Here is a 113,017-nt window from a genome sequence, read left to right on the forward strand (position 1 = left end):
TGCCGAAAGCCTGGATCATCGCCTGGACCTCTTTGTTGCCGAGGGCCTTGTCGAGGCGGGCGCGCTCGACGTTGAGGATCTTGCCTCGGAGCGCGAGGATCGCCTGCGTGTGCGGGTCCCGACCCTGGACAGCGGACCCGCCGGCCGAGTCGCCCTCGACGAGGAAGATCTCGCTGATCGACGGATCCTTGCTCGTGCAGTCCTTGAGCTTGTCGGGCATCGCCGCCGACTCGAAGACGCTCTTGCGGCGGGCGGTCTCGCGCGCCTTGCGGGCGGCGAGACGAGCAGTGGCCGCGTCGATCGCCTTGCGGATCACGTTCTTGGCCTGCGCGGGATTGCGGTCGAACCAGTCGCCGAGCTGATCGCCGACGACCTTCTGCACGAACGCCTTCGCCTCGGTGTTCCCGAGCTTCGTCTTCGTCTGACCCTCGAACTGCGGCTCGCCGAGCTTGATCGAGATGACGGCCGTGAGACCCTCGCGCACGTCGTCGCCCGAGAGGTTGTCGTCCTTCTCCTTGAGAAGGTTGTTCGCGCGGGCGTAACGGTTCACCAGAGTGGTCAGCGCTGCACGGAAACCCTCTTCGTGCGTGCCGCCCTCGTGGGTGTTGATGGTGTTCGCGTAGGTGAACACGTTCTCGGTGTACGAGGTCGTCCACTGCATCGCGACCTCGAGCGAGATCTTGCGCGCGGTGTCCTCCGACTCGAACGCGATGATCTCCTCGTTCACGACCTCGGCGTGACGGACCTTGTTCAGGTACTCGACGTAGTCGACGAGGCCGCGCTCGTAGAAGAAGACGTCGCTCGGCTGCTTCGTGATCGTCTCGCCCTCGTGCTCCACCTCATAGGCGGATCCGGGGCGCTCGTCGGAGAGCTCGATGCGCAGGCCCTTGTTGAGGAAGGCCATCTGCTGGAAGCGGGTGCGGAGGGTGTCGTAGTCGAACTCGACGGTCTCCTGGAAGATCTCGGCATCCGGCCAGAACGTGATCGCGGTTCCGGTCTGGTCGGTCGACTCGCCCTTCTCGAGCTTCTGCTGCGGAGCGCCGCCGTTCGCGAAGCTGTGCCGCCAGACGAAGCCCTTCTGCTTGACCTCGACCTCGAAGCGAGTGGAAAGGGCGTTCACCACAGAGGAGCCGACCCCGTGCAGACCACCCGAAACGGCGTACGCGCCGCCGCCGAACTTGCCGCCGGCGTGCAGGATCGTCAGCACGACCTCGACGGTCGACTTGGACGGGTCGGACGAGTGCGGGTCGACGGGGATGCCGCGGCCGTTGTCGATCACGCGCACTCCGCCGTCCTCGAGCAGCGTGACGAGGATGGTGTCGGCGTATCCGGCGAGAGCTTCGTCGACCGAGTTGTCGACGATCTCGTACACGAGGTGGTGCAGACCGCGGGGTCCCGTCGATCCGATGTACATGCCGGGTCGCTTGCGGACCGCCTCGAGACCTTCGAGGATCTGAATCGAGTCGGCGCCGTACTCACCGGGCTGCTGAGCCTTCGGTGCCGGGGTGCCCGCGTTCTCGGGGGTGCCTCCGTCGGTCGATTCCGTCTCGTCAGCAGGGGATTCAGGCGTCATCAGCGGGCGTTCTCCACATCGATATGTCGAACTCCCAGTCTAGCGGGCTTTCGATGAGAAATGCGGCTCAGAGGCCGCGTGTGGCCCTCTGAGCGTGTCAGACCCCTTGCATGGTGCCCTACCCGTAGGTATCGCGCGGGCCCCGTCCTGGAACGACTCTGGGACCCCATTTCCAGGAGGGTACGTCCGGTCCGATGAAGCGGAGGTTCTCGACCCCGGCATCCGGATACCGTCGACCGATCTCGGTGAGGATGGTGCCGCGCATGTATTGGAGGTTCTTCGCCCAAGCCGTCGAATCGCACTTGACGGTGAGCAGACCCCGCTCGAGCGAGACGGGCTCGGAGTGCTTGGCGGTGTCGGCACCGGCCAGGTCGCCCCACTGTCGCACGAGATCCTCCCGGGCGAGCGTCGTCTGCCAGCCCGAGTCACGGCTGAGCTTGTCGAGTACGGCTCCGAGCGAACCGGGATCGCGTCCGGGAGTGAACGGTGCGTTGTCATCGTCGGTGACGACCCGCCTCTTGCGCTTCCAGTTCTTCGAACTGGGCTGGAGCCCGCGCAGGCGCAGATACGTCGCGACGGTCTCGGGGGCGTCGGATGCCGGAACGGTCGTCGTATCAGTCATCGTCATCCGCCTTTCCGCCCGCGTCGTCTTCCGGCGCAACCTCTCGCTCGTCGCTGATGGTGCCCGCGGTGATCCGCACCACATGGGCGTGCAATACCTCGGGGATATCCTCCTCCACCGCGGCGGTGACGACCACCTGCTCGTAGCCCGCCGTCAGCGAGGCGAGACGCTGACGCCGGTCGGCGTCGAGCTCGGCGAAGACGTCGTCGAGGATCAGCACGGGATCGCCGGCGGGCGATTCGCTGCGCAGCAGTTCGGCCGACGCGAGCCGGAGCGCGAGCGCGACCGACCAGGATTCCCCGTGCGAGGCGTAGCCCTTCACCGGGAGGCCGCGGACGCGCAGGATCAGGTCGTCGCGGTGGGGTCCGGTCAACGTGAGGCCACGGTTGAGCTCTTGCGTGCGCTTCGCCAGCAACGACGCCCGGAACATCTCGGCGCACTTGGCGAGACTCAGCGATCCGTCGTCGCCGATGAGCGTCTCGGCCTCGCCCTCTTCGGGGTCGCCGCCCCTGACCGAGAGCGCCCACTCGAGCTGGGGCTGATGATCGGCGCCGGCGATCGCGGTGTAGGCGTCGCTCACGGGCTGCTGCAGGTCGGCGGCCAACCGCTGCCGCGCGGCGATGATCTCGGATCCGAGGGCCACGAGCTTGTCATCCCACACGTCGAGCGTGCTGAGCGCATCGCCTCGGATGCCGCGGGCTCGCGCGGACTTGAGCAGCGCGGTTCGCTGCTTGAGCACGCGATCGTAGTCGGCGAGGACCGCCGACAGACGAGGTGTTCGCTGGATCAGCAGCTGATCGGCGAAGCGGCGCCTGGACGACGGATCACCGCGCACGATCTGCAGGTCTTCGGGGGCGAAGAGCACGACGTGCGCGTAGCGCGGGAGCTCACTCGTCTTCGACGGCGAGCCGTTGATGCGGGCCTTGTTCGAGCCCTGGCGGTTGAGCTGCACCTCGGTGAGCACCCGACGCTCGCCGTGGGAGAGTCGAGCGCGGATGATCGCGAACTCCTGACCATCACGCACCATGGGGGCGTCGGACGACACCCGGTGCGAGCCGAGTGTGGCGAGGAAGACGACAGCCTCGGCGAGGTTGGTCTTGCCCTGGCCGTTCCGGCCGACCAGAACGTTCGGCCCCTTGTGCAGAGCGAGTTCGGCAGTCGCGTAATTGCGGAAATCCACCAGGCTCAGATGCTCCACGATCACGGAGTCAGCCTACCTTCGGCCCCCGACAGTCGACCGCCGGCGACGAAGATCAGCGGAGCAGCAGGTTCGGCTGCAGCAGGTACTTGAACGAGTCCAGACCTGCCTGGTCGACCGAGGTCTGGCTGGTGATGAGAACCGGGCTCAGCTTGTTCGCATTGTCACTCGACGTGAACGTCACGCGCACGAACTCGCTCTTCACCGCTCCCAGCGCCTCGATCAAGTACTGCGGGTTGAGGCCGAGCGTGACCTCGTCCCCGCCGGAAAGGATCGCGTCGACCGACTCGGAGGCTCGGGCGTGCTCGCTGCCCGACGCGTCCATCGTGACGCTGTCGCTCGAGAACGTGAAGCGCAGCGGAGCCGCGCGGTCGAGCACCAGCGACACACGACGGACGGCTTCGACGAGGTCGGCGGTGTTCACGACGGCGTAGTGGTCGGTCTGCTCAGGGAACAGTCGACGCACCGGCGGGAAGTTGCCCTTGATGAGCAGCGACGTCACCGTCTTGTTGCCGGCGGTGAACGCGATGATCTCGCGATCGCCGGCTCCGGAGAACGCGACCTGGATCGTTCCGGCATGGCCGAACGTCTTCCCGACCTCGAGCAGGGTGCGCGCCGGGACGAGAGCGGTGTTCTCGACGGTCTCACCGTCCCACGGCACGTCGCGCAGCGACACCCGGTAGCGATCGGTCGCGACGAGGCTGAGGCTCTGGCCCGAGACCTCCAGCTGCACACCGGTGAGCACTGGAGTCACGTCGTCGCGGGACGCGGCGAAGCCGACCTGGGAGATCGCGGTGCCGAACTCGTCGGCCGGGACGACGCCGGAGGAGCCCGAGACCTCGGGGATCGAGGGGTATTCCTCGACGGGCATGGCGGCGAGGGTGAATCGGGCGGAACCGCAGGTGACCGTGATGCCGCCGTCGTCCTCGACGGCGATCTCGATCGGAGCATTCGGGAGGCGGCTCGCGATGTCGGAGAGCAGACGGCCGTGGACGAGGATCGTCCCCGGCGTCTCGACAGTCGCCTCGATGGTCGTGCGCGCGGATGCCTCGTAGTCGAAGGCCGACAGCGTCAGACCTGCGTCATCCGCTTCGATGAGCACGCCCGCCAGGATCGGCTGCGGGTTGCGCTGCGGGAGGAGCTTGACGACGAAGGACACAGCCTCGCTGAAGACATCGCGGTTGACCTGAAACCTCACGGGTGCTCCCTTGTCGTCGTTCTGTGACGCGTCGTGATCGGTCCTGCCAGTGCAGGGCTTCCCATGCTAGCCCCACAGATGCTCCGATCCCTACGCTCGTGCGATTCCGCCGGTTCGGCGAACTTTCCCCACCGTCTGGTGATCGGATCGCCCCTGAATCGGATTAACTCCTTAACGGTGTTAACGGCTGTGGATACTGTGGATAAGTCGGTGGAAAGCAGACGCGAGTAGGGAACTACACGACTGTCAGTTGTGGAATCCCTGAGGAATACGCGGGTGGACGGCATCCTCACGTCTGTATCCGATCACGGGGTTATCCACAGGTTGCTGGGTTTCCCCCACATCCGTCCCGATCTCGGACGTCTTCATCCACAAGTTATCCACATGTGCAAAAGGGCATCGAGCGGATGCCGGTATCGGCACGAACCGCGACGAGAAGAGGGGTGCAGCGTCCTGACGGACCCTGCACCCCTCTTCCGAAGGAGGACGAGCTTCAGCGTCGTCCGAGCTGCGTGGTGATCTCGGTGACCTGGTTGTAGATCGAGCGACGTTCCTTCATGAGCTCGCTGATCTTCTTGTAGGCGTACATCACCGTCGTGTGATCGCGGTTGCCGAACAGCTGCCCGATCTTCGGCAGTGAGAGGCTCGTGCGCTCACGGCACAGATACATCGCGATCTGTCGTGCGGTCGCGATCTGCTGCGACCGGCTCGAGCCGTAGAGGTCGTCGACCGTCAGCTTGAAGTACTGCGCGGTCGCCGTGATGATGTCGGTCGGCGAGATGACGTTGTCCTCCGCCGTGTCGACGATGTCGCGGAGCACGGTCTGCGCGAGAGAGATGTCGAGCGACGAGCGGTTGAGGCTCGCGAAGGCCGATACGCGGATCAGCGCGCCCTCGAGCTCTCGGATGTTCGACGACACGACGGTCGCGATGTACTCGAGCACCTCGTCGGGGATGTGCAGCGCCTCGCTCTGCGCCTTCTTGCGAAGGATCGCGATACGCGTCTCGAGGTCCGGCGCCTGCACGTCGGTGATGAGGCCCCACTCGAAGCGACTCCGCATCCGGTCCTCGAAGCCCGTGAGGTGCTTGGGGGCCACATCGCTCGTGATCACGACCTGCTTGTTGTGGTCGTGCAGCGTGTTGAACGTGTGGAAGAAGGCCTCCTGCGTCTCGGCACGTCCCTGGAGGAACTGGATGTCGTCGATGAGGAGGATGTCGACGTCGCGATAACGGGCCTGGAAGGCGGCGCCCCGGTTGTTCGCGATCGAGTTGATGAAGTCGTTCGTGAACTCCTCGCTCGAGACGTACCGCACCTTGACGCCCGCGTAGAGGGACTGCGCGTAGTCGCCGATCGCGTGGAGGAGGTGGGTCTTGCCGAGGCCGGAGTCTCCGTAGATAAAGAGCGGGTTGTACGCCTTGGCCGGGGCTTCGGCCACAGCGACCGCGGCCGCGTGCGCGAAGCGGTTGGACTGGCCGATGACGAAGTTGTCGAAGGTGTACTTCGGGTTCAGCCGGGATTCGTGGCGCATCGGCGCCGGAGCCTGTTCCATGGGCGACTCGATGCGAACCGGCTCCTGGCGACCGAAGTCGGCGACGGCGATGGGTGCGGTCGGCTGCTCGGCCAGCTCGTGATTCACGACCGTGCGGTAAGAGGTGACCTCGTCGCCGATGTGCGACAGCGCCTCCATGATCGGAAGGCGCAGGCGCTTGTTGATCTGCGCGGCGGTGAGGTCGTTGGGCACCTCGAGATAGAGCGTCGCGGCCATCACGCCCGCCGGGACGGCGAGGCTGAGGAAGCCCTGCAGCTGGGGGGTCACGCGGTCATCCGCGACGAGCAGCTCCTGCACCGTGGTCCAGATCGGAACGTCAGGCTGGGCTGGTGAGGACATGACGCTCCGGAACGGGGGATCGCGGAGGGTCGTCGTGGAACGCGCCCCCCTGTGGATAACTTCGGATGCCACGGTAGTCACCGCGGCCGTGAACGGCAACCTGGCCTGGGAAAGACGCGCGCGTGTTGCACGGACGTGCGCCCGCGAGGTTGTGGATAATGGCTGTGCGGATCCTGCCGGCGCACGACCGGACGAGCGCGCAGATTTGCTCTGCGCGCCGGCAGGACGTACCCTTAATCGGTTGACTTATGCCTGAACGGCAGTTCCCTATGTCTCCGGTCGATACAGGTTCCGGTGGCAGCATTCCCGGAGTGATCCCATGAGCAAGCGCACCTTCCAGCCCAACAACCGTCGTCGCGCCAAGAAGCACGGCTTCCGCGCCCGCATGCGCACCCGCGCCGGCCGCGCCATCCTCTCGGCCCGCCGTGCGAAGGGCCGCACCGAGCTCTCCGCGTAATCCGCTGTGCTCGCCCGCCCGTTTCGTCTGACACGCGGGAGCGACTATCGACTGGTCGTTCGACGCGGATCGCGCTGTGGCGGGGCCCGGGTCGTCACCTCGATGCTGACGACGGGCGAGAGCAGGGCCGCGAGGTTCGGATTCATCATCAGCAAGCAGGTCGGCACCGCAGTGGTGCGCAATACCGTTCGACGGCGCTTGAAAGCCGTCTGCGCGGAAGCGCTCGATCGGGTGCCCGAGGGCACGGATGTCGTCATCCGTGCCCTTCCCGCATCTGCCTCGGCGAGCTACGCCGAGCTCAGCGCCGACGTGAACCGCTGTCTCGGTCGGCTCTCGCAGGTGCGGGCATGACCGCCCTGCCGGCGTCGTCCATCGGGACAGCGCATCTGCATTCGCACGACCTCGTGCGCAGCATCCCTCTGATCCCGCGCAATCTGGTGCTCGGGTTCCTCGCGGGGTATCGGAAGGTCATCTCCCCTCTGTATGGCGATGTGTGTGCGTACTACCCCTCCTGCTCCGCTTACGCTGTAGGAGCGGTGCAACAGCACGGCGCGGTGAAGGGGGCTCTGCTCTCGGCATGGCGCATCCTCCGTTGCAATCCCTGGACTCGCGGTGGCGTCGATGACGTCCGTCCGCACGAACACTTCCGCCATGACCTGACCGCTCGCGGTTTCGTCGTCCCTGCCCGAAAGGATTGAACGGTGGGTCTAGACCTTCTGCTCGCCAGTACCACCCCCTCGCCGGAGCCCGCTTCCGGCGGATTCGATCTGCTCGGGACCATCCTGTGGCCGCTCAAGTGGCTCGTCGAGATGGTGCTGGTCGCCTGGCATTGGCTGCTGACCGCGGTCGGCATGCCGGCGGCATCCGGTCTCACCTGGGTGCTATCGATCGTTGGCCTCGTGATCGTGGTCCGCGCTGCTCTCATCCCGCTGTTCGTGAAGCAGATCAAGAGCCAGCGCAAGATGATGGAAATCGCTCCTGAACTGCGAAAAGTACAGGAGAAGTATCGCGGTAAGAAGGACCAGCTCAGCCGCGAGGCGATGAGCCGCGAGACCATGGCGCTGTACAAGAAGCATGGCACGACGCCGATGTCGAGCTGTCTGCCTCTCCTCGTGCAGATGCCGGTGTTCTTCTCGCTGTACAGCGTGCTGAGTGATGTCAGCAAGCACGCCAAGGCGGGTATCGGAGGCGTCGGCTTCCTCAGCCCGGAGCTCACCAAAGAGTTCTACGACGCCAAGCTGTTCGGCGTCGCTTCGCTGCACGAGACGCTGGGCAACGCGATCGACGCGCAGAACACCACCGCGATCATCATCCTCGTCACGCTCGTGGTGCTCATGATCGCGTCGCAGTTCTTCACGCAGCTGCAGATCATCTCGAAGAACCTGTCGCCCGAGGCCAAGACCGGCCAGGCGTACCAGATGCAGAAGATCATGCTGTACGTGCTGCCGCTGGGCTTCATCTTCTCGGGTGTCTTCTTCCCGCTCGGCGTCGTCATCTACTGGTTCATCTCGAACCTCTGGACGATGGGCCAGCAGTTCCTCGTCATCCGTGAGATGCCGACTCCCGGATCCGACGCCGCGAAGGCTCGCGAAGAGCGCCTCGCTCGCAAAGGCAAGGCGATCGACTCGTCGGGCAAGGTCGTCTCGATGGCGAGCTACGAGGCGGAGCAGAAGCGCCTTCTCGAGGAAGCCGAGCGCATCAAGGCCGAGGCACCGAAGCGCCAGCAGCCGGTCGGCAAGAAGCGTGCGAAGAAGAAGGGGAGCGGTTCATGACCGACAACCTGACCGAGACCGTCGAGCCGACGGTCGCTCAGCTGGAGAACGAGGGCGACGTCGCGGCGGACTACCTCGAGGAACTCCTCGACATCGCCGACATCGACGGCGACTTGAACCTCGATGTGCGTCAGGGACGTGCGTACGTCTCGGTCGAAGCTGAGGGCGACGCGCTGGCACTGCTGTCGGCACCCGATACCGTCCAGGCGCTGCAGGAACTCACCCGCCTGGCCGTGCAGAACAAGACCGGCTCGTTCTCGCGGCTGATCCTCGACATCGGCGGATCGCGAGACACACGACGTCGCCAACTCGAAACCCTCGTGAGCGCCGCTGCCGCAAAGCTGGAGGACGGTGCATCGCAGGCATCCCTGCCTGCCATGTCGAGTTACGAGCGCAAGCTGGTGCATGACATCGCAGCAGATCACGGCCTTGTTTCCGAGTCGTACGGTGAGGGCGCGGACCGCCACACCGTTCTGCGTCGTCACTGACGTTTCACGTGAAACATCGAGGATCCGTCAGGTGACTGAGCTGGAAGCGGAGCCGTCGTCCGCCGCTGAGTTGTTCGGCGACCGCATCGATATCGCTCGCCAATTCACGACCGCGCTCGCTGACCACGGCGAAGAGCGCGGGCTGATCGGCCCCCTCGAGCTCCCTCGACTCTGGACGAGGCATGTTCTCAACAGCGCCATCGCCGCTCCACTGTTCCACGGAGCGGTCGCCGACGTGGGGTCGGGTGCCGGACTTCCCGGATTGGTGCTCGCCATAGCGCGCCCTGACGTGCACATCACTCTTGTCGAGCCCATGGAACGTCGGGTCGCCTGGCTCACGGAGCAGAAGAGCGCACTCGGCCTCGACAACGTGGAAGTTCTTCGTGCCCGCGCTGAAGAAGTCGACCGTCCTCAGGGATTCGACGTCGTGACCGCCCGTGCGGTGAGCGCTCTTCGCACCCTGCTGCCGTGGACAGCACCGCTCGTCCGAAGCGGCGGAGAGCTTGTGCTGCTCAAGGGGAAGAACGCCGCCAACGAGATCGACGCCGCGCAGAAGCAGATCAAGAAGTACCGTCTGTCGGACGTTCGCGTCGAGGTTCTGGGCGAGGGTGTCCTACCGGATACCGAAGTCACTCGTGTGATTCGGGCTTTCGTTCGTTCGTAAGGTGCTCGGGTTGGGCGCTTCGGTTCCACGCTTCGGTGTGTCCTCTTCATTCGCAGAGCTGGGACCCTCCCGCTTCGCGGGTCCCTCCCGATGCTCATTCCGAGGACACACCTCCGCTCGGGCGTCGTGATACCTGCTCTTCGCCCGCGGTGGAGGACCACTGGTCGGCCGGCGTAGAGGTGGCGGTCAGTCACTCTGCGTGCCGCCTGTCGTTGCTGAGCGGCGTGGCTGTGGTGGGCTGTTTCACGTGAAACGGAATGGCGATGTCCGGCGGTAAGTTTGGGGAGTGGCGCGGGTACTGGTGACGGGGATGTCGGGGGTCGGGAAGTCGACAATCGTCGAGGCCTTGACGGCTGGAGGAGTGAAGGCCGTCGACACGGACCTCGAGGAGTGGAAGGTCTCCCGGCACCAGTGGGATCTCGACCGCGTCCGGGCTCTGCTCGATGAGTTCGAGGAGGTCGTCGTCGCGGGAACCGTCGAGAACCAAGGTCTTCTCTACGACGCCTTCGATCACGTCATCCTCCTGTCCGCACCGACGTCGGTGATGATCGAGCGGATCGCGCGTCGCCACGGAAACCCGTACGGCAAGACGGATGCCGAGCGACAGGAGATTCTGGAGTACACCGCGACGGTGGAGCCCCTTCTCCGTGCCACCGCGACGGTAGAACTCGACACCACCCGACCACTTTCCGAGACCGTCCGGCATATACGCGACCTCTTGCGCAGTACCCGTCGTTTCACGTGAAACGGCGCGCGTCGTCACGCCTGCGCGACGGACGGGTGCCCTGGGGTGCGCTCGGCCAATGCCTTCAAGCGCTGACGTGTAGACAGCTGAGTGACCGCGGGAGAGCAGTGCGTACCCGCCACGATCTGAGCTTGCATTCCGATGCTCACGAGGAGGAGCTGCAGGGTTCACTGCGATGAATCCCGGGGGAGTATCCACCGTTTCACGTGAAACGCACCTATCGATTGGTTGTCGTACTCGCGTCAGTCGCTGAAGCCATGTGACCGTTCAACCGTGGGATCATGATCGATCGCGCCAGCTCAGACGGGGATGACAGGGCTGCGCACCCGCGGTGGCGCATCCTGTGCGTGCCCCGCGTCCGAGTGACGATGCCATCGAACGAGGCGCCGCCGCGCGGTCTGGATTCGACGAGACCGAGCTGCGTCCAGAGGGCGCTGTAGGCGGCGCCGGCCGCGTGGCGTCAAGAGTCGCCTTGAGTTGGTCACGGTGGTGCGATCGTGGGCGACTGATGCGTATCCGTTCAGGCCCTTTTCTCCTCACTTCATCGTTCGCGCGGGATTCGATCCCGGGCAGATCGCGGCGACCCGATGACGATCTCTCGCTCAGAGATCGAGACGACGGTGCGCTGGTCGCCGACGGTGCCGGGCGTTGCCGGTGTCGGGCGGCTCGATCCTGCCTCCCTGAACATCGCAACTGTGAATCCCGGTCTCGTGGAGCTGACGGCGAAGCTGGTAAATACGGGCAGGGTATGCGGTGTTTCACGTGAAACTTCGCTCGCCAATCGCGCGCGTGGCGCCGATCATGCGAGCGCAGTCGACACGGTTCGATCGGTTGGCGTCGCGCGGATCGCAAAAACAGGGGAGATGCCTGCCAGGGTCACGGCCGCATGGGAGGTCTTTCCAGATGTGATCGGCGGCTGCGGAGGGCCAGAGGGGTATCTTCGCGGGGAGAGTCGGATTGGGGACCGCCGGATCGACACGGACGGGATGGTCGGGTAGAGCCGCTCCCATGGGACGGTCGCGCGGAGACGGCCGTACCAGGAAGGTCGGCGGGGGCAGCCGCACGGGGAGGGCGTAGAAGCAGAGGGTCGGGGCTGAGTCACTCCGGGGACTGTCGGACCTGGACAGACGGCGCGCTCGGGTTGGGCCGCTCCACGGCAAGACCTCTAGGAACCGCCCAAAGACTGATGCGACGTCGCACACGCCCCACTTGTCCGTTTCACGTGAAACCTCTGGGACAGGCGGCGTGGCCGTAGGGTTCAGCAAGAACACGAAAGGCGAACACGGTCGCGGGCAGGGCGACGCGTGTAGAGACCGCGGCGATACCGGAGCACGACACAGGCGCAGGGCCCGGGTCTCGGCCGAATCGGACCACATCGGCTTGGGTCCGGGCCGCGGACCGATTCCACACAGACCGGCCCTGCGGGGAAGGCCAGCGGCGAGGTGTTGGCATGAATGAGTATCGGAGCCCGCGAAGCTGGTCGAGACTCTACGAACGAACAACCTATCCCTCCCGGCACCACCAGGACCCGACCCGCCTCCAGAGCGAGGCCAGCACGAGCAACGTCCGACCGACCGATTAGAGTGGAAGACGGTCCCGAAAGGAGTGGATGTTTCACGTGAAACAGTCCGAACAGGCATCGTCGAAGGACTCCTTCGGGATGGATACACCGCTCGCGCGGGAACTCGCAGACCTCTCCGCTCGTCGCCGGGCGCTGGAGAACGTGCAGGTCGAGTTCTCGGGGGACACCCGCATCTTCACGGTCTCGAACCAGAAGGGTGGAGTCGGAAAGACGACGAGTGCCGTCAACATTGCGTCGGCCCTGGCAAGCCTCGGCGCCAAGGTGCTCGTCATCGACCTCGACCCGCAGGGCAACGCGTCGACTGCTTTGGGCGTGCCGCACAACGCGGACACGCCCAGCGTCTACGACGTTCTCATCGAAGAGTTCCCTCTCGCAGACATCGTGCAGCAGAGCCCGGAGAGCGAGAACCTCTTCTGTGCCCCGAGCACTATCCACCTGGCTGGCGCCGAGATCGAACTCGTCGCCCAGGTCGCGCGCGAGCATCGGCTGCGCAGAGCGCTTCTCGACTACCTCGAGACGACGAACATGGACTTCGTCATCATCGACTGCCCGCCGTCGCTGGGCCTTCTTACGATCAACGCCTTCACCGCGGCGTCCGAGGTATTCATCCCGATCCAATGCGAGTACTACGCGCTGGAAGGGCTGAGCCAGCTGCTGGGGAGCATCCAGATGATCCAGAAGCACCTGAATCCTGGCCTCCACCTCTCCACGATCCTGCTGACGATGTACGACGGGCGCACGCGTCTGGCGCAGCAGGTGGCGGATGAGGTGCGCAGTCATTTCCCGTCGCAGGTGCTCGATACCGTCATCCCGCGTTCCGTGCGGGTGTCGGAGGCGCCGAGCTTCGGGCAGACCGTGATCGCCTACGACGGGCAGTCCGCCGGCGCGATCGCCTATCGTGAAGCCGCAGTCGAGATCGCGTCGCGCGCAGCGGCGCAGAGCAAGGAGAAATGATGGCGAAGCGCACCGGTTTGGGTCGCGGGATCGGGGCTCTCATCCCCACGGCCGATCAGGCGGAGCGTCCGGTGGACGTGTTCTTCCCTGGAGCGAGCATTCGCCCAGCGGAGGACACAGCCGCGGAGACGGTCGACACCTCTGACTTGGAGGCCGTTCCCGGCATCCATCTCGTGCAGGTCGACCCGCAGAAGATCGTGCCGAACCCGCGGCAGCCGCGCACGCACTTCAATCCCGAGGATCTCGCGGAACTCGTGCACAGCGTGCGCGAGTTCGGGGTTCTGCAGCCTGTCGTCGTCCGCAAGAACAGCGACGGCGACTACGAGCTGATCATGGGGGAGCGGCGCACCCGCGCCGCCCGCGAGGCCGGACTCGACGCGATCCCTGCGATCGTCCGTGAGACAGCCGATGAGGACCTGCTCCGTGACGCGCTGCTGGAGAACCTGCACCGCTCGGAGCTGAACCCCCTGGAGGAGGCTTCCGCGTACCAGCAGCTCCTCGACGACTTCGGCATCACCCAGGAGGAGCTCGCGACCCGCATCGGACGGTCGCGGCCGCAGATCAGCAACACGATCCGCCTCCTCAAGCTCCCGGTACCGGTGCAGCAGCGCGTCGCCGCCGGCGTGCTCACGGCGGGTCACGCTCGCGCAATCCTCAGCCTCGACTCGCCCGAGGCTATGCAGCGACTGGCTGACAAGGTCGTGAACGAGGACCTCTCGGTGAGGGCGACGGAGGAGGCCGCGAAGAGCGTTCCGTCGGCACCCGGTCGCTCGGTGAAGCCGACGCCGGGCGCGCGCCGGGCGTATCTCGACGAGGTCGCCGGCAGCCTCGGCGACCGACTGAATACGCGCGTCAAGATCTCGCTGGGCGCGCGCAAAGGCCAGGTCACGATCGATTTCGCTTCAATTCAAGACCTCAACCGCATCCTGGAGGAACTCGGGCAGTCCGGCTACGGCTCGGCGTGATGCCGCTCCGCTGAGGCGGGCGTCCTCTAGACTCGCGTCATCGTGAGGATGAGGGGGACGACAATGTCCACAGCGCAGAATCCGGCCGGCATCCAACGCCGGGTGATCGCAGTCAGCATCGCGGCAGCCCTCGGCGGCTTCCTCTTCGGCTTCGATACGGCCGTGATCAACGGAGCAGTGGATGCTCTGGCGGGAACCGTGTCGGGATTCGACCTCAACGTCGGCCTCAAGGGGTTCGCGGTGTCGTCGGCGCTCATCGGCTGCGCGGTCGGCGCCTGGTTCGCAGGGCCCATCGCGAACAAGCGCGGGCGCATCCCCGTCATGGTCGTCGCCGCGGCGATGTTCTTCATCTCGGCGATCGGCTCGGGTCTGGCGTTCAGCGTCGTCGACCTCATCATCTGGCGGGTGATCGGCGGTCTCGGCGTGGGCGCGGCATCCGTCATCGCCCCCGCATACATCGCCGAGGTCTCGCCGGCGGCGATCCGAGGACGACTCGGGTCGCTGCAGCAGCTCGCGATCGTGACCGGTATCTTCGCCGCGCTGCTGTCCGACGCGCTGCTCGCCGGCATCGCCGGTCAGGCCGACCAGCCGCTGTGGGGACTCACGGCCTGGCGGTGGATGTTCATGGTCGCGGCGATCCCCGCCCTCGTCTACGGTCTCGTGTCGCTCCGACTCCCCGAATCTCCGCGATATCTCGTGCGCAAGGGCGAGATCGACAGGGCATCCGAAGTCCTGCAGACCGTCACCGGAACCGTCGACGTCGACGCCAAGATCAAGGAGATCACGGGCACGATCGACACCGAGAAGTCGGAGTCGCTGCGTGATCTGCGCGGCAGCCGCCTCGGGCTGAAGCCGATCGTGTGGGTCGGCATCCTGTTGTCGGTGTTCCAGCAGTTCGTCGGCATCAACGTGATCTTCTACTACTCGACGACGCTGTGGCAGTCGGTCGGATTCGACGAGTCCAGCGCCCTCCTCACCTCGGTGATCACGTCGGTGACGAACATCGTCGTGACGATCGTGGCGATCCTGCTGGTCGACAAGGTCGGCCGCCGGATCATGCTGCTCGTCGGGTCGGTGGGGATGACCGTGACCCTCGGCCTCATGGCGGTGGCGTTCTCGTTCGGCACCCTGAACGCCGAGGGGACGGCGACCCTGCCCGACCCGTGGGCGACGGTGGCGCTGATCTGCGCGAACGGCTTCGTGGTGTTCTTCGGCGCGACGTGGGGTCCGCTGGTCTGGGTGCTCCTCGGAGAGATCTTCCCGAACTCCATCCGCGCGGGCGCCCTCGCGGTCGCTGCAGCGGCGCAGTGGGCGGCGAACTTCTTCATCTCCACGACGTTCCCGGCCTTCGCCGAAATCGGCCTGACGTTCGCCTACGGCTTCTACGCGTTCTTCGCGCTGCTGTCGTTCTTCTTCGTCTACTTCAAGGTCCCCGAGACGAAGGGCCGCGAGCTCGAGGAGATGTCGGACGAACTGGTCGTCGAGCGCCGAGGACGTCGCCAGCGGACGTAGGCTGGAAGCATGACCGAGTCCGTTCCCCGCCGCGCCAGCCTCGAAGTGCTGCGCGCCGAAGCGTCGGACGAGCTCGCCGTGCTCATCCAGGAGCGCCTTTTGGGCGGTGAAGACCCGTGGGAGTTCATGGAGGAGCTTCCCAGCGTCGATGAGCTCGTCGTCTACCTGCTGCGCGCCGACAACATCACCGCGAACGACGGCGTGCGGCCGAACGAGGCTCGTCACTACCGCGTGCTGCGCCAGATCGCGCTGGAGTACCCTGAGCTCACGCCGGCCGTGTGGGGACTTCTCGACGAGAAGCAGCGTCACCGCCGCTGGGATCCCACGATCGCGGACGCGTCCTGACGTCCCCCTGACAGCGCATATGCCGCGGATGCTGGTCGCCTACGACCCTGCCTGGCCCTCGCTGTTCGAGGCGCTGGCCGACGGCATCCGCTCTGCCGCCGATCCCCAATGGGTCATCGAGCACATCGGATCAACCGCTGTACCGGGTATGCGGGCGAAGCCGGTCATCGATCTGGCGATTCGTGTGCGCGATCACGACGACTTCGAGGCACACAGACCGGCGCTCGAGGCGGCTCGGTGGGCGCTCGGAAGTTCGGTCACGACACACCCTGTCATGGTGCGGAAGAGCGACGGCATCCGCTCCGCCATCGCCCACTTCTTCACCGCGGCGGAGTGGGAGACGGTCAACCAGCGGATCCTCCGTGACTGGCTCCGCGAGCACCCGACGGATGCTGCGCGCTATGCGCATGCCAAGTGCGATGCCGTCGCTGCAGCTGCCCGGGGTACCGCGTCGTACAACGCCGCCAAGACGCAGGTGATCCAGGAACTCGTCGATGCCGCGCGCCACGCGCGCGGCTTGCCGGCCGTACCGGTGTCGGACAAACGCCGCGACGAGCGAAAATGACGACGGGCCGCCACCCGGAAGGGTGACGGCCCGTGAGGTCGTGACGGCGGATCAGCCGATGAAAGCGGCGAGATCCTGCTCGAGAGCGAACTTCGGCTTCGCGCCGATGATGGTCGTCTTGACCTCACCGCCCTGGAACACCTTCATAGCCGGGATCGACGTGATCTGGTACTGCATCGCCAGCTGCGGGTTCTCGTCCACGTTCAGCTTGAGGATGGTGATCTTGTCGGGGTTGTCGGACTGGATCTCGTCCAGAACCGGCGAGACCATGCGACACGGTCCGCACCACTCGGCCCAGAAGTCCACCAGCACGGGACCTTCGGCCTGAAGGACGTCCTGCTCCCAGGTCGCCTGGCTCGTAGCCTTTGCACTCATCAGAGTTCTCCTTGATTCGAGGTTCGCCTGCTACAACAGCGGGCGAGGTGAAAGTGTTCCCGACCGCTCAGGCCGTGATGATCTCCGCCGCCTCGGCGGCCGGAACCTCGACCGAGGCGTCATCGAAATCCGCGAGGAAGTGCTCGGCGTCGAGAGCCGCGACCGTGCCCGACCCGGCAGCGGTGATGGCCTGACGGTAGGTCGGGTCGATCACATCGCCGGCGGCGAAGACACCGGGGACCGAGGTCTTCGACGAACGGCCGTCGACCCAGATCGTGCCCTCGGGCGTGAGATCGAGCTTCTCGTGCACCAGGTGGGTGCGCGGGTCGTTGCCGATCGCGATGAACAGACCGTCGAGCGCGAGATCGCTCAGAGTGCCGTCGACCGTGTTGCGCAGCTGCACACCGGCGACCGAGTCGCCGCCGAGGATCTCGACGACCTCGCTGTTCCACACGAATTCGATCTTCTCGTTCGCGAACGCGCGCTCCTGCATGATCTTCGAGGCGCGCAGCGAGTCCTTGCGGTGGATGACGTAGACCTTGTCGGCGAAGCGGGTGAGGAAGGTGGCCTCCTCCATCGCCGAGTCACCGCCGCCGACCACGGCGATCGTCTTCTCGCGGAAGAAGAAGCCGTCGCAGGTGGCGCACCAGGAGACGCCGTAGCCCGAGAGGCGCTCCTCGCCCTCGATGCCGAGCTTGCGGTACGCGGAGCCGGTGGCATAGATGAGCGAGCGGGTCTCGTGGGTCGCGCCGCTGCCGAGCGTGACCTTCTTGACGGGTCCGGCGAGGTCGAGCTCGGTGACGTCGTCGTAGACGACCTCGGTACCGAACTTCTCGGCCTGCTCCTGGAACTTCGCCATGAGCTCGGGGCCCTGGATGCCCTCGGGGAAGCCGGGGTAGTTCTCGACCTCCGTGGTGTTCATCAGCTCGCCGCCGACCTCGACCGAGCTCGCGATGAGCAGGGGCTTGAGGTTCGCGCGCGCCGCGTAGATGGCGGCGGTGAATCCGGCGGGGCCGGAGCCGATGATGATGACCTGACGCATGTGCTCTCCGTGATCGAGGCGTTGCAGAGACGTCGGTGGACGCTCGACTGGTTCAACCAATGGTAACCGTGCGGCATTCCCTCGTGCGGGGGCTCAGCGACCGGGCAGGAAACGGCGCAGCAGGGACCCGGCGACGGCGAGCTCCGGCGCCCGGAACAGGGCCAGGATGCCCAGGTAGACGACCAGCACAGCGATGCCGATGATGCCTGTCCCGACCGCGCCCTGGAGCTTGTCGGCGGTGGTCCAGCCCTCCGGTCCGCCGAGCAGTAGGAAGACGCCCCACCCCGCGAGACCGGCGGGGATCCCGGCGATCGCGAAGCGACCGATCGCGGCGAGCCACGAGCGCACGCGCAGCCCGCCGATCTTGCGGTGCAGCAGCCAGGTGGCGACGACCGTCTGGATCGTGCTGGCGATGGACTGCCCGAGCGCGATCGTCGCGGCCACCGCCGTGACCTCGATCACGTCGGCGGTGAGGAGCCACTGCGTGACGAGGGCGCTGAGCACCACGAGCACGCACTGGAACAGGGTGAACAGGAAGGGCGTGCGTGTGTCTCCGTACGCGTAGAACGTGCGCTGCACGATGAACAGCACCGTCAGCGGGATCAGACAGACGAGGAATCCGAGGAGCACGAGGGCGGCGGCCTCGGCATCCGATGCCCCGTTCGTGAACACGCGGGAGGCCGGGATGGCGGCGGCGGCCACCGCCGCGACCGCCGCGACGATGAAGAAGAGGAGGGTGCGGATGCTGCGGGCGATGTCGGCGCGGACCTCGTCGTCGCGCCCCGCGGCCGCATGCTCGCTGATCTGCGTGAAGTACGGCGTCCCGATCGACAGCACGATGATCGAGTACGGGAGCATGAAGATCAGCCAGGCGTACTGGAACGTCGCGATCGAGGCGCCCTTGCCCGCGGCCTCGGTGAGGATCTGCGTCTGCACCACGCCGGCGACGAGACTGGCCAGGGCCATGAAGAACGTCCACCCGGCGAGCTTGCCCACGCCGGCGAGTCCGACACCGCGCCAGCGGAAGTCGGGGCGCAGCGAGAGCCCGGTGCGCCGCCAGAAGACGAGCAGGATCGCGGCCTGGATGAGGATGCCGAGCGTCGCCGTGCCGCCGAGTGCGGCGATCATCTCGGGCGTCCAGTCGGAGACGCGGGTGAGCGGACCGCCGAAGACCGCGCCGATGACGAGGAACCCGATGATCGAGACGACGTTGTTGACGACGGGCGCCCAGGTGAAGGGGCCGAAGATGCGGCGGGCGTTGAGGGCTTCCCCGAGCAGCGCGTAGAGCCCGTAGAAGAGGATCTGCGGCATGCACCAGTACGCGAACGCCGTGGCGAGGGCGAGGAGCTCGGGTGTGCCCTTGGCCCCCGCGTAGAGCCACACGAGCCAGGGGGACGCGATCGTCGCGATTCCCGTGATGACCACGAGAGCCACCGTGCCGAGTGTGAAGAGCTTCGAGATGAAGGCGTTCCCGCCGTCGGCATCCGCCGTCGCCTTCACGATCTGCGGAATGATCACGGCGGTCAGCACGCCCACCGAGATCAGCGAGAAGACGTTGTTGGGAAGCTGGTTCGCGACGGCGAAGGCGTCGGCCGCGCCGGCCCCGACGGAACCGATGACCGTGACGAGCACGATGGTGCGGAGCAGCCCGGTGACGCGGGAGATCATGGTCCCGGCACCGATGATGGCGCTCGCGCGGCCGAGACTACTCATTCGACTCCCCGACGGTGACGGCATCCTCGGCTGATTCTGCACGCTTGTCGCGTCGGCGACGCACGATCGTGCGGATCGTGCCGAGACCGAGAAGCAGCACGATCAGGGCGCCGAACAGGACAAGCCCGATGGTCTCCCACTCCGCGCGCACCGAGACGCGCACGCTCTCGGGTTGGCTGATCGGCACACCGGTCGGGCTGGAGAGCTGCAGACCCAGACGCAGCTCGCCGCTGCCGACGCGGGCCGACACCGGCACCTTGATGCGGGTCATGGCCCCGGGCTGCAGCGTCGCATCGGTGACCGTCTGCACGTCGAGGCGAGGATCGCTCGGCGAGACCGTCAGGCGGACGTTCACGGGCCAGCGCAGGTCGTTGCGCACCGAGAATGGCAGATCGGCGTTGGCCGAGAGGAGCTGGATCGTGCTGGCGGGCGGGATGTCGACCGCGGCGAGGGTGTCGCGCGTGGCGTCCTTCACGTCAGAGACGGCCTTGTCGAACGCCTTCGCGCCGAGCCCGACCGCGGTCGCCCGCATGATCTGCATGCGCTTGGGGCTCAGCATGTCCTGCGGGTCGTCGAGGATGGTCGAGAACTCGCCCAGCACGGCCTCATCGGCGAGCATCCGCTGCAGATCGGTGCCGCGGCCGCCGTCGGGTTCGGTTGCGAGGGTGGTCGTCGCCGCGGGTGCCGCGAGGATGCCGGACAATGAGAACCCGAGGGTGTCGACCGAGCCGATCGTCTCTTTGAGGGCATCGGCCGAGCGGGTGTCGTCGCGGCTGAGCCCGACGAGGACCGGCGCCGTAGCGCTCGCGCGACCGGAGAGGGAGAGGTGAGCGCTGGCCTGCGCGAGGAACTGCTGGCGCACAGCGGCGTTGTTCTGGCTGGCCGCCTTCGAGAGGGCGCCGGATGCCGCCGCATCCGTCACCAGCACGTCGTGCCCGTCGATGAGGGAGTGGCCGCCGACCGTTCCGCTCGTGGCCGATGACGACAGGATCGTGACGGCGTCGCCGCCGAGGTAGGTCGAGAAGGTGGCGAGGTCGGCGTCGGTGACATCGCTGCGCGGCCAGGCGATGCCCTCGACGGCTCCGTCGACGGCGGTCAACGCCGCGTCGTCGGGGAGCACCGGACCGCCGTCGGCTGGTTGCGGAGTCTGATCCGCCGCGCCGTCGGACGGGGTCGGCGTGGGCGTCGCGACGTTCGCGAAGCGGCTCGGGTCGAGATACGGCGCCAGGCTCGTCGGCTGCAGCGGAGCCGTGAGACCCGCCTGCGACTGGGTGGTCAGGTCGGCATCGCCGAACTGCAGGGCGAAGCGCTCGTTGGGAAGGGCGTCGAGTCGGCGCAGCCATTCGACGGCGGGCGCGGGGGCCGCCGAGCCGAGCACGCGGATGGATGCCGGGATCGCGGGATCCACGGCGAGCACCGCCGAGGTGCCGGACACGCCCTCGAGCACGGCGGTGAGCGCCCCGTCGGCGGCGGTGAGGAGACTGAGCTCCTCGGAACTGAGCAGCGCGCCGTCGGCCGGCGTCGCCGTGACCGGGACGAGCACGGCGATCGGAGCCGCCGTGGGTTCGGAGACGACGAGCACCGAGATCGAGGTGACGTCCTCGTCGATGTCGGCGGTCGCCGCGCCGGTGAGCGTGGCGCGCAGCGGATAGACACCGGGGGTGAGCTCGCCGATCGTCTCGGCGGGGATGAGGATGCTCGTCGTCGCCGAGCTGTCGGGGTCGACGGGAGTCGTGGTGTCGGAGCCGATCTCATCGAAAGACCCTGCCGTCTCGGCCTCGTCGAGCCAGCTCTGCAGCGTCGTCTCATCGCCGAGTGGCGTGCGGCTGAGCTCGACGGTCACCCGGCCGGCGGGCAGCTCGGTCGTCGACTCGTTCTGCACGGTGAGGGATGCCGTGGTGGCGCTGCCGGGGGCGACGGTGCCTCGCAGGCCGGCTGACACGTGCAGCTCGACTGTCGGATCTTCGGGGGATGAGTCGGCGACCGCCGGGGCGATGCCTCCCGTGGTGCAGAGGCCGAGTACGGCTGCGGCGACGACGGAACCGCGCGCCAGGCGGTGCAGGCGCGCGCGCAGGCCGTTCTCGGAGGTGCTCGCGGTCATGGGGTCTTTCCTCGAGCGCCGTGTTCTCAGGCGGCTCGTGAGTCGTGACTTTGCGATTCTAGGCGTCCGCCCGAAAGAGAACCCTGAAGACGCGTAGAGTGACGGCCGTGTCCGACACCGCAGCGCCCGTCCCCGATCGCACCCTGAGCACCGCCCTCGCCGCCGATCTCGACGCCGCCGATCTCCGGTCGGAACCCCTCCGACGCCTCTGGGGCGAGGAGGCCGACGACGCGCTGGCCCGCGGCATGCGTGAGCCCATCCTCCGCGCGACCGCCCGCGACGACGGCGTGCTCGCGACGCTCGGACGCCTCTTCGTGCTCGGGATGCCGCAACCGATGGCGTCCGTCTCCGCCGCGCTCCCACGGCTCGGTCTCGACGGGCTCACGGCACTCGGCCTCGGGCGGATCGAGGGCGATCAGGTCGTTCCGATCGCGCTGCTGCGTCCGCAGTCGTTCGTCGACGCCGACGGCATGGGGGAGTGGTGGATCGCGAGCGACCTCGACGAGGTGGCCCTGGGCGGCGCCCTGCCGTCCGACCACGTGCTCGGCGTCGGCGGGGCGTCACGCACCCTCGCGGAGATCATCATGCCGGTGGAGGTCGACCGGGCGCTCGACCTCGGCACCGGCTGCGGCATCCAGGCGCTGCTCGTATCGCGCCATGCAGGAGCCGTCGTCGCGACCGACATCTCGCGGAGGGCGCTGGCGTATGCGGAGCTCAACGCGCAGCTGAACGGCGTCTCGAACATCGAGTTCCGCCTGGGCAGCATGTTCGAGCCGGTGGCCGGTGAGGCCTTCGACCTCATCGTGTCGAATCCGCCGTTCGTCATCACGCCGCGGGTCGAGGGGGTGCCGGAGTACGAGTACCGCGACGGCGGCCTCGTCGGCGACGCGCTCGTCGAGCAGTTCGTGCGGGCGGCGCCGGGGTTCCTCACGGTGGGCGGAGCGGCCCAGCTGCTCGGCAACTGGGAGTCGCGCGGCGGTCAGGTCGAGCTGGCGCGCCGCGCTGGACTCGACCGACTCTCGTCATGGGTCCCGGACGACCTGGACCTGTGGGTCGTGCAGCGCGAGGAGCTGACGCCGCTCGGTTACGCGGAGCTGTGGATCCGCGACGGCGGCACGACGCCCCGCGATCCCGAGTTCACGCCGTTGCTCACCGCCTGGCTCGACGACTTCGCAGAGCGCGGCGTCACCGGGGTCGGGTTCGGGTACATCCTCATCCGTCGACCGTCGGGAGCTGCGCCGCTGCGGCGGCTGGAGCGTGTCATCCAGCCGGTGTCGAACGTGGGCGGGGCGTTGCGCGCCGGGCTCGCGGCCCACGACCTGCTCGCGGAGGGGCTGCCCATGACGCTCGTCACGGCATCCGACGTCACCGAGGCCCGTCACCTGCTGCCGGGCAGCGACGACCCCAGCATCATCGAGCTGCGCCAGGGCGGCGCGTTCGCGCGGACGGTGTCGGTCGATCCGGCGCTCGCTGCGTTCGTCGGGGCCTGCGACGGTGAACTGACCGTGATGCAGATCGCCGCTGCGCTCGCCGACTTGTTCGAGGTGCCTCTTCCGGTGCTGTGGGCCGACCTCGAGCCGCGGATCCGGGCGCTCGTGGTCGACGGATTCCTCGCGTCGGCTGCCGCGTGAACTCCTGCGGCCTCGGGCAGGTTCTGCGGCCACTGGCGGACGCAGAGGCCGCAGAAGGTGACGATGGCCGCAGAAGTGGCGCGGAATAGCTCGCAGCATCCATGCGTTCGAATACACCATGAAGGCTTTCGGATTCCTCTCTTTCGGGCACTACGCCGATGTGCCGGGTTCGGCGACCCGCACCGCCGGTGACATGCTCAAGCAGACGATCGAGATCGCGGAGGGCGCGGACGAGCTCGGCGTGAACGGCGCCTCGGTGCGCGTGCACCACTGGGCGCGCCAGGCTGCCTCCCCGATGCCGGTCCTGGCGGCGATGGCCGCGCGGACGAAGCGCATCGAGGTCGGCACCGGCGTCATCGACATGCGGTACGAGAACCCGTTCCAGTTCGCCGAGGAGGCCGCCGCGCTCGACCTCATCTCCGACGGTCGGATCGCCCTGGGCGTCAGCCGAGGGTCACCCGAGACCGCGCTGCGCGGATACGAGACGTTCGGCTTCCACGATGAGGAGGACCCCGAGCGCGGCAGCGTGCTCGCTCGCGAGAAGTTCGACCTGTTCCTCCGCGCGATCGACGGTGAGGGACTCGCCCCCGGCGACCCGCGCATGGTGGGCGCAGGGCGCTACCTGCAGATCGAGCCGCAGTCGCCGACGCTGCGCGACCACATCTGGTGGGGCTCCGGCTCGCGGGCCACCGCCGAGGAGACGGGTCGCAAAGGTCTCAACATGATGAGTTCGACACTCGTCACCGAGGCGACGGGTCAACCCTTCCACGAACTGCAGCGCGAGCAGATCGACCTGTTCCGCAAGGCGTACAAGGATGCCGGTCACACCGGCGCCCCGCGAGTGTCGGTCAGCCGCAGCGTCTTCCCGCTCGTGTCCGACATGGACCGTGCCTACTTCGGCCTCCGCAGCGAGGAGAACGCCGACCAGGTCGGCATCATCGACGGATTCCGCTCGACGTTCGGCAAGACGTACGCCGCCGAGCCCGATGTGCTCATCGAGCAGCTCAGGGCGGACGAGGCCGTGATGTCGGCCGACACCCTGCTCCTCACGATCCCGAACCAGCTCGGACCGGCGTACAACCTGCACGTGCTGGAGGCCTTCGCCGAGCACGTGGCTCCGGCGCTCGGCTGGAAGCCCAACACCGAGGGGCCCGTTCAGGGCGACCCGGTCTGACGGGCTGTGACGGGAGAAGGGGCGGATGCTGCGGCATCCGCCCCTTCTTCGTCGTCAGTGCGCTGACGCGACGGGGAAAGGCACGTCGAACACGGCGTCGACGGCGCGAGCGAGTGTGGCGGCCTCGTCCTCGAGGTGCATGCCACGGCGGGGGAGGACCCTCGCGATCGAGAGGCCGTCGACCACCGTGAGCAGGAAGTGGGTGCGGCGCGCGTTGTCGCCGGTCGCGAGCGCGCCTTCGGCTTCGAGGATCGCGAGCCATGCGCCCACGCGCTGATCGGCTTGCGCTGCGAGCACGTCGTACCCGGCGCGCGCCTCGGGAGTCGCCTCGGGGCCGGCGAAGGCCTCGAAGATGCTCAGCCAGACATCGCGCGCGGCATCCGGCCCACTGAACGGCTCGAGGAGCCGCAGCAGGCACTCGCGAAGACGCTCTCGCGGAGGCACAGAGGTGTCGCGGATGCGCTCGTCGGGCATCGCCGCCTCGTACGTCGCGGTGAGCGCCGCGTTGAGGAGGTCGCGCTGCGTCGGGAAGTAGTGCCGCAGCGTGCTCGCACCGCATCCGGCGCGCTTCGCGACCGCCCGCACGCTGAGACGTTCGCTGCCCTCGCGGATCATCTCCGTGGTCGTTTCGAGGATTCGCTCCCTGGTACCCATCACTGCCTCCGCAGTTGAGTCTAGACGGTTGGCACACCGTTCCAGTACACCGTGCTAGTACAGTGTGCTAATCTCGATCCCATGACCGACGACAGCATTCACACGCAGCGCACCGGCACCCTTCTCGCCGAGGACGTGCTCCTCGCGCTCTTCGACCCTTCCTCCGGAACCATCGCCGGGGAGAACACCCTCTTCTACGTGCTCGGCGGGGCCGTGCTGGCCGATCTGGCGAGCACGGAACGCGCCTGGAGCGAAGACGCCGGCATCCGCGGCGTGCGCATCCATGCGAAGGGGGACGCGCCCGACGACCCCCTGCTGCGTCCGGCCTGGGACTACATCTCCGAGAAGCCGCGCGAAGTGCAGGGCGTGCTCGCCGCCATCGGGCCGAACCTGCGGGCCCCGCTGCTCGACCGCCTCGTCGAGCGCGGGCACCTCCATCGCTCCGCGCATCGCGCGCTCGGGGTCTTCCCGACCACGAAGCTCTCCGAGGGCGACACGGGTCGTCGCGGCGAGATCGTCGACGCCATGCGCCGCGCGCTCGTCGACGGCCAGCAGCCCGAACCGCGCATCGCCGCTGTGATCGCACTCGTCTCGGCGAGCGGCGGATTGCCGACCCTGCACAGGGAGATCCCGTGGTCGGGCATCACGGCGACCCGCGCCAAGGAGATCGAGCGGAGCGACTGGGTTGCCGATGCGGCTGCCGCTGCCGTCACCCGCACCATGATCGCGATCATCACGAACACCCTCGTCGCCACCGCCGTCATCACGAACCGCTGACCCCGCGGTATCCCGCCCGCTGTGCTCCCGGTGCAGCGGTGCTCGCTGTGCCGCTGACCACCCCCGCACTCACTCCGAGGAGAGAACATGAACGTCTTCGAATTCCTGCAGAACCTCGCGGCCGAGGTGCCTCTGCTCATCCAACCGCTGATCGTGGCGCTCGCCGCCGCCATCCCCTTCATCGAGGGCGAGCTCGCGTCCGTCCTCGGCGTCTGGGCCGGACTCCACCCGGTCGTGGCCGCGCTCGCCGCGGTCACCGGCAACTTCCTGTCCGTGCTGCTCGTCGTCTTCTTCGGCGCGCGGATCCGCGCGGCGATCCTCGCCCGGCGTGCACGTCGGGCGCAGAGCTCGCCGGCCGCCGTCGGTCCCGGGATCGCCGGTGCCGAGGCGAACGACCCCGAGGCGACCGGCCCCGAGGGCACGACCGAGTCGAAGGGCGTGAAGCGGCTCAAGCGCTTCCTCGTGCGCTTCGGCGTGCCGGGAGCCAGCATCCTCGGCCCGCTCGCTCTCCCCACGCAGTTCACGGCCGCAGTGCTCGTCTCGACGGGTGTGTCGAAGCAGTGGGTGCTGCTGTGGCAGGCGATCGCGATCGTGCTCTGGACGAGCCTCACCACGCTCATCGCGACCGGGGTGCTGAGCCTTGTCACGGCGTGAGATCGCCCCTCCCTTCTTAACCGATATCCCGATACTCTGGCCGTATGCGTGCGCCCAAGAGCGGGATCCTGGCGGGCGCGGTCGCGCTCGCCGTCGTGCTGGTCGGGGCGATCCCGGCTGCAGCAGCCACCACCACCCGGTGGGCGACGTGGCAGCCCCTCACGGGCACGGGCGGCGCGTACTCGACGTCGGTCGAGATCGCCGCGAGCCCGGCCATCACCGCGACGATGACCAGCGACTCGCGCGCGGGTCAGGTGGGCGTCATCCCCGGCACGTCGGTGTGGCTGCCGGCGAGCACGGATGTGGGGGCGAAGTACGGGTCGAGCATCAATCAGCAGTACTTGAACCTCCGACCCCGTGCGGACAACGCCGCCAGTCCGTCGACCACGACCTACTCCTTCACGAACCCCACCCCGACGTCGGGGTGGGCGTTCGTGCTCGGCGACATCGATGCCGACTCGGTGCGCATCCAGGCGACCGGACCGGACGGACAGGCGCTCACCGCCGCGCAGCTCGGGTTCCAGGGCGGATTCAACTACTGCGCTCCCGGACTGGCCGGCAAGCCGTCTTGCACGGGGGATGCCGCGGATGTCCCCGCGTGGGACCCGGCGACTCTGACGCTCACCGGCAACACCGCGGCGGCTGACACGAGCGGAGCATCGGCCTGGTTCGAACCCTCCGCTCCCATCAGCTCGCTGAGCTTCGTCTTCACCCGCCGCGCCGGATTCCCGGTCTATCAGACCTGGTTCGCGTCGATCGCGCGCGACATCACGGGAGTCGTGACCGACATCGTCGACGGACCCCTCGGCGGAGTGCCGGTCAGTCTCACCGACGCGAACGGAGTGATCGTCGCCTCGACCACGACCGACCCCGACGGCTCGTACTCGTTCTCCGGGATCGTGGCGTCCGGCGGGTACACCGCACGGATCACGGCCCCGCCGGGGAAGATCGCGGTGAGCGGGAACGCGCAGCAGGTCGATCTCACGGATGCCGATGCCGTCACCGACTTCGAGGTGCGCGACATCGTGCCGGTCGCGGTGTCCGGTCGCGTGACCGACGACGACGGGAACGCGCTCGCCGGCGTGACCGTCTCGATCGACGGCGGGCAGAGCACGACGACCGATGCCGACGGCTTCTACCTGTTCGACTCTGTGCCGGTGGGTGGTCACACGGTCATCGTGTCGGCGCTGGCCGGCTACTCGATCACCGATCCGACGCAGATCATCAACGTCCCCGCCGACAGCGAGGTGCCCATCGAAGACGTCGACTTCGCGTTCGTCGAGAACCCGACGCTGAGCGGCGCAGTGCTTGCGAACGGCGCGGGAGTGCCCGGCGTCACCGTGACCGCGACGGCGCCCGGTGGCGCAATCCTCACCGCCGTCACCGACGCGAACGGCGACTACTCGTTCCCGCGTCTGCCGTCGGGCGCGTACGACGTTACGGTCACGACTCCGGCGGGCTACACCGCGACCGGGTCGACGACGCGGACGGAGAGCGTCGCAGCTGACGACGTCGTCGACGTGGACTTCGCGCTGGCACGGCTGGGCGCGCTCGACGGCGTCGTGCGAGGCGATGGTGGAGTGCCGATCGCGGGGGCGGTCGTCACGGTTGCGGGTGGTGGCACATCGCAGCAGTTGACGACGGATGCTGCGGGCAACTACGGTCTCGGAAACCTGTCGCCCGGCACCTACACGATCACGATCACGCCGCCCTCGGGGACGACAGTCGTCGGCTCGGCGACGCGGACGGTCACGGTCACGGGTGCGGGCGAGACCTTCGTCGACCAGGACTTCACCCTCGCTGCCATTGCGGTACCGCCGGTCGACCCGGTCGATCCGGTCAACCCGGTCGGTCCGGGAACCGGCGGCGCGGTGACGCCTGGCGCAGGGAGCGGTGGAGTCACGCGGCTCCCCGGCACGGGCCTGGGCCCGGAGACCTTCGCGTGGGCGGGAGCGGGAGCGGCGGTGCTGGCCCTCGGCGCCATGCTGCTCGTGGTCTCGCGGCGGCGCTCCCGCCGGGACAGCAGCGACATCGACGCCTGACGTACCCCCCGACGAAGGTGCACCGGCATTCTCGAAGTATGACCACGACCATCACGACTGTCGATCGGGGTTGGCCGAATCATGTTGCGGTCGAGGGCCCGAGCGGACTCGACCGCCCCTCGTGGATCATGACCGAGCAGCCGAGGACGGTCTCGCGCGAACACCTCACCGGTGTCGCGGGCTCGGTCAGCCCGCGTTGTCTGGCCGAGGTGCGCACCTGGCTGGGCGACTTCCTCGATCTCTGACCGTCACGACGTCTTCGGCGGGCCGAACAGCTCCTCGCCGTGCTCGTGCAGGAGGCGATAGGCGTCGGCGAACGTCTTCGGCTCCGGTTCGTCGGGGCGCCCGTACTTCGCGATCAGCAGCCCGAGCAGCCCTCGGGCCGGGGGAGTGAGAGGCTTCATCTGCGCCTCCACACCGTCCTGCGGCTTCCGCTCCTCGGGGTTCGGCGGCGTGTAGGCGGGGGTCGTGATCGGCCAGTCGGATGGATGCCGCGGCTTGTCGAGGTTCACAACGTTGTACAGCGTGTTCGCCGACTGGTCGCGATCGTTGAGGGGCTCCAGGCCGTGCAGGCGTGACAGCGTCGCGGTGACGGATCCGTGGTGCATTTCGTCGTGGATGATCGTGTTGCGCTTCGTATACGCCGACACCGCGATGGCCGGCACGCGGCATCCGAGGCGGTCGAAGGAGAAGTCCATCTCGCCGGGGCCCGTGTCCTTCGTCGGCTTCGTCGCCGCGGGCGGCGGGACGTGGTCGTAGGTGCCGCCATGCTCGTCGAACGTGATGAGCAGCAGCGTGTTGACCGCGTTCGACCCCTTCGGCGAGGTGCTCGTGCGGATCGCCTCGTAGATGTCGTGGATCAGCCGATCGCCCGCGCGGACGTCGGAGATCGCGCTGTCGAACACCTCGCGCCCGTCGACCTCGCCCTCGCGCGGAGAGCCGAACGGCGGGTGGAAGTCGTTGTGGTCGTAGACCATGCGCGGCTCGATGAACGCGTAGGCCGGGAGGGTGCCGTTCTTCGCGTCGGCATAGAAGTCCTCCATCGTGCCGAAGTGCTCGGTGCGCCAGTACTTCTCCAGCACGGCGACGTGCAGCATCCCCGTATAGGAGACGAGCTGCAGCTTGTCGATGTAGATCTTCCAGCTGACCTTCTTGTCCTCGAGGCGGTTGAAGACCGTGGGGGCCGCCGGTGCGGACAGCCACTTGCCGAAGCCGGCCCCGCCTTGATTCGTGACGAATCCGTGCGAGGTCGACGCATGGAAGAAGGAGCGGTTGCAGAACGTCTGCGACGGCACGCCAGCGAACCAGTGATCGAAAACCGCGAACTCGGTCGCGAGCGTCGACAGCACCGGCAGCATCTCGGGTGAGAAAGAGCCCATGATGTGCGCTGCCTCAGCAGGCTTCGGCGCCTCACCGCCGCGCAGGCGGCGGAAGTTGATGATGTAGTCCTTGAGGAACCCCGACATCGTCGCCTTCTCGCCGTGCGTCGGCGCATTGAAGGGAGCGGTCATCTGCTCGGCGAAGAGATCGGCGTTGCCCTTCGGATCGACGGTCCCGAAGATCTGCGTGTTGACGTGCGGGTACTCCTCGCCGGGATCCGGGTCGGGGTAGCTCATGATCCGGTCGGTATCGCCGGTGTAGATGTGGGCGTCGACGACCGTGCCGTCGGATGCCGTGTTGCTGTGCTTCCCGAACGCGAGGCCCTCGAACGTCTCGCCCGCAGGCAGGTTCTCGGCCGTGTAGAGGAAACCGAGCAGGTTGTCGAACGACCGGTTCTCGCCCATCACCACGACGAGGTGGTCGAACCCGGGCTCGCTGCGCGGCGTGAGGGCGGAGAACGGATCGGGGTCGGCGGCGAATCCGTCGCGCGAGTTCCCGGCGACGCTCGCGCCGATCGCCGCACCGCCGGCGCCGCCGACGACGGCGCCCGCGAGAGCGGCTCCTCCCATCTTCAGGAAACCCCGCCGGGAGGTGTCGTTCGGTCTGCGCTCGTCGTCTGCCGCCACGAGGCGATCCTAGGCTCCGTCGCGTGCGAGCGCACCCGCCCTTCGCTACGGTGAGGGCATGAGCTACGCGGGGGATTCGTCGATCGGTGCACGGGTGCGAGCGGTGGAGAGGGAGTACCTGGCGAAGCAGACGCGCCTGTTCGTGACGTTCGCGCTGGTCGAGGGACCGATCCTGCTGCTGGGCGTCGTGCTGATCTACGGCTTGGGCGTGATCGACCCCGAGATCGGCGTGTGGGTGCTCATGGCGATCGCGCTGGTCGGCGGCTTCGTGCTGAGCGCCCTGCTGCTGCGCCTCATCCGGACCAGAGCTGCGGCGGTCGCGCAGGCGAGGGGCGAGAACCCTCTATTCTGAGCCGCAGGGCGGGAGCCGACCGGAAAACGGAGAGCACACGGCATCCACCCGGCGTGTCTCGGTCCGCCACGCCGCCCTCCACGACGGAAGTCTGGGTTTTCCAGCCCCGGAAGTCCCCCCGGGTACGCTGGAACCCATGCTCAACATGGCCGATGGCCTCGCCCGCCTCGGCGCGCTCGCCGAGAATCCGGTGGTCCACACCCTCGCCGACGCATTCGCCGCAGCAGGGTTCGATCTGGCCGTGGTGGGCGGTCCGGTGCGCGACGCCATCCTCGGACGCGAGACCCACGACCTCGATTTCACGACGGATGCGCAGCCGGACGACATCCTGCGCATCGTCACACCCGTGTCGACGGCTCAATGGGACATCGGACGCGCCTTCGGCACGATCGGCGCCCGCGTGCAGGGCGAGCAGGTCGAGATCACGACCTACCGCGCCGACAGCTACGACGGGGTGACCCGCAAGCCGACCGTCGAGTTCGGCGACACGATCGACGGCGACCTCATCCGCCGCGACTTCACGGTGAACGCGATGGCGCTGCAGGTGCCTGCGGTGAAGCTCATCGACCCGACGGGCGGCGTCGAGGATCTCGTCGCCGGAGTGCTGCGCACGCCCACCGATCCACACGTCTCGTTCGGCGACGACCCGTTGCGCATGCTGCGCGGTGCGCGGTTCAGCGCTCAGCTCGGGTTCGCGATCGACGACGCGACGACCGCCGCGATCGAGCAGCTGCGCGGCACCCTCTCGATCGTGAGCCCCGAGCGCATCCAGTCGGAGCTCGTGCGCCTCATGCAGACCGATGACCCTGTGCGCGGCATCCGCGTGCTCGTCGACACCGGACTCGTCGATGAGTTCCTTCCCGAGATCAGCGCGCTGCGCCTCGAGGTCGACGAGCACCACCACCACAAGGACGTCTACGAGCACTCGCTCACCGTGCTGCGTCAGGCGATCGAGCTCGAGCACTCGCGGCATCCCGGTGCTGTCTCCGACGTGCCGCTGCGCATCGCGGCACTGCTGCACGACATCGGCAAGCCCCGCACGCGCAAGCTCGAAGACGGGGGAGCGGTCACGTTCCACCACCACGACGTCGTGGGATCGCGGATGGCGCGAAAGCGCCTGCAGGCTCTGCGCTTCGACACGGCGACCACCGACACCGTCGCGACGCTCATCGAGCTGCACCTGCGCTTCTTCGGCTACGCAGAGGGTGCATGGACGGATGCCGCGGTGCGGCGCTACGTGCGCGACGCCGGCGACGAGCTCGAGCGCCTGCACATCCTCACCCGCGCCGACGTCACCACGCGCAACAAGCGCAAGGCGTCGCGGCTCGCCTCGGCCTATGACGACATCGAGGCGCGCATCGCGGCGCTCCGCGAGCAGGAGGAGCTCGATTCGATCCGCCCGGAACTCGACGGCAACCGCATCCAGGAGGTGCTCGGCATCCGTCCCGGCCGCGAGGTCGGCGAGGCCTACCGCTTCCTGCTCGATCTGCGCCTCGACGAGGGCGTCATCGGGGCGGATGCTGCCGAGCAGCGCCTCCGAGAATGGTGGGCCACCCGGGGCTGAGCGCGGTGGCGCCCGGCTCCTGCCGCGAACTCACCTGCAGGCCGGAAATCCACCTGGAGGCCGGGATCGGCCGTGCGAGCATGCATCCGCGCATTCCGGCCTGCACCGTGGTCGGAAGCCTCCGGGGACACCTCGCGCACAACCCGTATCGCCCGCGACACGCGGCTCGTATGCTGAGAGCACGCTCCACCGACGATGGGAGACGCTGTGGTTGCGTCGTGGCAGGCGTCGCGCGAGGGCCCCGAGGTCTCGCGACTCCTGATCGAGCGTGCGCATGAAGAGCTGATCGCCGGCAACCTCGACGACCACCGGCTGCAGTCGGTCCGACCTCTCGTGCGCGAGTCGTGGGTGCGATCGTGGCGCGGCCGCGTCGGACCGGAGGGGACGCCGCCGATCGACCTCATGAGCGATGAGCTCGAGGAGTATCGGCGTGCGCATCCGCTCGCCTCGGCGATGGACATGATCCGCGCTCTGCTGCTCCCGGGCTCGGCCGAGGACTCGGGCGTCGTCGTCGCCGTCGGCGACCAGGCCGGACGCCTGCTGTGGATCGAGGGCGACCGGCAGCTTCAGTCGCTGACCGACGGCATGGGGTTCGTGGCCGGCGCGAACTGGGCGGAGGATGCCGTGGGCACCAGCGCGCCAGGCACGGCACTCACGCTCGGGCAGTCCGTGCAGATCCGCGGCGCGGAGCACTACAACCGACTCGTGCATCCGTGGTCGTGCTCGGCCGCGCCGGCGCGGGACCCCGAGACGCAGCGCGTGCTCGGCGTCATCGACGTGACCGGCGGAGAGGAGGTCGTGTCGACGCAGGCGCGCCTGCTCGTCGATGCGACCGCGCGGGCCGTCGAGTCGGAGCTGCTCGTCGCCCGGCTGAGGCAGCGGTCCGAGGCGCAGCGCCCGGCATCCGCCTCAGCCAGGGCCAGGCCGACGACGCGCGCCACTCTGCACGTGCTGGGCCGCGACCGAGCGCGGCTCGAGACCGAGTCCGAGTACGAGGAATCCGTCATCGAACTGAGCGCCCGGCACGCGGCGATCCTCCTCATGCTCGCCGTGCACCGGCAGGGCCTGTCGGCCGAGCGGCTCGCGGATCTGGTCTACGGCGATGAAGGTTCCCCCGACACGCTGCGCCCCGAGATGGTGCGACTGCGGAAGGTGCTCGAGAAGCATGCGCCGAGCCTGATACCCGAGTCGAGGCCGTACCGACTGCCGGTGATTCTCGACACCGACGCGCATGACGTGCTGTCGCTGCTCGATCGCGGGGCGCACCGCGTGGCGCTCACCGCCTACCGCGGACCGGTGCTGCCGGAGTCGACCTCGCCCGGCGTGGAGGAGTTCAGGGAGACCGTTCGCGGTGCCCTCCGCGAGGCGATGCTGTCGGAGGCGAGCCTCGACGTGCTGCTCGCGTACGCCGAGATCCCCGAAGGACAGGCGGATGCCGAAGCGCTGCGCCTCGCGCTCGAGATGCTGCCGGCGCGGTCGCCGAAGCGGGCCGGCCTCGTCACGCGGATCGAGCGGCTCGACGCGCGCTGACGGTTCGCCCGGCTGGAGAATCCCCGCCCGGCCACGGACGCGCCGGGAAGAGGCCGGCCATCCGGGCGGAGGGCAGCCATCCGGGCGTGCAACCTCCTGCAACGTTGCGCACCGGGGTGCAACGTCGGGCGACCTACCTTCAGAGGATCAGCCGCCGCACCGAAGCGCGGCCCGTCGAAGGAGTCACCGATGACCATCGTCGAAGAGGACGTGTCCACCGCATCCACCGCCTACGCCGCACCGGGTCAGCCGGGCTCGATCGCCGACTACCGCCCCCGGTACGGGCACTACATCGGCGGCGAGTGGGTCGACCCCGTGAGGGGGCAGTACTTCGAGAACATCAGCCCCGTGAACGGCAAGCCCTTCACCGAGGTCGCCCGCGGAACGGTCGAAGACATCGACCGGGCGGTCGACGTCGCCTGGAAGGCCTTCGCGACCTGGGGCAAGACCAGCCCGGCCGAACGCTCGGTCATCCTGAACCGCATCGCCGACCGCATCGAGCAGAACCTCGAGCGCATCGCGGTCGCCGAGACCTGGGAGAACGGCAAGCCGGTGCGCGAGACCCTGGCGGCCGACATCCCGCTGGCGATCGACCACTTCCGCTACTTCGCGGGAGTCCTGCGGGCGCAGGAGGGCGGCATCAGCCAGCTCGATGAGAACACGGTGGCGTACCACTTCCACGAGCCGCTCGGCGTCGTCGGGCAGATCATCCCGTGGAACTTCCCGATCCTCATGGCCGTGTGGAAGCTCGCGCCGGCGCTCGCTGCGGGCAACTGCATCGTCATCAAGCCGGCCGAGCAGACGCCGGCATCCATCCTGTTCCTCTTCGACATCATCGGCGATCTGCTGCCGGCCGGCGTCGTGAACATCGTGAACGGCTTCGGCATCGAGGCGGGCGCGCCGCTCGCCCAGCACAAGCGCATTCGCAAGGTCGCGTTCACGGGGGAGACCACGACCGGGCGCCTGATCATGCAGTACGCGTCGCAGAACCTCATCCCCGTCACGCTGGAGCTCGGCGGCAAGAGCCCGAACGTGTTCTTCGAAGACATCGCGCGCGACACCGGCGATCCCTTCTACGACAAGGCTCTCGAGGGCTTCACGATGTTCGCGCTGAACCAGGGCGAGGTGTGCACGTGCCCGTCGCGGGCGCTGATCCAGCGGTCGATCTACGACGGGTTCCTCGCCGACGGACTCGACCGGGTCGGGAAGGTCGTCCAGGGCAACCCGCTCGACCCTGCGACGATGATCGGCGCTCAGGCGTCGAACGATCAGCTGGAGAAGATCCTCAGCTACATCGACATCGGAAAGCAGGGCGGCGCACGGCTGCTCACCGGCGGCGAGCGGGTCGACCTCGGCGGCGATCTCAGCGAGGGCTTCTACGTCGCGCCGACGGTGTTCGAGGGCACGAACGACATGCGCATCTTCCAGGAGGAGATCTTCGGGCCGGTGCTCTCGGTCACCTCGTTCGACGACTACGACGATGCGATCTCGATCGCGAACGACACGCTCTACGGTCTGGGTGCCGGCGTCTGGAGCCGCAGCGGCGACATCGCCTACCGAGCGGGTCGGGCGATAGAGGCGGGTCGCGTCTGGACCAATACGTACCACCAGTACCCCGCGCACGCGGCGTTCGGCGGGTACAAGCAGTCGGGCGTGGGTCGAGAGAACCACAAGATGATGCTCGACCACTACCAGCAGACGAAGAACCTCCTCGTGTCGTACGCGGAGGGTCCGATGGGCTTCTTCTGATGGTGAGCATCGGCACGTACCCGCGGGTCGCGGTGACGGATGCTGCGGCATCCCTCATCCGCGACCTCGCGGCGCAGCACGGTCCGCTGATGTTCCACCAGTCGGGCGGATGCTGCGACGGGTCGTCGCCCATGTGCTACCCGGTGGGCATGTTCCTCACGGGGCCGAGCGATGTCCTGCTGGGGGCGCTCGACGTCGGTCTGAATGCCCCGGTCGAGGTCTACATGTCGGAGTCTCAGTTCGAGTACTGGAAGTACACGCACCTCACCATCGACGTGGTCCCGGGCCGCGGCGCGGGCTTCAGCGTGGAGGGGCCGACGGGGATGCGGTTCCTCATCCGCTCCCGGATGCTGAACGATGCCGAGCTCGCGTACTTCGGCCTCAGCAGGTGAACTCGTAAACGTGCGGAAAGCGTGAGAAATGCTCCGACTCGACCATGACCTCGAACCGTTTCTGGACGCGAGGCACGAATATCGACGGTCGCAATTCCGTGCAACGTTCGCCGGGATACCATTTCGATACGCGCGTTGATACGTCGGTCCCCAGCCGACCACGCGTCCGACGGCACGGCCGTCCTGCGGAAGGGTCCCCAGCCCTTCCGATCCCGAGGGGGGATGGGGTGGGCAGCTGATCCCCAATGCAGCACCCACCCCCACACTCGTGGCCGTCGATCATCGCAGGTAGGCGTCGACCAGCAGGTCGCCGCGGATGCCGCGGAACGTTTCGAGCAGTCGCGTGATTCCCCGCACACCGACCGACGACATCCGCAGATCGAACGGGCCGATCGGCTCGAGCGCCCCCGTGCGGATGCGCACGACCTCCCATCCTGCCGCGCGCAGCGCTCGGTCCTTGCGCTGATCGGCATCCTGTCGCTTGCCGACGTGCTCGAGGCCGTGTCGCCCGACCGTGTCATACTCGACGGCGATGCGCAGCTCGGGGATCACGATGTCCGGCCACACCTCGGTGTGCCGGAAGAACGGCCGCGACACCTTCACCGCGTTGACCTCACGATCGAAGAGCAAGCGCTCGCTGAGACCGGCCCTCAGGGCGGCCTCCGCCGCGGATGCCGGTTTCGGCGCGCACGCGCTGAGGAAAGGCGTGCCCGACGCGAGGTCGGGCGTCTTGGTGCACAGCTCGGGTGCGCGTCGGCGAGGAGCTCGCGGGATCGCGCGGGCCTCGCCGAGGATCACGGGTTGCGGGCGCGCCAGCGCGGAGCACTCCGGACACCATGCCGAGCGTCGCCGGACGCGTCCGGGACGCTCGCGCTGCTCGGTCGGCGTCGCGGCGAAACGATGCCCGACCGTGCACTCCCAGCACAGCAGCACGTCGGCGGCGAGCGGGACCTGCGACAGCACGACCCCATGGTTGAGTTCGGGATGATACTGGCGGATCAGCTCGGGATAGGCCGCCCACGCGCTGCGGAAGGTGCCGACCTCATAAGGTACGGCGCTGCCGCGCGAGAACTGCCTTCTCGCCCACCACTGCTGAACCGGCTCCGCCACACCCGCGACCGTAATCGGGCTCACCGACATCGAACCGGACTCCGGATCAGAACGCGAACCGCAGATACCAGAAGACGACGAACCCGAGGATGATCACGACCGGCAGCCAGCGGAAGCCGCGCTTGAGGCGACGCCCCTCGGTGGCGACGCCCGGCGGCGGAGCCAGCAGGCCCGCCGGCGGAGCGAACGGCAGCTGCGCCGTCGCCATCTGCGGGTTCACTGCGGGAGATGTGGATGCCGAGGCGCTCGACGTCTCCTCCCGCAGCCGTTCATCGCGCCACCGAGACCACTGGTCGAACTTCGTCAGGAGCGCGCCCACCGCGCCGAAGAGCCACGACCACGTCGCGGGGTCGAGCGTCGATGCGCGACGCTGGGTGTAGAGGAACAGCCAGTCGTCGACGATCTCCACGTCGAGCTCGGCGGCGTTGTCGATGAAGCGCGCCATGATGTCGGGCGTGAACAGGTAGAGGGCATCGCGCTCATAGCCCTCCGGGCAGTAGAGCGTGAAGTACCGATCGAAGTCGCCCTCGAGCGACAGCCGCTGCTCGCGTCGGAAGGCCGCCGGCAGATTCGACCCGAAGCCGTTGTTGCCCTTCGCGTCGAGAACGATGTTCGGCAGCGGAACGTCGAGCTTCACGGCCACGTAGCCCCACCGGTACGTGGTCGAGTTCTTCCCCGACTGCACCGTGTACTGGTAGTTGCCGAACTCGACGAACCGCGGGTTCGTGCCCCGCACGAGGTCGGTCGAGACACGCGAGCGGCCGAGGCTGAAGATCATGCCGGGCAGCGGAGGATCGGCGATTCGGGCTTCGTAGGCCATCCCGTTGGCCCGGGCGAACCTGTCGAGCCGGTATCTCGCGACCCTGGCGCGCCGCCAGCCGACCAGTGCTCCGATACCGATCGCGGCCCCGATGCCGCCGAACAGCAGCAGACCGATCCCGGCGAATCCGAAGTCGCGCGGGCTGGTGGCGAGGCCGATCAGCACGGAGGCCGCGATCGGGACGGAGATCACCACGACGATCGCGACGACGACGAAGCCGATCACGGCGGAGACCGACATGCTCATCGAGCCGCGGGCGCGGAGTTCCGCTGCGAAGGCGGCGACGGCTCGTGGGTCGACGGGCTCGGTCAGCGGTCGGCTGTCGAAGCTCGTCGCGGGCTGCGGCCGGCTCATCGGTTCACCTCGTCGCCGTCCCAGTGCAGCTCGGCGCCCTCGCTGATCGGGAACGCCTCCAGCGCGGGGTCGGCGCAGAGGGCGGCGACCAGCTCGGTCGATCCGGCGACGACGGTCGAGTCGAAGTCGATCTCGCTGACGAGCACCCACGCCCGATCCTCGGGCCAGAGGATGCTGGGACTCTGCGCGCTGGGCGGGAATCCGTGCTGCTCCGCCGGACGATCGCGCCACGGCGCCCGCAGCACCCAGTCGGCATCGGCGAACTCGTCGACCCCCGCGGAGAACAGCACGTACGAGCGGTCGCGCGTCGGAAACCGCGGCCCCTCGGAGATCTCCTTCGACAGGATGCCCTCCTGCCAGGTCTTCTTGCGGAAGACGTTGTTGAACGGATCGTGCACGCTGCGACCGAGCACGGCCTGGTGATCCGGGTCGTCGCTGATCGTGAGGAACGCGCGCGACGGCGTGTGCCCGTAGTGTCCGAGCAGACCGCCGAAGCCCTCCCACAGCGCGGCCACACCGACCTCGGGCGTGGTCGTGAAGGCGCGCAGGTGCGTCGCGATCGCGGCGATCGTGGGCGGTGCGAGAGCGCCGTACGCGGGGGCGGCGAACTCGCGGCCGTCCGGAGCGATGCGCGTCTGCCAGTCCTCGCCGGGCGGCGAGCGGACCACGCGCTGCCACTGGGCGAGAGGATGCAATACGGTATCGAACGCTCGCGCGGTCTCCGCCCAGCTCGTCGGCTCGTCGCGGAAGAGTTCCAGCAGCCGCTGCTGCTCGGCGTCCGGCATCCTCTCCCATTCGTCGAGCGAGGGCACCGGTCGCTCGGGGAGCGAGCGCACGATCGGGGGGTGCAGGATGCGCGCGTACGCGGGGTATCCGCGAGGCACGACCGAGTGCATCGACGAGTTCCACGGGTCGTCGAGCCTGTCGCGCAGCCATGAGCCGGCCGAGGGATACGGCATCCAGTGCATGCGACCCACGCTACCGGGGAGTGCGCGGCACGACGGGTCAGACGAAACGGGCGTCGCTCGTCGAGCGCCGTGCGTTTCGTCTCGCCCGTTCCACGCGTTCGGCGGGAGCGGGAGACGCCTGGATGCCGCGGCGGAGCGGCCCCGTCATCCGCCCCATAATCGGAGGGTGAACTCGCCTGTGACAACCATCCCCTCCCTCGACGGCCGCCGTTTCCGCATGGTGTCGTCGACCACCTCCGCCGTCGATCCCGAGTCGCCGAGCGAGTTCGTGTACTGGGAGAAGGACGGCGCGATCTGGGGCGACTACTCGGGCGACACCGTGACCTTCGGACGCTTCGTGGGGACCCGCACGGGGGACACCATCTGGGTGTCGTTCGTGCACGTGCTCGTCGCCGATGGAACGGTCGTCACCGGCAACGGGGAGAGCGATCTCGAGCTGACGGATGCCGGGCTGATCCGCCTCGTCGAGCACTACGAGATGCACGGCCTGCCGCAGTTGAGCGTGTGCGAAGAGGTCTCTGGCTGAACGCTCGTTCCGTCGATCGATTCTCGGATCAGCGGGGCGGGAGGGCGTCGCGGCCGGGGGAGGCCGGCGTCCAGCGCGTCATGCCGAGGGGCACCGTCAGGTCGCGCTCGGGGAGGTCGGTGGGCAGCAGGTACGAGCGGCGCACGACCTCGTCGAGCACGACGACGCTCACGACGGTGCGCACCTCGGGAAGCTGCGCGATGACCCCGGTCGAGAACTCGTGCACTCCGCTGACGTCGACCGCGCGGATGAGCAGCATCGCGTCGTGCTCTCCCGTCGTGATCGCGCACCACTCGACGTCCGGCATCTCCATGACGCGGTCGCGGAACGACGCCCACGCCTGCGGGTGCACCGTGACGAACACGAGGGCCCCGATCGAGAGCCCCGCCTTGGCTTGATCCACGGTCGCACTGAACCCCGTGATGACGCCGTCCTGCATCAGCGACTCGACGCGCGTGTACGCGTTGGCGCGGGAGATGCCGACCTCCTCGGCCAGCGCGGCGATCGAGATGCGACCGTTATCGCGCAGTGTGCCGAGGATTCTGTATGCCGTGTCGTCCAAAGGGGTGGCACTTCGTCCAGAATGCTGCGAAGCATCGCTGTTCTTGCTGGACATATGTCTCCTCCTGTGCGAGGTCATGGGACAGACCGTGAGTTCGGTTGCATCCTCGCTGGACACATCGTCCCATATGATGCGAATCTGTTCACCGGTCGTCCACCCGGCTTCGACCGAACCCGAATGTACTCCTCGCCTCTGGAGGCTCTCATGTCGTCACGTCGCAGCACGTCCGTCATCGCGATCGGAGCGGTCGCGCTCCTCGCGCTCGCAGGATGCTCCGGAGGAAACTCCGCGAACAACAGCGATGGCAGCTCGTCGTCCGGTTCGCTCGTCATCGACACGGCGTTCTCGATCGAGACCGCCGACCCCGGCCACACCTACGACCCGACCGGCAACATGATCGCGAAGGCGCTCTACGAGACGCTCGTCGACTTCGAGGGCTCCGACGTGTCGACCCCGGTCCCCGGTCTCGCGTCCTGGGAGCAGAACGACGCCGCGACCGAGTTCACCTTCACGCTGGAGGGCGACCGGGTCTTCTCCGACGGCTCGCCGATCGAGGCGAAGGACGTCGTCTTCACGCTGCAGCGCATCCAGGGCATGGAGGACGCCAAGCCGAACTTCCTGCTCGGCGGACTGACCGTCACCGAGGTCGACGACAAGACCATCAGCATCACGTCCGAGACCCCGCTGCTGCAGCTGCCCGCGATCCTCGCGAACCCGGCACTCGGCATCGTCAACTCCGACGTCGTGATGGAGAACGGCGGCACCACCGACGGCTCCGACTCGGCGCAGGGCTTCCTCGACGGCGAGTCCGCCGGATCCGGCCCGTTCGTGCTCGACACGCTCGATCTCTCGTCGCAGGTCGTGCTGACCAAGAACGACGAGTACAACGGCGACGAAGAGGCCGGCTACGACCGCGTGGTCGTGCGCAACGTGTCGGAGAGCGCGACCCAGCTCGCCAACCTCAAGGGCGGCGACTCCATGGTCGCGATGGACCTCAACGGCGACCAGGTCTCGGGTCTCGGCGACGGCCTCCAGGTCGATTCCGTGCCGTCCGGGCAGACGATCTTCCTGCTGCTGAACCAGTCCTCGGCCGTGGCCGGCGACCTCGCGAACGTCAAGATCGCCGAGGCGATCCGCTACGCGCTCGACTACGACGCCCTGCTCGAGCTCGCCGGCGCGGGCGCCGTGCAGGCGACCGGCGTGATCCCGCCCGGATTCGAGGGTGCTCTCGACACCGGCGTGGAGCAGGACCTCGAGAAGTCCAAGGCCGCGCTCGCCGAGGCCGGCTACACCGGTCAGACGCTGAAGCTGCAGTTCCCGAACGACTACCCGGTCGGCGGCGTGGAGTTCACCCCGCTCGCCGAGCGCGTGCAGGCGCAGCTCGAGGATGCCGGCATCACGGTCGAGCTCGCCCCGGCTCCGTTCGCGACCGAGCTCGACGCCTACGTCAACGGCACCGAGGGCTTCGGCCTCTGGTTCTGGGGTCCTGACTACGCCGACTCCGCGAACTTCCTGCCCTTCGCTCCGGGTCTGAAGGTCGGCCTCCGTGCGGGCTGGGCCGCAGAGGCGAACCCCGAGATCGCGGGCATCGCCGCGGGGGCTGCCGCCGCGACCGACGAGGAGCAGCGCAGCGCCGCATTCACGGAGTTCGCCGAGGCCATGCAGGCCGAGGGCCCGTTCGTGCCGCTGATCGTCCCCGGCCGCAACATCGCCACGGCGGATGCCGTCTCCGGCGCCGTGTACAACTCGGTGTGGGAGATGGACATCGCCGAGATCCAGCCCGCCGGCTGAGAGGGCTCTGACGCATGACGACGGTGGCCGTGCAACGCCAGGCGCAGCGTCGCAGGTCGCCGCTCGTCGGCTACCTGCTGCGCCGGGTCGGCACCTCCCTGCTCCTGCTCGTGGGGGTCACGATCGTGACCTTCGCGCTCACGAACCTGGTTCCGGGTGATCCCGTCTCGGCCGCGCTCGGTGAGGGCGCGTCGCAGAATCCGGCGACGCGCGAGGCGTTCATCAAGGCGAACGGACTCGACCAGCCGTTGATCGTGCAGTACGTCATCTACATGGGGAACCTGCTCCGCGGGGACCTCGGCACATCGCTGGTGACCGGGCGACCGGTCACCAGCGATCTCGCCACCGCGGTGCCGGCGACGATCGAGATCGCGATCGGCGCGATCATCCTGAGCCTCGCCGTCAGCATCGTGCTCGGAACGCTCGCCGCTTACCGCCGCGGGCTCGTGACCGACCAGGTCATCCGGGTCGTCACGCTCGTCGGCCTCAGTGTCCCCACCTTCTGGCTCGCGCTCGTGAGCTTCTACGTCTTCTTCCTCGAGCTGCGGATCGCCCCGGGTTCCGGTCGCATCTCGCCGTCGATCACGCCGCCGCCCCGCATCACCGGGCTGTACACGGTCGACTACCTCCTGAACGGCGACGGCGTCGGCTTCTTCGACGCCCTCGCGCATCTCGCTCTGCCGGTCATGGTGCTGTCGCTCGTGACGATCGGTCTGCTCACCCGGTTCATCCGCACCTCCGTGCTCGAGGTGCTGGGCAGCGACTACGTCCGCGCTGCGAGGGCGAAGGGCCTGCCGGCGATGCGCGTGATCCTCGACTACGTGCTGCGTGGGGCCTCGCTTCCGATCCTCACGGTGGTCGGAGTCGCGTTCGGCTCTCTGCTCTCGGGAACCGTGCTCGTGGAGTCGGTGTTCGCGTGGCCGGGTCTCGGCACGTACGCGTACAACTCCGCCGCCAACCTCGACCTGCCCGGCATCATGGGCGTCGGTCTCGTCGTCGGCGTCATCTACCTCCTCATCAACTTCGTCGTCGACCTGCTCTACGGCGTCCTGGATCCGAGAGTGAGGATCGCATGAGCCGCATCGACTCGGCATCCGGACCCTGGCGGTTCCGCTTCCGCTGGCCGCGCGCCTGGCGTACGCCGCTCGGCGTGATCGGCACCGTGATCGCCGCCGCCTGGATCGTCATCGCGTTCACGGCGCAGTGGTGGGTGCCGTACGGGCCGAACGCCCAGGTGCTCCCGCGTCTGCAGGAGCCGGGGATCGACACCCTGCTCGGCACCGACGGCAACGGGCGAGACATCTTCTCCCGTCTCATGACCGGCGCGACGGTGAGCCTTCCGCTCGCGCTCATGCTCGTGATCGCCGCCATGATCATCGGGACCACGATCGGCGCGGTCGCCGGGTACTTCGGCCGCGCCGTCGACGAGACGCTCATGCGCATCACCGACCTGTTCATGGCGTTCCCGACCGTGATCCTCGCCATGGTGGTCGCGGCCTCGCTCGGTCCGTCGCTGTTCAACGCCGTGATCGCAGCGATCGTCGTGTCGTGGCCGCAGTACGCACGTGTGACCCGCAGCATCGTTCTCGGCCTGCGCGGGCAGAACTACGTCATCGCCGGGCGTCTGCTCGGCCACTCGCCCGTCCGCACGCTGTTCGTCGACATCCTGCCCAACATCGCCGGACCCATGCTCGTGCTGGCGACGCTCGACATCGGCGCAGCGATCCTGCTGCTGTCGGGGCTGTCGTTCCTCGGCCTCGGCGCGCAGCCGCCGACGGCGGAATGGGGCTCGATGATCTCCGCCGCGATGCAGAACTTCGACGCCTGGTGGCTCGGCGTCTTCCCCGGTCTCGCGATCCTCACGGTGGTGCTGGCCTTCAACTTCCTCGGCGATGCGATGCGCGACGTGCTCGACCCGACGGCGGAGGTCACGCACGAGAAGCAGGCCGACCACGTCGCCTCGGCGAAGGGAGCGGCAGCATGAGCGATTCCACCGCAGCCCCGGCGCTCAGCATCCGCGACCTGACGATCGAGATCGGCCGCCCCCTCGTGCACGGCATCTCGCTCGACCTGCACGCCGGACGCATCCACGGCCTGGCCGGCGAGTCGGGATCGGGCAAGACCCTGACGTCGCTCGCCGTGCTCGGACTCCTGCCGCGTCAGGCCCGGACCGGCGGATCGATCACCCTTGCGGGACAGGAGCTCGTCGGGCTCCGTCGCCGCGGCTTCAACCGCATCCGCGGCAAGCGCATCGCGATGATCTTCCAGGACCCCTCCGCCTCGCTGCACCCGCAGCTGCCCGTCGGTCGCCAGCTCACCGACCACATGCGGGTGCATCTCGGCCTGCGCGGCGTCGCCGCGAAGGCACGGGCGATCGAGCTGCTCGAGATCGTGCAGGTGCCCGATCCGGATGCCGCGCTGAAGCGCTACCCGCACCAGTTCTCCGGTGGTCAGCGTCAGCGCATCGCGATCGCGTGCGCGCTCGCCTGCGACCCGGAAGTGCTTCTCGCCGACGAGCCGACGACGGCCCTCGACGTCACGGTGCAGGCCGGCATCCTGAAGCTCCTCCGCGACCTCGCCACCGAGCGCGACCTCGCGGTGCTGCTCGTCACGCACGACCTGGGAGTGATGAGTGCCATCGCCGACGAGGTCGCCGTGATGAAGGACGGTCGCATCGTTGAGCGCGCCGACCGCGAGGCCCTGTTCCACGACCCCCAGCACGAGTACACGCGCACGCTGCTCGCGGCGCTGCCGGGCTCGAAGGTCGAGGAAGCGCCGGACGAGCCGGTTGCAGAGGCGCCGGCCGCGGACGCTGAGAAGGAGGATGCCGATGAGTGACGTCTCCGTCCTCGACGCGCAGGACGTGGTCGTGCGCTACCCAGGCAACCCGCCGATCGTCGCGGTCGACCGGGTGTCGATGCAGGTCGCGCCGGGCGAGACGGTCGCGCTGGTCGGCGAGTCCGGCAGCGGCAAGTCCAGCCTCGCCCGGGCGGTCGTCGGCATCGAGAAGCTCGCCGCCGGAGAGGTGCGGTTCCGCGAGGCGCCGGTCACGCCGCTCGGTATCCGTCGCCGCAAGCTCGCGCTGACCGGCATCCAGATGGTGTTCCAGGATCCGTCGACATCGCTGAACCCGCGCCGCCGGGTGGGTGACCAGATCGCCGACGGCATCGCGACCGCCCGTGCGCGCGGCGCCGAGGGATCGCGCGTCGAGGAGTGGCTCGAGCGCGTCGGGCTCCCGGCTCAGGTCGCGACCCGGTTCCCGCACCAGTTCTCGGGCGGGCAGAAGCAGCGCATCGCGATCGCCAGAGCTCTTGCCGCGCGGCCGTCGCTGCTCGTGGCCGACGAGCCGATCTCGGCGCTCGACGCCTCGACCCAGACCAGCGTCGCCGGACTCATGCGCGACCTCGTCGCCGAGGCCGGCGCCGGGATGCTGTTCATCTCGCACGACCTCGCGGTGGTCCGCCGCATCGCCGACCGCACCTTCGTCATGTACGCGGGGCGCGTGCTCGAATCGGGACCCACCGACCGCGTGTGGGCGGCGCCGCAGCATCCGTACACCCGAGCTCTGCTCGCGGCCATCCCGGAGCCGGACGGCGCAGGGCGCATCCCCGCCGCGCCGTCGACCGAGGAGCGGATCGTCTGGTCGGAGATCCCGCCGGTCATCGGCTGACCTGCGAGGGCGCCGCGCGCGTTCTGCCGCGCACGTATCGCAGGAGATCGCACGCCTGGGAGGACCGGATGCGACGGATGCTCCTGCGCAGCGTGCGATCTCCTGCGCAACGACACACCAGGGACAGCGAAGCGGGCCGGGGCATCAGCCCCGACCCGCTTCCTCAGCTCTCGATCAGAGCGGTGCGACGATGTCCTGCTTCACGTCCCACTCGGTGATCTCGAGCGCGGTCTCGATCGACTGACCGGCGGCCTCCGTGGCGCCGGTGGTCGCGAGCACGATGTAGTCGGCGGTGACCTCGTAGGTCATGTCGACGGAGACGCCCTGCTGCTCGGCGGTGCCCGTCAGGATGTAGACGTCCTGACCGAGGCGCGAGCCCTTGCCCGTGACGGTGAACTCGCCCGACAGCGCGCCGGCCGCGACGGCCGGGTCGGTGTCGTTCGCGGTGGCAGCGGCCTGGCTGAGGCCCGCGACGATCGGGTCGGACGAGTTCGGGTCCGCGACCTGCCACTCGCCGGTCGACGACTTGACCCACGCGTCGTCGCCGATCACGACGACCGAGCCCATCGGGGTCGACCACGCGATGGCCTCGTTCGAGGGGTTGTACTGTGCCGTGGTCTCCATGCCGAGCACCGTCATCTTGGCGGCGTAGCCCTGCGAGTCGGTCATCGCCTCGGTGATGCACCCGCCGAGGGTGGCCCCGTCGACGGTCGCACCCACGCTGAGCTCCGGGCAGTCGGATGCGGGAGCGGTGCTCTCCTCCGCGGCGGGCGTGGACGACGCCGTGTCGTCCTTCGGCTCGTCCGCGGGTGCAGAACAGCCGGTGAGCAGGATGGCGGCGGCCAGGACGATGCCTGCCCCGATCTTGTTGACGCGCATGCGCGTTCCCCCTTCGGTCGTCTGTGCGCGCTGACGATCAGCACGCACCCCACCAGCATGCCAGCCCGTCGCCGGCGGACTGGCAGCACCGCAGAGGAAACTCCGCTAGACTGACGAGGTTGTCTGCCCTCAGGCGCCCACTCGGATGCCCGGACGGACGACGTGCTACACACCCTCCTGCTTCCGGGAAAGTCCCGGAAGCCGTTCTAGTCCGAAGGAGGTGGGTAAGTGACGCACCAGTACGAACTCATGGTCATTCTGACCCCCGAGATCGACGAGCGCCAGGTCGCTCCTACGCTCGACAAGTTCCTCAAGGTCATCACCAACGATGGTGGCTCTATCGAGAACGTCGACGTCTGGGGCAAGCGCCGTTTCGCGTACGAGATCCAGAAGAAGACCGAGGGCATCTACGCCGTCGTCAACTTCACCGCGACCAGCGAGGCCACGCAGGAGCTCGACCGTCAGCTCAAGCTGAACGAGCAGATCATGCGCACCAAGGTGCTGCGTGCCGAGGAGGCTCAGGCGATGATCGCTTCCGAGGCCAAGCGCGCCGAGGAGAAGGCCGCCCGCAAGTCCGCCAAGGCAGCGAAGGCGTAAGTCTCATGGCCGGCGAAACAGTCATCACCGTGGTGGGAAACCTCACGGCCGACCCCGAACTGCGCTACACGCAGAACGGACTGCCGGTGGCGAACTTCACCATCGCGTCGACCCCGCGCAACTTCGACCGTCAGGCGAACGAGTGGAAGGACGGCGAAGCGCTGTTCCTCCGCGCGTCGGTCTGGCGCGAGTTCGCCGAGCACGTGGCGGGTTCGCTGACCAAGGGCATGCGCGTCATCGCGCAGGGCCGTCTGCGTCAGCGCTCCTACCAGGACCGCGAGGGCAACCAGCGCACCGCGATCGAGCTGGAGGTCGACGAGATCGGCCCCTCGCTCCGGTACGCGACTGCGCAGGTCACGCGTGCGGCGTCGAACGGTGGCGGCGGTGGCGGACAGTCCCGTCCCGCTCAGCAGCAGGTGTCGGAGGAGCCGTGGTCCACGCCCGGCTCGTCGACCAGCGCCGATGCCTGGAGCACTCCGGGCAGCTTCGGCGACGACACCCCCTTCTGAAACAGATCTCCGGATGCTGCGGCATCCGTCTCATAACTAAGGAAAACCAATGGCTGGAAAGTCGAGCGGCGACCGCCGCAAGCCGCGGAAGGGCGCGAAGAACGCCGCTCCCGCGAAGTCGATCCGGGTCGGTGTCATCGATTACAAGGATGTCTCCACCCTTCGCAAGTTCATCTCGGAGCGTGGAAAGATCCGCGCCCGTCGTATCACCGGTGTCTCCGTGCAGGAGCAGCGTCTGATCGCTCGCGCGATCAAGAACGCTCGCGAGATGGCTCTCCTGCCCTACGCCGGCGCTGGCCGCTGAGGGGTACCGACATGGCAAAGCTGATTCTCACGAACGAGGTCGCCGGGCTCGGAAGCGCCGGTGACGTGGTCGAGGTCAAGAACGGGTACGCCCGCAATTACCTCATCCCCCAGGGCTTCGCTACGGCGTGGACCCGCGGTGGCGAAAAGCAGGTCGCTTCGATCCAGGCTGCTCGTCAGGCCCGCGCGATCCACGACCGCGACGAGGCCGTGGCGCTGAAGAACTCGATCGAAGACACCAAGGTCCGCCTGGCCGTCAAGGCCGGCAACGAGGGTCGTCTCTTCGGTTCGGTCAAGACCGCCGATGTCGCCGACGCTGTCGCGGCTGCCGGTCTCGGTTCGATCGACAAGCGCAAGGTGCACATCACCTCCGCGATCAAGTCGGTCGGCGAGCACGAGGCCACCGTCCGTCTGCACGACGACGTGACCGCTGTCATCACCCTGCAGGTCGTCGCCGCCAAGTAAGCGACGTCTCCGCGAGAACGCCCTCTGTCCCTCGGGACAGGGGGCGTTCTGCATCCCCTCTCCCGTCCCCTCCCGTCCCCTCTCCGTCCCGTCTCCGGACCGAGGCGCCGTCCCGCCTCCGTCCCCGCCGAAACCCACCTTCCGCGTCGAAGCCCACCACCCGCGACGTCCGGGGTGGTGGGTCTGAACGCGGGTGGTGGGTTTCGGCGCAAGTGGGGGCGGGGGAGAGGGGATGCCGAGGGCATGGCGGATGCCCCGTGCTGGGGACACGGGGCATCCGCGTGCTGCGCGGCGTCGCGTTCCACCGGCGGGCGGGGGAGGGGTCCCCCTCCCGACAGTCCGGGACCCGCGCACCGGCGGTGCGGCGCCTCCTCCCCCGAGGACGCAGCACCACCGGGACCTGGGTCACGCGGTCAGGCGGCGACGCAGCAGCATCCCTGCTCCGAGGAGCAGCAGCACTGCGGCGAGGGCGGCGAGACCCGTGGAGGAGGCGTCACCCGTCTGGGCGAGTCCCTGCGACGAACCGGCTGCGGTCACGGCTCCGCCCGACGACATCGCAGTCGCCGTCGTGGTCGGGGTCGTGCCGGGCGTGGTGCCGGGGTCCGTTCCCGGGTCTGTGCCCGGGTCGGTGCCGGGGTCGGTGCCCGGGTCGGTGCCGGGGCCGGTCACCGTGCTGTCGCCTCCGACCGAGACGGCGTTGCCGCCGAGGGTGATCGGGAGGGTGATGGGCGCGGTGATCTGCGTCCCGCCGAGGATGCCGTCGTCACCGGTGGTCACGCCACCCGTGGTCGGGCCACCCGTCGTCGGGGCTCCGGTGGTCGAACCGCCGGTGACCTCGCTGTCTCCGAGGACGGAGATCGCGTTGCCGGTGCCCGTCACCGGAGCGGTGACGGGAGCGGTGACCTGGGTACCGCCGAGGATGCCGTCGTCACCGGAGGTGGCGCCTCCGGTCGAGGTGCCGCCGTTGGCCGGAGTGGCCGGAGCGGTTCCGCCCGTGACGTCGCTGTCTCCGAGGACGGAGATCGCGTTGCCGGTGGCGGTCACGGGAGCGGTGACGGGAGCGGTCACCTGCGTGCCGCTCGCGACACCCTCGTCGCCGTTCGTGGTCGCGCCCGTCGACGGAGCCGTCGAACCCGCCGGACCGGCCGGCGTGGAGCCGCCGTCGGTCGCGCTGTCGCCCAGCAGGGAGATCGCGTTGCCGGTGGCGGTCACGGGAGCGGTGACGGGAGCGGTGACCTGAGTGCCGCCCAGCACGCTGTCGTCGCCGGAGGTCGAGGCCTCGGTCGATGGAGCTCCCGAGCCGGTGGGAGCCGCAGCGGAGGTGCCGCCCGCGACATCGCTGTCACCGAGGAGGGAGATGGCGTTGCCGCTGACGTTCACCGGGGCGGTGATCGGCGCGGTCACCTGGCTGCCGCCCAGGATGCCGTCGTCTCCGGTCGTGGTCGGACCCGTGGCGGGTGCGGAGGAGCCTGCCGGCGCAGCCGGAGCCGTGCCGCCCTCGCTCGAGCTGTCGCCCAGGAGGGAGATGGCGTTGCCGCTGACGTTCACCGGCGCGGTGATCGGCGCGGTCACCTGCGTGCCGCTCGCGACGCCGTCGTCACCCGAGGTGCTCGGCGCTGCGGCGTCCGACATGCCGGATCCGGATGCCGGTGCCGCGGCGTCCTGTCCGGTCGAAGCGCTGTCGCCGAGGAGCGAGAGCGAGTTGCCGGTGACGGTGATCGGCACGTCGACGTCGAGCAGCGCCTGCGAACCCGAGAGCACGCCGTCGGCGCCGTTCGTGGTGACCGACGGGGTGGCGGCGGGGGCTGCCGGTGCGGGTGCGGGTGCTGCCGGTGCGCTCGACGAGTCGCCCAGGAGGCTGATGCCGTTGCCGCTCACCGTCACGGGGACGGTGACGGCGACGACCGCCTGGGTGCCAGACGCGACACCGTCGTCGCCGCTCGTCGCCGGGGCGGGCGCAGGTGCGGGAGCCGGGGCGGGAGCGGGAGCCGGTGCCGGGGCCGGTGCCGGGGCGGGCGCCGGAGCCGCCTGAGCGGAGGAATCTCCGAGCAGCGAGATCGCGTTGTCGACGATCGTGACGGGCACCGAGATGGGGGCGTCCGCCTGCGTTCCCGAGAGCAGTCCGTCTGCTCCCGAGGTGTCGGCCGCGTTGGCGGCCGTCGCGCCGAACAGGGTGACCCCGCCGGCGATGAGCGTGCCCCACAGGGCCCGCTTGAGGATGGTGCGCATGATGTCCTTCTCCTGACTGGAATCGAGTCGTCTGATGTGGGTGCGCGCGAAGTGAGTGCGCGCGCAGCACGGCATCTGTCGCTCACGAGGAGCGACCGGACGACCCGTCAGTCGGGGGAGACGTCGGTGTCGGCGACCAGCGACGTCGGCAGGACGTCGTCGGGTGCGCCGGGGGTGCGCTCCACGGCACGGAGCGCGAAGGGGCCCACGTCGCTGAGACGCGCGTGGGAGAGACCGGAGGCGCCGTTGGAACCGGCGGACGCGGGAATGGCGGGCGAACCCCCGTGCGAGGGAGACGGAGCCTTCTCCTCGTCGGGAGAGGGCACACTTGTGCCCGGGGAAGCGGGGGCGGTCACCGGCTCGGCTTCGGCGATCGCGAGATTCGCGGCTGCCGGGGCTGCTGGCAGACGGGTACCCCGCGTCTGCGAGCCCGACACGGCGGATGCCGGGGAAACCGGGCGATCCGCGGCGATTCCCGAGGTCGGGTCGAGGGCGACGAGCACCGGGGGCAGAGTGTTCTCGACGACCCCGCCGACGACGGCGGTGGTCTCGTCGACGACTCCGACGACGTCGGTGAGCAGGGTGTTCACGCCCAGGCCGTCGACGAGCCTGCCGACGATCGGCAGGGCCGAGACGGCGTTCTGCACCGGGCGGACGATCTGCGAGACCGGAGCATCCTGCAGCAGGTCGGTGACCGGAGCCACGGCGGCCTGCGCGGTGTCGGTGACGGTCTCGACGACGGGTGCGGTCGCCGGTCCGACGACGGGAACCGCCGCGACGGTCTCGGTCACCGTCTCGACGACGGCGGGGGCTGCCTGCTGCACAGGTGCGGCCACGTGCTCGACGACCGGAGCCACCACCTCGGTGACGACGGGAGCCACGACCTCGGTGACCACGGGCTGCGTGACCGCGGTCACGGTGCTGCCGACGGTGGAGACGGTCTGACTCACGAGCGAGGAGACGCCGTCGAGAAGGGGAGCATCGGAGTGCTCGTCGGCGTGCGCGGAGGAGCCACCCGTGAGGATCGTGATCGCGGCCCACGCGACAGCGCCCACGCCACCCCAGAGGACGGCGGCGGGTACGCCGCGTCGGGTTGCTTGAGCGTTCACGTCGGCTTCCCTCCCCGAAAGACGATCGTTACTGAATCCCACTTCAATGTGGAGGAGACGATACTCGCAGAATATTGCCCTGTCTAGACCGATCTGCTAGCGCATCGATGACAGTTCGCGCAGGAATGGCAACGCCGTGACCGACGACGCGCCCGGTGAAATCTGCGCTTGACTTTCCCCAGGTTCTACACATCCCTCCACGGATTCCGAGAACCTTCAACGTTCACTTGAAGCACTTTCTCATCCACAGGGTGAGGAATGACTAATTGCCTGGTCGAAAGCAAAAAGCGATCGCAAAGTTCCGGTACTCCACCGGGTTATCCACACCCGTTCTGCACAGACACTCCGGACTTCTCCGCACGCTCTCCACATGGTTATCCACAGGCCGTGTTGCGACCGAAAACACCCGCTCGTAGCGTGGTCCAGCGACCCGATGTCGGAAGCCCGTGGTGTGCTTCGCAGACCGTCTTCCGATCGGAATCAGAGCGCGACGCGAGTCGTGGTGCGCGCCGGGGGACAGTCGCAGCGAAGGGAGCAGTGTGTCGATCGCCGACATCTCCGAGGAGCGCCTCGGGGGCCAGCGCAAGCCTGAGCGCACCCCGCCGCACGACCTGCTCGCCGAGCAGAGCGCGCTCGGCGGAATGCTGTTGTCGAAGGATGCTGTCGCCGACGTGATCGAGACGCTCAAGGGCGCCGACTTCTACATCCCGAAGCACGAGCTCATCTACGAGGCGATCCTGTCCCTCTACTCGCACGGCGAGCCCACCGACGTCGTGGCCGTCACCGACGAGCTCATCAAGACCGGTGAGCTGAGCCGCGCCGGCGGCGCCGACTACCTGCACACGCTGACCTCGATCGTCCCCACCGCAGCGAACGCCGGGTACTACGCGGGCATCGTCTCGGAGCGCGCGATCCTGCGTCGTCTCGTCGACGCCGGCACACGCATCGTGCAGCTCGGATATGACGGCCAGGGCGATGCGACCGACATCGTGAACAACGCCCAGGCGGAGATCTACTCCGTCACCGGGTCGGAGACGGCCGAGGACTACGTGCCGCTCACGGTCGCCGTCGACGCAGCCGTCGAAGAGATCGAGGCGGCCAATGGTCGCGACGGCTCGATGACCGGCATCCCGACCGGGTTCCGCGAGCTCGACGAGCTGACCAACGGCCTGCACGGCGGACAGATGATCGTCGTCGCCGCCCGACCGGCCATGGGTAAGTCGACCCTCGCGCTCGACTTCGCGCGCGCAGCATCCATCGGGCATGACTACCCGTCTATCTTCTTCTCGCTCGAGATGGGCAAGAGTGAGATCGCCATGCGTCTGCTCAGCGCCGAGGGGGCGATCCCGCTGCAGAACATGCGCAAGGGAACGCTCGACCCCCGTGACTGGACGACCGTCGCCTCGACCCGCGGCCGCATCAACGACGCCCCGCTCTACATCGACGACAGCCCGAACATGACGCTCGTCGAGATCCGGGCCAAGTGCCGTCGTCTCAAGCAGCGCGCCGGTCTGAAGATGGTCATCATCGACTACCTGCAGCTCATGACGTCGGGCAAGCGCGTCGAGTCGCGTCAGCAGGAGGTCTCGGAGTTCTCGCGAAGCCTGAAGCTCATCGCCAAGGAGCTGCAGGTCCCCGTGATCGCGCTCTCGCAGCTGAACCGCGGCCCCGAGCAGCGGCAGGACAAGAAGCCCGCGATCAGCGACCTGCGTGAGTCCGGCTCGATCGAGCAGGACGCCGACATGGTCATCCTGCTGCACCGCGATTCGGTCTACGACAAGGACGTGCGTCCGGGAGAGGCAGACCTGATCGTCGCCAAGCACCGCAACGGTCCGACCGCGACGATCACCGTCGCGTTCCAGGGTCACTACTCGCGCTTCGCCGACATGGCCCCGGGCGGCGACTTCAACTGACTCCCGCGGATCCCGGGGCCGGCGCACGCGCCTACGGGTGCGCAACGCCTCCGCGATTCTGCAAAACTCGTGAGATCACGACTCTGTTGGGGAGGACAGACTCATGAGTGGATCGGTCGACGGCGCCGTCATGCGTTCGCTGGCGAAGGCGCAGCAGGCAGAGGACTGGGACGGCGTCCTCGCGCTGCTGCGGGACGAGTGGAGCGCACTCGTGCAAGACGCTCCGCAGTCGGTGATCGATGTCATCCGCACACTGCCACCGGACGTGATGGCGCGGAACTCGCGGCTCCGCCTCGCCGAGGAGTACCTGCGGCGTACCCTCGACGGTCGGCCAGAGGGACGGGCCTACACCGACATCATCTCCGACGACCCCGGCGCAGCGCCGCTCGACCGTCTCGCCGCGCTGACCGGGCGCATCGCCGCGGCCCGGGGAGCGGGCCGTCATCGCGATGCCGTCAGAGCCACCGAATCAGCGCTGTCGATGCTGCGCAGCATCCCGATCGAGGTCATCCCGACGTTCGCCAACGCTCTCCCCGAGTTCCACTACCACTGGGGCGTCGCTTTCCTGCTCGTGAGCCGCTTCGACGACGCTCTCGAACAGTTCGCGCAGAGCCATGACTGGTCGGTGTCGGTCGGGAATCGCATGGTGGACTCCCGCTCGGTCGGCGCTGCCTCGCTGATCCACGCCCTGCATGGTCGCGGTCGGGATGCCGCGGAGTGGCTCGGCAGGATGCCGGAGATCCCCGAGGGCGTCTGGTGGGCAGATGACGCCGTCACTCCCGCGCGACTGGCGGAAGCCATCTTCCACACCGAGCGTCTGGAGCCCGACGCGGCCCGCGTCGTGCTCTCCGGCATCGACATCCGCCTCGCCCCTGACTACTGGGGGCCGTACTTCGCGCTCCGCGCCTTCCTCACGCCCGACGACCCCGGCGACGCGCAGGCGCTGCTCTCGGAGTTCGACGCGTTCGTCGGCGGACTCGCCCCGGAGTATGCGAACGTCCCGCTCAACGCCGAGTACTCGAGCATCGTGCGGTACCTGCTCCTGCAGATCCTCCATCAGCCGCAGCGAGCGTCTCGGGCGCTCGGGGATCTACCGGTGGACACCGCGTCGAGCGTCGTGCGGCAGACCGGCGCGACACTGCACGCCTTCCGGCTGGCCGCCCTCGACCGGGGAGCGGAGGCGCGCGCGGTCGTCGCACCCCTGCTGCAGGCCTCGAGTGCGCACCCGCGCGTGCTCGTCCCCTCGCTGCTGATCGCCGCGGACACCGACGTCGTCGACCAGCGCGACGAACTGCTGCGACGAGCGGCGGCGCTGGCGAGCTGGAATCGCTGTCACGCGGCCCTCGCCCTCGGGTCGGCGAAGACCCGGCAGCGGCTCGCAGAGCTCGTGGAAGAGCGGGGCGACCGCGACATCGCCGACCGGCTGCGGGCCGTGGTCGAGAACGCCGCGATCGCCGGCACCGACGCCCTGACGAAGCGCGAGAACGCGGTCGTGCGCGCCGCGGTCGCCGGCCGGTCGAACGTGGAGATCGCTGCCGACCACCACGTCAGCGTCAATACCGTGAAGACCCACCTGCGCACGGCGTATCGCAAGCTCGGGGTCTCCAACAGGACCCAGCTTCAGCAGCTGTTCCAACTCGGGCGCTGACGCTCTCGACGCCGGCGGTGCGGCACCCTGCCGGATCCAGGGGTGATATATCGGTGCGATGGGTGAATTCGTTTCCTGTGCCTCAGCTCAATGCCCGCCCCGCTGGAAGACTCCCTCTGGACTCGGTCGCGCAGTTGCACCCGCGAACCGATCCGCAGTCATCGCGGCGTTGTGGAGCCGCGCTCATCGGTGCGAGCGGCGCGCCCGAACGACAGCGCCGCCCGCACACAGGGTCTGCCCCTCGGGCAGGCGGGGAGGGAGTCATGCGTAGGAATCATCGGGGGCGCTCGCGCCCATCGTCGGCACGGGAGACGGGGCGCAGGGTCGCCGCCGCTCTCGGGCTTCTGGCTCTGGCGAGCGCCTCGCTCGTCGGCGTGGCCACCGCCGCGCAGGCGGCACCCGGCACGCCGGGACAGCCGCAGCCGAACAGCGTCGTGTTCGAGGAGAACTTCGAGAACGGCCCTGGCACCGCGCCCGTCGTGCTCACCTCGTACGTCGGCGCCGGTGGCCAGACCTACACGGCCGACACCGCCTGGCTGACGAACTGCAACGGCGCGATCGTCAACTTCAACATCCCGTACACGTCGCAGGGCAACTGCGCCAACCCGGGCAGCTCGGCCAACCTGCGCCAGCTCGCGTACGGACTCGGCGTGCACAGCGGTGCAGCGAATCCCAACACGAACGACGTCGTCGCCGCGTACACCGAGGGCAACCCCGGCGCGAACGCAGTCGAGTTCCAGACGGTGAACAACATCCCGCTCGCCCAGGCGTCCGGCCGGTTCCTGACCTTCAGCGTCGACACCGCCGCGGTCAACTGCCAGGTGTCGGCACCGCAGTACCAGTTCGCCTTCCTCAATGAGGGCGGCACGGCGACGAACGTCGGCGGCGTGCTGAACGCATGCGCCTCCTCGACCACGGTCGACGCCCCCGCCGTCGGACCGGTCGAGGCCAAGCCCGTCAACGTCGGGACGTACACGTCGAACGGCTCGGTGCTCTTCTCGGGGTCGAGCCTCGGCATCCGTATGACCAACGCGAACGGCTCAGGTGTCGGCAACGACGCGGCCTTCGACAACATCCGCATCCTCGACGTGACGCCTCAGCTCGACAAGGTCTTCAGCCCGGCATCCGTCGTCGCCGGCGAGGTCTCGACGCTCACGCTCACCGTGACGAACACCGCCGACCTCGCCGCGAAGAACGGCTGGTCGCTCACCGACGCCCTGCCGGCGGGCCTGACCATCGCCGACGGCGCAGCCGCAACCACGTGCCCCGCCGGCGTGGTAAACGCCCCCGCCGGCGGCACCACGATCACGGCATCCGGCAACCTCACCGCCGGCCTCGCCTCGTGCACCATCACCGTGAACGTCACCTCGCCCGTGGCCGGCTCGTTCACCAACGGTCCCGACAACATCACCAGCACGGGGCTGAACCCGCCCGCCGACACCACGGTCGTGTTCGACGAGCAGGCCCCGGCCATCCGCGTCGTGAAGTCGGCGACGCCGACCTCCGAGGAGCAGTTCACGGTCGGCCAGGCCGTCACCTACTCCTTCGTCGTCACCAACACCGGCAACGTCGCACTCGCCGACGTCGAGGTCACCGACACCGGGTTCACCGGGACCGGCACACTCTCGCCGGTCGTCTGCCCGGCGGGCGCGGCGAACCTCGCACCGGCCGCATCCGTCACCTGCACCGCGACGTACACGGTCACGCAGGACGACGTCGACGCGGGATCGATCACGAACTCCGCGACCGCCACCGGCACACCGCCGCAGGGGCCGCCGCCGGTGTCGCCGCCGTCAGAGGTCACCATCCCGTCGGTCGACCCGGCTCCCGCCCTCACGATCGTGAAGAGCTCGGACGTCGAGACGATCGACGAGGCCGGCGAGACGATCACGTACTCGTTCCTCGTCACCAACACGGGCAACGTCACGCTCAACGACGTCACCGTGACCGACACCGACTTCTCGGGCACCGGCCAGCTGTCGGCGATCACCTGCCCCGCGGGTGCCGCGTCGCTCGCGCCGAACGCCACCGTAACCTGCACGGCGACCTACGTCGCTACCCAGGCCGACGTGGACGCCGGCGAGATCTCGAACATCGCGTCGGTGACCGGCACGCCGCCGAGCCCGCTGACCCCGCCGCCCGTCGTCCCCTCGAACGAGGTCATCGTCGAGGTGCCCCCGGCGCCGGCGCTGACCATCGACAAGACGGCGACGCCCACCGCGATCACCGCCGCAGGTCAGACGATCACGTACTCGTTCCTCGTGACGAACACCGGCAACGTGACCCTCACGAACGTGACCGTCACCGAGACGGACTTCTCCGGCACCGGTGACCTCTCGGCGATCGCCTGCCCTGCGGGCGCAGCATCCCTCGCCCCCGGCGCATCCGTCACCTGCTCCGCGACGTACATCGTCACGCAGGCCGACGTCGACGCCGGATCGGTCACGAACGCGGCGACCAGCACCGGCACCCCGCCGAACACGCTGACCCCGCCGCCGGTGTCGCCTCCGGACGAGGTCACGGTCGGCATCCCGCCGGCACCCGCGATCACGGTCGTGAAGTCCGCCGACGAAGCCGCGCAGGATGATATCGCCGTGGGTCAGGTGATCACCTACTCGTTCCTCGTGACCAACACCGGCAACGTCACGCTCGCCGACGTGGAGGTCGTCGAAGGTGACTTCTCCGGTGCGGGCGACCTGTCGGCGATCACCTGCCCGGCCGGGGCCGCGTCTCTCGCTCCCGGCGCTCAGGTCACCTGCACCGCGACCTACACGGTCGTGCAGGCCGACGTCGATGCGGGCACCGTGACGAACACCGCGACCGCGACCGGGACGCCGCCCACCGGCCCCGACCCGGTGTCGCCGGAGTCCGAGGTGTCGGTGCCCAGCGCCCCGGCTCCCGGGCTGAACGTGGTGAAGACCGCGAGCATCGACCGTGCGACGACCGTCGGGCAGGCGATCACCTACTCGTTCGTCGTCACCAACACGGGCAACCTGACGCTCACCGACATCGTCGTGAACGAGACCGGGTTCACCGGTACCGGCACGCTGTCGGCGGTCACCTGCCCCGCGGGGGCGGCATCGCTCGCGCCGGGTGCGCAGGTCACCTGCATCGCGACGTACGCGGTCACGCAGGCGGATCTGGACGCCGGATCCATCCGCAACATGGCCACGGCCGGGGGCACCACCCCCGGTGGTGACCCCTTCACCTCCGACCCGTCCATCGTGTCGGTGGAGACCCCCGGCACCCCGCTCGCCGTGACCGGTGGCGAGGTCGCGGCGTGGGTCGTGGTCGCCGCACTGATGCTGCTCGCCAGCGGCGGGGCTCTGCTCCTGATCCGCCGGAAGCGCACGACGGAGGATGCCGACCAGCTGATCGGCTGATGCCCTGACACTGTGCGGTGCACGCGGTGACGCGTGCACCGCACAGTCGTGTCCGGGACACGGTGCTGCCCAGTGGGTGCGATGAAAGCGCCGGACTCGGTCGGGGGAATGCCGTCGTGCCGGCTCCCGTTTCGGGTACACAGGACGGGAAGGAACGATTCATGCGCGCATGGATGAAGGACTCGGGTGCTCCTGGTGGATTGACCCTCGCGGAGGTTCCGCACCCCGTCCCCGGATCAGATGAGCTCGTCGTGCGCGTCGACGCCTTCGCGCCGAATCCCGGCGACCTTGCAGCGCTTCCCGGCTTGCCCGACGGGGCGATCCCGGGCTGGGACGGCAGCGGGGTCGTGGTCGAGCCCGCGGCGGACGGCAACGGGCCCCGCGTGGGTGAGCGCGTCGTCTTCCTGAGCCTGGCCTCGGCCGGGTGGGCCGAGCACCGGGCCGTGCCGCATGCGATGACCGCCCGTGCGTCGACCGCGATTTCAGCGGAGCATCTCGCGACTCTTCCGGTGCCAGCGACCAGCGCCCTGCGCGGGGTGCGCAGGCTCGGGTCGGTTCTCGGGCGACGGGTTCTGATCGTCGGCGCGACCGGCGCGGTCGGACGTGTCGCCGTGCAGATCGCCGCCCGCTCGGGCGCGCACGTCGTCGCCGTGGCGAGGGATGCCGATCAACACCGTGACCTGCGTCGCCTCGGAGCGAGCGAGACGCATCGAACCGTGGAGTCCGTGCGGGGTCGCGTCCACGGCGCCCTCGACACGATCGGCGGCGAGCAGCTGGTGGCGGCCTATGCGCTGCTGGACGCAGGCGGCACGGTGATCGCGCTGGGGCACGCTGCGGGAGCGGACGAGGTGTTTCCGTACGGCGCGTTCGTCGCCGATCCGAGTACGGCGAACCGCTCGATCACCAGCTTCTTTCTGGGTGCCGAACCGGACCTGGTGCCGGATATGACATATCTCGCGGCAGACCGTGACCTCGACGTCGGTCCGCTCGACGTCAGGTCATGGACCGAGCTCGGCGACTGGGTGTCTGCAGGCGGACCGCGGTCGCGAGGCCGGGTCGTCTTCCGCGTCGATCAGGCGTGACGACCAGCCGCTGACACCTCTTCGAACCCGGCCTCGTCGCGATCCACATCGTCGTGGGCGTCGGTCAGCTGCACTCCCGTGTCATCGCCGACAGCCGTGTCCGCTGTTTCGTCCGCCCTCCGTGATCGTCGCGCGGCCTTGCGGAACTGCGCCGGAGACGATCCGACCACCCGCCGGAACGCCGTGCTGAACGCGCTCTCCGAGAGGTACCCGCTCGACCATGCCAGCTCGGAGATCGACACGCTGTCGCGAGCGAGGACGTCGCGCGCGAGGCTCATGCGCCACTGCGTCACGTACTCCAGTGGGGGTACCCCCACGTGCTCCTTGAACGACGCCGCGAACGCGGAGCGCGACATGTGGCTGATGTGCGCCAGCTCTCGGAGCGACCAGGGGTGCGCGACATCGGCGTGCACCGCTCGGATGGCGGCGCCGATCCCGTCGCTGTTCAGGGCGCTGAGCCATCCGGTCGGCCGCGCGGACTGCGCGGCGTGCGCGCGCAGCATGTGCACGAGGAGGATCTGCGCCAAGTGGTTCTCGACCAGTGGTCCACCGGCTGCCGCGATGCCGACCTCCGTCGCGAGCAGATCGATCAGCTGACCGAGCCGCATACCCTGCGGATCCGTCGCCCGGACGATCACGAGAGGGGGAAGGAGGTCCGTGAGGATCCCGGCGTTCTCGTCGTCGAAGGCGATGTGTCCGGCGCACAGGTACAGGTCATCATGCGACTGCGGCCCGACCGTCACGACGCCGTCGTCGGCGCCCGCGTCCCACGCGGCCTGGGCTGCGTGCCCGTCGGCTCCCGGTGAGCTCGCCAGCTCGTAGGCGGGTGGGTTCCCCATCAGGAACGTGTCGCCCTCGCGCAGGAGGACCGGTTCCTGCCCGTCGAGGGTCAGCCAGCACGATCCGCGGACGAGGCCGCCGATGCGCACGTGGGGGAAGCTGTCGAACCGCAGCGCCCACTCACCGGTCGCGCGGATGCTCGGGCCCACGACCGTGCGCGGGCGAAGGAGGCCGATCGCATCGGCCACCGGATCGCCGTACCCCAGCACGTCACCTCCTGGACGATGGACAAACTATTGCGGACTTTCGTTGACCGATCATATTCGCCAGGTGTCGAGGATGGACTGATCGACGTCGACAGAGGGTCGACCGAACGAACGGAACGGAGACAGCGCATGGGACGCTTCGAGGCACGGACGGCAGTGATCACCGGAGGCAGCAGCGGCATCGGACTGGCCTCGGCCAAACGGCTCGCCGAGGAGGGCGCGCACGTCTTCATCATCGGCAGACGCGACGCGGAGGTGAAGCGCGCGGTCGAGGCGATCGGCGGCGACCGCGCCACCGGTGTCGTCGGCGACGTCTCTCGACCGTCCGCCCTAGAGAGGCTGTATGAAGCGGTGCGTGCGCAGGGCAGAAGCATCGACGTACTCGTCGCGAACGCGGCGGTCGCATCCTTCGTGTCACTGGAGGAGACGACCGAGGAACATCTCGACGACATCTTCGGGGTCAATGTGCGAGGCATGGTGTTCACGGTGCAGAAGGCCCTGCCGTTGCTCGCCGACGACGCCTCGGTCATCCTCGTCGGCTCGACGGCCGCCGACAGAGGTGTCGAGGCGTTCGGCGCCTATGCCGCGTCGAAGGCGGCCGTGCGTTCCCTCGCGCGCACCTGGTCGACCGAGCTCGCACCGCGCGGCATCCGTGTGAATGTCGTGTCGCCCGCGTGGATCGAGACGCCGGGCGGCATGGCGGCGTTCGGCGACGAGCAGGCCGCCCGCGCGATGAAGGAGCAGGTCGCCGCCACCGTGACCAAGGGCCGGATGGGCAGCCCCGAGGAGGCAGCGGCGGTCGTCGCCTTCCTCGCCTCGACGGAGAGCAGTTACGTCGTCGGCGCGAATCTCTACGTTGACGGCGGGGCGAATCAGGTCTGATACCCGGTCGGGCAGCGCCGAAGCAACCCGCTGCGCCGAGTGATCGCGACCCGATAGCGTCGTCGCCACACGGACGAACGCGGCGGCGGATCGACGATCCCGCCGCGGGGAGGAGCCCAGATGGTCGAGATCGGCTACCACGCGTCGCACGAGCAGCACACGCCGCGGGAACTGCTCGCGGCCGTCCGCCTCGCGGAACTGGTGGGCTTCGACGAGGTGATGTGCTCGGACCACCTCGCCCCGTGGACGACCGCGCAGGGTCAGTCGGGCTTCGCGTGGAGTTGGCTGGGTGCCGCGATGGCGCAGACCGGCATCCCGTTCGGCCTCGTGAACGCGCCAGGGCAGCGGTACCACCCGGTGGTCATCGCGCAGGCGATCGGCACCCTGGCGCAGATGTTCCCGGAGAGGTTCTGGATCGCGTTCGGCAGCGGCGAGAACCTGAACGAGCACGTCACGGGCGATGCGTGGCCGGACAAGCCGGTGCGGCAGCGGCGACTGCGCGAGAGCGTCGACGCGATCCGTGCGCTGCTCGACGGGCAGCGGGTCGACGTCGACGGTCTCATCCGCATCCACGACGCCAGGATCTGGACGCTTCCCGAGCAGCCGATATCGCTGGTCGGGGCCGCCGTCAGCGCCGAGACCGCCGAATGGGTGGCGGAGTGGGGTGACGGCATGATCACCGTCGGCTGCCAGGCGGAGCAGACGGCGGAGGTCCTACGGCGGTTCCGCGACGCCGGCGGACGCGGCCCCGCTCGCCTGCAGATCCATCTCAGCCTCGAGCCCACTCGGGAGGCGGCCCTCGCAACCGCGCGCGAGCAGTGGTCTCAGACGATGGCGCAGGGGGTGAGCACGTGGGACGTCGAGAACCCCGAGGACTTCGAGGCCGCCATCGTGCCCTCGGACGACGCCCTCGAGCAGGGTGTGCTCATCTCCCATGATCCGGCCGACCTCGCCGAGCAGATCGCCGAGGTCGCGCACGGCTACGACCGCATCTACCTGCATCACGTCGGACGGGATCAGGCCGACTTCCTCCGGCGCTGCGAGACGGAACTGCTGCCCCGGCTGAGGAGCCTGCTGTGACCGCGGCGCGCTTCGACGTCGACCCCTGGGCGATCAGCATCTCCGGTGTCACGCCGGATCGCCTCGCTCACGAGGAATCCGTCTTCGGACTGTCGAACGGGCACCTCGGCTGGCGCGGCAACCTCGACGAGGGCGACCCGCGCGGAGTCGCGGGCAGCTACCTCAACGGCGTCTTCGAGGAGCATCCGATGCCGTACGCGGAGGACGGCTACGGCTACCCGGACGTCGGACAGAGCGTCATCAACGTGCAGAACGGTCAGATCATCCGGCTGCTCGTCGATGACGAGTCCTTCGACACCGAGACCGGCGCGCTGACGTCGCACGATCGTCGGCTCGACATGCGCGCGGGAACCCTGCATCGCAGCTTCGACTGGACCAGCCCCGCCGGTCGTCGGGTTCGCGTCGAATCGACCAGGATCGTCTCGCTCCGTCATCGGGCGCTCGCCGCGATCCGCTATCGCGTCGAGGCCGTGGATCATGCAACCGACATCACGCTCATCTCCGAGTTGCTGGCGAACGAGCCGCTGCCGATTCAGCACGACGATCCGCGGGTGCAGGAACTGCTCACCGAGCCGCTCGAGGCCGTCGAAGCAGATGTGGCCGGCACTCGCGCGACCCTCGTGCACCGTACGCGGCGAAGCGGGTTGACCGTCGGCGTCGCGATGGATCACGACATCATCGAGTCGCAGCCGAGCGTCGCGACCGAAGCGGAGGACGACCTGGCGCGCACCACGATCCGGGTCAGGCTCGACCCGGGCGAGCGTCTGGAGATCGTCAAGTACGTGGGACACGACTTCGAATCCGCTCTCACCGCCGCGACGGTGCGGGACCGTGCGGAGGTCGCGGTGGCACGAGCACGAGCGGACGGCTGGGACCGACTGCTCGCCGATCAGCGCGACGTGCTCGACGACTACTGGCGCTGCGCCGACGTGGAGGTCGAGGGGGAACCGCGGCTGCAGCAGGCGGTGCGCTTCGCGCTCTTCCAGGTCTTCCAGGCTGCGGCGCGCGCGGAGCTCCGCTCGGTCCCTGGCAAAGGGCTCACCGGCTCCGGGTACGAGGGGCACACGTTCTGGGATTTCGAGGCCTTCGTCCTCCCGGTGCTGACCGCGACGGCTCCGGATGCTGCGCAGCAGGCACTGCGCTGGCGGCACTCGACCCTCCATCACGCGCGCGATCGGGCGAAGGAGCTCCACCTCGACGGCGCCGCGTTCGCGTGGCGCACCATCGACGGCAGGGAGAGCTCGGGTTACTGGCCGGCGAGCACCGCGGCCTTCCATATCAACGCCGACATCGCCGCGGCGGTGCTCCACTACGTGCGCGCGAGCGGCGACCACGGGTTCGAGCGCGACTACGGTCTCGAGATCCTGGCTGAAACGGCTCGGCTGTGGCTGTCGTTGGGGCGCCTTGACGCGGAGGGCGTCTTCCACATCGACGGCGTGACGGGACCCGACGAGTACTCGGCCGTCGCGAACGACAATGTCTTCACGAATCTCATGGCGCAGCTGAACCTCCGGGGGGCGGCGGCGGCGGCGCGCCGCCATCCCCAGAAGAGGCACGAGCTCGGCATCCGAGCCGCCGAGGCGGAGGAGTGGGATGCCGCGGCATCCGCCATGCACATCCCCTTCGACGAGGTGCGCGGCGTTCATCCGCAATCCGCCGGGTACACCGACCTCGAGCGGTGGGACTTCGAATCGACCGGTCCCGACCAGTACCTCCTGCACGATCACTTCCCCTACTTCGACCTGTATCGCAAGCAGGTGCTGAAGCAGGCCGATCTGGTGCTGGCGCTGCACTTCGCGCACGAGGCCTTCACCCCGGAGCAGAAGGCTCGGGCGTTCGCGTACTACGAGGCGCTGACCGTGCGCGACTCTTCACTGTCCGCTTCCGCGCAGGCGGTCATCGCAGCCGAGGTCGGCCATCTCGACCTCGCCTACGACTATCTCGCCGAGATCGCGACCATCGATCTCGACGACGTGCACGGGAACACCGAGGAGGGTCTTCACATCGCCGCGCTCGCGGGGGTGTGGACGGCGATCGTCGCCGGATTCGGCGGGATGCGTGAAACCGCCGATGGGTTCCGGTTCGCCCCGCGTCTGCCGCACCCGATCACGCGCCTCGCCTTCGGCGTGCGCATCCACGGCGAGACGCTGCGCGTCGAGATCTCTCCGACGGAGACGACCTACCGCTACAGCGGCAGTGCGCCGTTGACCGTCAGGCACTTCGAGGAGGAGATCGTCGTCGGCGACGAGGATGTCATCGCGACGACGCCACCGCTCGCGGATCCCGGCCCGCGGCCACGACAGCCGCGGCACCGCGAACCCCGGCCGGCGGACGAGGCCTTCGGCTGACGCGGCCGTCAGTCGGTCAGGCGGGACGCCCCCACCACGGGGGAGGCGGCGGAAAGGGCGCCCCGCCTGGCGCCGCCATCGAGCGACGCCGCTCCCGCCCGCGTTGCGGCGCGAGTGGGTGCTTCGCAAGCGTGACACCACGCGCGCGCCGACGCAAGAGGAATTGTCGATCGGTATATCGCGGACGAGTCGGCGCGGTCAGAGCATGATGTCATTCGCGGTTTGCAGCGGGATGCGCTCGAGGGGTCGCACCGGGGTGCGATGCGGGAGCACATCGGCATCCGTCAGCGGACCGAGGTCGATGCCCGCCGTGCCCGCGATCTCTGTGATCGGCACCTGGAACGTGCGGAAGGCCCCGAGAGGGGGCACGGCCAGCATCCCCTCCGCCGTGTCGACGAGCTCGGACTGGTCGAGCACGAAGCCCGCCGCGGCGAGTCCATCGGCGCCCTGCCAGGCCGCGACCTTCCAGAACTGCAGCGGGATGCGGATGCCGCGGTACTGCGGGCCGTCATCACCCAGCACGGGAGCGGTGAACACCGAGATCCGCTGATCAGTGGTCTCCGCGTACGCGAGCACGTGGTCCTCGAGGCCGAGCCACAGTTCCTTCGACTGGTTGAACCCGGCCGCCTGCGGCGCGGCGTTCGGATAGAAGAAGGTCGCCTCCATGGCTGCCCGGGCGTCGGCGGTGCCACCCCAGCCCGGGTCGCGACGTCGAACGAGATGCCCGCGGTCGAGGTCGTTGCGCGCGTACACCTCGGGGCCGGTCTGCTCATCGGCGTCGACGCGGGGGTCGAGGCGCCACTCGCCCGAGCGCGGCAGGTCCTGCACCTGCGCGCCATCGATGTTCACTCCCGTGACCGCGGCGAGCCGCCGCTCCGGCTCGAGCAGGACGGTGAATCGCGGGTACGTCAGTTCTCGGACCGCGCTCGCCGGTCGAGGCAGCGGCAGTCGGGTCGGCAGGAAGTCGAGGTCGTATCCGTCGGCCATGTCCCCATCGTGCCCTGCCCCACCGACACGCGTCGAGACCCACCGACACGCGTCGAGACCCACCTCCCGCGTCGAGACCCACCTCCCCCGACGTACCGGGCGGTGGGTCTCGACGAGCGCGATGGGTCTCGGCGACAAGAGTGGTCTCAGCGATGTGAGACCCGTGCCATCACGGAGTGGGCATGCCGCCGTTCACGTTCAGCGTCTCGCCGGCGACGTAGCTCGACTCGGCCGAGGCGAGGAACACGTAGGCGGGTGCGAGCTCGGCCGGCTGACCCATGCGCCCGAGTGGGGTCTCCTCGCCGAACTGCTCGATCTTCTCCTGCGGCTGGCCGTCGCTCGGCTGCAGCGGCGTCCAGATCGGACCGGGCGCGACGGCGTTCACGCGGATGCCCTTCGGTGCGAGCTGCTCGGCGAGACCCTTCGTGAAGGCGTTGATGGTCGCCTTGGTCGACGCGTAGTCGACGAGGATGCCCGACGGCGAGTAGGCCTGGATCGACGTCGTGTTGATGATCGTCGAGCCGGGCTTCAGGTGCGGCAGTGCCGCCTTCGTGATCCAGAACATCGCGTACACGTTGGTCTTGAACGTGTCGTCGAACTGCTCGTCGGTGATGTCGGTCAGGGACTCCTGGAAGATCTGCTTGCCGCCGTTGTTGACGAGGATGTCGAGTCCGCCGAGCGCGCCGACCGCCTCCGACACGAGGGTGCGGCAGTACTCCGGGTCGCGCAGGTCGCCCGGGATGGTCGCGACGTTCGCGCCGGCTTCGCGCAGGATGCCGGCGATGCGCGCCGCATCCTCCTCCTCCTCGGGCAGGTACGACAGGGCGACGTCGGCCCCTTCACGTGCGAAGGCGATCGCCGTGGCGGCGCCGATGCCCGAGTCGCCACCCGTGATGAGCGCCTTGCGCCCCTTCAGGCGGTCGGAGCCGCGGTACGACTCCTCGCCGAGGTCGGCTTTCGGTGTGAGATCGGCGTCGAGTCCCGGCTCGGGCATGTGCTGCTTCTGCGGCTCGATGTCGGAGTAGAGCTCGGCGGGGTTGACGAAGGTGTACTGGTCACGAGACATGGTGTCTCCTCTCCTTGTTTTCCGGTCGTGGTCTTCGGTCTGGTCAGCTGTCGGGCAGCAGGTCTGAGGGCATGACCTCGCGCATGGTCATCGCCGCGGTGAGGAAGGCCAGGTGGCTGAGCGCCTGCGGGGTGTTGCCCCAGGCCGAGCCGTCGTCGGCGTCGATCATCTCGGCGTAGATGCCGACGTCGTTCGCGAGTGTGAGCAGCTGGTCCATGCGCTCGCGCGCCTCCTCGTGACGGCCGACGCAGGCGAGTGCCTCGGCCAGCCAGAACGCGCACGCGACGAACGTCTTCTCCTCGGCCGAGACGCCGCTGTAGCGGTACAGCAGCGCGCCGGCCCCGAGCTGATCGATGAGGGCGTCGATCGTCGACGACATGCGCTCGCCACGATCGAAGCCGCTCGGCGCATGCAGCAGCACGGACGCGTCGAGCGCGTCGGCGCCGGGATAGAAGACGTACGCGCCGCGCTCCTCGGACCAGCAGTTCTCGTCGATCCACCGCCGGATGCGGTCGCGCTCCGCTCGCCAGCGCTCTGCGCTCCCCGGAATCGCGCCCGCCTCGGCGAGGGCGACGGCATCCTCCAGCGCCTTCCAGCAGCCCATCTTCGACGAGGTGTAGTGCCGCTGCTCCGGCAGCTCCCACATGCCCGAGTCAGGGTTCCGCCACACGTCGCAGGTCCGGTCGGCGATCTGCGACAGCATCCGCCCTGTCCCGATGTCGAGCACGTTGCCGGCGTCGACGTAGGTACGGCAGATCGCGATAAGGTCGCCGTAGACGCCGAGCTGCAGCTGCTCGCCGGCCGGGTTGCCTGTGACGACCGGGCCGATGTCGTCCCACCCCGAGACGTCGTACTCGGTCGGCGCCGGTACGAGATCCCCGTCGAGCGTGTACATGACGTGCAGGTCGTCGCCGTGGCGACGGATCGTGTGCAGCATCCACGACAGCGCAGCGTGGGTCTCCTCGCGGAGGCCGAAACGCACGAGCGCATGCGTCGTGTAGGCGAGGTCGCGTACCCACGCGTGCCGGTAGTCCCAGTTCTTCCCGCCGTCGGGGTTCTCCGGCAGCGACGTCGTGGCGGCGGCGGCGATCGCCCCGGACGGGCTGTAGATCAGCAGCTTGAGAGCGAGCGCGCTGCGCTGCACCTGCTCGCGCCACGGGCCGTCGTACGAGAACACGCGCGACCAGTGCTGCCAGTTCTCGATCGTGCGGTCGATGCCGTCGTCGACGTTGTAGGGGTCGGGGAGGTGCAGGGGCTCGTCGTGGGTGGCTGCGAGCGAGAGCAGATGACGCGAACCCGGCGAGGTCGCGAACGAACCGGTCAGCTCCGCCCCGAGCGGGGCATCCGGGTCGGGGTCGGCCGGACCGTGCTCGAACCCCGTCAGAGCGAACGCGGTCTCGCCGCTGCGGATGACATCGCCGTGCTCCGTGCGCTCCAACCACGGGGATGCTGTCTGCAGCGACGATCCCGGCTGCACGCGCCACCGCATAGCGACCGCGCCCTCGACGCCGTCGATGCGTCGCGCGAGTTCGGCCCACGGCATCCGTCCGGCCACCCCGGAGACCATCGCGTCGGTCACCCGCACCACGCCGTCGTCGGTGGTGAACGTCGTCTCGAGCACGTTGGTGTCGGGGATGTAGCGGCGCTCGGAGCGGAAATCCCCGTCGGGCCGAAGCTCGAAGCACCCACCGGTCTCGTCGTCGAGCAGTCGTGCGAACACCGGCAGATCGGTGAGATCGGGCAGCGGCAGCCAGTCCACCCGTCCGTCCTCGCCGATCAGGGCGACCGTGCGCCCGTCGCCGATGGGCGCGTACGACCCGATCGGACGAGCGGGGGATGCGGGGGGCATGACCCCATGCTCGATGGCCGCAGCCGACCTGGCAAACGCCTTGCGCGGACCCGGGGGAGTGGGTTAGACGCGAGAGAGCCGCGTGGTCGCACGGGGCGTGCGGGTCAGGGCCGCACCCGGACCGTGCGCCCCTCGAAGGTGACGAGATCGCCGTCGCGCAGCTGGCGTCCTCGGCGACGATCGACCTCTCCGTTGACCTTCACGAAGCCGTCGATGACGACCTCCTTCGCGTCGCCGCCCGAGTCGAGCAGCCCGGAGTACTTGAGGAACTGCCCGAGTCGGATCATCTCGCCGCCGATGGACACGTCGGTCGGTTCGGATTTCGCCATGACTGCGATCGTAGTCGCGGCCGGGCTCTGTGCATGGTCCTGTTCTCGGCGAGGAGGTCGTTTGCGAACGCGTCGCCGCGGGCGTGTCGAGGTAGGCACCTATGAGGTGAAGTCTGCATGAACGGGGCCGCAGATAGGTTCCTATGTTGCGGCGCTTCGTGTCATCCTCGGGGCTGTCGGAGACCTCCGCACACCCCCCCGTCAGAAGGAACCCCATGAAGCTCGCTCGCACGCTGGGCATCCTCGTCGCCGGCGCTCTCGCCGGCACGGCAGCTGCCTCGGCCGTCCCCATCGTCGCCACCGCGGCCGTCGATCCGAATCGCCATGTCGTCGTCATCGGCGTGGACGGTCTGCTGTTCGACAAGATCGCTCCCGCGAACGCCCCCGTCCTCGACTCGATGATCGCGTCGGGGTACTCGAGCACCACCTCGCTCTACGCGGCACCCATGGCCCAGACCCTGTCCGGGCCGGGCTGGGCCACGAACCTCCTCGGAGTGTGGCCCGACAAGCACAAGGTCCTCGGCAACAGCTGGACCGCCGCCAGCATCGCCGCCTACCCCGACTTCCTGACGCGCCTCGAGAACGCCGACCGCGCACACAGCACCTACGCCGCCGTCACGTGGGCGCCGCTCATCAACGGCTCCGGGGGGCCTGGCCTCATCACGACCGCCGTCGACCGCCGGTACGTCTCCACAGGTGACGCGGACACCGCGGCGAATGCGGCATCGTACCTGCGCGACTCCGCACCGAATGCCTCGTTCATCCACTTCGACGACGTCGATCACGCGGGTCACTCCTACGGCGCGGCCTCGCAGCAGTACCTGGATGCCGTTGCCGAGATCGACGGGTACATCGGACAGATCCGCAGCGCAGTCGCCTCGCGCCCGAACGCCGCGTCGGAGTCGTGGACGTACATCATCACCTCCGATCACGGTCACACCGACGGCGGTGGGCACGGCGGCAACACGGCGGCCGAGCGCTCTTCGTTCATCATCAAGACCGGTCCGGGGGTGGCGAAGACCACACCGGCTGTCGCGCCGAAGAACGTCGACATCGCCGCTGACGTGCTCAGCATGTTCGGCGTGGCGATCCCCGCGGAGTTCGACGGACGTCCGCTCTCGGCGACGTCGACCGACCCGTTCGACACCCGCGCGGGCAGCCTGCAGGGCCGTGTCGACGAGACCGGGATCCCCTCCACGACTCGGGGATGGACCAAGTCGTTCCCGTCGGGCTGGAGCGTCGACGACTCGGGTATGGGCACAGGCGGCGTGACCGAATGGCGGGGGTGGTCGCTCACGACCGACCCGTTCTGGACCGCCACCGAGCGCGGTCAGCAGCGCGAGTCGAACGTGCGGGCCCGCGGCGTCTTCGCGGTCGCGGACAGCGACGAGTGGTCGGACAAGGCGCGCACCGGCACGTTCAACAGCCTGCTCACCTCGCAGACCTACGCGGTGGGCGGCAAGAGCAGCGCGACGGTGTCCTTCGTGTCGCACTATCGCAAGGAGGGTGCCGAGACGGCGTCCGTCCTCGTCTCGTTCGACGGGGGCGCCTGGCAGAACGTGACCACGTACACAGGCGATCGGATCGCGGTCGCGGAGAAGTTCACGGTGGCCGTTCCCGGCGGCGCGTCGTCGATGCGAGTGCGATTCTCGCTGACCGGAGGCGACAACAACTGGTACTGGGCGGTGGACGACCTGCGGGTGGGGTGAGCGCCGGGGCGCGGTGGGCGGCGTCGACGACGCCGCCCACCGTGCCCTTCTGCTTCATCCCGGAATATTAACTGCGCCCAAGAAAGCGGCCACCGCCATGCGGAGAGACCACCGCACGGGCCGTCGTGCCGCGGAGTTCCGGGATTTCTTCCTGCTGCGGTCGGCTCCTGAGGGACGGTGTCGGGCAGCCTCGTCACGCCCTCCGACGGGTTGACGCCTCCCACGCCCGCCCCTAGGTTCCGTCAGCAAGGGCGCGCCCCAGGCGCCCCGTTCTCAACCACGAGAGGAAGAACCTTGTCCCCACTCGCCCGGAAGCGCCGGCTCTCCCCACGCGGCCTCACCGCAACGGCCGCCGCCTTCGCCTGTCTCTCGCTGATCATGACCCCGTCGTTCGCCGGCGCGACCGCAGACGATCCCGACGACCCGGAGATCGTGGGTGCGGCCTCGCCCTCCGCGGTCGAGGGCGAGTACCTCGTCGTCCTGAAGCCCCAGTCCGCTCTCGGTGCCGCCGACGACATCGCCTCCGCACTGACGCAGACCCTCGGCGGCGAGATCCTCGACGTGTTCAACACAGTGCTCGACGGATACTCCGCGACCCTCACCGAATCGGAGGCGCTCGCCATAGCCGCTGACGACCGCGTCGACCACGTGGAGCAGGCGCAGAAGGTGTACGCCCTCGACGAGCAGGTGGGCCCGCCCAGCTGGGGAACCGACCGCGTCGATCAGCGCGATCTCCCGCTCGACGCGCGGTTCCGGTATCCGGATTCCGCGGGCTCGGGTGTCAACGTGTACATCGTCGACTCCGGCATCCGTCTCACTCACGCGGAGTTCGCGGGGCGGATCCGCCCGGGCTTCGACGCCGTCACTGCCGGCGGCAACGGCGCCGACTGCAACGGGCACGGGACGCACGTCGCCGGTACCGCGGTCGGCTCGACGTACGGCGTGGCCAAGAAGGCTTCCGTGTACCCGGTGCGCGTGCTCGACTGCCGCGGTGAGACGGTCAGCACAACCATTCTCAAGGGCATCGAGTGGGTCGCCGAGAACGCCGTCCGACCGGCCGTCGTGAACTACAGCGTCGGATGCCGCACCGCCTGCTCGATCCCTTCGATCGACACGGCTGTCAAGAATCTCGTCGCATCGGGCGTCACCTGGGTCTCGGCCGCGGGCAACAGCAACGACGACGCATGCAGGTACAGTCCCCAGCTCGTACCCGAGACCATCACGGTGGGCAACACCACCCGAGTCGACGCCAAGGCTCCCTCGAGCAGCTGGGGCCGGTGCCTCGACGTCTGGGCTCCGGGTAGCGAGATCGTCTCCTCATGGTTCACCGGAGACACCGAGGCCGCGACCGCGACAGGCACGTCGATGGCCTCGCCGCAGGTCGCCGGTGCTGCGGCGCTGTTCCTCGGCGCCGATCCCGCCGCGACCCCGGCGCAGGTGCATGCGGCCATCATCGACAACGCGACACCGGGCAAGATCACCGGCCTCGACCCTGCGTCGACGAACCGTCTGCTCTTCACCGGATTCCTGAACGGCGCGACGCCTCCTGGGCCGACACCGGTCGACCTCGCCGCCGTCGCCGACCAGAGCGGCACGGTCGGGCAGCCGCTGAGCATCGCGACCCGAGCGACGGGCGGCACTGCACCCTACGCGTTCACGGCGACGGGGCTGCCCGACGGTCTGACGATCGACGCATCGACGGGAACGATCTCCGGAACGCCGACGGCTGCTGCGACATCCCACGTCACCGTCACCGTGCGCGACGCCGGCTCACCGACGACCAGCGATTCGATGACCTTCCGCATCGTCGTGGCGGAGGGCGCCGTGACCCCGCCCAGCACCTGTGCGGGAACGCTCGTCAGCTCCGGCTCGCTGACCGCCGGGCAGCAGGCGACCTCGGCGGCGTTCACCCGCGTCGCCGGCTCGCTGGAGGTCTGCCTCGACGGACCCGACGGGGCGGACTTCGACGTCTACCTGCAGCGGAACTACTCGTTCCTGGGCTGGATCACCGTCGCACAGGGCACGTCGATGAACCCGGATGAGAAATTCGGCTACCGGGCGACAGCCGGCTCGTATCGTCTGGTCGTCAAGGCCGACGCGGGATCGGGGGCCTTCGCGGCCACGGTGAAGTGAGCATCACCGGAAGGTGAGGTCAAGGTGGGCGGAGCGGATGAAGGCGCTCCGCCCACCGGTGCCGTCGACGAGGAGGACGGCGGGAGAACGACCGCTCGGCACCCCTGCCGCGTGCGATCGTGTCACCAGGAGATCAGAGTCGCGTTCACGGCTCGGCGTTCTCCTGTGAACGGCAGGTGGTCGGAGCTGGGCCGCAGCGACGAGACCGCGCGGCGTCAGTCGTCGGTGTCGGTGCCGACCACGGCGAAGTCGGCGCTGAAGTCGATGTCGACGGATCGACGGTCGCTCGACACGACGCGCGCGTCATAAGGGCTCGCGGCGTCGTCGTCGACGTCGAGGTCGGTGATCAGACCATCGGCCTCGTCGAGCGCCGCCGCGACCAGGGCACGCAGAGCCGCGTCGTCGAGCACGTACGCGGGAGCCGTGTCGTCGTCGGCCTCGTCGTCCGAGGAGATCACGGTCGCCGACCCCTCGGCGTCGACGCGGACCTCGGTCTCGCCGCCGGTTCCGTTCGTGAGCTCGACCTCCCAGGTGCCGTCGCGCTTGGCGTCGATCGAGGTGACCTCGCCCTCCGCGGCGCCGCGCGCGGCGTTCGCGACGTCGATGAGGTCGTCCGCGGAGTCGGTGCCGATCCCCGTGACGGGGCCGTCCGACGGTCCCTCGTCGCGTCGGTCCTCGTCGCGGTCGTCGCCGGGCCCTCCGCCCCGCTGGCCCTGATCGGGTGCGTCCTCGTCGCCGCGCGGACCCTCGGAGAACCCGGGGCGATCGTCGTCGTCGCCGAACTCGTCGCCGATCGCCGCACCGACGGCGACTCCGCCTCCGGCGAGCAGCACGGCGGCGGCGATCCCGCCGCCGATCAGCCATCCCCGTCGGCTCTTCTTCGGAGCGGGTGCGGCCGGCACGGGTGCTGACTGCGCGGTCGCACCCGTCGCGGGGTGCTGCGCGGTCTGCGCGGCGGGGATATCGGATGCCGGGGCGACGGGAACCGTCGGTGCATCCGGCGACGAGGTCGGGGTGGTCTGGGGCGCCGTGCGCGCGGCATCCTCTGACTCGGGGCTGTGGTCCTGGTTCGGGGTCTTGTCGTTCATGTCTTCGATGGTGTCGGACGGGCGCTGAAGCGATCCTGAAGCCTCCTGAAGCGGCTTTCAGGAACGCGGCGTTCCGCGGTGGTCGCCGCGTTTCGTCTCGTCGCTGCGCTCCTCGCTCAACGACCGGTGACCAAACCCCCGGATCGTTGAGCGAGCGGAGCGAGACGAAACGAGGTGAGTGCCGTGCGACGCGTACCGCGTTTCGTCTCGTCGCTGCGCTCCTCGCTCAACGACCTGTGACCAACCGACAACTGCGGTGTCAGGCGAGGGGCAGCATCACCACGAAGCGGGCGCCGCCCCAGCGCGACTCGTCCACCGTCACCGTGCCATGGGCCGCGGTCGCGATGGCACGGACGATCGACAGCCCGAGTCCGCTGCCTCCGGCATCCCGGCTCCGCGCCTCGTCGAGCCGCACGAAGCGCTCGAAGACCCGCTCGCGCTCCTCGGGAGGGACGCCGGATCCGTCGTCCTCGACCGTGACGAACACGTGCCGGTCGACGGGCGTGACGCCCACCGCCACGCGACCGCGACTGTGCCGGGCGGCATTGTCGGCGAGGTTGCGCACGAGCTGACCGAGGAGCCGCGGATCCCCCTGCACGCGGGCCGCCGCGATGCCGGAGCCGTCGACGTCGAGACCCGACGCGCGCAGCCGTCGCACCTCACCGAGGGCGAGGTCGTCGAGATCCACCAGTTCGTCGTGCGTGCTCGCCCCCTCATCGAGGCGCGCCAGCAGCAGCAGCGATTCGACGATGCCCTGCAGGCGGAGCCCCTCCTCCGATACGACTTCCGCGAGCTCGTCGAGGCTGGTCGTCGCCGGGTGCGTGCGCGCGAGCTCCGCGTGCTGACGGATCGTCGCGAGCGGAGACCGCAGCTCGTGTGAGGCATCGGACACGAACCGGCGCTGGGCGGTCGCCGAGGCGTCGAGCCGGTCGAGCATCCCGTTCATCGTGACGGCGAGCGCGGCGATCTCGTCGGCAGACGGGGGCACCTCGACCCGGCGATGGAGGCGTTCGGCGGTGATCCCGTCGACCTCCTCGCGAATGCGGTTCACGGGTCGCAGCGCGCGCCCTGTGACGAGCCAGGTGGTCGCGGCGACCAGCGCCAGCAGCAGCGGAACGGCGATCACGAGGAGCAGCGCGACCGTCGACAGCGCCTCATCGTCGTCGTCGAGGGGCACCGCGAGCACGAGGGTCTGGTCGTCCCGCAGGTCCTCGGAGACGACGAGCATCGGCTTGTCGTCGATGGTCATCGTGTGCGTGTCACCGTCGGAGGGCAGCGCGGTCGAGCCGAGTTCGTCCTGCGCCTCCTCGCTCGCGGCTCGCACAGTCCCGTCCGGTCCGATCACCTGCACGATCTCGTCGTCCAGCGTGCGGACGTCTCGCCCGCCGGGGCCGTCGAGGCGGTCGACGAGCTCTTCGACCCGCTGCTCCGCGGCGCGCTCGGTGGTGGCGCGGATGCTCGCGCTGAGGATGCCGTAGAACGAGAACGCACCGATGAGCAGCGCCGCGGCCACGACGAGAGTCGCTCCGAGTGTGGTCCGTCCCCGCACCGAGCGCCACCCGCGACTACCCACCGTCGGCCGCCAATCGGTAGCCGGCGCCGCGGATCGTCTCGATCGCCTCACGGCCGAACGGTTTGTCGACCTTGCGGCGCAGGTGGCCGACGTACACCTCGACGATGTTCGGATCGCCGTCGAAATCGTCGTCCCACACGCCGTCGATGAGCGCGCGCTTCGAGAGCATCTGGCCGCGATGCCGCATCAGGTGCTCGAGCACGGCGAACTCGCGGGCGGTGAGGGTGATGAGCGTGTCGCCGCGCCAGACGCGATGCGCCGCCGGGTCGAGCCGCAGGTCGCCCGCTTCGAGGATCGCGGGTCGCGCAACGGCGCCTCGGCGCACGAGGGCCCGGAGCCGTGCGACGAGGATCGCGAACGAGAACGGCTTCGTCACGTAGTCGTCGGCGCCGGTCTCCAGCGCCTCGACCTGATCCCACTCGCCGTCCTTCGCGGTCAGCATCAGCACGGGCGTCCAGTTCTCCTCGGCGCGCAGCGCCTCGCAGACCTTCCAGCCGCTCATGCCCGGCATCATGAGATCGAGCACGATCGCGTCGTAGCCGGTCTCGCGGGCCCGCCACAGTCCGTCGACACCGTTGTGCGCGACGTCGACCGCGAAGCCTTCCGCCTCGAGGCCCCGCCGAACGGCGTCGGCCAAGCGCACCTCGTCGTCCACCACCAGGATCCGCATTCACCCAGTGTGGCGGCCGCGCGCTGAATCAGGGCTGAAGGACGCTCGGGAACCGAGGCGACGGGACGAATTATGAAACCGGTTGACGGTGCCGAGGGACAAGGCGGACATCCACAACCGATATACAGCGTCGGGATCACGGGATGGCGCGTTCGGCCGCGGGGAGCCTCTGTCACAATCGCCATGGCGGAAGGGCCGCCACCGTTCCGAGGGAGGGGAATGGAGAGCGATGAATCACCGCCGAGCGCGTTCGCCCAGGCTCTCAGAGGGGCACTCGAGCGGCGCGGGATCTCGCTGCGCACGCTGCGCAGTCGGCTGCGCGACCGCGGCCACGAGGTGAGCATCGCTTCGCTCTCGCTCTGGCAGTCCGGAGCGCGCCGACCGAGCACGGATGCGTCCGCCGATGTGGTTCGGGAACTCGAGGACCTCCTCGGTCTCGATGACGGGCACCTGGCCGGGATGCTGCGTCCGCACCGCCGTGTTCCGCCGGACCGGAACATCCCTTTCGCCAGCTTCATCGGCCTCGAGCACAACAGCGTGACGGATGAGAGCTCGGCGCGGCAGCTGTCGGAGCGCTCCTCGACCCTGATGTCGTACGTGGATGCGACCGGAAGGTTGACGCGCAACGTCGCCAGGAACGTCTGGCAGGCCCGAGTGGACGGCGCGCAGGAGGTGGCCGCCTTCCTCACCGTCGAACCGGAGGAGGTGGCGCCGCCGAAGGTGCGGGGTCTGATCGGATGCGAACTGTCCGACGTCGTGACCGACACGCGGCAGCGGGTCATGCGCGTCACCGTGCGGCTGAACGCGCCGCTCCTCAAGGGCGACATGGCACTCGCCGAATGGGAGTCGTTCGACCACCGCTACGAGCCGGACGCGGTCAGCGACTTCCAGGGGCTCGTCGCGGTGCGGCCAGAGGCCGAGGTCGGCGTGTTCATCTACTTCGACCCCGAGCACCTGCCGCGCCGATGCCTCGTCTCCGTGGAGACGGAGGACACCCACCGCGTGTTCGCGACGTCGCCCGTCGGAGCGTGCGTCTCGCACATCGAGTACGACTTCGGCCCCGGGATGATCGCGGTCGAGTGGGAGTGGTAGATCTCACACGTCGGTGCGGAACCCCGCCGCCTTGTGCGTGCCGTCGCAGAACGGCTTGATCGTCGAGAGGCCGCACCGGCACAGGGCGACCGTGCGACGAGTGACCTCGATCGGCTCACCCTCGACGGTCTGCAGCGACGCCGCGCCTCGCACCAGCAGCGGTCCATCGGGGTAGGCCGTGATCGTCACCGCGTCGGACGCCGTCATGCGACTGCCCCCGCGCGGAGCGACGACTCTCCACGCTGCCACGCGTCGAGCACGTGCCCGCCCATCCAGCCGTCGACGGTCAAGCAGGCCGATGCGCCGAACATGATGTCGTCGAGCAGTTCGGGGTGGTCCTCGGCGAGGGCTCCGGCGAGGTCGCGCCCCGCGATCTGCTCGTGCACGGCATCCGCCTCGACGTGCTCGTCGAAGTAGTCGGTGACGTCGTCCGAGAAGCCGAGCCGGCGCAGCCCGTCGGCGTACAGGCGGCACGGGATCGACGAGGTCATCTCGTAGGCGGCGAGGTGCCCGACGATCGCGCCGACGAGTCGTCGGTTCAAGCCGAACATCGACATGAGGTTGTGCGAGGCGAAGGTGATGGCAGGCACGTCGTCGACGTAGGCGCCGTAGGTGTCGTCGAGACCCACGCCGCGCATCGCCCGCGCGAAGATCTCGGCGTGCACACGATCGGGCCGCCCGCCGCCGTACTCGTCGGCTTGGATCTCGACCAGCGCCGCCTTCGCCCGCCCGTGCAGACGGGGAATGGCCCAGGAGTGCGGGTCGGCCTCGCGCAGCGTGTAGATCGACCGCTGGACGAACATCTCCGGGATCTGCTCGCGGGTCGCCTTCTTCGCCACGTACCGCGACAGGCTCGGACCCGAATCGGCCGCGGCGAGGGAGAAGAGCGCGCGGCCCACGGCATCCACCGTCGGCTCGGGCGACTCCGGCTGGGGTACTTGCGCACGGAGCGCTTCCTCGAACGACTCCTCGAGAATCCGACGCGCTGCGATCAGTTCGGCGTCCCATTCCAGATCGGGGTCGAGGCCCGGGAGCGAGCCGTACGACGAGGCGTACAGCAGGAACAGCGACAGCTGCACGTCGTCGTCGCGGATCGCATCGGCGACCGCAGGGAGAGCTGCGCGGGCGGCATCTGCGGGAGCGGTGTCGGCGTGCCCGCGCAGGCGGCCGAGCACGGCCTCGCTGATCGGCCCCCGCGCCGTCACGGTGTCGAGAGTGGAATGCGCGAGCGCAGTCATCGGTGATGCTCCCATCGGTCGGATGCTCGCAGTCTGCGCGCATGCACGCCGGTCACAAAGGGACTTGACGCGGGGTGGTGATCTGCGGAAGCGCATGGTGCTCGACGGGGCGGGGGCCATGTGGTTGCATGGCGCCATGACCGGAATCCGGGGGGATGCGGCGAGGCGGGCAGGCGCGCCGCTCGTCGTCGCGACGATGCTGCTGCTGGGCGGATGCGCCACCGCGACGGGCCCCGGGGCCACGACATCTTCCGCCACCCCGAGCCCGACGGTGGCGTGTCCACAGGTCGAGGGCCAGACCCTGCCCCCCGAGTGCGCGCCCTACGACCCCGACCATGCGATGGCGCAGAACGATCGGTACCGCGAGCGGATGGATCTCGGCGAGGAGGAGCGAGCCGCGGCGGCGCAGCCCCTGGCGGAGCTGCAGCAGAGCCTCGAAGCGCTACGGGATTCCGGCAGCATCTCGGTCGACGTCGTCGAGCAGGCCCTCGACGACGCCGGCCTGTCGGACCCGCAGGTGCGGGGCGACGAGCGGGCCGTGGCGTTCGGCGCCGTGGCGCCGCAGGGCGGGTGCGTGTTCGGCGAGGTCCGCGCCGACGGGGTCACCGTCGACGTGGGTGGCTACATCATGGACGGCGGCTGCCTGCCCGCCCAGTGACGCCCGTGGAACCGCGGATCAGGCGTGCACCGGGTAGTGGCTGCTGATCGCGATGCGGTTCCAGCTGTTGATCACCACGGCGAGCCAGGTCACGGCGGCGATCTGCTTCTCGGTGAGCACGCCCTCGACCTCGATGCCGCGATCGGCGAGTCGCCCGTGATCGCCGATCATGGTCACCCGCTCGGCGATCTGCAGGGCAGCCTGTTCTTCGGGCGTGAAGTACTGCGACTCCCACCACCCGGCCAGGACCGCGAGCCGGTCGGCGGTCTCCCCGGCCTTCACGGCGTCCGCGCTGTGCATGCGCAAGCAGAACGCGCACCCGTTCAACTGCGATGCCCGCACCTTGACGAGCTCGACGAGCAGCGGCGAGAGTCCGGCATCGACCCCCGCGGCAACCGCCTGATCGTTGAACTCGAGCATCGCCTTGTAGGGGGCCGAGTAGATCTTGCCGATGTTCACGTGCGACACGTCGTCTCCTTCATTCGTGGGGCGCCGGATGTGCCTCCACTCGTATGACGACGGAGGGGGCGGGAGTGTGAGGGTGACATCGAGACGCCCCCGAGACGAGAGTCTCGGGGGCGTTTCGATCGCTGCGGGACGGAAGGGCCCGGCAGGGGCGGCAGGTCAGGAGGCGACGGAGACGGAAGCGTCTGCGATGAGCCCGTCCATGAGGGCGCGGGCGTTGCCGTAGCCCTCCGAGATCGCGGCGTGCTGCATGGTCAGCAGCACGTAGTCGGCGTTCTCGGCGATCGCGAACTCCTTCTCGATCGTGGTCCAGGCCGGAAGCACCCATGGCTTGTCGTTCGCCCTGGCAGCTGCGATCACCTTGCGGAAGTCGTCGAAGTCGGCCTCGGTCTGCCGATACGCGCCGCGACCGCTCATCGCCGCGAGGTCGCCGGGGCCGATGAAGATGCCGTCGACCGTGGGCAGCGCGGCGATGCCCTCCACGTCGCGAAGAGCCCGCGGGTCCTCCACCATGGGGAAGACCTTGATGTCGCGGTCCTGCGCGGCGATCCACTCGTCGGAGTAGCCGCGGTAGCTCATGGTGCGGCCGCCCGCCAGGCTGCGCGAGCCGAGAGGCGGGAACTTCGCGAAGTCGGTGATGCGCTTGGCGTGCTCCAGTCCCTCGATGTGCGGGATGATGACGCCGTCGGATCCGAAGTCGAGTGCCTGCTGGATCGCGCCGCGCTCGGGGACGAGGACCTTCGACAGCACCTCGAGTCCGAGGCCCTTGAGCAGCGGGATGAAGCGCTCCAGGATCGCGAGGTCGAACGAGCCGTGCTCGATGTCGAGCACGACGAAGTCGTAGCCGAGACCGGCGACGATCTCGCCGATCGCGCTGCTGCCGTCCGAGAGCCAGGCCCCCTGCTTGAGTGTGTGAGTCATGATGTTCCTTTCGGTGTTCCGGGTGGGGGCGTCAGGCGGATGCGACGACGGTGAAGCGGCGGTTGGCGAGCGAGGGGTTCACGCTGCGGACCTGGGCGATGCGCTCCGGACGGGCGTCGGCGACGGCGATGCCGGTGGATTCGCCGATCTCGCCGAGGGTGATCCCCATCGGATCGACGATGATGCTGCCTCCGGTTCCCACGCCGGGGCCCTGCGAGACCGCGGCGACGTAGAGCGTGTTCTCGATCGCGCGGGCGCGGGCGAGCGTGTTCCAGTGGTCCTCCTTGCGGGCCCCCGGCATCCAGGCGGCGGGGTAGAGCAGCAGGTCGACGCCGGCGTCGGCGTGCTCGCGCGCCACCTCGGGGAAGCGCAGGTCGTAGCAGGTCAGCATCCCCACGGTGACGTCGTCGACCGTGAACGTCACGGGTCCGGCGATGTCGCCGGGGCGGATGTGGTCGGACTCCAGGAACCCGAACGCGTCGTAGAGGTGGAGCTTGTGGTAGACCCGCGACAGGCCCTCGTCGGGCGTGACGAGCACGAGCGTGTTGTAGCCGCGTGACTCGCCGTCGATCGACTCGAGCATGCCGGCGACGATCGAGACCCCGGTCCGGCGGGACAGCTCGGCGAGCCCCCTCACGAACGGACCGTCGAGCGGCTCGCCCTGCTTCACGAACTCCTCGTCGAGGGTGGGGACGTCGAACATCGCGAACTCGGGGAAGACGACGAGGCGCGCTCCGGCGGCCGCCGCCTCCTCCGTGAGCCGCGAGATCTCCGCGAGGTTCGCGGCCTTGTCGTCGCCCGAGACCATCTGGCCGATCGCGAACTTCATGATGAACCTTCTTCCGTGGTGAGGCTCTCCGGAACGGAGAGCTCGGTGATGCAGTGCTGCACGAACGCCCGGCCGACCGCGTCGAGGCGGCGGTCGAACCAGGAGATCGAGGTCGTGAGCCCCACCGAGGGATTCACGAGCGTGCGATAGACGACGTTGTGCTGCGGGATGTCCGACAGCGACCTCGGGATGAAGCAGACGCCCATCCCGGCCGACACCATCGCCGCCTGGTCGAGGTAGGAGCCCATGACCTCGAGCGATCGCGGTGAGAATCCGGCGCGCATGCAGGCCGTGACGACGGCGTCGTAACCCGTCGGGTTGGCGGTGCGCGGTCCCTGCAGGATCCGTTCGTTGCGCAGCATCGCGAAGTCGACCTCGTCGACCCCGGCGAGAGGGTGATCGTCGGGGAGCGCCACGAGGTACTCCTCGGCGAACAGCGCGGTCGAGGAGAGGTCCTTGAGATCGGGCTCGGTGAGCAGGATGGCGACATCTATCGACCCCTGCTCCAGCTCGTCGACGAGCAGCGAGGTAGGGATGCTGCGCACCTGCACGGTCGCGGTCGGGTGCGTGCGGATGAAGCTGCGCACGGCGCCGGCGGGAGTGCTGAACATCATCGCGGGGACGATCCCGACGCGCACCCGTCCGAACTCGTGGCTGCGCTGATCGTCGAGCAGCTGGGTGATGTGCTGCATGGCCTCCAGCACGCGCCGGCAGCGGTAGTAGAACTCACGGCCGGCCTCGGTGGGGGTGATAGGGCGGGTGGTGCGGTCGATCAACGCGACCCCGACGTCCTTCTCCAGCCGCGATATCTGCTGCGATAGCGCCGGTGCCGTGATGAAGAGGCTGTCGGCCGCCTGCTTGAAGCCGCCGGCATCCACGAGGGTCACGAACAGCTCCAGTCGTCGTGTCTCCATTCGCTACGCCCTCCTCAGCGCGAGGCGCTCTGCGCGCCGCACCCGCTGGATCTCGGGGTCGGGCACCGGGGCAGCGGCGATCAGGCGCTTCGTGTACTCGTCGTGCGGGTGGTGCAGCACCTCTTCGGTCGGTCCCTCCTCGACGACGTCGCCGTGCCGCAGCACGACCACGCGGTTCGACAGGGTCTCGACCACCGACAGGTCATGGCTGATGAACAGGCACGAGAACCCGAGCTCCCGCTGCAGCGCGAGGAACAGATCGAGCACCTGCGCCTGCACCGACACGTCGAGCGCCGAGGTGGGCTCGTCCGCGATCATCAGCACCGGGTCGGTCGCGATCGCGCGGGCGATGCCGATGCGCTGCCGCTGTCCACCGGACAGTTCGTGCGGGTAGCGGTCCGACCAGTCGGGATTCAGCTGCACGCGCTTCAGCAACTCCTTCGCCCGCGCCCGGCGTGCCCGGGGATCTCGCACCAGTCCCTGCCACAGCAGCGGGTCGGAGATCGCCTGCCCGATCGTGCGCCGGGGGTTGAGGGAGGACGCCGGGTCTTGGAAGACCATCGTCACGTGCCGTCGCAGCTGGCGCAGGGCACGCCCCGGCCGCCCGGTGATGCGCTCGCCGCGTACCTCGAGCATGCCCTCGGTCACCGGGAGCAGTCCGATGGCGGCCTTGCCGATGGTCGACTTGCCCGACCCGGACTCGCCGACCAGGCCGACGATCTCGCCGCGCTGCACCTCCAGGTCGATGCCGTTGATCGCCTGGAAACCGGGGCGGCGCCAGCGACCCGGATACCGGATCACGGCATCCTGCAGTCGCAGCACCGTCTCGGGCAGCGGCGTCGTGGCTGTGACCCCGTCGATGCGCAGCTTGTTGCGGGCCGCCGAGAGGAAGTCGTCGGCCTTGCCCAGGTGCGGCACTGCGGCGAGCAGTGCCTTCGTGTACGGCTCCTGCGGGGTCTTGAAGAGCTGCGCCGACGGCGCCTCCTCCACGACGCGGCCGTCCTTCATGACGACGACCTCGTCGGCGACATCGGCGACAACTCCCATGTCATGCGTGATGATGAGCACCGCCATGCCCATGCGCTCCTGGATCTCGGCGATGAGGTCGAGGATCTCGGCCTGCACCGTGACGTCGAGCGCGGTGGTCGGTTCGTCGGCGATCAGCAGGTCGGGCTCCGAAGAGATCGCCATGGCGATCATGGCGCGCTGCCGCTGACCGCCGGAGAGCTGGTGCGGGTAGTGGTCGACCTTCTCCTCGGGGGCCGGCATGTGCACGTCACGCAGCAGTTGCACCGCGCGCTCGCGCGCCACCCGGTGATCGAGCTCGTGGTGGCTGGTGAGCGCCTCGATCAGCTGGTGCCCGATCGTGTAGACGGGGTTCAGCGCCGTCATCGGCTCCTGGAAGATCGTCGCTATGCGCGACCCTCGCAGCGGCCGCAACCCCTTGTCGCGCAGCGGCACGAGGTCGGTGCCGTCGAAGAGGATGCGTCCTCTGCGCCGTGCGTTGGGTGGGAGCAGGTCGAGGATCGACATCGCGGTGACCGACTTGCCGGAGCCCGACTCGCCCACGAGCGCGAGAGTCTTGCGACGGTCGACGCTGAACGACACGTCGTGGGTGACCTGACGCCAGCCGTCCGGGGTGGCGAACTCGACGGACAGGCCGTCGACCTGCAGCAGCGGTTCGTTCATGAGCGCTTCTTCGCTTTCGGGTCGAGGAGGTCGCGGAGGGCGTCGCCGAGGATGCCGAACGCGAGGATCGTCAGCACGATGACCGCGCCGGGCACGAGCAGGACGTGCGGATCGGTCGTCAGGTACCGCTGACCCTGCGCGACCATCGAGCCCCATGACGGGGTGGGCGGGACGACGCCGAGGCCGAGGTAGCTGAGCCCGGACTCCATGAGGATCGCCGCTGCCATCGTCAGCGAGAACTGCACGATGATCGGCGCCGAGACGTTCGCGAGGACTGTGCGGAACAGGATGACGACGGTCGGCGCCCCGAAGGTGCGGGCCGCGTCGACGTACTCCTCGCGTTTCGCGGAGAGCACCTGGCCGTAGGTGATGCGGGCGAAGATCGGGGCGAACAGCACGCCGATCGCGATGATGAGCGTCACAGGCCCCGGTCCGTACAGGGTGACGGCGAGGAGCGCCAGCACGATGGGCGGGAAGGCGAGGATGACATCGACGATGAGCCGCATCGTGACGACCTCGGTGATGCCGTTGAAGTAGGCGCCGAGGAGGCCGAGCAGGGTTCCGAGCACGGTCGCGAGCACCGTGGCGCCGAGGGCGATGAAGAGCTCGACCTGTGCGCCGAACATGATGCGCGAGAGGATGTCGCGGCCGAGTTCGTCGGTGCCGAGCAGGTGCCCCGGGCTGAACATCGGCTGCAGGCGGATCGCGACGTTCTGCGCGATCGGGTCGTACGGGGCGAGCAGCGGCGCGAAGGCCATGAGCACGAGGATGACGACGAGGTACACGACCATGACGGCGCGGAGCGGGGTGATCGCCTGACGGAGGCGGGGGCTGATCTTCATGCTCGCCTCACTCGGGGGTCGAGGATTCCGTAGGTGATGTCGACGACGATGTTGATCGCGATGAAGAGCATGGCGATCACGATCACGACGCCCTGCACCACCGGGTAGTCGCGGGTCGTGACCCCGTCGACGAGGAGGCTCGACAGGCCCGGATAGTTGAACACCCGCTCCACGAGCACGGTGGATCCGAGCAAGGTGCCGAACCCGATGCCGACGACTGTGACGACCGGGGTCAGGGAGTTGCGCAGCACGTGCCGACGGAACACCGTCATCGGAGCGAGGCCGATCGACTTCGCGGTGCGCACCCAGTCCTGGGTCTGCACCTCGAGCACGGCCGATCTCGTCATGCGAGCGATCTGCGCCGCGAACCCGACCGCGAGCGAGACCGCGGGAAGGGTGAGGCTCTTGATCGCGCCCAGGAAGTCCTTCGAGGGGTCCACGTAGCCGCCTGCCGGGAAGAGGCCGAGGGTGATCGAGAAGACGAGGATCAGCACGGCGCCGAACACGAACACCGGAAGGGCGACGCCGATCGAGCTGAGCGCGGTGACCAGTGTGTCGACCCATCCGCCGCGGCGGGCGGCGAGAGCGCCCATCGCGACTCCGATCGCGATCGACAGGACCGTGGCGTAGGCGACGAGCAGGAGCGTGCGGGGGAGGCGGGCGCCGATCGCCTCGAGCACGGGCTGCGAGGTGCGGAACGATTCGCCCAGGTCGCCGGTGAAGACGCCGCCGAGGAACGAGAAGTACTGCGCGAGCAGCGGCTGGTTCAGGCCGAGCTGCTCACGGAGCGCCGCCACGGCCTCCGGGCTGGGCGCCCCGCCGTCACCGGTGCTGAGCAGCAGCACGGCGGGGTCGCCCGGAACGAGTTGCAGTGCCGAGAAGATGAGGGTGAGGACCAGCAGGACCAGTCCCACCCCCATCGCCAGCCGCTTCGCGATGAAGAGGATCACGGCAGGGTCACTCCACCGAGGCGTGAGCGAGGTTGAGCGAGCTGTAGAAGACGAGGAACCCGGGCAGCGTCTCGAAGCCCTTCACCTTGTCGTTGTAGGCGTACGCCTGCTCGCGGGTGTTGATCGAGGCGAACGGCACGTCCTCGGCCCAGATGTCGGCGATCTGCTCGTAGATCTCCTTCTTGGCCGCGTCGTCGTCGGCGGCGCGCAGGCCGTCTTCGATCAGGCCGCGCAGCGTCTCGTTCGAGTAGCCCCAGCCGACGTTGAAGTTGCGGCTGTCGACGACCCAGTTCAGCAGGTAGGACGGATCGGTGATCACGCCGGCGTCACCCGAGACGGCGAGGTCGTACTCGCCGGCGTTGCCCTTGCTGACGCGGGTCGACCAGTCGGGGGCGTCGAGCGTGACGTCGATGCCCACCGCTCGAAGATCCTCCTGCACCGACAGCGCGTTGTCCTGCAGGAACGTGTACTGCGAGGTCGAGAGCAGCGTGGCGGAGAAGCCGTCGGGGTAACCGGCATCCGCCAGCAGCTCCTTGGCCTTCTCGGGGTCATAGCTCCACAGCTCGGCGGCCTCCGGGTCGTACGCGGGGTCGTCCTCCGGAATCACGATGCCGTCGAGCGGCGCGCCGTTGCTCTGGAATGCCGCGGTCACCGCGTTCTCGCGGTTCAGCGCGTAGGCGACCGCCTGGCGCACCTTCGGATCGGCGAACGGTCCGTCGGTGACGTTGAACTGCACGTACTGGAACGGCCCCTGCTGCGCATCGACCGTGAGGCCGGCGTCCGACACCCGCTGGAAGTTCTCCCACGGCACGTACTCGATCATGTCGACGTCACCGCTGAGCAGCGCGTTCGTGCGGGCCTCGCCGTCGGGGTAGAACTTCACCTCGATGCTGTCGAGCGAAACCTCGTCGGCGTCGTAGTAGTCGTCGTTCTTCTCGACCGTGAGGCCGATGCCCTGGTCGAGGTTCGTCATCTCGAAGGGGCCGGCGCCGACCCAGTTCGCGGTGTCGGCGTTGAGCGACGAGTCGGGCACGATCGCCGCGAACGGCAGGGCCAGGTACTGCAGGAACGCGGTGTTCGGCTGCGCGAGCGTGATGGTGACGGTGTCGCCGTCGGCGGTGATGTCGGTGATGTCCTTGAGGCCGGCGGCCAGCTGCGAGCCGTTCGCGGGGTCGCGGTAGTAGTCGAGGGAGTTCTTCACGTTGTCGGCCGTGAGGGGGGTGTCGTCGTGGAACGTCAGGTCCGGACGCAGCGTGAAGACGTACTTCGTGGGGTCGCTCGTGTCGACCGATTCGGCGACACCGGGGACGACGGCGCCCGACTCGTCGTAGGTCATGAGTCCGCGGTGGACCATCGTGAGCAGCTGGTTCACGGCGCCGCCCTGCTGCATGCCGGTGATAGGGGTCGCCGGCTCGGCTGACAGACCGAACACGAGGGTCTGCGATCCGCCCTCGCCGCCCGAACCACCGGAGTCGCCCGAGCCGCCGCAGCCGGCGAGGACGAGGACGGATGCCGCGCCGAACGCGACGGCGCCGATCCAGCGGGCGGAGGTGCTCCCGTGACGGCGGAGGTGCTGTGAAGCAGGCATGACGAAGTCCTTCCATGGCGCGCCGAGGCGCCACTGCTCGAGGTGTCACGAAACACGGAGCGTCGTCATCGACGGCTCCGTTGCTCGTCGGGTGAGGGGATCTCGGGTGTGGCTGAACCCTTCGAGATCGATTATGTCGACGCCGCAGATAAGTGGAAAGTTCGACTTCTCAGTGCGACACAACGGATTGCTTAACCTGCTCTCACGATCAGGTGTTTTCTTACCCGGGGTTACGCCAGGCGTGCATCTCGAGGGGGTTGTCGCGGAGCTTGCGCATGACGCCGCCGTCGACGAGGCGGCACGCGGCGGACGAGGGCTTCCGCTCGGCCTGGTCCACGACCGCGGCGCCGAACTCGTCTGCGAGTTCGAGGCGCGGATGGGTGGCGAGCACCTCGCGGACGAAGTCGTCGGGGAGGGCATCGGGCCGCGCGCCGGAGATGTCGAGCGCGGTGGCGATCTCCAGCAGGTAGCCCTCGGCATCCTGAGCCGGATCGACGCTCGGCCAGTTGTGCTCCACGATGACGTCGAGCACGCGGCGGCGGCGCACGGCACCCCATCCCGCGCCGGCCGTCAACGCGACGCCGACGTGCCCGCCCGCGTGCTCGTACGCGAGTGCGTGGTTGTCGAACTCGGGGGTGAGGCCGATGTCGTGCAGCATCGCCGCGACGTAGAGCAGCTCGTGATCGACGGCGTCGAAACCCTCGACGGCCGCGAACGCCTCGGCCCACAGCCACGACCGCCTGACGTGGTTCAGGATCGAGGGCGAGTGGTACTCCCGCGCGAGGGCGAGTGCGCCGCGCGCGGCGGCGGTGTCGGGAACGGGGAAGTCGGCGATGTGCATGGCGCCAGTCTCACTCGCTGGCGGAGATGCCGCGAGCGCGCGGGCGGACAGCATCCCTCCGAATCCGGCCAACGCCCCGCACGAATCGCGGAGAAGGGCAGGAGATGCGGACGCCGTGCGCATCGGCATCCGAAACTCGTGCCCCTCTCCGCCGAAAGAGACCGGTCAGCCGACGCGGGCGCCCACCCGGTAGCGCGCCGCGCGATGCGTGTCCTGCACCCGGTCGCCCTTGCCGTGCAGCTTGTGGCGCAGCGTGCCGGGCGTGTACTCCTCGGGGTAGGCGCCGCGTTCGCGCAGCACCGGGATGACGTGCTCGATGACGTCCTGCCAGGTGCCGGGCGTGACGGCGTAGGCGAGGTTGAAGCCGTCGATGTCGGTCTCGTCGACCCAGGACTGCAGCTCGTCGGCGATCTCCTCGCCCGAACCGACGATGGTGGGGCCGAGGCCGCCGATGGCGTTGTGGCGTCCGAAGTCGCCGACCGTCCATTCGCGTCCGAGGTCGGCCTCCTCCTTGAGGTGCTGGAGCACCGACTGGATGGCGTTCGACTCGACGTTGCCCACGGGCTCGTCCTCGGCGTACTCCGACAGGTCGACGCCCATCCACCCCGACATGAAGGTCAGTGCGCCCTCGGGGCTCGCGTACGACAGGTACTCGGCGTGCTTCGCCGTGGCCTCCTCGCTGGTCGCCGCGGTGATGACGGTGAGCAGGGTATAGATGCGGGCGTCGTAGCGGTCGCGCCCGGCATCCTCCAGCGCATCGCGGATGCGCTTCAGCGTGCCCGCCAGCACCTCCTTCGACGGCGCCGCCACGAAGATCGCCTCGGCGTTCTCAGCCGCGAACTTCACGCCGCGGGGGCTCGCACCCGCCTGGTAGATCACGGGTGTGCGCTGCGGCGACGGCTCGGAGATGTGGATGCCGGGAACGCTGAAGTGCTTCCCCTCGTGGCCGATCGGGTGGACCTTCGCCGGATCGGTGAAGACGCCGCGCTCACGGTCCTCGATCACGGCGTCGTCCTCCCACGACCCTTCCCACAGCTTGTAGAGCACCTCGACGTACTCGTCGGCGTGGTCGTAGCGGTCGTCGTGAGCGAGCTGATCGGTCTGGCCCATGTTGCGCGCGGCGCTGGGCAGATACCCGGTGACGACGTTCCAGCCCACGCGACCCTGCGTGAGGTGGTCGAGCGTGCTGAGGCGACGGGCGAAGGGGTAAGGATGCTCGAACGCGGTGCCCGCGGTGACGCCGAAGCCCAGGTGCTCGGTCACGGCCGCCATGGCGCTGATGAGCAGGATCGGATCGTTCACCGGCACCTGAGCGCCGTTGCGGATCGCGGCCTCGTTCGTGCCGCCGTACACGTCGTACGTGCCGAGCACGTCGGCGATGAAGATGCCGTCGAAGGTGGCGCTCTCTAGGAGCTTCGCGAGGTCGGTCCAGTACGAGATGGTGTTGTACTGCCGCGAGCGGTCGTCGGGGTGGCGCCACAGCCCGGACGACTGGTGGGCGACGCAGTTCATGTCGAAGGCGTTGAAGCGGATCTGACGGGTCATGCGGTCAAGGAAACCCCGCGCCGCCAGCTCCGTGCCAGTGTCACCGACACATGCCGTCACACGGACGGTGTGTCGGATCGCTCAACGGGTGACTGAACGCGGGTGAGAACCGCACGTCGAGCGATCCGGATCCGTCAGCGGCGGCTGCGACGTCGTCGGACGGTGCGGATCGGCAGGGTCTGCGGCCGTGGATCCGGCATCAGCGTGTCGACCTGCGGCTTCTCGTTCGCCTGCGCACGGCACCACACCACGAACCCGACAGCCGTGAAGACGCCGTAGAACACGTACATGAAACCGGTCGCGTAGAAGCCGGAGGCGAACAGCAGCGGCACCCCGACGACGTCGACGGCGATCCAGATGAGCCAGAACTCCGTCCAGCCCTTCGCCATGCCGTAGGTGGCCAGGAGCGAACCGACGAAGGTCCAGGCGTCGGCCCACACCGGCTCGAACGACCCCAGCGCTCGGAACAGCGGAGTGAGTGCGACGGTGCCGATGACGAGCGCCAGCACGAGGCCGATCCGGGCGCCGTTCGACGCCCATCGCGGGGTCACGCGACCGTCGTCGCTCGACGCCTGCTTCCAGCGCACCCAGCCGTAGATCGCCACGACGATGAACATGATCTGGCGTCCGGCCTGGCCGAGCAGATGGGGCAGCTCGTGATCGGGGTTGAGGATCGTGCCCAGGAAAACGGTCAGCAGCAGCACGTTGCCGACGATGCCCACCGGCCACGCCCAGACCTTGCGGCGCATGCCGCCCAGGGCGCTGGCGAGACCGAAGGCGTTGCCGACGACCTCTCGCACGAGGAGCGTCTGTCCGCCGGGGAGCACCCACTGCGAGTTGAAGGCCTCGACGAGCCACACGAAGAGGTTCACTCGGCGGCTCCGCCGCTGCCGGGGAGCTCCGGCGGGAAGGGGCGGTCGTCGAGGATCAGCTGCAGGAACGTCAGGTCGAGCCAGCGGCCGAACTTGGCGCCGACCTGCGGCATCCGTCCGACCTGGAGGAAGTCGAGCCGCTTGTGCAGCACGATCGACGGGAGGTTGCCGCTCTCGACCGCCGCGACCATCACGTGGATGCCGAGGCGGCGGGCGCGCTCGATGAGCTCGATCATCAGCGCCTTGCCGATGCCGCGGCCCTGCTGGTCGTCTCGTACGTAGACCGAGTGCTCGACGGTGTGGCGGTAGCCGGTGTGCGGGCGCCAGTCGCCGAACGAGGCGTAGCCGACGACGCCGGTGGCGTCGACGGCGACGATCACGGGGTATCCGCGCTCCTGTCGCGCGGCGAGCCAGGCGGCGCGGTCCGCGACGTCGACGGCGTCTTCATTCCAGATCGCCGTGGTGTGCACGACGGCGCGGTTGTGGATGTCGGTGATGGCGTCGAGGTCGGCCGTCTCGGCATCCCGGATCTGGGGGTCGCTCATCGGATCTCCTGCGGGGGGCGTTCGGGTGCGCAGGACGACGCTAGCAGGATGCCGAGGTGCCGGCGTTCCGTGGGGGACTCGCCTGCTCAGCTCGCGGAGCCCCACAGAGTGAGCTTCTCGGGGTTCAGCACGATCCACAGGTGGGTGATGCGGCCGTCCTGCACCTGGAGGTCCATGACCGAGTGCACGGCCGAGCCGTTGCGGAACACGAATCCGATGCCGCCCGCGAGCTGCTGCTCCTCGAGCGTCAGTTCCGGGTGCTTCGCAGCGATGCCGAGCAGGAAGCGCGCGACGCGGTCGGCGCCCGACACGATGTTGCGCGCTGCGCTGACGAAGCCGCCGCCGTCGCTGTGCAGCTGCACATCGGGGGCGAGGAAACGCAGCAGGCTCGAGACCTCGCCGGTGCGTGTGGCTTCCTGGAACGCGCGCACCACCCGGTCGTGCTCGGCGCGCGGCACGGCCTGCGCGCGGTTCTCGCGCACGTGACGCCTGGCCGACGAGGCGAGCTGGCGCACGGCGGCGGGTGAGCGTCCGACGGCCTGCGCGATGTCGTCGAAGGGCACGTCGAAGACGTCGTGGAGCACGAAGGCAACCCGCTCCGCGGGCGTCATCGACTCGAGCACGACGAGGAGGGCGGTCGACACATCGTCGTCGAGCGTGACGCGGTCGAGCGGATCGTCTGTCGACGCGGCCCTGGCCGGAGCCGTCCCGCGGAACAGGTCGGCGGGTACGGGCTCGGGCAGCCAGGGACCCACGTACTGCTCGCGCCGTCGCCTGGCGGAGCCGAGCAGGTCGAGAGCGACGCGCCCCGCGACGGTCGTGAGCCAGCCGGCGGGGTTCGCGACGGCTGCGCGCTCCCGGTCGTCGAGGCGGTACCAGCGCAGATAGGTCTCCTGCACGACATCCTCGGCATCGGCCATCGTGCCCGTCATGCGATACCCGAGCGCGAGCAGGCGCCGACGCTCGCGGAATACCTCGTCCAGATCGTCGTCCACACCGGCTCCTCTCGCGTGCTGCTCTCGCAGGATATGACGATGCGGCACTCGGGAGTGTGAGCCTCACATTCCGGCGGGCTGTCGCGTCATATGGATGAAGCGTGCGCGAGTGCGCACCGGGAATGCAGGGAGGATGCGGATGAGGATCGCGGTCGCGGGAGGAACCGGAGTCGTCGGGCGGTATGCCGTCGAGGCGGCGCAGAATGCTGGACACGACGTCGTGGTGCTCGCGCGGTCGCGCGGGGTCGACGTGGTGACGGGGGTGGGTCTCGATGCGGCTCTGGACGGGGTGGATGCCGTCATCGACGCCTCGAACAGCGGCACCACGCTGTCGGCGAAGAAGGCGACCGCGTTCTTCGAGACCGCGACGAGGAACCTTCTGGAGGCCGGGCGCCGGCAGGGGGTGGGTCACCATGTCGCCCTGTCGATCGTCGGCATCGACGGCATCGACGCCTCGTACTACGCGGGCAAGCTGGCTCAGGAGCGCGCCGTGGCGGCGGGACCGGTGCCGTTCACCATTGCCCGAGCGGGGCAGTTCCACGAGTTCGCGGGGCAGCTGCTGTCGGGTATGACGGGACCGTTCGCGGTGGTGCCGAAGCTGCTCATGCGCCCGGTGGCGGCGCGTGAGGTCGGAGCGCATCTCGCGCGCGTGGCCGAGGGTGGGCCGGTCGAGCGGGCACAGGACCTCGTCGGTCCTCGTGACGAGGTTCTGGTCGATGTGGCGCGGCGGCAGCTGGCGTTCGAGGGTCGGCGCCAGCGAGTGGTGCAGGTGCGGCTGCCGGGGGCGTACGGGCGTGGGCTGGCCTCTGGTTCGCTGCGTGGCGGGCCCGATGCGATCCACGGAACGCAGACTTTCGACGAGTGGCTGCGGAGCGTTGACCATCGACAGTGAAGTCTCCTGCAATCGGATGCCGGCATATCGATCAGAATTCGAACATAGTTACTAAACTGGGGGCATGACCTCTTCGCATCTGGTGCCGCTGTTCGAGGCCGTGCAGTGCCTTGATGAGGCGTGGGCCCATGCCGGGAACGGGGCGGAGCTATCGCGGGCGCAGCTGGTGGCTGCACATCGGGCGATCGGTGTGGTGCAGCGTCGGTTGGACGGGTTGCATGCGGAGGTCGCGGCGGGGATCGCGCGGGAGTCGCGGCCGGAGCTCGGGGCGGAGGGTTTGGCGAAGCAGCGGGGGTTCCGGTCGCCTGCGACGATGATCGCGGCGACGACGGGAGGGTCGACCGGTGACGCGTCGCGGTTGGTGAAGGTCGGTGAGGCGACAGCGCCGCGGGCGAATCTGTTGGGGGAGGCGTTGCCGCCGCGGTACCCGTTCGTGCAGGCGGCGCTCGGCGCGGGGGAGGTGAGTGCGGCGGGTGCGGCGGTGATCGTTTCGATGCTGGACCGTGCCCGGCTGAAGGTGGATGCCGGGCGAATCGGCGAGGCGGAGCGGTTGCTGGTGGAGCGGGCGGGTGGGCTGTCGCTCGACGAGGTGCGAAAGCTCGTCGCCCGTGCGGAGGCGTGGCTGGATCCGGACGGGGTCGCCCCGCGGGAGGAGCAGGCACGGTCGGAGCGGTCGCTGACGATGTTCGAGCGTGACGGGTCGCTGCACCTGACTCTGCAGACCGATATCGCGTCGGGGGCGCCGATCACGGCGGCGATCCACGCGTTCGTGGGAGCGACGTTCCAGGCGCGCACCCAGGCGCCGGATGCGGAGGCGGGGGACGCGGATCACCGCACCGTCGCGATGATCCAGGCCGATGCGCTCACCGCGATCTGCGAGCACGCGATCGCCTGCGACAACGGGGGGATGCCGGTCACCGGCGCGACCGTCATCGTGCGGGTGGGGCTGGAGGACCTGACCGCCGGCACCGGGGTCGCGACGATCGACGGCACCGACCGGCCCGTGAGCATCAGCACCTGCCGGCGCATCGCCGCCAGCGGGGGAGTGATCCCCGTGGTCCTCGGATCCGACAGCGAGATCCTCGACTGGGGCCGGGAGAAACGACTGTTCACCCGGGCGCAGCGCCTCGCGCTGGTCGAACGCGACGGCGGATGCGTCATGTGCGCACTCCCACCACAGATGACCAAAGCCCACCACCTCCGATGGTGGCACCGGGATGCCGGGCCGACGGATCTGGCCAACGGGGTGCTGCTGTGCGAGTCATGTCACCATCGCATCCACGACAACGGATGGGACATCCGCATCCACGGCACCGGCACCACCGGACGGGTCTGGCTCATCCCACCCGCCACCGTCGACCCCACCCGCACACCACGCCTCGGCGGCCGCGCCCGCTACGACATCGCCGCCTGAAGGTCCGACGGGCGTGACCGCGCCTGCCTGACTGCGCGTGGCTGAGCCCGCGTGACCGCGCCCGCCTGACCGCGTGTGGCCGCGCCCGCGCGACCCCGCTCTTCCGGCTGAGATGCGAGCTCAGACGTGCACGTCGGCGGGGGATTCCTCGCCCTCGTGGAAGCTCGGCTTCTTGCCCAGCATCCGGCCGATCCCGAGCACGATGCCGACGATGATCAGCCCGGCGATGAGCCCCGCGATCGCCGAGATGATCGTGTCGACGATCCAGACCACGACCGCACCGGCCGACTCGAGCGCGTGCTCCACGGCGTGCAGGACGTCGACCGGGAAGTGCCAGCCCACCTCGCCCAGGTTCACGAGCAGCAGATGTCCGCCGACCCACAGCATCGCGACCGTACCGAGGATGCTGATGAACCGGAACACCGCCGGCATCGACCGCACGATGCGGGTGCCGGTGTGGCGCACGCGCCGCTCCGGACTCTTCGCCATCTTCAACCCGATGTCGTCGATCTTCACCAGCAGCGCGACGGCGCCGTACACGACGCCCGTCATCAGCACCGCGATCACCGCGAGGATGGCGAGGGTCGTCCACACGTCGAGCCCCGCCTCGAGGTTCGCGAGCGAGATGAGCATGATCTCCGTCGACAGGATCAGGTCGGTCCGCACCGCCCCCCAAACGAGCTTGTTCTCGTTGCGCGCGCCCTCATCGGCATGGCCGTGCTGCACGCCGAACCACTCGAGCACCTTCTCGGCGCCTTCGAAGCACAGGTATGCGCCACCCAGGATCAGCAGGTACGGGAGCACCCACGGTGCGAACGCCGTCAGCAGCAGCGCGATCGGGATGATGATCACGAACTTGTTCGCCAGCGAACCCAGAGCGATCTTCGCGACGACCGGCAGCTCGCGCGCCGGCGTGATGCCCTGCACGTACTGTGGCGTCACCGCGGCATCGTCGATCACAACACCGGCCGCTTTGGCCGACGCCTTCATCGCAGCGCTGAGGATGTCGTCGACGACCGCGAGCAGACCAACCGACATGTGCGTTCTCCCCGGGGGATCGAAGTGCAGGTGCGTGCAGAGGAGCAACTCTATCGACTCCGCCGAAACTCACAGCGCGCTCACAGCCCCACGGGACCAAATCCGGCATCCGTTCTGTTCTTCCCTATGACGCCGCAGCCAGCCGCGTCGGACAAAGGAGACAGACCATGTCGAACGACTACGGCAAGACACCCCAGGCCATCAGCGAGCTCACGCACCTGCAGTATGAGGTGACGCAGGAGGACGGCACCGAGCCGCCCTTCCGCAATGCGTACTGGAACAACCACGACGACGGCATCTACGTCGATGTGGTCTCGGGACAGCCGCTGTTCTCATCCACCGACAAGTACGACAGCGGCACCGGATGGCCGAGCTTCACCAAGCCGATCGACGCGGATGCCGTCACCACCCGCACCGACCGCAAGCTGTGGATGACCCGCACCGAGGCGCGCTCCACCGGCGCCGACAGCCACCTCGGGCACGTCTTCGACGACGGACCCGTGGCCGACGGCGGGCTGCGCTACTGCATGAACTCGGCCGCCCTGCGCTTCATCCCGGTCGACCGACTCGAGGAGGAGGGCTACGGTCGATACAGCCGCCTCTTCGACACCACCGCCACCCGAACCTCTGAGGAGCAGTCATGACCGACACCGGCACCATCACCCGCACCCCCGGAACCGAGACCGCCGTCCTCGCGGGCGGTTGCTTCTGGGGCATGGAAGACCTCATCCGTCGCCAGCCCGGAGTGCTCGACACCCGGGTCGGCTACACCGGCGGTCAGAACGACCACGCCACCTACCGCAATCACCCGGGTCACGCCGAGGCCGTCGAGATCGTCTTCGACCCCACGAAGACCACGTACCGCGACATCCTCGCGTTCTTCTTCCAGATCCACGACCCGTCCACCCTGAACCGCCAGGGCAACGACATCGGGTCGAGCTACCGGTCGGCGATCTTCCCACTCAGCCCCGAGCAGGAGCGCATCGCCCGCGACACCATCGCCGACGTCGACGCCTCCGGCCTGTGGCCGGGCAAGGCCGTCACCACGATCGAGCCAGAGGGCCCGTTCTGGGAGGCCGAGCCCGAGCATCAGGACTACCTGATCCGCTACCCCAACGGCTACACCTGCCACTTCCCGCGCGCGGGATGGGTGCTGCCGAAGCGCGAGACCAGCGCCGTCTGACCGCACCTCCCACTCCGGGGGCCGACACGCCACATCCCGGACGTTTCCCGCCGAAGCGTCCGACATCTGGCGTGTCGGCCCCCGTTGTGTGCGGGCGGTGTGCGGGTGGGGCGGGCAGGGGACGGGGCCGGGACCGGGCGGGCGGGGCGGCCGCCCGGAGGGTCACGCCTCGGCGAGGAAGGCCAGCGCCGCCTCTTTGAACGCCCGCGATCCGGGAGCGTTGAAGTGGTTGCGGTCTGGGATCTCGAAGAACCGCCCCTGCGGTGCGGACTCGGCCAGCGCACGAGACGCCTCGATGATCGCGTCCTTCGAGCCCGTCGCGAACAGGATCGACGACGCGGGCGCGTTCGACGGGTCCGGATCGATCGTGCGCGACGACCGCAGCCCCTCCGCCAGCGCGACCAGTGCCCGCAGGTCGTTGCCAGGCACGCGCTCGGTCAGGGCGATGTAGTTCTGGGTGGTCGGATCGGCCACCGGGACCCCGTCTTCGAGGTACGCGCGCACCTGCGCGAGATCGAGACGTGCGAGGGGAATGCCGTCGGGCACGCCGCCCAGCACGGCCCGCTCGATGCGCTGCGGAAGATCGCGCACCACCTCCCATCCGACGCGGGCGCCCAGCGAGTAGCCGACGTACGACGCCTCGTCGACGAGGTACGCGTCCATCACCGACTCGACGTCGGTGGCAAGGGTGCGGATGCCGTACGCGTCCGCCTGATGCGGCTTCTCGCTCAGCCCATGGCCGCGCTGATCGAGCGCGAGCACACGGTACCCGGCCTGCGTCAGCTGTCGTACCCAGCCCGTGAGCACCCAGGTGTCGCGAGCGCTCGACGCGAACCCGTGCACGATTACGACGACCGGGGCGTCGACCTCTCCCCACGTGTACGTCGCGAGGCGGGTGCCGTCGGCCGCGTAGATCTGCTGCGGGGTGGGCATGCTGTTCAGATCGGAGAGGGGGACGGCCACGGCATCCATTCTCCCCGGTCCGCCACGCCCCGAGACGCCGAAACCCACCGGTCCCGTCGAGACCCACTCTCCCGCACGGCGCGGGGGGTGGGTCTCGACGGTCGCGGTGGGTTTCGACGAGACGGGGATGCGTCAGACGGCGCGGCGCAGGGCCTCGCCGAGTGTGGTCAGCACCTCGTGACCATGGCAGTCGGGTGGTTTGGGACGACCGATTCCACCTATTGCAATGCATGCTGGCATACCGCACTTTCCGCCGTTGGGCCGGCCTAGTTTGGGAGCTCCACAGACGAAGGGTCGGAAATGAAACCTCTTGCTCAGAAACGGCTCTCGGTCCTCGCTACCGCGTTGATCAGCACTGCGGCACTCGTCTTGGCGTCCACGACTGGCGCGTCGGCGGCGCAAGACGAGATGAACGAAGCACCGGAAGCGCTCGCGGATTCGATTGAACAAGTCCTCGAACGCAAGCCCGAACTTGTCATCCCGCGGACCGACCTCGCTCGCGCGACCGAAGGTGGGACGCTTGTTTCCGCGGGGCCTGGAACCGTCCGCGTCGGCGAGGCGGCCGAGACCGGGGTGCAACTTGAGGGATGGACCCCAGATCCGTTGACCCTCCACTTGCCTCTGGCGCATGAGGCATCGGATGCCGTCGTGCTCGATGAGGGCGTGATCGCTTTTCCGGGCAAGAGCAGTTCCTCCGCTGTCATAGTCGGCGAGGTCGGAGTGCAAGTGCTGACGACGATCGCCGACGACCAAGCTCCGACCCGGTTCGCACACCGGCTCGCGCTGGCGCCGGAACACACTCTTTCGTCGCGCGACGGGATCGTCGAAATCGTCGATGAGCGCGGTCGGGCGGTAGTCACCATCGCAGCTCCGTGGGCGATGGATGCCGACGGTGACGCGATTCCTACGGCTTACGAAGTCGACGGCAACACTCTGACCCAGATCGTCGATCACACGACTTCCGACGTCAGCTATCCCGTCGTCGCTGATCCGATATTCATTGCCCCGTGGGTGTTCCGTTGCCTCATTGGGCTCGGTCTGAGCGGCCCCCAGATCACTGCCGCTTTCGCGAGCGGAACGATCTGGGGTGGGTTAGGCCGCGCGGCTCTGGCCTGCGCGTTGGGACGGTGAGCTCGGTGGTGAGCTCCCGCTACGGCCTGGAGCGGAGATTGGCCGACATCGATGCGAGGATCGCCGCTCACCCGCTGTCTTCACCCTCGGTGCGGGAAGCCTACGCCGTGATCGAGCGACGAGGACGAGCAGATCGAGACGCGATCCAGGCGGAGCTGCGCGAACGGCAACTTCCGAGTCTTGACGATCTGGGAAGGCTGCAGTTGCGGACCACGTTCAGCTGGTGGAAGTTGCATCGCGACCGTCGAGTCGTCATGAAGAGGCTGAAGCAGGCGCCCCCGTCCTGAGCCGGTCTTTCGTATCCACCTCAGGCGAGCTCGCTCGCCGAGATGATCACTTCCGGCGTCGTGCGGCGGAGCTGACCGTCTCGATGAGCGTGTCGGGGTGATGCAACAGCGTCCGAGAGGTCGGTTCCTCGATGAATCGAGCGATCAGATCCTGCGCGACGTCGACCGTGCGCTGCCAATAGCCGCCGAGGTGATGGCAGTTCAGCGGTGCTGCGAAAGCCTCGTCCCCGTCGATCGCCACCGCACCGTCCTTCGGCGAGATCTGCGGATCGTCTTGCACGAAGAGGGTGAGAGCCGAGAGCGCCACGCCAGACACAGCGGCAGGGAAGCGGAATCGGGTCGTCGGGAGGGAGAGTCGGATGCCGGTGACTCCCGCCCACGCGAACGTCGCTTCGACCTCGTCATCGTTCCGGTAGTGCACCGCATCGGGCAGGAGCACGAGGTGCCGGCGGCCGGGGTCGCCGACGACCAGCTGTCCTCCGACGGAATGCAGCGGACCGAACCTCATGACGGTGCTCCTTCATCGAGAGAAGGAGCGGATGCCGCACATCGCGGCATCCGCCCCTGTCGTCGGTCAGACAGCGCGGCGCAGGGCCTCGCCGAGAGCGGCGTCCACGTTCGTCCAGTACTGGAAGAAGCGCTCGCGGATGGCGTCGACCGTGAGTCCGCGACCCTGACCGGTGAGGGTCTCGAGGAAGCGGGCGCGCTGCTCGTCGTCGAAGACCGTGCGGTACAGCGTTCCGGCCTGACCGAAGTCGTCGTCGTCGAGGTGCAGGGTCGCGGCGGAGCGGATCAGCTCGCCGTCGGACTCCCAGCTCGCCTCCACGCCGGCCAGCGGGTCGGCGGCGGGGCCGCCGGCGGGGCCGTACGAGTTCGGCGTGTAGACGCGGTGCTCGGCCGGGTTGAAGTGGTACTGCATGTTGCCCTCATGCATGTAGTTGCGCACCTCGGCCGCGTGCGGCTGGTTCACGGGCAGCTGGTTGTAGTTCGTGCCGACGCGGTGACGCTGAGCGTCGGGGTACGCGAAGACGCGGGCCATCAGCATCTTGTCGGGCGAGATGCCGGTGCCGGGCACCTGGTTGCCGGGCGAGAACGCCGCCTGCTCGATCTCGGCGAAGAAGTTCTGCGGGTTGCGGTTCAGCGTGAACGTGCCGACCTTGATGCGCGGGTAGTCCTTCTTCGACCAGGTCTTCGTCAGGTCGAACGGGTTGAAGCGATAGGCCTTGGCCTCTTCGTAGGGCATGATCTGCACGTAGACGTCCCACGAGGGGTGCTCGCCGCGGGTGATCGCGTCGAACAGGTCGCGACGGTAGTAGTCGGCATCCGATCCCGCGAGCTGCTCGGCCTCGGCCGCGCCCATCGCCTCGACGCCCTGGTTGGACAGGAAGTGGTACTGCACCCAGAACCGCTCGCCCCCGGCGTTGACCCACTGGTACGTGTGCGAGCCGTAGCCGTTCATGTGGCGCCAGCTGCGCGGCAGACCGCGGTCGCCCATGAGGTACGTGACCTGGTGGGCCGACTCGGGGGAGAGGGTCCAGAAGTCCCACTGCATGTCGGCATCCCGCAGACCGGAGTCGCCCAGGCGCTTCTGCGAGTGGATGAAGTCGGGGAACTTCATCGCGTCGCGGATGAAGAAGGTGGGGGTGTTGTTGCCGACGATGTCGAGGTTGCCCTCGGTCGTGTAGAAGCGCAGCGAGAAGCCGCGCACGTCGCGCCAGGTGTCGGGCGATCCCTGCTCACCGGCGACCGACGAGAACCGCAGCAGCGTCTCGCTCGTGGCGCCCGGCTGGAACACGGCGGCGCGGGTGTAGGCCGACACGTCCTCGGTGACGACGAACTCGCCGAACGCGCCGCCGCCCTTGGCGTGCGGGTTGCGCTCCGGCACGCGCTCGCGGTTGAACGACGCGAGCTTCTCGACCAGGTAGCGGTCGTGCAGAACCGTGGGCCCGTCGGCGCCGACGGTGAGGGAGTGCGCGTCGCTGGCGACCGGCGTGCCCGTCTGCGTCGTGGTCGCGGGCAGGGGCGTGGTGGATGGGTCGGTCATGATCTTCTCCTTCTGCGCGTGGGCGCGACGAGTGCACCCGGGGTTCCGGGGGCATCGGCGGACACGCCTACGCGGCGTTCTGGCAACTGGGGCAGAGGCCCCAGAAGGTGACTTCGGCTGTCTGGACGGTGAATCCCCCGGCCGAAGACGGGGTGAGGCACGGCGCTTCGCCGACGACGCAGTCCACATCGCCGATCGCACCGCAGCCGGTGCAGACGATGTGGTGGTGGTTGTCGCCGATGCGCCGTTCGTAGAGCGCTGCGGATCCTGCCGGTTCGATCCGGCGGAGCAGGCCCGCCGTCGTCAGGTCCGCGAGGATGTTGTGCACCGACTGGATCGACGTCGTCGGCAGCACCTCGGAGACTGCGCGGAACACGCGCTCCGCATCCGTGTGGGCCATGGATTCCATCGCCTCGAGAACGGCGACGCGGCCCGCGGTCGCCCTCAGACCGGCGTCGTGAAGCGCCGACTCGAGTGTGGTTTCCACGCCCCCGACACTACATGTTGTTTTGAATGATTCAAAAGAGCGGCGTGTCGTATATCGGGATGCTGCAGGGGTTGCACTCTCCTGAGGCCTCCGTAGCGTGGAGGGCATGGACGGCAGACGGATGGCGACGATCGGCCTGGCTCTCGCGACGATGACGGGGGTGGTCGGCTGCACGCCGACGGCGGATGCCGAGCGCGACGCATCCGCGTCTCCCTCGCCGCCGACCACGAGCACGACCTCACCCGACGCCGCACCGGATCCCGCGGTGGCGGAGAAGCTCCCGATTCCCGTCGACGACATCGCCGACTGGGCGGAGACGGCCGTTCCGGGGTCCGATACCGACGGGTACGTCGGCTCTCTGTCCGGCTGGCTCAGCGAGCCGTCGTCCGCCCACTACAGGTCGCAGTTCTCCTCGCTCGAGCCCGGCACCTACCAGGCGCAGATCGCGTGCCGAGGCGACGGCACGATCTCGGCGTCCGTGGGCGATCTGGATGCCGAGCCCTCGCCGCAGCCGACGCAGTGCACGAACGCGACGATCGCCTTCGACATCATGACGACGAGCACGGGCCTGAAGGTCGACCTGGACCTGCAGGGCGAGCCGTCGATCTTCGCGGTGTCCGTGCGACGCGTCGGGTGATCCGGCGGCCCGGTGCGAGCGGCCGCTAGCCGGGATCCGCCCAGGCGAGCACGCGCGCCCCGATCAGTGTCAGCCAGCGCGACGGCTCGCCCTCGGGGGCGTCGACGTCGAACCAGGTGCGCCCGCGCAGGGGAGCGCCCTGCAGCCACGTCCCGTCCGGCTGCCGCGCCGCGCGCACCGCCTCCACGGCATCCGTGATCCGCTCGTCGGGTGCCGCGCCGTCGACAAGCGCCGCCTCGCGGAAGTGATCGAGCGCGGTGAGCGCGCTGTAGCGATACCGCGACGGGTACACGAAGTGATCGACGAAGTCGCCCACGCGTTCGCCGGTCGACTCCCGGTACAGCAGCCTCCGGCGCAGCAGGTACTCCTCGCCCGCGCGCCGGGCATCACGCAGCGACGTGTCGCCCGTGAAGCACTCGTACGACAGCATCCCGCGCACCGCGTTCAGTGTGGAGTGGAACGACGACCGCACCGAGTCGCCCTCCTCGGCCTCGCAGTTCCAGCCGCCGTCCGCCAAGCGGTGCTCGGGGAACCAGGCGACCAGCCGCGACACGTCGGCGCCGAGCCACGCGCCGTTCGCAAGCGTGAACGCGTTGATGCAGACGTCCACCTCGCCGCCCCAGAACGGCATGTCGTTGTACTCCCAGCGGCAGTTCCGATCGAGGCGCTCCGCGGTGTCACCGAGTGCAGCGGCCCCGACTCCCCACTCGCGCAGCTGATCCAGCGACCACGAGGTCGCGATCCACGGCTGGTCCGGCTCCGCGGGTCGGCCGCCGTCGAAGAACCCCGCGGGGAAGTGCGCGCCCCCGGCCCACTGCCCGTCGGCATCCTGCATCGCCAGCAGGGCGGCGCCGAACCCCTCGGTCGCCACCCGTGCACGGGTCGCCTGCCACGTCGCATCCGGAGCGTGCAGCAGGTCGCGTTCGACCTGCCAGCGCACCGCGGGGTCTCCGTCGAGCAACCACCTCGTCGTCTCCGTCGACATCGTCGTCGTCATGCCAGGCAGGCTACTCCCGCGATGCGACATCGCGCGCGGCGATTCCGGGTCAGGACTCCGACGGCGCGAGGGGCAGTTCCAGACCGTAGTTCCAGGAGAGGATCGCGGGCTGCTCCCGGTAGAAGCTCAGCACCGAGACCGACCCGGCGTTGAGGGAGATCTGCGCCCCGAAGCGCGGAGCGAGCCGCAGGTACACGGCGGTGAGGATGCGGAGGAAGTGCCCGTGCGCGACGAGTGCGACGTCACCCTGCGCGAGTACGGGCAGCACGCGGGTGAGCACACGCGACGCTCGCGCGGCGACCTCCTCGACGGTCTCGCCGGGCGTCTCCCCGCGCACGACGCCGTGCGTGAACGCGCTCCAGTCGTAGCCGAGTTCGGCCCGGATATCCTTGGTCGTGCGACCCTCGTACCCGCCGTAGTCCCACTCGACGAGCAGGGGATCGACCTCGGCGTGCAGCCCGGCGAGCTCGGCCGTGCGCCTGGCTCGCTCGAGGGGAGACGCGAGCACGAGCGAGAAGTCGTAGTCGGCGACCAGCCGCCCGGCGCCGCGGGCGAGGTCCTCCCCGCGCGCGGTCAGCGGGATGTCGGTCAGCCCGGTGTGCCGACCCGCCTTCGACCACTCGGTCTCGCCGTGCCGCAGCAGCACGAGCTTGCCGGTCGGGTTGTCGGGAGCCGGGCGATCGGGCAGCGGGTCGTTGGTGAACACACGGTCAGGCTGTCACGATCTGCGGATGCTGTCACGATAGCCGGACGCATTCGGGAGAATCGTCCGCGAATCGTGCCAGCATCCGCGCATCGGGACAGCCTCAGCGCGTCACAGTGAACCCGCCGCCGCGCACGCGCACCTTCCCGCCGCCGACGGCCTGGCCGCGCTGCGAACCGTCGGCCTCGTACGCGCGACCCGCGCCCGGGGCGAGAGCGGCGACGCGCTGGTCCCGCCCCGTACCCTCGGCGTACAGGACCGCCGAGCCCGAGCTCGTCGCGTACACCGCCGTTGCCACCGCCGGTTGGATCACGAGCGCGTCGAGCCGCACGTCGCCGCGGCTCGTGCACCGCACCACGACCGCGTCACCCGGGAGATCCCCGATGCGCTGCGGCACGAGCATCCCGTCGGCTTCGGTGAGACCGCGGTCGCCCGTCCCGCCGGCCGGCGTGCGGGTGCTCCAGAGCCGCTTGCTGCCGCGGAACACCTCCCAGACCGCGTCTCCGGCATCGGCGGCCCGCTGCCAGATCAGAGCGTGCAGGATGCCGTCGGCCTCCGTCACGTCGAACTCCACCGTCTCTCCGGCCGGCACCCGCACGAACGCGCCCCCCGACAGGTTGCCCTCGCCGGTCCACGCCCCGCCAGCCGGCCGCTCGACGATGCACCCGGCCGACAGCCGCGCACTCTCGGCCTCGAGCACCCGCAGTCCCGAGAACGAGCTCAGACCGGTGATCGAGGTCGCCAGGGCCGCGACGTCGCGGTTCGCGTCGAGCAGAAGCATCGTGAGCAGCCCGTGGATCGTCGACTCGGCGCCGGAATTGCGGTTGATGCGTCCGTCGGTCTCGACGCCGTCGAACGTGACGCCGGTCGCGGGGTCGTACACGGGCTGTCCGGCGGTGTTCGCGCCGAAGAACCAACCCGCGGCGAGACCCGCGATCAGACGCAGACCCTCGCCGCCCCCGGCCGCCGCCGCAGCGAGGGCGCCGGCCACCCGACCGTGCCCGCCGTATGCGATCTGAGCCTCTGCGGGCAGCGGCGCCCACGCATTGTGCGGGCCGCCCGAGGCGAGCACCTGAGGCGTGAACGTGCCGGCATCCGCCACCGATGCCCGAATCCAGTCGCGTCGGCGGAGCAGGGCTCCCGCACGACCGAGCGCCTCCGGCGCCGCCGCACCCCACGCGTGCCAGAAGCCGAGCGATCCGGTCCACGGCAGCACGGCTCCGAACGGCCACCCGCCGCGCGGGTCCGTCGCCATCGCGGCCACCGCCTCGCCGTACGTCGAGAGCGCGTCGCGACTGCGCTGGTCGCCGACCTCGGCGGCGGCCGCGAGTCCGAGCATGGCCTCGGCCGTGGCATCCGCCCCTCCGGCGATGAGCCAGGCCGGCAGGTCGCGGCCGTCGCTGCGCACGAACCGCCCGGCGCGCGACAGCGACTCGCGACTCAGCGCGTCGAGGCACAGGTGCAGGCGCTCGAGCAGGAAGGCCGCGAACGCGGCATCCTCCGCGGCGAAGGCGGCGTACCCCTCGCCGAACGCCCAGACGGTGCGCGCGAGCCAGTACGACTCCGCGGAGTCCGACGGATCGGGCAGCTCCACCGGGATCGCGCTCGGATTCAGCGTGCCGTCCTCCTGCTGCCAGAGCACGACGCGCCCCGCGTTCGGCCCCGAGACGGTCTGCAGGAAGGCGAGCGAGCGCAGCACGTCCCGTGCCTCGTCGCGACTCTGCACGTCGCCCGAGGCCTTCCAATCGCGCAGGAAGACGACGGCCGCCCGCGCGATGTCGTCGGCGTTGTAGGCGCCCTGGGTCCAGTACCCCGTCACGGCGTCGCGCGTGCCGCCACCCACCGGACGGTAACCGCCCGCGCCGTCGCTTTCGGCGTAGGTCCACGGGGCGCGTACGCGCGGGTCGCTCTCGATGCCGAACGTCGTGTGCGTCGCACTCGCCGCGACCGGCACCTCCGCGAGCAGGAAGCGCAGGTGCGCGAGGTTCGTGAGCCGCCGGCCGCGGTCCGCTTCGACGGGCAGCGAGAAGGGCAGAGCGGATGCCGACGACGCCGCCGTCGCGGCATCCGGACGCCCGGTCGGGAGCAGCGCGAGCGCCGAGCTCGCGGCCGCAGCGGTCAGGAAGGCGCGACGCGAGATCGTCATGGCTGCTCCCTGAGCGCCCTGCCCCACGGCTCGGCAGGGTCGTGGATGGCGACCGCTAGAGTCGTGTCGGACTGGCCGTAGTACGCGAACCACTTTCCCTTGAACTTCACGAGTCCTTCGACGAACGTGACGTTCGACACGAGTCCGTTCAGGTCCTCGAAGGTCTGCGGGCGCAGCCACGGCTCCTGCAGTCGCGCCAGCACTTTCGTCGGCTGATCGGGATCGATCGCGATCTGGCCGCAGCGGTAGTCCACGTCGACCGATCCGTCTTCGTGCACGGTGCGCGTCGCGCCGTTGGTGAGCATCACCAGCAGGCCGTTGTCGGTGACGACCGGCGAGGTGCCGATCTCGACGAGCGCTTCGTCCCACGTGCCGGGCGTCGGCGAGTACATCGGCTCGGTGTCCGGCGTGCCGGGCGTCCAGTGGATGAGGTCGTCGCTCGTCGCCCAGTAGATGCCGCCCTCGCCGAAGTACATCCACCACTTCCCGTGCATCTTCTGCGGCACGATGACCCCGGCCTTCGACCAGTTGAACCCGCGCGGATCCATGGTCTTGAAGGTGTCGAAGTCGTCGAACAGAGGGCCGTGCTTGGTCCAGGTGCGCAGGTCGGTCGAGGTCGCGAGGCACAGCTGCGCGCTGCGGCGGTCCCACCCCGTGTAGGTGAGGTAGTACGTGCCGTCGATGAGCGCGATGCGCGGGTCCTCGCAGCCGTAGCGCTCGTAGTCCTCCGAGGGCGACAGGATCGGCGCGTCCTCGCGGGTGAAGTTCACGCCGTCGCTCGACCGCGCGATGCCGATGTGCGACACGATGTCGTCGGCGTGGGCGCGGTAGAGCAGCACGACCTCGTCCCCGTCGACGAGCGCGGCCGGGTTGTAGAGGTTCGCCGACTCCCAGCTGTCGCCTCTCGGGCGCAGGATCGGGTTGCCCTCGTAAGGCGTGAACGGACCGAGGGGGAAGGATGCTCCGGTGAACATGGGTGTCCTTTCTGGCGGGGTTGCGGGGCGTCAGCCCTTGACTGCCGCGCCGAGGTCGGTGGCGGTGAAGTAGCGCTGGAAGACGATGAACAGGATCACGACGGGGAACGCCAGAGCTGTCGCCCCGGCGAGGATCGCCCCGTTCGGGTTCGCCGTCGACTGCGCGACGTTGGAGATGTAGTTGGCGAGCGACACCGCGAGCGGCTGCAGCGCGGCATCCTTCGTGATGAGGAACGGCCAGAGGAATTCGTTCCAGGGGCCGATGAACGTGACGAGCACGACGGTCACGAGAGCCGGGCGGATCAGCGGGATCGCGACCGAGGTCAGCAGCCGGATCTCGCCCGCCCCGTCGATGCGCGCGGCCTCGAAGATCTCCGCGGGCAGCGCCTTGAAGAACTGCACGAAGATGAACACGGCCGTCGTGTTGATGAGGAACGGCAGGATCATGCCGAGATACGAGTCGCCGAGGCCGTAGTTGCGCGTGATCTGCACGTACAGCGGGATCATCAGCAGCTGGAACGGCACCATCTGCACCAGCAGCATCAGCACCCACACGACGCCGCGCCCACGGAAGTCGAGACGGGCGATCGCGTAGCCGGCCAGCAGCCCGAACACGACCGTGCCGAGCAGCACGCCCAGCGTGAAGATGAGCGAGTTGACGAGCGATCCGACGAGGTCGATGCGGGAGTCGATCGCGACGAAGTTGTCGACCGTCCAGCCGCTCGTGGGCAACAGCTCGCTCGGCGAATTCGTCGGACTCTCCTGGAACGCCCCGACCAGCATGAAGTAGAACGGGAACGCGAATCCGATGGCCGCGGCTGTCAGCAGGATGATGCTGAGGATGCGGGGCAGTGAACGTCGGCGGGTCATCATCGCTCCCTCGTCGCGCGGTTGGCCAAGAGCGACAGCATTCCGACGAGGATCACGAGGATCATGCCGATCGCCGCCGCGGTGTCGGGGTTCTGCTGCTGGATGCCCAGCTGATAGATCAGCAGCACCGGAGTCGTGGACGCCCCGTCGGGGCCGCCGCCGTTCGTGAGCAGATACGGCTCGGTGAAGAGGTTGGCACCGGTGATGATCGACAGGATCAGCACGAGCGTCGTCGCGCTGCGCACCCCGGGAACCGTGACGTTCCAGAACCGGGCGAAGGCCCCCGCACCGTCGGTCTCGGCCGACTCGTACAGCTCCTTCGGCACGTTCTGCAGCGCCGCGAGGTAGAGCAGGATGTAGAAGCCGAGCTGCTTCCACGTCACGTAGAACGCGATCATCGGCATCGCGAGCCCGCTGTTCACGAGCCACGAGGGGTCGGGGGCGAGCGGTCCGAGGATCGTGTTGATCAGCCCGTTGCCCGAGAACAGCAGCATCCACACGCCGACGAGCGAGACGCTCGCCGTGAGATACGGCACGTAGAACGCCACGCGGTAGGCAGCAGCCCAGCGGATGCCGGTGTTCAGGGCCGCCGCCAGCACGAGCGACAGCACGGCGGTGAGCGGCACGTTGATGACGAGGAAGATCAGCGTGTTGCGGAACGCCCCGAGCACCCGAGGATCGGTGAGCACGGTGATGAAGTTGTCGAACCCGACGAAAGGCCGCTCGACCACCGCGCCCGGCGCGGTGAAGAAGTAGTCGTGGAAGGCGATGTAGACCGCGAAGCCGAGCGGGAACGCGAAGATCGCCAGCACAAACACGAGGTACGGCAGCGCGAACAGGCCGCCGATCGGCTGCGCACCGAGCCAGCGGGTGCGCAGTGATCTCGATGACCGGGCCGGCGGCGTGGCCGGGGCAGCGGGTGCCCCGGCCACGTCCGCGACCGCATCGTCTCGAAGAGTCATGACCCGGTCGTCACTCGGCGACGAGGTCGTCGACCTTCGCGGCCGCGTTCTTCAGGAAGTCGTCCACGGACTCCTTGCCGAAGATCACCGCCGACGAGTACTCGTCGCGGAACGCCTGCCACGCCTCGACGGAGTTCGGGATGCTGGGCACGTCCGCCGTCTTCTCGGCCTGCTCGGCGAACGCCACGTAGTTCGGGTTCGCGTCGAAGTAGTCGGCGTAGGTGCCGGTCAGGTCGGTGCGCATGGGCATCTGGCCCGTGGCCTCGAGCAGCTGTCCGTCGCTGTCCTCGCTCGTCGAGAACTTCAGGAACTCCCACGCGGTGCCCTGGTTCTCGCAGGCGGTGAACATCGAGACGCTCTTCGAGTCGGCGAACGTCGTCGGGTTCTCCCGGCCGTCGCTGGTCGGCACCGGCATGAAGCCCACGTCGACCGTGTCGGCGTACGAGGGGATGGCCCAGGGTCCGGCGAGCTGCATGGCCGTGGTGCCCGCCGACATCGCGTCGTCGGTCGAGGCCTCATTCGGCGAGAGCTTCTCCTGGTAGAACGTCGACCAGAAGTCGGCGACGGTGCGGCCGGCATCCGAGTCGAACGTGGCCTTGCCGTCTTCGACGAGCATCGTGCCGTCGGTCTCGGCGAGGTACAGCGGGTAGAAGTCGAACCAGGGCTGGTAGAACTCGCTGGTCGGCGCCGGCCAGATCGCGCTCTGCACGCCCGAGGCGACGATCTTCTTCGAGCCATCGATGAACGCGTCGTACGTGTTCATCTGCGGGTTCTCGGGGTCGATGCCCGCGGCCTGGAACAGAGCCTTGTTGTACATGACCATGACGGGGTTCGACTTCCACGGCACCTGGTAGTACGCGCCGTCGGTCGCATACGAGTCGACCTCTCCGCCGCGCTCGGTGATGTAGTCGTCGGCGCCGTCGATCTCGCTGAGGTTCACCAGTCCACCCTGCTTGACCCAGCCCGAGACCGCGGCGGGCGCGACGTTGTAGACGAGACAGGGGGCCGTGCCCGCGGTGATCGCGGCGGTGATGGCCTCCTCCGACGAGGACCCGGCGGGGATCTCCTGCGCGGTGACCTTCTCGTCGGGGTGCTCGGCGTTCCAGGCATCGACGACCGACTGACCCCACTCGACCTCCTGCTCGTTGTTCGAGAGCCAGATCTTGATCGGGCCGGTGCCGTCGGCGGATCCCCCGCCCCCGCCGCCGCCCGCCGAGCACCCGGTGACGACGAGTGCGGTGACGCCGAGCACTGCTGCTGCACGGATCTTCTTCATGGTGTCCTCCTTGACGCGATGTGTTCGGGTGGTGCTGTTGGCTTCGGGCGGGTCAGTCGCCGGTGCTGTCCCGGAAGTGCACGACGGTGCAGTCGACGTCCTCGATCCGGGGATCCGCGCCGAGGATGTCGGCCTGCAGCAGGCGAGCTGCGGCGCGCCCGCGCGCGGCCGGCCCCGACGAGACGCTCGTCAGGGCCGGGGAGAGGTGGGCGGAGAGGTGGTCGTCGTCGAAGCCCGAGATGGCGAGATCGCGCGGGACGTTCAGCCCCTGCGACCGCGCATACGAGAGACCGGCGATGGCCATGGTGTCGTTCGAGTACAGGATCGCGGTCGGCCGGTCGGGCAGCGCGAGCAGCTCGGCGGTGCGCTCGCGGCCGCTGGATGCCGTGAAGTCGCCCTCGCGCAGCAGGCCGTCGTCGCCGATCGCGGCGATGTACGCGTCGGCGCGCACGCGCGAGTGCACGTAGTCGAGCGGCCCGGAGATGTGGGCGATGCGCGTGTGCCCCGCTGCGCGCAGGTGGTCGATGATCTCGGCGACCGGGGCCGCGTCGTCGGTGCGTACGCACGAGAAGCGGCTCGGCTGCTCGTAGGCGCCGACGAGCACGGTGGGTACACGCAGCTCCTCGAGCAGCGGGACGCGCCAGTCGTCGATGCGCAGGTCGAGCAGCAGGGCGCCGTCGGCGCGGCCGTGGCTCAGGGTGCGGTAGGCGCGCTCCTCGGCATCCCGATCCGGCACCACCTGCAGCAGCAGGGCGGTCTCGGTTTCGGCGAGGACCGATTCGACGCCGGCGATGAACGCGGGGAAGAACGAGTCGTTCGCGATGACCTCGGGATCGCGGGCCAGCACGACCGCCACGGCGTTTGCGCGCTGCGTGGCGAGGGCTCGGGCGCTCTGGCTCGGCACCCACTGCAGCTTCTCGACGGCGGCGAGAACCTTCGCCCTTGTGTCGTCGGAGATGGGCCGCTTGCCGCTCAGCGCGTGCGACACGGTGGCCTTGGTGACCCCTGCCTCGCGGGCGACATCGGCGATCGTCGTGCGGCTCATGCCACCTCCTCGTGACTGCATCCGAGTCTCGTGAACCGGTTTGACGAGTGTAAACCGGTTTGACGGCATCCCACAACCCCGAACCACCCCCTTGTTGCCGAGCCACCCCCGCGCGAACGGTTCGCAAAGGGGTGGCTCGGCGATAAAGGGTGGTTCGCGGCTTGGGTGAGGGAGAGGGGAGAGGGGATGCCGCAGCGTCAGGCGAAGCGGACGGTCTGCTGCAGCCTCGTGCGCACGTCGAACAGCTCGTTGCCGCCGATCGGGCGGGCGCCGGGCACGCCCTGCCGCAGCACCATCGCGAGCGCGCTGCGCCGCACAACGACGACCGGCACGCCGCGGCTGGTGCCCAGCGGCGTGACCGCCTGCGCGAGGTCGTCGTCCGGCAGCACGATGATCGCCCCGCCGAACTTCACCCTCGCGGCCTTCGCGACGGCGCGCATCCGGGCGAGGGCGGCGGTGACCGGCGCCCTCGTACCCAGGCTCGGGCCGGTGATCTCGCCGCGTCGGAAGCCGACAACCCCGCCGAAGTCCTCCGACATCACGCCGTAGAGCCCCGAGGGGCTCAGCACGACGTGGTCGAGCTTGTCGTCGGGGTCAGGGCCCGTCGCGACATCGTGCCAGACGGTGTACCCCATCCCGAGGGCGCTCACCGTGCGCGCCGTGGCCTCTTCGGCCAGGGCGTCGGCGAGCATCCGCCGCAGCTCGCGCGGCGCCGAGCGCACGAGGGCGGGGTCGTAGGGGTCGGGCACCTCGACACCGAATCCGGCCCACTCGCGGATCAGCGCCAGGTACCGCTCGCGCCGCCACCCGCCGGGATGTCCGTACGAGCGGGCCTTCGGCCTGGTGTCGGTACGCGTCGCGGCCTGCGGCCGCCATCCCGCCTCCGCCGAATCCGTGGGGACGCCGGGATGCACCCCGCTGCGGCGGTCGTAGGCGGCGCGCAGCTCCGGGGTGCCGACGAGCTCCCACGCGCGCTGCACCTGGATGAAGACCGCCGCGTCGCCGCCCGTGTCGGGGTGCGT

The 113,017-nt window shown here is 68.9% G+C and carries 105 protein-coding genes and 2 pseudogenes (2 of these 107 cut by a window edge); 52 read left to right on the top strand and 55 right to left on the bottom strand.

What is annotated here, in order from left to right:
• The 5 genes from gyrB to dnaA form a co-directional block, all read right to left on the bottom strand.
• Positions 1-1,573: the 5' portion of a DNA topoisomerase (ATP-hydrolyzing) subunit B gene (gene gyrB, locus M3195_RS02965; RefSeq protein WP_251585055.1), read on the bottom strand. Its footprint begins 497 nt before the window's first position; 1,573 of the gene's 2,070 nt are visible here — the first part of the coding sequence; its start codon is at positions 1,571-1,573; the stop codon falls past the left edge of the window.
• Between the two features lie 118 nt (positions 1,574-1,691).
• Positions 1,692-2,195 carry a DUF721 domain-containing protein gene (locus M3195_RS02970; protein ID WP_251585057.1) on the bottom strand — a complete coding sequence of 168 codons (504 nt, stop codon included), beginning with the start codon at positions 2,193-2,195 and terminating at the stop codon, positions 1,692-1,694.
• Positions 2,188-3,399: a DNA replication/repair protein RecF gene (recF, locus tag M3195_RS02975; protein WP_251585058.1), complete on the bottom strand. Its 1,212-nt coding sequence runs from the start codon at positions 3,397-3,399 to the stop codon at positions 2,188-2,190. Before recF ends, M3195_RS02970 begins: the two co-directional genes overlap by 8 nt.
• A 49-nt stretch (positions 3,400-3,448) precedes the next feature.
• Positions 3,449-4,591, bottom strand: coding sequence for a DNA polymerase III subunit beta (dnaN, locus tag M3195_RS02980; RefSeq protein WP_251585060.1), 1,143 nt, complete (start codon positions 4,589-4,591; stop codon positions 3,449-3,451).
• 493 nt (positions 4,592-5,084) lie between these two features.
• Positions 5,085-6,479 (bottom strand): chromosomal replication initiator protein DnaA, encoded by a 1,395-nt coding sequence (gene dnaA, locus M3195_RS02985; protein WP_251585062.1) that lies wholly within the window; start codon positions 6,477-6,479, stop codon positions 5,085-5,087.
• A 319-nt stretch (positions 6,480-6,798) separates the two neighbouring features.
• On the opposite strand from dnaA, the gene rpmH reads away from it, so the two are divergent.
• From rpmH to M3195_RS03050, 13 genes are all read left to right on the top strand, one after another.
• Positions 6,799-6,936 (top strand): 50S ribosomal protein L34, encoded by a 138-nt coding sequence (gene rpmH / locus M3195_RS02990; protein ID WP_022879826.1) that lies wholly within the window; start codon positions 6,799-6,801, stop codon positions 6,934-6,936.
• Between the two features lie 6 nt (positions 6,937-6,942).
• Positions 6,943-7,287, top strand: coding sequence for a ribonuclease P protein component (rnpA, locus tag M3195_RS02995; protein ID WP_251585064.1), 345 nt, complete (start codon positions 6,943-6,945; stop codon positions 7,285-7,287).
• Positions 7,284-7,634 (top strand): membrane protein insertion efficiency factor YidD, encoded by a 351-nt coding sequence (gene yidD, locus M3195_RS03000; RefSeq protein WP_251585066.1) that lies wholly within the window; start codon positions 7,284-7,286, stop codon positions 7,632-7,634. Before rnpA ends, yidD begins: the two co-directional genes overlap by 4 nt.
• A gap of 3 nt (positions 7,635-7,637) precedes the next feature.
• The gene (yidC, locus tag M3195_RS03005; RefSeq protein WP_251585068.1) at positions 7,638-8,708 is read left to right on the top strand and encodes a membrane protein insertase YidC; all 1,071 of its coding nucleotides are present in this window, start codon (positions 7,638-7,640) and stop codon (positions 8,706-8,708) included.
• The gene (locus tag M3195_RS03010) at positions 8,705-9,196 is read left to right on the top strand and encodes a Jag family protein (RefSeq protein WP_251585070.1); all 492 of its coding nucleotides are present in this window, start codon (positions 8,705-8,707) and stop codon (positions 9,194-9,196) included. Before yidC ends, M3195_RS03010 begins: the two co-directional genes overlap by 4 nt.
• 31 nt (positions 9,197-9,227) lie before the next feature.
• Positions 9,228-9,860: a 16S rRNA (guanine(527)-N(7))-methyltransferase RsmG gene (gene rsmG, locus M3195_RS03015; RefSeq protein ID WP_251585072.1), complete on the top strand. Its 633-nt coding sequence runs from the start codon at positions 9,228-9,230 to the stop codon at positions 9,858-9,860.
• 301 nt (positions 9,861-10,161) lie between these two features.
• Positions 10,162-10,605 (top strand): AAA family ATPase, encoded by a 444-nt coding sequence (locus M3195_RS03020; protein ID WP_308211569.1) that lies wholly within the window; start codon positions 10,162-10,164, stop codon positions 10,603-10,605.
• 587 nt (positions 10,606-11,192) lie between these two features.
• Complete coding sequence (locus M3195_RS03025) at positions 11,193-11,603, top strand: hypothetical protein (RefSeq protein WP_251585075.1); 411 nt, start codon at positions 11,193-11,195, stop codon at positions 11,601-11,603.
• Between the two features lie 611 nt (positions 11,604-12,214).
• Complete coding sequence (locus M3195_RS03030; protein ID WP_251585076.1) at positions 12,215-13,141, top strand: ParA family protein; 927 nt, start codon at positions 12,215-12,217, stop codon at positions 13,139-13,141.
• A complete protein-coding gene (locus M3195_RS03035; protein ID WP_251585077.1) occupies positions 13,141-14,106 on the top strand; it encodes a ParB/RepB/Spo0J family partition protein in 966 nt (321 codons plus the stop codon). The genes M3195_RS03030 and M3195_RS03035 overlap by 1 nt, the downstream gene beginning before the upstream one ends.
• Before the next feature lie 63 nt (positions 14,107-14,169).
• Entirely contained in the window at positions 14,170-15,618 is a 1,449-nt protein-coding gene (locus M3195_RS03040) for a sugar porter family MFS transporter (RefSeq protein WP_251585078.1), read from the top strand.
• Between the two features lie 9 nt (positions 15,619-15,627).
• A complete protein-coding gene (locus M3195_RS03045) occupies positions 15,628-15,963 on the top strand; it encodes a tryptophan synthase subunit alpha (RefSeq protein WP_096713593.1) in 336 nt (111 codons plus the stop codon).
• A gap of 19 nt (positions 15,964-15,982) precedes the next feature.
• A complete protein-coding gene (locus M3195_RS03050; RefSeq protein ID WP_251585079.1) occupies positions 15,983-16,528 on the top strand; it encodes a GrpB family protein in 546 nt (181 codons plus the stop codon).
• A 51-nt stretch (positions 16,529-16,579) separates the two neighbouring features.
• On the opposite strand, the gene trxA is transcribed toward M3195_RS03050, so the two are convergent.
• The 4 genes from trxA to M3195_RS03070 all read right to left on the bottom strand — a co-directional run bounded on the left by trxA (position 16,580) and on the right by M3195_RS03070 (position 21,759).
• Positions 16,580-16,903 (bottom strand): thioredoxin, encoded by a 324-nt coding sequence (gene trxA / locus M3195_RS03055; RefSeq protein WP_096713591.1) that lies wholly within the window; start codon positions 16,901-16,903, stop codon positions 16,580-16,582.
• Between the two features lie 67 nt (positions 16,904-16,970).
• Positions 16,971-17,945, bottom strand: a complete 975-nt coding sequence (trxB, locus tag M3195_RS03060) for a thioredoxin-disulfide reductase (protein WP_251585080.1) — start codon at positions 17,943-17,945, stop codon at positions 16,971-16,973.
• Positions 17,946-18,038: 93 nt separating this feature from the next.
• On the bottom strand, positions 18,039-19,658 hold the full coding sequence (gene murJ, locus M3195_RS03065; protein WP_251585081.1) for a murein biosynthesis integral membrane protein MurJ: 1,620 nt from the start codon (positions 19,656-19,658) through the stop codon (positions 18,039-18,041).
• A complete protein-coding gene (locus tag M3195_RS03070) occupies positions 19,651-21,759 on the bottom strand; it encodes a DUF6049 family protein (RefSeq protein WP_251585082.1) in 2,109 nt (702 codons plus the stop codon). Before M3195_RS03070 ends, murJ begins: the two co-directional genes overlap by 8 nt.
• Positions 21,760-21,857: 98 nt before the next feature.
• Between M3195_RS03070 and M3195_RS03075 the strand changes: the two genes are divergently transcribed.
• Positions 21,858-23,390, top strand: coding sequence for a DUF7059 domain-containing protein (locus M3195_RS03075; RefSeq protein WP_251585083.1), 1,533 nt, complete (start codon positions 21,858-21,860; stop codon positions 23,388-23,390).
• Between the two features lie 118 nt (positions 23,391-23,508).
• The gene (locus M3195_RS03080; protein WP_251585084.1) at positions 23,509-24,564 is read left to right on the top strand and encodes an LLM class flavin-dependent oxidoreductase; all 1,056 of its coding nucleotides are present in this window, start codon (positions 23,509-23,511) and stop codon (positions 24,562-24,564) included.
• Positions 24,565-24,618: 54 nt separating this feature from the next.
• Here M3195_RS03080 and M3195_RS03085 read toward each other — a convergent pair whose 3' ends face one another.
• On the bottom strand, positions 24,619-25,218 hold the full coding sequence (locus M3195_RS03085) for a TetR/AcrR family transcriptional regulator (protein WP_251585085.1): 600 nt from the start codon (positions 25,216-25,218) through the stop codon (positions 24,619-24,621).
• Positions 25,219-25,299: 81 nt separating this feature from the next.
• Between M3195_RS03085 and M3195_RS03090 the strand changes: the two genes are divergently transcribed.
• From M3195_RS03090 to M3195_RS03105, 4 genes are all read left to right on the top strand, one after another.
• The gene (locus M3195_RS03090) at positions 25,300-25,995 is read left to right on the top strand and encodes a GOLPH3/VPS74 family protein (protein ID WP_251585086.1); all 696 of its coding nucleotides are present in this window, start codon (positions 25,300-25,302) and stop codon (positions 25,993-25,995) included.
• An 87-nt stretch (positions 25,996-26,082) separates the two neighbouring features.
• Positions 26,083-26,649, top strand: coding sequence for a small multidrug efflux protein (locus M3195_RS03095; RefSeq protein WP_251585087.1), 567 nt, complete (start codon positions 26,083-26,085; stop codon positions 26,647-26,649).
• A gap of 44 nt (positions 26,650-26,693) precedes the next feature.
• Positions 26,694-28,691, top strand: a complete 1,998-nt coding sequence (locus tag M3195_RS03100; RefSeq protein WP_251585088.1) for an MSCRAMM family protein — start codon at positions 26,694-26,696, stop codon at positions 28,689-28,691.
• Between the two features lie 38 nt (positions 28,692-28,729).
• Entirely contained in the window at positions 28,730-28,936 is a 207-nt protein-coding gene (locus M3195_RS03105; protein ID WP_251585089.1) for a type II toxin-antitoxin system PemK/MazF family toxin, read from the top strand.
• Between the two features lie 3 nt (positions 28,937-28,939).
• On the opposite strand, the gene M3195_RS03110 is transcribed toward M3195_RS03105, so the two are convergent.
• The gene (locus tag M3195_RS03110) at positions 28,940-30,697 is read right to left on the bottom strand and encodes an alkaline phosphatase family protein (RefSeq protein ID WP_251585090.1); all 1,758 of its coding nucleotides are present in this window, start codon (positions 30,695-30,697) and stop codon (positions 28,940-28,942) included.
• A 58-nt stretch (positions 30,698-30,755) separates the two neighbouring features.
• Between M3195_RS03110 and M3195_RS03115 the strand changes: the two genes are divergently transcribed.
• From M3195_RS03115 to M3195_RS03135, 5 genes are all read left to right on the top strand, one after another.
• Positions 30,756-31,049 (top strand): DUF4229 domain-containing protein, encoded by a 294-nt coding sequence (locus M3195_RS03115; protein WP_251585091.1) that lies wholly within the window; start codon positions 30,756-30,758, stop codon positions 31,047-31,049.
• Positions 31,050-31,185: 136 nt separating this feature from the next.
• Positions 31,186-32,613: a CCA tRNA nucleotidyltransferase gene (locus M3195_RS03120; RefSeq protein WP_251585092.1), complete on the top strand. Its 1,428-nt coding sequence runs from the start codon at positions 31,186-31,188 to the stop codon at positions 32,611-32,613.
• 195 nt (positions 32,614-32,808) lie between these two features.
• Complete coding sequence (locus tag M3195_RS03125) at positions 32,809-34,143, top strand: GAF domain-containing protein (protein ID WP_251585093.1); 1,335 nt, start codon at positions 32,809-32,811, stop codon at positions 34,141-34,143.
• Positions 34,144-34,332: 189 nt separating this feature from the next.
• Complete coding sequence (gene exaC / locus M3195_RS03130) at positions 34,333-35,892, top strand: acetaldehyde dehydrogenase ExaC (protein ID WP_251585094.1); 1,560 nt, start codon at positions 34,333-34,335, stop codon at positions 35,890-35,892.
• On the top strand, positions 35,892-36,284 hold the full coding sequence (locus tag M3195_RS03135; RefSeq protein ID WP_251585095.1) for a DUF779 domain-containing protein: 393 nt from the start codon (positions 35,892-35,894) through the stop codon (positions 36,282-36,284). Before exaC ends, M3195_RS03135 begins: the two co-directional genes overlap by 1 nt.
• A gap of 279 nt (positions 36,285-36,563) precedes the next feature.
• Here M3195_RS03135 and M3195_RS03140 read toward each other — a convergent pair whose 3' ends face one another.
• From M3195_RS03140 to M3195_RS03150, 3 genes are read right to left on the bottom strand one after another with little or no spacing between them, the layout of a single operon-like run.
• Positions 36,564-37,394, bottom strand: a complete 831-nt coding sequence (locus M3195_RS03140; RefSeq protein WP_251585096.1) for a zinc-ribbon domain-containing protein — start codon at positions 37,392-37,394, stop codon at positions 36,564-36,566.
• A 46-nt stretch (positions 37,395-37,440) separates the two neighbouring features.
• Positions 37,441-38,568: a DUF3137 domain-containing protein gene (locus M3195_RS03145; RefSeq protein ID WP_251585097.1), complete on the bottom strand. Its 1,128-nt coding sequence runs from the start codon at positions 38,566-38,568 to the stop codon at positions 37,441-37,443.
• Positions 38,565-39,536: a hypothetical protein gene (locus M3195_RS03150; RefSeq protein ID WP_251585098.1), complete on the bottom strand. Its 972-nt coding sequence runs from the start codon at positions 39,534-39,536 to the stop codon at positions 38,565-38,567. Before M3195_RS03150 ends, M3195_RS03145 begins: the two co-directional genes overlap by 4 nt.
• Positions 39,537-39,714: 178 nt before the next feature.
• On the opposite strand from M3195_RS03150, the gene M3195_RS03155 reads away from it, so the two are divergent.
• Positions 39,715-40,062, top strand: a complete 348-nt coding sequence (locus M3195_RS03155) for a hypothetical protein (RefSeq protein WP_251585099.1) — start codon at positions 39,715-39,717, stop codon at positions 40,060-40,062.
• Between the two features lie 28 nt (positions 40,063-40,090).
• Here M3195_RS03155 and M3195_RS03160 read toward each other — a convergent pair whose 3' ends face one another.
• On the bottom strand, positions 40,091-40,678 hold the full coding sequence (locus M3195_RS03160; protein ID WP_251585100.1) for an Lrp/AsnC family transcriptional regulator: 588 nt from the start codon (positions 40,676-40,678) through the stop codon (positions 40,091-40,093).
• A 150-nt stretch (positions 40,679-40,828) separates the two neighbouring features.
• Here M3195_RS03160 and M3195_RS03165 point away from each other — a divergent pair, with 150 nt between their 5' ends.
• From M3195_RS03165 to M3195_RS03185, 5 genes are read left to right on the top strand one after another with little or no spacing between them, the layout of a single operon-like run.
• Complete coding sequence (locus M3195_RS03165; RefSeq protein ID WP_251585101.1) at positions 40,829-42,415, top strand: ABC transporter substrate-binding protein; 1,587 nt, start codon at positions 40,829-40,831, stop codon at positions 42,413-42,415.
• Between the two features lie 14 nt (positions 42,416-42,429).
• Positions 42,430-43,491: an ABC transporter permease gene (locus tag M3195_RS03170; RefSeq protein ID WP_251585102.1), complete on the top strand. Its 1,062-nt coding sequence runs from the start codon at positions 42,430-42,432 to the stop codon at positions 43,489-43,491.
• Positions 43,488-44,399, top strand: coding sequence for an ABC transporter permease (locus M3195_RS03175; protein WP_251585103.1), 912 nt, complete (start codon positions 43,488-43,490; stop codon positions 44,397-44,399). Before M3195_RS03170 ends, M3195_RS03175 begins: the two co-directional genes overlap by 4 nt.
• The gene (locus tag M3195_RS03180; RefSeq protein WP_251585104.1) at positions 44,396-45,253 is read left to right on the top strand and encodes an ABC transporter ATP-binding protein; all 858 of its coding nucleotides are present in this window, start codon (positions 44,396-44,398) and stop codon (positions 45,251-45,253) included. Before M3195_RS03175 ends, M3195_RS03180 begins: the two co-directional genes overlap by 4 nt.
• A complete protein-coding gene (locus M3195_RS03185; protein WP_251585105.1) occupies positions 45,246-46,085 on the top strand; it encodes an ABC transporter ATP-binding protein in 840 nt (279 codons plus the stop codon). Before M3195_RS03180 ends, M3195_RS03185 begins: the two co-directional genes overlap by 8 nt.
• A gap of 174 nt (positions 46,086-46,259) precedes the next feature.
• On the opposite strand, the gene M3195_RS03190 is transcribed toward M3195_RS03185, so the two are convergent.
• Positions 46,260-46,964: a hypothetical protein gene (locus tag M3195_RS03190; RefSeq protein ID WP_251585106.1), complete on the bottom strand. Its 705-nt coding sequence runs from the start codon at positions 46,962-46,964 to the stop codon at positions 46,260-46,262.
• 228 nt (positions 46,965-47,192) lie between these two features.
• On the opposite strand from M3195_RS03190, the gene rpsF reads away from it, so the two are divergent.
• Genes rpsF through rplI form a run of 4 tightly spaced genes read left to right on the top strand, consistent with a single transcriptional unit; the run spans position 47,193 to position 48,838 of the window.
• Positions 47,193-47,561, top strand: a complete 369-nt coding sequence (rpsF, locus tag M3195_RS03195) for a 30S ribosomal protein S6 (RefSeq protein ID WP_096713566.1) — start codon at positions 47,193-47,195, stop codon at positions 47,559-47,561.
• Positions 47,562-47,566: 5 nt separating this feature from the next.
• On the top strand, positions 47,567-48,070 hold the full coding sequence (locus M3195_RS03200) for a single-stranded DNA-binding protein (RefSeq protein ID WP_096713565.1): 504 nt from the start codon (positions 47,567-47,569) through the stop codon (positions 48,068-48,070).
• 49 nt (positions 48,071-48,119) lie between these two features.
• On the top strand, positions 48,120-48,374 hold the full coding sequence (rpsR, locus tag M3195_RS03205; protein WP_096713564.1) for a 30S ribosomal protein S18: 255 nt from the start codon (positions 48,120-48,122) through the stop codon (positions 48,372-48,374).
• Between the two features lie 11 nt (positions 48,375-48,385).
• Positions 48,386-48,838 carry a 50S ribosomal protein L9 gene (rplI, locus tag M3195_RS03210; RefSeq protein ID WP_096713563.1) on the top strand — a complete coding sequence of 151 codons (453 nt, stop codon included), beginning with the start codon at positions 48,386-48,388 and terminating at the stop codon, positions 48,836-48,838.
• Between the two features lie 405 nt (positions 48,839-49,243).
• Here rplI and M3195_RS03215 read toward each other — a convergent pair whose 3' ends face one another.
• A complete protein-coding gene (locus tag M3195_RS03215; protein ID WP_251585107.1) occupies positions 49,244-51,067 on the bottom strand; it encodes a beta strand repeat-containing protein in 1,824 nt (607 codons plus the stop codon).
• Positions 51,068-51,174: 107 nt separating this feature from the next.
• The gene (locus tag M3195_RS03220; protein WP_251585108.1) at positions 51,175-52,176 is read right to left on the bottom strand and encodes a hypothetical protein; all 1,002 of its coding nucleotides are present in this window, start codon (positions 52,174-52,176) and stop codon (positions 51,175-51,177) included.
• A 539-nt stretch (positions 52,177-52,715) separates the two neighbouring features.
• On the opposite strand from M3195_RS03220, the gene dnaB reads away from it, so the two are divergent.
• The 4 genes from dnaB (at position 52,716) to M3195_RS03240 (ending at position 60,202) form a co-directional block, all read left to right on the top strand.
• On the top strand, positions 52,716-54,089 hold the full coding sequence (gene dnaB, locus M3195_RS03225) for a replicative DNA helicase (protein ID WP_096713560.1): 1,374 nt from the start codon (positions 52,716-52,718) through the stop codon (positions 54,087-54,089).
• Positions 54,090-54,192: 103 nt separating this feature from the next.
• Complete coding sequence (locus M3195_RS03230) at positions 54,193-55,737, top strand: helix-turn-helix domain-containing protein (RefSeq protein WP_251585109.1); 1,545 nt, start codon at positions 54,193-54,195, stop codon at positions 55,735-55,737.
• Positions 55,738-56,000: 263 nt separating this feature from the next.
• Positions 56,001-59,120 (top strand): DUF7507 domain-containing protein, encoded by a 3,120-nt coding sequence (locus tag M3195_RS03235; protein WP_251585110.1) that lies wholly within the window; start codon positions 56,001-56,003, stop codon positions 59,118-59,120.
• A 161-nt stretch (positions 59,121-59,281) separates the two neighbouring features.
• On the top strand, positions 59,282-60,202 hold the full coding sequence (locus M3195_RS03240; protein ID WP_251585111.1) for a zinc-binding dehydrogenase: 921 nt from the start codon (positions 59,282-59,284) through the stop codon (positions 60,200-60,202).
• Here the strand turns inward: M3195_RS03240 and M3195_RS03245 are convergent.
• Positions 60,193-61,251, bottom strand: coding sequence for an AraC family transcriptional regulator (locus tag M3195_RS03245; protein WP_251585112.1), 1,059 nt, complete (start codon positions 61,249-61,251; stop codon positions 60,193-60,195). The two genes, M3195_RS03240 and M3195_RS03245, sit on opposite strands and share 10 nt — an antisense overlap.
• Before the next feature lie 126 nt (positions 61,252-61,377).
• Here M3195_RS03245 and M3195_RS03250 point away from each other — a divergent pair, with 126 nt between their 5' ends.
• From M3195_RS03250 to M3195_RS03260, 3 genes are all read left to right on the top strand, one after another.
• The gene (locus M3195_RS03250; RefSeq protein ID WP_251585113.1) at positions 61,378-62,130 is read left to right on the top strand and encodes an SDR family NAD(P)-dependent oxidoreductase; all 753 of its coding nucleotides are present in this window, start codon (positions 61,378-61,380) and stop codon (positions 62,128-62,130) included.
• A gap of 120 nt (positions 62,131-62,250) precedes the next feature.
• On the top strand, positions 62,251-63,210 hold the full coding sequence (locus M3195_RS03255; RefSeq protein ID WP_251585114.1) for a TIGR03885 family FMN-dependent LLM class oxidoreductase: 960 nt from the start codon (positions 62,251-62,253) through the stop codon (positions 63,208-63,210).
• Positions 63,207-65,558, top strand: a complete 2,352-nt coding sequence (locus M3195_RS03260) for a glycoside hydrolase family 65 protein (RefSeq protein ID WP_251585115.1) — start codon at positions 63,207-63,209, stop codon at positions 65,556-65,558. The genes M3195_RS03255 and M3195_RS03260 overlap by 4 nt, the downstream gene beginning before the upstream one ends.
• A gap of 198 nt (positions 65,559-65,756) precedes the next feature.
• Here M3195_RS03260 and M3195_RS03265 read toward each other — a convergent pair whose 3' ends face one another.
• From M3195_RS03265 to M3195_RS03280, 4 genes are all read right to left on the bottom strand, one after another.
• Positions 65,757-66,545 carry a DNA/RNA non-specific endonuclease gene (locus M3195_RS03265; protein ID WP_251585116.1) on the bottom strand — a complete coding sequence of 263 codons (789 nt, stop codon included), beginning with the start codon at positions 66,543-66,545 and terminating at the stop codon, positions 65,757-65,759.
• 169 nt (positions 66,546-66,714) lie between these two features.
• Entirely contained in the window at positions 66,715-67,611 is an 897-nt protein-coding gene (locus M3195_RS03270) for an SDR family oxidoreductase (protein WP_251585117.1), read from the bottom strand.
• A 43-nt stretch (positions 67,612-67,654) separates the two neighbouring features.
• Entirely contained in the window at positions 67,655-69,460 is a 1,806-nt protein-coding gene (locus tag M3195_RS03275) for a glycoside hydrolase family 15 protein (RefSeq protein WP_251585118.1), read from the bottom strand.
• 104 nt (positions 69,461-69,564) lie between these two features.
• Positions 69,565-69,789 (bottom strand): RNA-binding S4 domain-containing protein, encoded by a 225-nt coding sequence (locus tag M3195_RS03280; RefSeq protein ID WP_251585119.1) that lies wholly within the window; start codon positions 69,787-69,789, stop codon positions 69,565-69,567.
• 215 nt (positions 69,790-70,004) lie between these two features.
• Between M3195_RS03280 and M3195_RS03285 the strand changes: the two genes are divergently transcribed.
• On the top strand, positions 70,005-71,498 hold the full coding sequence (locus M3195_RS03285; protein ID WP_251585120.1) for an alkaline phosphatase family protein: 1,494 nt from the start codon (positions 70,005-70,007) through the stop codon (positions 71,496-71,498).
• A gap of 294 nt (positions 71,499-71,792) precedes the next feature.
• Positions 71,793-73,631 (top strand): S8 family peptidase, encoded by a 1,839-nt coding sequence (locus M3195_RS03290; protein ID WP_251585121.1) that lies wholly within the window; start codon positions 71,793-71,795, stop codon positions 73,629-73,631.
• Positions 73,632-73,846: 215 nt separating this feature from the next.
• On the opposite strand, the gene M3195_RS03295 is transcribed toward M3195_RS03290, so the two are convergent.
• The 3 genes from M3195_RS03295 to M3195_RS03305 form a co-directional block, all read right to left on the bottom strand.
• Positions 73,847-74,719 carry a hypothetical protein gene (locus tag M3195_RS03295; RefSeq protein ID WP_251585122.1) on the bottom strand — a complete coding sequence of 291 codons (873 nt, stop codon included), beginning with the start codon at positions 74,717-74,719 and terminating at the stop codon, positions 73,847-73,849.
• Between the two features lie 259 nt (positions 74,720-74,978).
• Complete coding sequence (locus tag M3195_RS03300) at positions 74,979-76,232, bottom strand: sensor histidine kinase (RefSeq protein WP_251585123.1); 1,254 nt, start codon at positions 76,230-76,232, stop codon at positions 74,979-74,981.
• A 52-nt stretch (positions 76,233-76,284) separates the two neighbouring features.
• Positions 76,285-76,962: a response regulator transcription factor gene (locus M3195_RS03305; RefSeq protein WP_251585124.1), complete on the bottom strand. Its 678-nt coding sequence runs from the start codon at positions 76,960-76,962 to the stop codon at positions 76,285-76,287.
• 219 nt (positions 76,963-77,181) lie between these two features.
• Here M3195_RS03305 and M3195_RS03310 point away from each other — a divergent pair, with 219 nt between their 5' ends.
• The gene (locus tag M3195_RS03310; protein WP_251585125.1) at positions 77,182-78,054 is read left to right on the top strand and encodes a hypothetical protein; all 873 of its coding nucleotides are present in this window, start codon (positions 77,182-77,184) and stop codon (positions 78,052-78,054) included.
• A gap of 3 nt (positions 78,055-78,057) precedes the next feature.
• Here the strand turns inward: M3195_RS03310 and M3195_RS03315 are convergent, their stop codons facing one another.
• Complete coding sequence (locus tag M3195_RS03315; protein ID WP_251585126.1) at positions 78,058-78,261, bottom strand: CDGSH iron-sulfur domain-containing protein; 204 nt, start codon at positions 78,259-78,261, stop codon at positions 78,058-78,060.
• Positions 78,258-79,292: an iron-containing redox enzyme family protein gene (locus M3195_RS03320; protein ID WP_251585127.1), complete on the bottom strand. Its 1,035-nt coding sequence runs from the start codon at positions 79,290-79,292 to the stop codon at positions 78,258-78,260. The genes M3195_RS03315 and M3195_RS03320 overlap by 4 nt, the downstream gene beginning before the upstream one ends.
• Positions 79,293-79,428: 136 nt before the next feature.
• Between M3195_RS03320 and M3195_RS03325 the strand changes: the two genes are divergently transcribed.
• Complete coding sequence (locus M3195_RS03325) at positions 79,429-79,950, top strand: hypothetical protein (protein ID WP_251585128.1); 522 nt, start codon at positions 79,429-79,431, stop codon at positions 79,948-79,950.
• An 18-nt stretch (positions 79,951-79,968) separates the two neighbouring features.
• Here the strand turns inward: M3195_RS03325 and M3195_RS03330 are convergent, their stop codons facing one another.
• The 13 genes from M3195_RS03330 to sigJ all read right to left on the bottom strand — a co-directional run bounded on the left by M3195_RS03330 (position 79,969) and on the right by sigJ (position 92,946).
• A complete protein-coding gene (locus M3195_RS03330; RefSeq protein WP_251585129.1) occupies positions 79,969-80,418 on the bottom strand; it encodes a carboxymuconolactone decarboxylase family protein in 450 nt (149 codons plus the stop codon).
• Between the two features lie 156 nt (positions 80,419-80,574).
• Positions 80,575-81,336 (bottom strand): HpcH/HpaI aldolase family protein, encoded by a 762-nt coding sequence (locus M3195_RS03335; RefSeq protein ID WP_251585130.1) that lies wholly within the window; start codon positions 81,334-81,336, stop codon positions 80,575-80,577.
• A 31-nt stretch (positions 81,337-81,367) separates the two neighbouring features.
• Positions 81,368-82,165, bottom strand: a complete 798-nt coding sequence (locus M3195_RS03340; protein WP_251585131.1) for a carbon-nitrogen hydrolase family protein — start codon at positions 82,163-82,165, stop codon at positions 81,368-81,370.
• Positions 82,162-83,079 carry a LysR family transcriptional regulator gene (locus M3195_RS03345; protein ID WP_251585132.1) on the bottom strand — a complete coding sequence of 306 codons (918 nt, stop codon included), beginning with the start codon at positions 83,077-83,079 and terminating at the stop codon, positions 82,162-82,164. Before M3195_RS03345 ends, M3195_RS03340 begins: the two co-directional genes overlap by 4 nt.
• A 3-nt stretch (positions 83,080-83,082) precedes the next feature.
• Complete coding sequence (locus M3195_RS03350; protein WP_251585133.1) at positions 83,083-84,768, bottom strand: ABC transporter ATP-binding protein; 1,686 nt, start codon at positions 84,766-84,768, stop codon at positions 83,083-83,085.
• A complete protein-coding gene (locus M3195_RS03355; protein WP_251585134.1) occupies positions 84,765-85,610 on the bottom strand; it encodes an ABC transporter permease in 846 nt (281 codons plus the stop codon). Before M3195_RS03355 ends, M3195_RS03350 begins: the two co-directional genes overlap by 4 nt.
• Positions 85,607-86,560 carry an ABC transporter permease gene (locus M3195_RS17055; protein ID WP_251585135.1) on the bottom strand — a complete coding sequence of 318 codons (954 nt, stop codon included), beginning with the start codon at positions 86,558-86,560 and terminating at the stop codon, positions 85,607-85,609. The genes M3195_RS03355 and M3195_RS17055 overlap by 4 nt, the downstream gene beginning before the upstream one ends.
• Positions 86,561-86,567: 7 nt before the next feature.
• Positions 86,568-88,148: an ABC transporter substrate-binding protein gene (locus M3195_RS03365; RefSeq protein WP_251585136.1), complete on the bottom strand. Its 1,581-nt coding sequence runs from the start codon at positions 88,146-88,148 to the stop codon at positions 86,568-86,570.
• Between the two features lie 220 nt (positions 88,149-88,368).
• Positions 88,369-88,989: an HD domain-containing protein gene (locus M3195_RS03370; protein WP_251585137.1), complete on the bottom strand. Its 621-nt coding sequence runs from the start codon at positions 88,987-88,989 to the stop codon at positions 88,369-88,371.
• A gap of 165 nt (positions 88,990-89,154) precedes the next feature.
• Positions 89,155-90,534, bottom strand: a complete 1,380-nt coding sequence (locus M3195_RS03375; protein ID WP_251585138.1) for an LLM class flavin-dependent oxidoreductase — start codon at positions 90,532-90,534, stop codon at positions 89,155-89,157.
• Between the two features lie 134 nt (positions 90,535-90,668).
• Complete coding sequence (pnuC, locus tag M3195_RS03380; protein ID WP_251585139.1) at positions 90,669-91,406, bottom strand: nicotinamide riboside transporter PnuC; 738 nt, start codon at positions 91,404-91,406, stop codon at positions 90,669-90,671.
• Complete coding sequence (locus tag M3195_RS03385) at positions 91,403-91,951, bottom strand: GNAT family N-acetyltransferase (protein ID WP_251585140.1); 549 nt, start codon at positions 91,949-91,951, stop codon at positions 91,403-91,405. Before M3195_RS03385 ends, pnuC begins: the two co-directional genes overlap by 4 nt.
• Before the next feature lie 86 nt (positions 91,952-92,037).
• Positions 92,038-92,946 carry an RNA polymerase sigma factor SigJ gene (gene sigJ / locus M3195_RS03390; RefSeq protein ID WP_251585141.1) on the bottom strand — a complete coding sequence of 303 codons (909 nt, stop codon included), beginning with the start codon at positions 92,944-92,946 and terminating at the stop codon, positions 92,038-92,040.
• Between the two features lie 139 nt (positions 92,947-93,085).
• Here sigJ and M3195_RS03395 point away from each other — a divergent pair, with 139 nt between their 5' ends.
• Together M3195_RS03395 and M3195_RS03400 are read left to right on the top strand one after the other, a co-directional pair.
• Positions 93,086-93,838, top strand: coding sequence for an SDR family oxidoreductase (locus M3195_RS03395; protein ID WP_251585142.1), 753 nt, complete (start codon positions 93,086-93,088; stop codon positions 93,836-93,838).
• Between the two features lie 64 nt (positions 93,839-93,902).
• A complete protein-coding gene (locus M3195_RS03400) occupies positions 93,903-95,252 on the top strand; it encodes an HNH endonuclease (protein WP_251585143.1) in 1,350 nt (449 codons plus the stop codon).
• Between the two features lie 120 nt (positions 95,253-95,372).
• Here the strand turns inward: M3195_RS03400 and M3195_RS03405 are convergent, their stop codons facing one another.
• On the bottom strand, positions 95,373-96,290 hold the full coding sequence (locus tag M3195_RS03405; RefSeq protein ID WP_251585144.1) for a DUF808 domain-containing protein: 918 nt from the start codon (positions 96,288-96,290) through the stop codon (positions 95,373-95,375).
• A 167-nt stretch (positions 96,291-96,457) separates the two neighbouring features.
• On the opposite strand from M3195_RS03405, the gene msrB reads away from it, so the two are divergent.
• Complete coding sequence (gene msrB, locus M3195_RS03410; RefSeq protein WP_251585145.1) at positions 96,458-96,934, top strand: peptide-methionine (R)-S-oxide reductase MsrB; 477 nt, start codon at positions 96,458-96,460, stop codon at positions 96,932-96,934.
• Complete coding sequence (gene msrA / locus M3195_RS03415) at positions 96,931-97,473, top strand: peptide-methionine (S)-S-oxide reductase MsrA (protein ID WP_251585146.1); 543 nt, start codon at positions 96,931-96,933, stop codon at positions 97,471-97,473. The genes msrB and msrA overlap by 4 nt, the downstream gene beginning before the upstream one ends.
• 162 nt (positions 97,474-97,635) lie before the next feature.
• Here msrA and M3195_RS03420 read toward each other — a convergent pair whose 3' ends face one another.
• Positions 97,636-98,445, bottom strand: coding sequence for an alpha/beta fold hydrolase (locus M3195_RS03420; RefSeq protein WP_285885318.1), 810 nt, complete (start codon positions 98,443-98,445; stop codon positions 97,636-97,638).
• 291 nt (positions 98,446-98,736) lie between these two features.
• On the opposite strand from M3195_RS03420, the gene M3195_RS03425 reads away from it, so the two are divergent.
• On the top strand, positions 98,737-99,567 hold the full coding sequence (locus M3195_RS03425) for a hypothetical protein (RefSeq protein WP_251585148.1): 831 nt from the start codon (positions 98,737-98,739) through the stop codon (positions 99,565-99,567).
• Between the two features lie 333 nt (positions 99,568-99,900).
• On the opposite strand, the gene M3195_RS03430 is transcribed toward M3195_RS03425, so the two are convergent.
• Together M3195_RS03430 and M3195_RS03435 are read right to left on the bottom strand one after the other, a co-directional pair.
• On the bottom strand, positions 99,901-100,362 hold the full coding sequence (locus M3195_RS03430) for a hypothetical protein (protein ID WP_251585149.1): 462 nt from the start codon (positions 100,360-100,362) through the stop codon (positions 99,901-99,903).
• Positions 100,363-100,428: 66 nt separating this feature from the next.
• Complete coding sequence (locus tag M3195_RS03435) at positions 100,429-101,898, bottom strand: catalase (RefSeq protein WP_251585150.1); 1,470 nt, start codon at positions 101,896-101,898, stop codon at positions 100,429-100,431.
• Here M3195_RS03435 and M3195_RS17170 point away from each other — a divergent pair.
• Positions 101,897-102,172: pseudogene (locus M3195_RS17170) on the top strand (hypothetical protein); the annotation flags it as partial. The gene M3195_RS03435 and the pseudogene M3195_RS17170 overlap by 2 nt on opposite strands.
• On the opposite strand, the pseudogene M3195_RS03440 reads toward M3195_RS17170, so the two are convergent.
• A pseudogene (locus tag M3195_RS03440) lies at positions 102,092-102,493 on the bottom strand (Fur family transcriptional regulator); the annotation flags it as partial. The pseudogenes M3195_RS17170 and M3195_RS03440 overlap by 81 nt on opposite strands.
• Here M3195_RS03440 and M3195_RS03445 point away from each other — a divergent pair.
• Positions 102,492-103,022, top strand: a complete 531-nt coding sequence (locus M3195_RS03445) for a hypothetical protein (protein WP_251585151.1) — start codon at positions 102,492-102,494, stop codon at positions 103,020-103,022. The pseudogene M3195_RS03440 and the gene M3195_RS03445 overlap by 2 nt on opposite strands.
• 25 nt (positions 103,023-103,047) lie before the next feature.
• Here M3195_RS03445 and M3195_RS03450 read toward each other — a convergent pair whose 3' ends face one another.
• The 9 genes from M3195_RS03450 to M3195_RS03490 all read right to left on the bottom strand — a co-directional run.
• Positions 103,048-104,019 (bottom strand): squalene cyclase, encoded by a 972-nt coding sequence (locus M3195_RS03450; RefSeq protein ID WP_251585152.1) that lies wholly within the window; start codon positions 104,017-104,019, stop codon positions 103,048-103,050.
• Between the two features lie 49 nt (positions 104,020-104,068).
• Positions 104,069-104,725, bottom strand: coding sequence for a histidine phosphatase family protein (locus tag M3195_RS03455; protein ID WP_251585153.1), 657 nt, complete (start codon positions 104,723-104,725; stop codon positions 104,069-104,071).
• 100 nt (positions 104,726-104,825) lie between these two features.
• Complete coding sequence (locus tag M3195_RS03460; RefSeq protein ID WP_251585154.1) at positions 104,826-106,868, bottom strand: hypothetical protein; 2,043 nt, start codon at positions 106,866-106,868, stop codon at positions 104,826-104,828.
• Entirely contained in the window at positions 106,865-107,842 is a 978-nt protein-coding gene (locus M3195_RS03465) for a glycoside hydrolase family 130 protein (protein ID WP_251585155.1), read from the bottom strand. Before M3195_RS03465 ends, M3195_RS03460 begins: the two co-directional genes overlap by 4 nt.
• Before the next feature lie 30 nt (positions 107,843-107,872).
• Positions 107,873-108,715: a carbohydrate ABC transporter permease gene (locus M3195_RS03470; RefSeq protein ID WP_251585156.1), complete on the bottom strand. Its 843-nt coding sequence runs from the start codon at positions 108,713-108,715 to the stop codon at positions 107,873-107,875.
• On the bottom strand, positions 108,712-109,674 hold the full coding sequence (locus M3195_RS03475; RefSeq protein WP_251585157.1) for a carbohydrate ABC transporter permease: 963 nt from the start codon (positions 109,672-109,674) through the stop codon (positions 108,712-108,714). Before M3195_RS03475 ends, M3195_RS03470 begins: the two co-directional genes overlap by 4 nt.
• A gap of 10 nt (positions 109,675-109,684) precedes the next feature.
• Positions 109,685-110,950: an extracellular solute-binding protein gene (locus M3195_RS03480; RefSeq protein WP_251585158.1), complete on the bottom strand. Its 1,266-nt coding sequence runs from the start codon at positions 110,948-110,950 to the stop codon at positions 109,685-109,687.
• A 52-nt stretch (positions 110,951-111,002) separates the two neighbouring features.
• Entirely contained in the window at positions 111,003-111,995 is a 993-nt protein-coding gene (locus tag M3195_RS03485; protein WP_251585159.1) for a LacI family DNA-binding transcriptional regulator, read from the bottom strand.
• A gap of 197 nt (positions 111,996-112,192) precedes the next feature.
• On the bottom strand, positions 112,193-113,017 hold the 3' portion of the coding sequence (locus M3195_RS03490; RefSeq protein WP_251585160.1) for a J domain-containing protein. The gene runs 105 nt beyond the window's last position; 825 of the gene's 930 nt are visible here — the last part of the coding sequence; its start codon lies beyond the right edge, outside the window; it ends in the stop codon at positions 112,193-112,195.

The organism is Microbacterium hydrocarbonoxydans (assembly GCF_023715885.1).
GTDB lineage: Bacteria > Actinomycetota > Actinomycetes > Actinomycetales > Microbacteriaceae > Microbacterium > Microbacterium hydrocarbonoxydans_C.

What these genes read in the sequence shown, in the direction of transcription:
- M3195_RS02970 (WP_251585057.1), bottom strand. Translation starts at nt 2,195, where the DNA reads ATGACTGATACGACGACCGTTCCGGCATCCGACGCCCCCGAGACCGTC.
- dnaA (WP_251585062.1), bottom strand. Translation starts at nt 6,479, where the DNA reads ATGTCCTCACCAGCCCAGCCTGACGTTCCGATCTGGACCACGGTGCAG.
- rpmH (WP_022879826.1), top strand. Translation starts at nt 6,799, where the DNA reads ATGAGCAAGCGCACCTTCCAGCCCAACAACCGTCGTCGCGCCAAGAAG.
- yidD (WP_251585066.1), top strand. Translation starts at nt 7,284, where the DNA reads ATGACCGCCCTGCCGGCGTCGTCCATCGGGACAGCGCATCTGCATTCG.
- M3195_RS03010 (WP_251585070.1), top strand. Translation starts at nt 8,705, where the DNA reads ATGACCGACAACCTGACCGAGACCGTCGAGCCGACGGTCGCTCAGCTG.
- M3195_RS03025 (WP_251585075.1), top strand. Translation starts at nt 11,193, where the DNA reads ATGACGATCTCTCGCTCAGAGATCGAGACGACGGTGCGCTGGTCGCCG.
- M3195_RS03030 (WP_251585076.1), top strand. Translation starts at nt 12,215, where the DNA reads ATGTTTCACGTGAAACAGTCCGAACAGGCATCGTCGAAGGACTCCTTC.
- M3195_RS03035 (WP_251585077.1), top strand. Translation starts at nt 13,141, where the DNA reads ATGGCGAAGCGCACCGGTTTGGGTCGCGGGATCGGGGCTCTCATCCCC.
- M3195_RS03040 (WP_251585078.1), top strand. Translation starts at nt 14,170, where the DNA reads ATGTCCACAGCGCAGAATCCGGCCGGCATCCAACGCCGGGTGATCGCA.
- M3195_RS03045 (WP_096713593.1), top strand. Translation starts at nt 15,628, where the DNA reads ATGACCGAGTCCGTTCCCCGCCGCGCCAGCCTCGAAGTGCTGCGCGCC.
- M3195_RS03050 (WP_251585079.1), top strand. Translation starts at nt 15,983, where the DNA reads ATGCCGCGGATGCTGGTCGCCTACGACCCTGCCTGGCCCTCGCTGTTC.
- trxA (WP_096713591.1), bottom strand. Translation starts at nt 16,903, where the DNA reads ATGAGTGCAAAGGCTACGAGCCAGGCGACCTGGGAGCAGGACGTCCTT.
- trxB (WP_251585080.1), bottom strand. Translation starts at nt 17,945, where the DNA reads ATGCGTCAGGTCATCATCATCGGCTCCGGCCCCGCCGGATTCACCGCC.
- murJ (WP_251585081.1), bottom strand. Translation starts at nt 19,658, where the DNA reads ATGAGTAGTCTCGGCCGCGCGAGCGCCATCATCGGTGCCGGGACCATG.
- M3195_RS03070 (WP_251585082.1), bottom strand. Translation starts at nt 21,759, where the DNA reads ATGACCGCGAGCACCTCCGAGAACGGCCTGCGCGCGCGCCTGCACCGC.
- M3195_RS03080 (WP_251585084.1), top strand. Translation starts at nt 23,509, where the DNA reads ATGAAGGCTTTCGGATTCCTCTCTTTCGGGCACTACGCCGATGTGCCG.
- M3195_RS03085 (WP_251585085.1), bottom strand. Translation starts at nt 25,218, where the DNA reads ATGGGTACCAGGGAGCGAATCCTCGAAACGACCACGGAGATGATCCGC.
- M3195_RS03090 (WP_251585086.1), top strand. Translation starts at nt 25,300, where the DNA reads ATGACCGACGACAGCATTCACACGCAGCGCACCGGCACCCTTCTCGCC.
- M3195_RS03095 (WP_251585087.1), top strand. Translation starts at nt 26,083, where the DNA reads ATGAACGTCTTCGAATTCCTGCAGAACCTCGCGGCCGAGGTGCCTCTG.
- M3195_RS03100 (WP_251585088.1), top strand. Translation starts at nt 26,694, where the DNA reads ATGCGTGCGCCCAAGAGCGGGATCCTGGCGGGCGCGGTCGCGCTCGCC.
- M3195_RS03105 (WP_251585089.1), top strand. Translation starts at nt 28,730, where the DNA reads ATGACCACGACCATCACGACTGTCGATCGGGGTTGGCCGAATCATGTT.
- M3195_RS03115 (WP_251585091.1), top strand. Translation starts at nt 30,756, where the DNA reads ATGAGCTACGCGGGGGATTCGTCGATCGGTGCACGGGTGCGAGCGGTG.
- M3195_RS03120 (WP_251585092.1), top strand. Translation starts at nt 31,186, where the DNA reads ATGCTCAACATGGCCGATGGCCTCGCCCGCCTCGGCGCGCTCGCCGAG.
- M3195_RS03125 (WP_251585093.1), top strand. Translation starts at nt 32,809, where the DNA reads ATGGGAGACGCTGTGGTTGCGTCGTGGCAGGCGTCGCGCGAGGGCCCC.
- exaC (WP_251585094.1), top strand. Translation starts at nt 34,333, where the DNA reads ATGACCATCGTCGAAGAGGACGTGTCCACCGCATCCACCGCCTACGCC.
- M3195_RS03135 (WP_251585095.1), top strand. Translation starts at nt 35,892, where the DNA reads ATGGTGAGCATCGGCACGTACCCGCGGGTCGCGGTGACGGATGCTGCG.
- M3195_RS03145 (WP_251585097.1), bottom strand. Translation starts at nt 38,568, where the DNA reads ATGAGCCGGCCGCAGCCCGCGACGAGCTTCGACAGCCGACCGCTGACC.
- M3195_RS03150 (WP_251585098.1), bottom strand. Translation starts at nt 39,536, where the DNA reads ATGCACTGGATGCCGTATCCCTCGGCCGGCTCATGGCTGCGCGACAGG.
- M3195_RS03160 (WP_251585100.1), bottom strand. Translation starts at nt 40,678, where the DNA reads ATGTCCAGCAAGAACAGCGATGCTTCGCAGCATTCTGGACGAAGTGCC.
- M3195_RS03165 (WP_251585101.1), top strand. Translation starts at nt 40,829, where the DNA reads ATGTCGTCACGTCGCAGCACGTCCGTCATCGCGATCGGAGCGGTCGCG.
- M3195_RS03170 (WP_251585102.1), top strand. Translation starts at nt 42,430, where the DNA reads ATGACGACGGTGGCCGTGCAACGCCAGGCGCAGCGTCGCAGGTCGCCG.
- M3195_RS03175 (WP_251585103.1), top strand. Translation starts at nt 43,488, where the DNA reads ATGAGCCGCATCGACTCGGCATCCGGACCCTGGCGGTTCCGCTTCCGC.
- M3195_RS03180 (WP_251585104.1), top strand. Translation starts at nt 44,396, where the DNA reads ATGAGCGATTCCACCGCAGCCCCGGCGCTCAGCATCCGCGACCTGACG.
- M3195_RS03185 (WP_251585105.1), top strand. Translation starts at nt 45,246, where the DNA reads ATGAGTGACGTCTCCGTCCTCGACGCGCAGGACGTGGTCGTGCGCTAC.
- M3195_RS03190 (WP_251585106.1), bottom strand. Translation starts at nt 46,964, where the DNA reads ATGCGCGTCAACAAGATCGGGGCAGGCATCGTCCTGGCCGCCGCCATC.
- M3195_RS03200 (WP_096713565.1), top strand. Translation starts at nt 47,567, where the DNA reads ATGGCCGGCGAAACAGTCATCACCGTGGTGGGAAACCTCACGGCCGAC.
- rpsR (WP_096713564.1), top strand. Translation starts at nt 48,120, where the DNA reads ATGGCTGGAAAGTCGAGCGGCGACCGCCGCAAGCCGCGGAAGGGCGCG.
- rplI (WP_096713563.1), top strand. Translation starts at nt 48,386, where the DNA reads ATGGCAAAGCTGATTCTCACGAACGAGGTCGCCGGGCTCGGAAGCGCC.
- M3195_RS03215 (WP_251585107.1), bottom strand. Translation starts at nt 51,067, where the DNA reads ATGCGCACCATCCTCAAGCGGGCCCTGTGGGGCACGCTCATCGCCGGC.
- M3195_RS03230 (WP_251585109.1), top strand. Translation starts at nt 54,193, where the DNA reads ATGAGTGGATCGGTCGACGGCGCCGTCATGCGTTCGCTGGCGAAGGCG.
- M3195_RS03235 (WP_251585110.1), top strand. Translation starts at nt 56,001, where the DNA reads ATGCGTAGGAATCATCGGGGGCGCTCGCGCCCATCGTCGGCACGGGAG.
- M3195_RS03240 (WP_251585111.1), top strand. Translation starts at nt 59,282, where the DNA reads ATGCGCGCATGGATGAAGGACTCGGGTGCTCCTGGTGGATTGACCCTC.
- M3195_RS03250 (WP_251585113.1), top strand. Translation starts at nt 61,378, where the DNA reads ATGGGACGCTTCGAGGCACGGACGGCAGTGATCACCGGAGGCAGCAGC.
- M3195_RS03255 (WP_251585114.1), top strand. Translation starts at nt 62,251, where the DNA reads ATGGTCGAGATCGGCTACCACGCGTCGCACGAGCAGCACACGCCGCGG.
- M3195_RS03265 (WP_251585116.1), bottom strand. Translation starts at nt 66,545, where the DNA reads ATGGCCGACGGATACGACCTCGACTTCCTGCCGACCCGACTGCCGCTG.
- M3195_RS03270 (WP_251585117.1), bottom strand. Translation starts at nt 67,611, where the DNA reads ATGTCTCGTGACCAGTACACCTTCGTCAACCCCGCCGAGCTCTACTCC.
- M3195_RS03275 (WP_251585118.1), bottom strand. Translation starts at nt 69,460, where the DNA reads ATGCCCCCCGCATCCCCCGCTCGTCCGATCGGGTCGTACGCGCCCATC.
- M3195_RS03280 (WP_251585119.1), bottom strand. Translation starts at nt 69,789, where the DNA reads ATGGCGAAATCCGAACCGACCGACGTGTCCATCGGCGGCGAGATGATC.
- M3195_RS03285 (WP_251585120.1), top strand. Translation starts at nt 70,005, where the DNA reads ATGAAGCTCGCTCGCACGCTGGGCATCCTCGTCGCCGGCGCTCTCGCC.
- M3195_RS03295 (WP_251585122.1), bottom strand. Translation starts at nt 74,719, where the DNA reads ATGAACGACAAGACCCCGAACCAGGACCACAGCCCCGAGTCAGAGGAT.
- M3195_RS03305 (WP_251585124.1), bottom strand. Translation starts at nt 76,962, where the DNA reads ATGCGGATCCTGGTGGTGGACGACGAGGTGCGCTTGGCCGACGCCGTT.
- M3195_RS03310 (WP_251585125.1), top strand. Translation starts at nt 77,182, where the DNA reads ATGGAGAGCGATGAATCACCGCCGAGCGCGTTCGCCCAGGCTCTCAGA.
- M3195_RS03315 (WP_251585126.1), bottom strand. Translation starts at nt 78,261, where the DNA reads ATGACGGCGTCCGACGCGGTGACGATCACGGCCTACCCCGATGGACCG.
- M3195_RS03320 (WP_251585127.1), bottom strand. Translation starts at nt 79,292, where the DNA reads ATGACTGCGCTCGCGCATTCCACTCTCGACACCGTGACGGCGCGGGGG.
- M3195_RS03325 (WP_251585128.1), top strand. Translation starts at nt 79,429, where the DNA reads ATGACCGGAATCCGGGGGGATGCGGCGAGGCGGGCAGGCGCGCCGCTC.
- M3195_RS03335 (WP_251585130.1), bottom strand. Translation starts at nt 81,336, where the DNA reads ATGACTCACACACTCAAGCAGGGGGCCTGGCTCTCGGACGGCAGCAGC.
- M3195_RS03340 (WP_251585131.1), bottom strand. Translation starts at nt 82,165, where the DNA reads ATGAAGTTCGCGATCGGCCAGATGGTCTCGGGCGACGACAAGGCCGCG.
- M3195_RS03345 (WP_251585132.1), bottom strand. Translation starts at nt 83,079, where the DNA reads ATGGAGACACGACGACTGGAGCTGTTCGTGACCCTCGTGGATGCCGGC.
- M3195_RS03350 (WP_251585133.1), bottom strand. Translation starts at nt 84,768, where the DNA reads ATGAACGAACCGCTGCTGCAGGTCGACGGCCTGTCCGTCGAGTTCGCC.
- M3195_RS03355 (WP_251585134.1), bottom strand. Translation starts at nt 85,610, where the DNA reads ATGAAGATCAGCCCCCGCCTCCGTCAGGCGATCACCCCGCTCCGCGCC.
- M3195_RS03365 (WP_251585136.1), bottom strand. Translation starts at nt 88,148, where the DNA reads ATGCCTGCTTCACAGCACCTCCGCCGTCACGGGAGCACCTCCGCCCGC.
- M3195_RS03370 (WP_251585137.1), bottom strand. Translation starts at nt 88,989, where the DNA reads ATGCACATCGCCGACTTCCCCGTTCCCGACACCGCCGCCGCGCGCGGC.
- M3195_RS03375 (WP_251585138.1), bottom strand. Translation starts at nt 90,534, where the DNA reads ATGACCCGTCAGATCCGCTTCAACGCCTTCGACATGAACTGCGTCGCC.
- M3195_RS03385 (WP_251585140.1), bottom strand. Translation starts at nt 91,951, where the DNA reads ATGAGCGACCCCCAGATCCGGGATGCCGAGACGGCCGACCTCGACGCC.
- M3195_RS03395 (WP_251585142.1), top strand. Translation starts at nt 93,086, where the DNA reads ATGAGGATCGCGGTCGCGGGAGGAACCGGAGTCGTCGGGCGGTATGCC.
- M3195_RS03400 (WP_251585143.1), top strand. Translation starts at nt 93,903, where the DNA reads ATGACCTCTTCGCATCTGGTGCCGCTGTTCGAGGCCGTGCAGTGCCTT.
- M3195_RS03405 (WP_251585144.1), bottom strand. Translation starts at nt 96,290, where the DNA reads ATGTCGGTTGGTCTGCTCGCGGTCGTCGACGACATCCTCAGCGCTGCG.
- msrB (WP_251585145.1), top strand. Translation starts at nt 96,458, where the DNA reads ATGTCGAACGACTACGGCAAGACACCCCAGGCCATCAGCGAGCTCACG.
- msrA (WP_251585146.1), top strand. Translation starts at nt 96,931, where the DNA reads ATGACCGACACCGGCACCATCACCCGCACCCCCGGAACCGAGACCGCC.
- M3195_RS03420 (WP_285885318.1), bottom strand. Translation starts at nt 98,445, where the DNA reads ATGGATGCCGTGGCCGTCCCCCTCTCCGATCTGAACAGCATGCCCACC.
- M3195_RS03425 (WP_251585148.1), top strand. Translation starts at nt 98,737, where the DNA reads ATGAAACCTCTTGCTCAGAAACGGCTCTCGGTCCTCGCTACCGCGTTG.
- M3195_RS03430 (WP_251585149.1), bottom strand. Translation starts at nt 100,362, where the DNA reads ATGAGGTTCGGTCCGCTGCATTCCGTCGGAGGACAGCTGGTCGTCGGC.
- M3195_RS03435 (WP_251585150.1), bottom strand. Translation starts at nt 101,898, where the DNA reads ATGACCGACCCATCCACCACGCCCCTGCCCGCGACCACGACGCAGACG.
- M3195_RS03445 (WP_251585151.1), top strand. Translation starts at nt 102,492, where the DNA reads ATGGACGGCAGACGGATGGCGACGATCGGCCTGGCTCTCGCGACGATG.
- M3195_RS03450 (WP_251585152.1), bottom strand. Translation starts at nt 104,019, where the DNA reads ATGACGACGACGATGTCGACGGAGACGACGAGGTGGTTGCTCGACGGA.
- M3195_RS03460 (WP_251585154.1), bottom strand. Translation starts at nt 106,868, where the DNA reads ATGACGATCTCGCGTCGCGCCTTCCTGACCGCTGCGGCCGCGAGCTCG.
- M3195_RS03465 (WP_251585155.1), bottom strand. Translation starts at nt 107,842, where the DNA reads ATGTTCACCGGAGCATCCTTCCCCCTCGGTCCGTTCACGCCTTACGAG.
- M3195_RS03470 (WP_251585156.1), bottom strand. Translation starts at nt 108,715, where the DNA reads ATGATGACCCGCCGACGTTCACTGCCCCGCATCCTCAGCATCATCCTG.
- M3195_RS03475 (WP_251585157.1), bottom strand. Translation starts at nt 109,674, where the DNA reads ATGACTCTTCGAGACGATGCGGTCGCGGACGTGGCCGGGGCACCCGCT.
- M3195_RS03480 (WP_251585158.1), bottom strand. Translation starts at nt 110,950, where the DNA reads ATGAAGAAGATCCGTGCAGCAGCAGTGCTCGGCGTCACCGCACTCGTC.
- M3195_RS03485 (WP_251585159.1), bottom strand. Translation starts at nt 111,995, where the DNA reads ATGAGCCGCACGACGATCGCCGATGTCGCCCGCGAGGCAGGGGTCACC.